The organism is Pseudomonas sp. ASL4 (assembly GCF_056680395.1).
Genome location: NZ_CM155280.1, coordinates 3485128 through 3596499, shown reverse-complemented (window position 1 = coordinate 3596499; position 111372 = coordinate 3485128). Strand labels below are relative to the sequence as shown.

The following is a 111372-nucleotide window of genomic DNA, read 5'->3' as shown; positions in this document are numbered from 1 at the left end:
TAGCTCAACTCTGTCCGATTCACGCATTGGGGGCGCCGAGCTCCTGGTTTCTAATTATTTGGCATTGCCCGCAAGGGCCTAAATCGAGAGTGCCATGAATACAACAATGCTCGCCAACAACCCAACCTTTATCGTGGCCGGAATTTTCCTTGCCTTCGTTTTAATAGAGCTTGCTTGCTCATCGTTTCGCCAGGCGTCAAGTAGCAAACGTGACGTGCTGATTGAGGTCTTCGGGTCTAGCATAATGGTAGCCATCACGTTTCCTTTGGTGATGTGGCTAAGTGGCATGATCTTAAATCAGCTTCTGCCAGATAAGAAAGACGCGTTGGCCGAGATCCCATGGATTGCCGGATTTGTGTTGTTTTTACTGCTGGATGACATGACCCAGTATTGGTGGCACCGCCTGACTCACCGCATCCCCGCGCTATATGCCCTGCATCGCGCTCACCACTCAGCTCCTTACATGAGTATTCGCATCGTCTATCGCAATAACAGTTTTTACTATCTGCTGATGCCGGGCATCTGGCTTTCCGGTGTTCTAATTTATCTTGGTCTCGCCCCGATTTATTACGTTTATTTGATCTTGAAAATGACCGTGATTTTTGCGGCGCACAGCAGTGTCGCCTGGGACGATAAACTTTACCGCATCCCTGCTTTACGCCCTCTTGTCTGGATATTGGAGCGCACCTTCTCTACGCCATCCACTCACTCTGCACATCACGGTTTGACTGCTGAGGATGGCGTCACGCATTACAAAGGTAATTTTGGCAACATGTTGTTTCTTTGGGATGTACTGTTCGGGACGGCAAAGATTACGCGCCGTCGTCCACCAGCTTATGGTATCGAGCACTTGTCGCCGATCAGTTGGAAAGAGGAATTATTCTGGCCAGTTGTTCGATCCCGTCGTGTGGCGCCGACGGTGAATGCTGAGCAGAAGGTCGCACGATGAGTAGCCATATCGTTCTGCTGTCTGGATCAAATAGATCACACAGCCAATCAGTGAAGGTCGCCAATTATCTGCGAAACCGATTAGAAAAATTAGAACTTTGCGAGTCAATCAACCTAATAGACTTAGCATCAAGTCGACTACCACTTTGGCCGGAAAAAGATACTGACAACGTCTGGAGCATACAGCAGTCAATCCTTAAAAAAGCAACAGCGCTGGTTGTTATCAGCCCAGAGTGGAACGGCATGGCTTGCCCAGCCTTAAAAAACTTCTTCCTTTATGCCGGTCTCGCCGAATTGGGACATAAGCCAGCGCTATTGGTAGGGGTTTCGGCCGGTTTAGGGGGCGCCTATCCTATCGCTGAGTTACGTGGATCCAGTTATAAAAATTGCCGGATTACCTACCTTCCGGAGCATCTGATTGTCAGGCAAGTTGAAAGTATGCTGAACAATGGAGAACCTAAAGACGAAAATGATATTCGCCTTCGGGCGCGTGCCGACTGGGCTTTGCATATGCTTTGTTATTACGATAAAGCGTTGCAAGCAGTGCGAAATGATATCGACATGTACCAACCGGACTTCTCCACCGGCATGTAATCCATAAAAACCTTTCACCAAAATACAATCCGCCGCCGATCAATCAAATGGGGCATAGCACTAAAACTATGCCCCCTAAGGAGGCGCTGAACAACTCACCAGCTCGCACTATTTGCCGAAGACCAGACAACTTAGTCCCTCTTTTCGAAAACAAAAATAGAGTACGTTAGGTGATAGCTTAAGGCGTAAACACTCACAGTGAATTCAAGCAAGTCGTCGACCGTCCGATCACATGGACTGATGGCTGGACCACGGTTACCTTCGAGAGTGTCCGTAAGCTCTCACCAGGGGAATTGGCTCGGCCACCATCTGAGCGCGCTCGTAATACCCGTTGGCCTCCTGAATACGGCTATTACTACTGGTCGACTCCAAACTCTCTAGGCCACTCACGGGCGAGCATCGCGAAGATCACGTCATCAACCCACTCCCCACGGAGTTGGTAGCTTTCCACATGATAAGCCTCTTGACGGAAATCTAGCGCTCGGAACAGTGCCACGCTTGCCCTGTTGCGAGGGTCCACAGAACAGACCAACCTACGATAACCCCACTGCCGGAAAGCAAGGTTGATACTGGCCACCACGGCCTCGCGTGCATACCCTTTGCGCTGATGAGCCGGGCTGAGTGATAGACCGAACTCGATTGAATCCGCCGTCGTTGCTGGAAACCGTACTCCGAAGTCGCCGATCAACTCACCGGTTTGCTTGCTGCGGATGGCAAGCTGGCACCACTCGCCGGCTTGGCCAAATTTTATGTTCGACTGCTCTGAAATAAAGTCGGCCGCCTCTTTGACACTGGAAGGTTGCCAGCCTTGGTACCTGGCCACCGTGGGATCCCCACGATATTCAAATAGAGCTTTTGCGTCGTTTTGAGCAAGCGCATCAAGTACTAACCGCTCCGTCTCGATCACTGGGTCTATGTTTTGCACCACTCTGCGCGCCTTTTTTGGGATCTAATCGTGTATTGGGTCGAGATAAGGGGACAGATTTAATTACCACCAAGCGTAAATAAACCTGTCTCGCTTTTCTCTAATCGTAAAACGGCTCAACCAACGCCCGACTGCCGACAAAAAAGCTATCGGCAACCAGTCGCAGCGGTTGGAGGTCCAGGTCACTGGTTTTGTCGGCAATCAGCTGTTGAAAATGTCGATACACCGCCGCGTACTCGCCCTCCTCCGAGACGGCTTGGCGCACCCCGTCAATACTCAGCAGTGCGCCGCCGTTGTCCAGTCGCAGGATGCCTTCGGTGCAGCGAATCTCGATGCTCCAGAGTTCATCATGACCGTGGTCGAAATCAAACTCCGCGCGGACATCGAGGTGGCGCGCGTCAGACATCTTGATGGAAGCGGCAATAGGCGACTGGCAGTTGCCGGGGACTCGCAGTTCGGCAGACTCAACGAACAGCGGCAGCGCCAATAGATGGGTTGCAATCGACAAGGCATTGATACCGGGATCGAAGACGCCCAGGCCGCCGGGTTGCCAGATCCATGTCTGGCCGGGGTGCCACTTGCGCACGTCTTCCTTCCAGTCGATCTGCACGCTTTGCAGGGTGCGGCTGGCCAGCCAGTCACGGGCCGCTTCGATGCCGGGCGCGTAGCGTGAATGCCAGGCGAACAAACCGCTGACGCCCTGCTCCCCGACCTGATTCACCAGTGCCATCGCTTCACCCAAGGTGGCGCACGGCGGTTTTTCTACCAGCACGTGTTTGCCAGCGGCCAGCGCTTGCTGCACCAGAGCGAATCGTCCTTGCGGCGGAGTGCAAAACGCAATCGCATCGACCTGCGGGCCGTTTTCCAGCAGCTCGCTCAAAGACTGAAAGTTCTCAACCCCGGCGCAGGGCTGCCCTTGGGTTGCGACAGACACCAACTGGAACGCAGGGTTGGCGTTGATAGCGGGGACGTGTTGATCCTGGGCAATCTTGCCGTAGCCCACCAGACCGAGACGGATCGGTTGCATCAATGACTCCTGATTTTTTGTCTTGTTTTGGTCAGCGAACTGGCGAGATTACGTTTGTATGGCGAGGAAGTCATTGATGAAGTGCTTAGGTTCCATCTGGTGTGCGAGGTTGAGCGTTGTGGTTCGTACTAAGGTCTGCTTTGGGGTCGAAAGCAGCCTGTCGCGAGAGGTAGAAATCGGTCAAAAGCAGTCAGTCAGGAACGACGGGGTCGACGCTGGGAGCATGAAGCCGTACTGGAAGAAATGCAGGACAGGTTGCGCAATGCGCCGGAGCTTCACTACCATCTTTCAGTAAGTCCCTTCCCGCACCCACCGCCTGACCTCAGCCTGTATGGCATAAGCCGGTGCCTCCACAGCATTGAAATCTTGTGTATAACGCTGGGCAAATCCTTCTACCCCCCATTCCCGATACTGCTGCACATGCTTTAATTCGTGAGCCCAGAGCGGGATGTTCTGCTCTGCGGTTTGAGCGTCCCGGAAGAGAATGATGTCGATCAGCGTCACGGCACCGACATCGGGGTTTTGCAGCATGGCAGTGGCGGCATTGAGTTGGCCGTTGTCGCTGACTTTGTAGCGCGCGGCATCGAGGACACTGGGGTCGTACCAGCGCAGCAGTTGCTCCCGGATATGCAGTGGAATGGGTTGGGTGCCGGCGCTGGCTGCTTCGGCGCGGGCTTGGGTCAACCACAGCGCCAGTGCGGGTGCCGCGATCTGATAGATGCCATCAGGCAGGGGGCCGAGCAGCGGCCCCAGGTCCGGCAGACAGACGCAGCCATCCAGGCACACTTGTTTCTCGCCAACCGGGCAGGCATTGGGCTGGGCTGGGACTTCAAGTGTCAGGCAAAGAACAAACAGCGCCACCAGGCGCGTGATGATGGGCGGCATTGGGCGCTCCAGGGGCGGATGCAGCGCGAACAGTGGGTCACCATTGATCGACGACCCGCATGGATTTAGCGTAGTCCCGAACCAAGCGCTCCCAATGTAATCGCAGGAAGCGTCAGACCGCTTTTCCTTCATTCTTGCGGCTCATACTGGATCGGTCATAACTGGATCCGGGTTGCAGGAATGATTCAAGTCGCCGATAAGCAATGACTTCAAGGGAATGATTTGATCCATGAGAGATGACCCCTACTCACTGTCCATGCGCTTTCAGACGCCCGACCCTGGCATTGCCCCGCGCGAACGGGTGCCGATGCTTGCCCAAGAGCAAGCCTGGGCGCGTGAGCACGCATCCGGGCACCGTTTCAGCTGGATCGCGGTGTTGCTGCCGCCGTTGTGCTTTGGGCCGCTTCTGCCGGGTATCGCGTTTTTACTGGGCCTGTTGCTCTATCGATCGTTATTCGCTCCTGGCCTGGATGTCGACCGGATTGTCGGAGACGCCTCTGGCTGGCTTGCGCTCGGGACGCTGCTTTTCACCGCGGCCTGGGTGTTACGCAACTTTTTGCGCGATACACACGACCCGACCAAACGCTATTGGCAGTCCATCCCGGACCAAGGGCTGGTCGAGCTTGAGCGCCATACCTTGGTGTCTGGCACCAGCTTGTGGTCCTGCGACTATGATCCGGACTGCAACACCCTCATGCGATGGACAAACGGCAAGCTTGAATGCGTGCAAGACAGTGGTGTGTCGCAATGGGTTCTGGCCAAAACCACGGCCGGCCACTGGCTGGTACTCAAGGATGAATATCCGGGCAACTTCAGCTACGGACGGGTTGGGAAAATGCCCTCGCCAGACAAGCAAATGCAACCCGGCCAGGAACTGACGATCCCCTTTGCCCCCGGTACCAACCTCGCTCTCGGCCGGCGTTTCAGCGGCGCGCCGATGCCCTTGGTCGACACGCCCTATTGGGTGTCTGCCGATGAGCTCAAACGCCTTGTCGAGGTCGCCCATCACTGGACCTTTTTCCCTCCGGACCGCTACGCCGTGGTCAACAATCAGGATGCCGAGTGGGTGCAACGGCTGGTGGACAGGGCTCAAGCCAGCGTCGGGCCCCAGTCGGCGCGACTCACCCCAACAGCGGTTTAGTCATATGATCGCACCCGGCGTCCCGGTTCTCGCACTCACCGCTCATGATCATTGATCGCAGCCCCACCGAACCTTTACCCGGCAACCACCGTCCGAGTTAGTGCATTAATGCCCACCGCTCGCCGCGAGGTCCGCGCTTGAAAGCCGCCATCATCAAAAAATACCGTCTGGTCATCAAGACCATGGGCTATGTGGGCTGGGCCCTGTTCTGGTTGCTGCTCTGGGATATAGCCGTCACCGTGGACTTCATGCTGTTTCTCAACAGCAAAATCAACCTGCCGCTGATGCCTTTGACGTTGCTGGGCTCGGCGTTGGTGGTGCTGATCAGTTTTCGCAACAGCAGTGCCTACAATCGCTGGTGGGAAGCGCGCACGTTGTGGGGGGCGATGGTCAATAACTCCCGTAGCTTTGCGCGGCAGGTCCTGACGTTGCTGGATGACCCGGACAATGAAGTCAACCCGATGAAATCAACCCTGCTGCGCCGCCACGTGGCATATGTGAACTGCCTGGCCGCGCACCTGCGGGGGCAGCCTAGTCCGGACGAGATACGTGCGTTTATTCCCGCCGAGGAGTTCGCCCGCAGCGGCACCACCAATAACTTTGCCAACGATATCCTCAACAGTTCCGCGGCGCTGCTGGCCCAGGAATACAAGGCCGGGCGCCTGGATAGTATTCGCCTGGCACGGCTGGAGTCGACCCTGGTTGATCTGTCCAACAGCCAGGGCGGAATGGAGCGGATTGCCAATACGCCGCTGCCCTACCCTTACGTCTATTTTCCACGGCTGTTTATTTCGCTGTTCTGCCTGATTGTGCCGGTGGGGCTAGTCGAGTCCCTAGGCTGGTTTACCCCACTGGCCTCGACGGTGGTGGGCTTCATGCTGCTGGCCATCGAACGCATCGGCACCGATCTGCAAAGCCCGTTCCGCGACAGCGAACACCAGATCCAGATGGAAACCCTCTGCGAAACCATCGAGAAAAACCTGCAGTCGATGCAGCGTGATTCGCTGGGTGGCGATCGACTCAGCTAATCCCGACACAACGCGGCGCAGACAAAAAAAACGGCAGCCAGTGAATTATTCGGTGTCTTCTTGTATCTGAACCAATGAGTGCGTGCCTGTAAAACGATGGCATCGAGATGGATCAGCGACAGGGAAATCCGCATGAAATCAAGCAAGAAAGCCGTTAATCCCATCGGGTTGAAAGACATCACCATTGTCGACGACGCCAAGATGCGCAAGGCGATCACAGCCGCCGCACTGGGCAATGCCATGGAATGGTTCGACTTCGGCGTCTATGGCTTTGTCGCCTATGTGCTCGGCAAGGTGTTCTTTCCCGACGCGTCCCCCAGCGTGCAGATGATTGCCGCGCTGGGCACCTTCTCGGTGCCGTTCTTGATCCGTCCTTTGGGCGGTCTGTTCTTCGGTTCATTAGGCGACAAATATGGTCGGCAGAAAGTCCTGGCGGCCACCATCGTGATCATGTCCCTCAGCACCTTCGCCATCGGGCTGATTCCGTCCTATGCCTCGATCGGCATCTGGGCCCCCATCCTGCTGTTGCTGGCCAAGATGGCCCAAGGCTTCTCGGTGGGCGGCGAATACACCGGCGCCTCGATCTTCGTCGCCGAGTATGCCCCGGACCGCAAGCGCGGCTTTCTCGGGAGCTGGCTGGACTTCGGCTCTATCGCCGGTTTTGTACTCGGTGCAGGCCTGGTGGTGCTGATTTCCGCGGTGATAGGCGAAGAGCAATTCCAGGCGTGGGGCTGGCGCCTGCCCTTCTTCCTCGCCTTGCCCCTGGGCATGATCGGTCTCTACTTGCGTAACGCACTCGAAGAGACCCCGGCCTTTCAGCAGCATGTAGAAAAGCTCGAGCAAGGTGATCGTGAAGGTTTGGCGCGCGGACCGAAAGTGTCCTTCAAGGAAGTCGCCACCAAGCACTGGCGCAGCCTGATGACCTGCATCGGCGTGGTGGCCGTCACCAACGTCACCTACTACATGCTGCTCACCTACATGCCGAGCTACCTCTCGCACAACCTGCACTACAGCGAAAACCATGGGGTGTTGATCATCATCGCGATCATGGTCGGCATGTTGTTCGTACAGCCCATGATCGGCTTTATCAGCGACAAAATTGGCCGCCGGCCGTTCATCCTCTTCGGCAGCATCGCGCTGTTCTGCCTCGCCATTCCGGCCTTTATGCTGATCAACAGCGGGAAGCTCGGGCTGATTTTTTCGGGGCTGCTGATCATTGCCGTCGTGCTCAACTTCTTCATCGGCGTAATGGCGTCGACCCTTCCGGCAATGTTCCCCACTCACATCCGCTACAGCGCTCTGGCCAGTGCCTTCAACGTCTCAGTGCTGATTGCAGGCCTGACCCCGACCGCAGTGGCCTGGCTGGTGGAAAGCACCAATGACCTGTACATGCCGGCGTACTACCTGATGGTGATCGCCGTGGTGGGCCTGGTGACCGGCATAACCATGAAAGAAACCGCCAACCAGCCCCTGCGTGGTGCCGCTCCGGCAGCTTCTGATATTGAGGAAGCGAAAGAGCTGCTGCAGGAGCATGAAGACAATATTGAACAGAAGATCGAAGACATCGACGCTGAAATCGCCGCGCTGGAAGCCAAGCGCAAGAACCTGGTGCAGCAGCACCCGCGCATCAACTGACGGGGAAACCCGTGGGCGTTTGGGGAAGTCGTCCTAACGCCCAACCAGGGTTGTCGCCAACAACGCCTCCAACCCCATCGGCTTGGCAAAATAATAACCCTGAGCCTGCCCTGCGCCCATTTCCCGCAGCAAGACCAGCGTCGCTTCATCCTCGACACCTTCTGCCACCACACTCAGGTCCAGCGATTCGGCCATGCGCACAATCGCCCGGACGATCGCGCGACTGCGAGGACTGGAGGTCAGTTCGAGGATGAACGACTTGTCGATCTTCAAGCCGCTGAAACGGTATTGATGCACATAGCTCAGGGATGAAAACCCGGCACCGAAGTCATCGAGCACCACCGACATGCCGTTGTCGGCCAATTGCTGCATGGTCCGTCGGGCCATCGCCGGCTCGGCGACCAGCGCGCCTTCAGTCAACTCCAGGCAAATCCGCGACGGCGCGACCCCGTGCCGCGCCAACAGTGCAAGCACATCACTGACGAAGTCCGGACGCGTCATGCTGTAGCTCGAACAATTGACGTGCACCGGCGGCCAATTGGCGTGTTGGGGTTGTGCGAGGATCACGGCAATGCTGTTCAGCATGTACAAATCCAGTCGACCGATCAGACGCAAACCCTCGACATCCGGCAAAAACTCGCCCGGCGCAATCACCCGGCCGCCCGGCTGATGCCAGCGGATCAGCGCTTCAAGGGCCAACAGTTCGCCGCTTTCAACGCTAACAATCGGCTGGAAATACGGCAGCAGCTCGTCGGTACGTTTGAGCGCATTGCGCAACGCGCCTTCACGCTCGACCTGATCCGAGACTTCACGGCGCACTTCCTGGTTGAACACCGCATAGCTGTCGCGTCCGGCACTCTTGACCCGGTACATCGCCGTATCGGCATCGCGCAACAAGTCGGCCGGCTCGTGATGGAACTGACTGTCGGCGCTGACAATACCGATGCTGCAGGACGAAAAAACTTCATGGCCATTGATGAAAAACGGCAGGTCGAACGCCACCAGGATTCGTTCGGCGATTTCGATCACCACCTCCAGCGGCGCCTCGGGAGCGAGCACCGAAAACTCATCGCCCCCCAGGCGCGCCAGCATGTCGGTGTCGCGCAGACAACCGCGCAAACGCTGGGCAGCCTGCATCAACAGCAGGTCGCCAAAATGGTGGCCGAGGCTGTCGTTGACCATCTTGAATCGGTCGAGGTCGATGAACATCACTGCCAGATGCCCGCCTTCGCTGCCGAACCGCGACCAGGCCAGATTGAGGCGCTGTTGCAGGTAGGTACGATTCGGCAGCCCAGTCAGCGCATCGTGGGAGTTTTCGTGTTGCAACTTGGCATTGGCGTGATCGAGCTCGCGGGTGCGGTTCTGCACCCGGGCTTCCAGCTTGAGGTTGGCGGCATGGATCGCTTCGGCGGCCGTGCGGCGCGACAACGCTGTATCTATGTGCCGCGACACGAACGTCAGCAGTTCCTGGTCACGCAGGGTATAGCGCACCTGCGAGGTATAACTTTGCACCGCAAGTACGCCACGCACCACTTCGCCATCGAACAATGGAATGCCCAGCCAGGAGTAGGAGCGGAAATACACTTCGGAAAGTTCGATTTCACCGTGCGCAGACAATCGCTCAGCCTCGCCGGCGTCAATCAGGCAAGGTCGACGCTGACGGATAACATACTCGGTCAAGCCACGGCACCCACGCCGTGCCACCGGACAGGTCGTCTGCCGCTCATCTATGTAATACGGAAAGGTCACTTCACTGATCGCATCGTCGAACAGCGCAATGTAGAAGTTCTGCGCGAACAGCAGATCACCGACGATGCCATGCAAGGTTTGAAACAACTCAGCCATGTCACCAGGCTGGCTCGACAGTTCAGCAATCTGGAACAGTGCGCTCTGTAGATGTTCGGCGCGCTCTCGGTCTGCCACTTCCTGCCTCAAGGCATCGTTGAGTGCCGAAAGCTCCAGGGTGCGACGCATCACCGTCTCTTCCAGATCCGCTCGATGCAGAATCCGGTCCAGCGCCATGGCCACGTGGCGGGCCACCACCAGAAACAGCGCGCGGTCTTCAGCGCTGTAGATACGAGAAACGTCGTAGACCTGCATGGCAAGCATGCCAAACACATCATCCGAGGCATTTTTCAACGGTGCGCCCATCCAGAACTCGGGACGATCACCGATGCAGTAGAAGCGGCCTTCGGCCTGAGCGGCGAGAATGCCGGCGGCGTCGATCAGCAACGGCTGGCCCGTGGTCAACACCTGGCCGGTCAACGACAGGTGCGAACGATCAAGGTATTCGTAGTTCTCTGACTCCAGGGCATCAACGTCGATGATGTCGACGTAATACGGGTAGTCAATTTTGCCGCTGTGCGGGTTATACAGCGCGAGATAGAAGTTTTCGGCATCGATCAGGCTCGCCAGCAGTTGGTGAACCCCCACCAGAAACACTGACCGGTCGCGGGTCGAACTGGCCAGGTAGGTAATTTCATACAGCACACGCTGAGTAATCTGCGCGCGGGCAAGGGTATCGGTCTGTACCTGAATGCCCAGGCGCTGGGCAAACGCAGCGAGCGCCGGCTCCGCGGCATCGTTGACGGGCGCGAGTAGCCAACCCAGCACCGTTTCGCCTCTACCGGTCGGCCAGCGGTGCAAGCGCCGGGTCAGGCAAAAGGCTTCAAACTCTTCATTCACAATGATTGACGGCCATCGCACCCGTGGGTCGCCCTGCCCGACTAAATGCATTTGTTCACCGGCGCGATAAACCACCCACGCGGTGGTATGGGAACCGTTGCGCGCTGAGTCCAGCAATTGCTCGATCGTATCTTCGTTGCCGGCGCAGGCCATGCCGACAGTATCCGGGTTCTCTTTTGGTTGAGAGGCAACAACGTCGCAATCGTTCGATTGTCGCGGGGAGTCGGTCAATGGACGAAAACTCATCAGCGCTCCCTGAGCCGGAAACTGGCGATACTCACTTATTGTTTGCTAGCAATGTGCCAGTGATCTTCCCGTTTAAAGCTTATAGAGGGTTTTTTCAATCGTTTTATTCGCTTTGGTGCCAACTAAGGGACGGACGACGAGTTATTCGCTACTTGTTGTCCAGGACAACCTTTTCGACGGTGAGATGTTTGATCGCCGTAAATGGCGCGAGATCCGCGGCGGCGTTTGTAGAAGTGACCAAACACCCCCTCGCGCTCGACGGGTTTCCAGTGTTGCCAGGTATCCCGGCAGATTGAATGGATGCGACTGGATCAAGATGACCGAAGCTATTCTCAAGCCAGCAGCTGGGTGATCCAGCGGGCCTGCCGGGCGATGTCTTGCACCTTTTCCTCGGGCACGGCCTGCCGCGCCCGGGCGAAGTTGGTCAGGGTCTTCTGCTTCTCGCGCAGGATGCGCTGCCACTTGGCCAGGAACACTGGGCTGCGTGCCTGCATTTGCAGCGGGCCGAAGTACAGTTCCTCGGCGGTGTACATCACCGCTGCGGCGCGCTCGGCGACGATGATTTCGTAGTCGAAGCGGTTTTCCCGCAGCAGTTCCTCGCAGAGGATGCGGTAGCCATTTTCCATCAGCCATTGGCGCAGTGGCTGCTCGCCGCCGTTGGGCTGCAGGATCAGCCGCTCCTGGCCGCTCAGGCGCGATTTACCGTTGTCGAGGATGTCGCGGATCGTTTCGCCGCCCATGCCGCAGATGCTGATCGCCGTGATCCCGTCGCCCGGCTCGATCGCCGCCAGGCCATTGCCCAAGCGCACGGTGATCTGCTGGTCCAGGCCGTTCTCGCGCACGGTGCGTTCGGCCGAGCGGAACGGCGTCAAGGCCACCTCGCCAGCCACCGCCGCCGCGATGGCGCCACGGCGCATCAACGCCACCGGCAGGTAGCCGTGATCCGAGCCGATATCGGCCAGGCGCGCACCTGCTGGCACATGTGCCGCCACGCGTTCCAGGCGCATGGACAATGTCTGTTCGTTCAACTGCAGTTCCTTTTCACCACGAGTGTCCGGCAGCTTGCTGCCGGATCAGGGCGCGACTCTATCGAGCAACGCCGTGCAGTTCAAATTCCTGCGACCAGGGCCACGGGCCGTCCCGAGCCTGGCGCTCGCGCAGGCTTGACGGTTGGGTAGTACCCGATAACGAGACGTGCAACTGGAAAACGGCCGTCATTAGAGAAGTAAACCCGACTACTTCAGACCTTCTCTAATTAACCGGGTGGCGTCTACTTGGGAAGTAGAGGCCACTCGCATAAGGTCTATGCCGTACGCTTAGTGCGCATTCAACAACGAAAATACACCCATCACTACCCACAGTACTGACAGATACTGCATGGGCACAAAAAACAACGTGTGCTTCTTGCGAAAGATGACTTCGCCACCCGTGTCTTTATCAATGTAGGTTTTTCCCGGCTGGTTATTCAGTCGGTGACCAACATAAGCGTTGACGGCCGCACCAACCAATAGACCGACACCCAGCCCGAGCCCATTGGGCAGCCCCACAAAAGGCAATATGCAGAGCACCGGGATAAGAATCGAAAGAATGCCCCAGCCTTGCCAGATCACAAAAAACATAACGCGTCCCTGCTTAATTTTTGAGGCGCGCAATCTAACAAAAAAAAACGCGGCGCGGTAACAATTTGAAATAAGTTGCCCGATGGAAAGCGCGTTCTACATGAGCCCTGGCGCGGGTCGATGCCTTGCTCATAGAAGCCGGCTCGACTCGGGAGCATTTGCTATCTTTGGCCGACATGGCGGACTTCGAAGCGATGAACGCCGTATAGGACGCTTGGGTACCAACGGAGTATGCCCCAGCGCGCGCCTGTGGCGAGGCGAAACTGGCTGATCCGCGGTTGTTGGTGGAAGTCATCGTCTGCGCGGCGAAGGGGTGAATGCTTACGGCGTTCACATACGTTTCAAATGTCGATTACAGCCGATAGCTGCCTTTAGTGACAGGCGGCAATCGGCCAGAAGCAGGCATTCAAGGAGCCCACAAAAACACTAACGATTTTGGCAGATGTGGCAAATCACACGATGAACATTGCAGATAACAGAACCGGTAAAAATACGGTGGAACAAATGGTGCATTTCCAATTTGACAGGAAGTCGGTTTTGAACGCACATCACCATTTCCCCCTCACAAACTGGTTACGTCCCAACGCCTTGGCGCGATACAGCGCCTGATCTGCCGCCTCGATCAATCCCTGCAAATGATCCAGTTCCGACCCCGTGGCTGTAGCACACCCGATGCTTACACTGACACGTCCGAACGGGCTGGATTTGTGCGTAATGTTCTCTTGTTCCAAGCGGTCGAGGATAAGTTGCGCCACTACCGTTGCACCGTCACTGTCGGTGTCAGGCATGATCACGCCCATCTCTTCTCCGCCATAACGTGCCACCAGATCCGACGGTCGCCGTACACACTCCTCGAATATTCTGCCAACCGTCTGTAGGCATGCGTCTCCAGCCACATGCCCGAGTGAGTCGTTAAACAGCTTGAAGTAGTCGATATCAATCATCAGCAATGCCAACGACGTGCCGTCACGTTGTGCGCGCCGTGCTTCCATGGCGAGGCTCTCATCGAAGCAGCGCCGATTTGCCAAACCGGTCAGGGCATCCTTCATCGCGAGCAACTCAAGCTGCCGATTCGATGAGAGCAATTGCTGCTGAGTCCCTCGTAACTGGCCCTCTACCTCGGTTCGCCGGCGAATATCCAGGATCAAAAACCAACCGATGAGACCGGTAAGCCCCAGCAGCCCCGTCACCACCACCGCCGACAGCAGTGCCTCCATTCGCCACGCAGCGAGGGCCTCGCGCTTGCCAAGTGCAACGGTCGTAATCAGCGGCAGTCGGTCACTCTTTCGGAAGGCGTAGAGGCGCTCCACACCGTCCAGGCTGGAGGTAAACGACGCAGTGCCGACTGATCGATCTACAAGATACTTTGCATAGATCGGCGACTTCAAAAAGTTGCGCCCCATGTCCTGCTCGCGGAAGGGATAGCGAACCAGCAAAGTACCATCGGTATAGGACAATCCGATGGCTCCTTCCTGTCCTACGTCGATCTTTCCAAACAGCCGTAGGAAGTTTTCGATCCCCAAGGTGACCGCCACCACCCCGGCAAACTCGCCGTGAGGATCATTGAAGCGCCGGCTGACGGTGATCACCCACTCCTGATTAGAGCGGCTTTGGATTGGCGGACCGATAAAGGTCTCACGGGATGGATCGTCGCGATGATGAATGAAATAGGCACGATCAATGCTGTTCGCCCCGGCGGGAATCGGCCGATTGGAAGACATCAACCAGCGGCCCTGATTATCGTAGATGGTGATGCCACTGAGCTGTGGCATCAGCGGCTCCTGTCGGTTGACCAGCATACTCAGGCGCTGGATCTGCGCAGGGCCAATACCTTCGGCTTCCAAGCGTTCGACGAGTCCGAGCAGAAGCAGCGAGCTTTGGCGGACAATACCTTCAGAGTAAGTAGCAAGCGCCTGGGTAAGGTTCAAGCCATGGACATTCACTTCCTCCAGTGCTCGATCTCGAGAGCTCAATACTTTCCAGACAGTCAGTGACGCCAGGGAACAACCGATAACCAACAGCAAAAGCACCACCAGGTGGGTATCACGCTTCACGTTACTACCTTATAGAAAGTCCGGTTTTCCGTTACAGCGACTATTAAGCCAAGGCAATAGCTGCAGCCGTTTGTCCTCGTCTTGAACAAGGATACAAGCAGTGGTGGATCGCTGCAGCAACAGATTATGTTGTAGAAAAAGTACATTTTGCTTCGCATTGCTATGTCCAAGCGATGCAATTCAAAGACTTCAAGAAAGAAGGTTCACACATGGCGAAGCAGCGATAAGAATGAGTACGCAGCCACAGATCCCGGGCCAGGACATTACCGTCACAAGTCACGATGTGGCAGCTTCGCCCGTCAGGGCTTACGGCGTTTGAGCAGCCGCATTCGGCCCAGAGTGTGTAAAAACGCTTTCGCGAACCCTCGCTATGATTTCTGAGGATTTCATCGCAAGGATCGCCTATGAAGCGCTTTATCCAAGATGAACATCGAGGCCAAGGTACCTTCCTTCCAGAGAGCCTCGACGATTACGCCAATGATCGGCCAAATATCCAGGGCTGTACTCGACCATCCGCACACGCGCTGAACCAAACTGGCAGGTACGCCAATAGGCTGTGCCTGTCTGACCGGCATTCGCCACCGACTCTATCGATTGACCAATCGGTGGTTCCGAATGGGATTTCAGTAAGATCCATGGTTGCCTCATCGAAATACAACAAATGCAGACCATCAATCTGGCGATGGTGCCGATAGACACAGACGGCCCGCATTTATGGGATACAGGCGCGGCACAACCCGAAGGCTAGTTGCCCCGCCCTCCACCAAACGACCACTCATCGCCGGCCGTAGTGGTGATCACCACCATGACATCCTCCGCGTTCAGTCCCGGCGCCCGCCCCAATTTATCGACCAGATCGCGATAAAAACGCTGTTTGGTCTCAACGCTTCGAGGACGGCCTGCGGTAATCGCGATTAGCACAAAGTCATGGCTACGCGGCCCGCCCAGATAGTGGGGATCAAATATCAGCTCTCCGAGTTCATGTTGGTGAATGGCTTGGAAGCGATCAGTCTTCGGCACTTCGAAGCTCTCGACCAAGGCGTCGTGCAAACCCTCAGACAATGCCTGTAAATACTCGGCCGACTTCCCGCGATGCAGTGAAATTCGTGCAAACGGCATCAACGATTACTCCTGATGTTTTGGAAGGCAAGCCTGTAGCTCACTGAGCAAATTCAGCGCCGATGCGGCTGTCGGCCAACCTGAATAAAACGCCAGATGGGTTATGACTTCGGCCAGTTCGTCGACACACAAGCCGTTATCCAGTGCACGTTTCAAATGAAATGGCAGTTGCTCCAGACGGTACATCGCCACCAGCGCGGCCACCGTCGCCAGACTGCGTTCACGGGGTTTCAATTGCGTACGCGTCCACATGTCGCCAAACAATACTTTGTCGGTCAGCTCGGCAAACTTCTGCGGGTAGTTGCTTTGGTGTTCTCGCCCCGTGACCATCGATACATTCATGATGTTTTCCCCTCTGATGTCCCAATTTGATGGAGGAAAACTATCAAGTCGCAACCATTCCGAATATCAGATTTAATTGCATCAATCATCCCGAATTAGTGGACTATTGAATGCGCCGCCCAACCTTCGATCTCGACGTATTGCGCACCTTCGTCACCGGCGTGGAGTTCAACAGCTTTGCCAAAGCGGCGGATCGTCTCGGTCGGTCGACATCTGCCGTAAGCGCTCAATTGAAGAAACTCGAGGAGCAGATCGGTACGCCGGTCCTGGCTAAATCCGGTCGCGGACTGGTCTTGACCCCAACAGGAGAAACACTGCTCAGCCATGCCCGCCGGTTGCTGGAGCTGAACGATGGCATTTTCCAGACCTTGCATGAAAGCCAGACCGCCGGGTCCATACGCCTCGGGCTTCAAGAGGACTTTGGGGAACATTTCCTGAGCGATATTCTGCGACGCTTCGTCCAGACTTACCCGAGGGTGAGTCTCGAAGTCAGGATCGCCCGTAATGCCGAACTGCTTGCTCTGGTCGAAAGCGCAGATTTGGACCTGGCCCTGACCTGGGACACCGGGCACATGTCGCCCTATGCCACGCGTCTGGGCGCAACACAGATGCACTGGATCGGAGCCCGCGATACGCCACTGTTGACTGCCCTTGATGACTCACCGCTGCCATTGATCATGTTCGACGCGCCTTGCATATTGCGCAGCGCCGCCACCCAGGCGCTGGATGCCGCGCAAATACCCTGGCGGATCGCCCTGACCAGTCCCAGCGTCGGTGGTATCTGGGCGGCCGTCGCCGCCGGATTGGGTCTGACGCTGCGAACCCGCATCGGGCTGCCGAGCCATCTCACCATTGTTTCTGGCTTACCCCCCTTGCCAAGCCTTGGCTATGTGCTTCACAGCGGTGGCGAACACCCAACACCAGCCACCCAACAATTGGCCGCATTGATCAAAACGAGCCTGCAAGAACAGGCGTTTCGTTTCACGATTACGAAGTAATCGAAGGCACCCAAGGGTTCAATTCGAGCAATACGGATGGAGAATAACGAAGCACTGAGGCTGTGGGCCAATGACGGCGATGGGTCAATTGGAGTCTTTCACGACAAGCGTCAATCGGCCACAAGCGGCCTGTGGGGTGCGCCTCGGAAATCTGGGGAAACTCACAATTTTTACTCGACGCTACTTATTGAATCACTCGGGTGGGTAGCGGTACCGATTTTCCGGCGCAGAATCATCATTTGCGCAGATACAGGCCGTGTTGGACTGCGGCTCGCGGATGGCCGTCGACCACCCGCGAGCCAGTGCCATCACGCCAGCAGTTTAAGCTCGTCTTTACCGTACTTGAGCGATTTCTCGTCTGGAATCATCAACCCAGTGTGCTCATCGCGCCCTTGCAGGACGAAGCGGGCGTTCGGGCTGCCCAGTTGGGTCGCGGCCTGCTGGCTGTCGGCGCCGATCTCGCCCTTCTTCATGCGGTTGACGATCACTCCCACCGCCGTATCGTTGAAGTCGCGCAGCATCCAGGCATCGCCATCGCTGTCGCCAGCCACCAACACCGGGCCATAGCCCTTCTGTTTAACCAGCACGTTTTTGATGCCGACGGTCTTGCCCGGACCGTAATTGAAGTGCCAGTCTGGCTGATAGCGACTGGTGTACTTGCCTTCTTCCATCGCCAGGCGCAGGCCGATCACGTTCTCAGGCGGCACGCCATATCCGTAATGGGGATTGCCCGCGAACACGCGTACCACATCGTCGATCGAGGCAGTGCTGATATAGACGTCGATGCCGTTGGCGCGCAGCGTGTGCATCAGGCCGCGGATTTCCTCATGGATGCGGATGCCATGAAAGTGCGTATCCGCCACCACCCCGGCCTTGCCCGGCAATGTGCGTGAACTCTCGTACTTGACCTTGCGCAGCGCGTCGCCGATGGCGTAGTTGTTGGAGGCCTGCGCCATCGCCTGCAATTCAGCCGTGGTCATGTTCTTGTAGAAGTACAGAATCCACTTGTAGCCGATATCCACCGGGTAACTGTCGCAGATCGCGTCGTACATGAAGTAGAGCTTGGCGAGAAAATCCTTGTATTGCTCGCTGGCCTGGATGTCCTCCAGGCTCTTGTCGCCGGCGAGGCCCTTGTAGTTGGCGTGCAACCAGCGGTAATCCGCTTCCACATCGCTGGCGATGTCTTCCATCTTGACCGGCTGGCCGTCCACCGTGGTGTAGTCCTTCATGAACGCGCCGTTCGGCACGTCCTGGCGCAACACGGCGGCGAACTCATCGGGCGTCAGCTTGTACTGCAAATGATTGATCTGGTAGACCAGCAACGCTTCTTCACAGTCGTTCATGATGCAAGTGTTGTCCCAGTCGAACACCGCGTACGGGCGCTGCTCTGGGCGGTATGACGCGCTCTTGACGCCGTGCTGGTCGATCACTGCCTGTAGGCGCTTCAGGTTGAGCGGCGACCAGCGCGCCGGGTCCAGCTCGCTGGGCGTGGCTGGGGGCGTGGCAGCTTGCGTTAGGCGGGATGACAACAACAGCGGACTGACGATGGAAACGGTGGCGAGGGTGTTCAGAAACTGGCGACGCTGCATGGCATAGCTCCTACTTCTAGACGAGAGGTTACAACCGAGGCGATGGCGAAAGCGTGTTTCGAAATACAGACGAGGGGAAGAACCCGTCCGGCCACGAGGCTATCTCCAAATACACAAAAAAACAATAATGCCTCAACATTACACAAATATGACGCGCAGACCTTGCCGACCCAATGATCATGGGGCCGCGCCAAACTTGACAGCGACCGACGCCCCTCCACAATGCGTGCTCGGACAGCGACTCAAACAGCAGGGACACCCGGTATGTGGCAAGAAGAGCGTTATCAGCGGATCCGCGCACTGCTATCGACCTTGCAGCGCGTCACCACCGACCGCATCGTCACGGAGCTGAATGTTTCACGCGAGACTGTGCGGCGCGACCTGGTCGCTCTGGAAGAACAGGGAGAGTTGAAGCGGATACACGGCGGCGCCATCTGCGTTGAGGACGAAGCGCCAATCGCCGAGCGGGCGCAAAGCAACGTCAAGTTCAAGCGCGACCTCGCGCGCGCCGCGGTCAGCCTGCTGTCGCATGGGCAGACGGTGTTCATCGACGCGGGCACTACCACCGTCATCCTTGCCGAAGAGTTGGCCAAGCTGGGAGGGCTGACCGTGATCACCAACTCGTTCAACGTGGCACTGCAACTGCGCAACCCCTCCGCGTCGGGCGGCCAGCACAACGAGGTGCTCGTACTGGGCGGTTCACTCGACGACCGTGCGCCGGCGACGGTCGGCAGCACCACGGTGGCGGAAATTGGCCGCTATCGGGCCGACTTCGCGCTGTTGTCGCCGGTCGGCATCGACGCCCAGCGCGGTGCCAGCAACTACGACCACCGCGAAGCCGAAGTGGCGCGCGCCATGGCCGACAATGCCGAACACGTGATCATCCTCGCCGATTACAGCAAGATTGGCGTGGAGAGCCGCGTCGCCTTCTGCCCGCCAGAACGCATCGACGTGCTCATCACCAACCACAAGGCCAGTACCGAAACGGCGTTCGCCGCACTGAACGCCAAGCTCAAACGTATTGTCCTGGTGTAGCGGTGGCTTGGTGGTTGCAACAGGAATTGACGCAGTGTGATGCGCAGGTGCAGCGCAACCGGGTAGATCTTGCACGATGCGACTATCGGCGCTGGCAAACTGACCGTAACTGTACCAGCTGCGAACGCCTGCAATGGGTCGGTTTCAGTCCTTCGCGACGGGCAGTAATCGGCCAGAAGCGGTCTCTCGCTACCCCACGCCTTTGATCGATGTCGTGCCGATTCTATCTCTCACCTTCCACAGTCCATCTCCCCGGTTCAATTGGTGAGGTGTATTAGTCTGACCGACCAAAAGAACCAAGCATCGAGAGAGTTTTTTGATGTCTACAGAAACGACCCTGAAGGACATTTTTGACCACCAGGAGCGCTTGAGGAATGCCGACCGCGAGCTTCGTGTCGCGCAACACGGTCGCCCGTTCGGGGTCCAGCGTGTTGTGGCTGGTTTCTCGTTATACTTACCGGCAGCACACCGCCGTAAAACCAGATCAGACACCCTCGGCAACGAGTCGGCTTCACCGCCACCCCGTCGCCTATGGGGACTTAAGAGGAGCATCGCCCCGTGAAGTCGATTATTTCTGCACTTCTTGCCAGCATCCTTCTTGTACCGGTCATTTCGTTTGCGGAACAGTCGAGCGAACCGACAACTCATCAACAGAGCCATTCGAAGCATTCGGCGGAAGCCAACAAGAAAATTGCTCTTCGCGTATTAACCGGAGCATTCGTCGATCGGGACCCAAGCGTTGTCGATAAGTACTTCGCACCGGATTATATCCAGCACAACCCTTCAATCCCGAACGGCCCGGCAGCGATAAAAGAGTTGATCTCGAAATTGCCGAAGGACTTTTCCTATCAGCCGGGCATGGCGGTAGCTGAAGGCGATTTCGTGATGGTTCACGGACGCCTCTTAGGCTGGGGACCAAAGCCAATGGTCGTCGTCGACATCTTTCGTTTGAAGGGCGGTAAGGTGACCGAACATTGGGACGTCTTGCAGGAAGAAGTCCCGGCGTCGGCCAGCGCCAGTGGCAACTCCATGTTTTCTTCGTCGGAAGCGAAGTGATCGGCGTGTCGATGAACACGAAGATCACTGGCTGATTCTGATCGGTAAAGGCGGTAAGCGCGCGAAGGTTACGTTGCCGCCGTTCTCGCGACTGGCCGAAATCGCCCCTGATAAAGTCGGGGATATCTGATGACACGTGCTTCAGGAGCAGCGTGGTGCTTCATCAAATAATCGTACTCATTACTACTCGGCCGAAGGGGCGATCTTCGACTAGATAACGTACAGCTTCAGCGGCTTCGGTTAGCGGAAACACTTTGGCGATCGTTGGCTGTAAGGCTCCCGCAGCGAGGAAGTCAATACATGCCTGCTGGGCGGCCTCCACTGTCTCGGCACTGAAGATCCCCGGTTTGAACGTAAAGCCGCGAATCTGAGCACCTTTCCAGATGATGTCGGTCACATCAACAGCCGCATCCCGCCCTCCTGCGTAGCCCGCGATTACCAGCATGCCGCCGAACGCGAGCGATCCGAGCGCCGCCTTGGTGAGCGAGCCGCTGATGCCATCGACCACAACATCGACTCCCTTGCCATTGGTCAGACGCATGACGCCATCCTGGAGCGCCTCACGAGACAGGTCGATCACATGTTCGTAACCTGCGACCCGGGCCTGCTCAGCCTTTAGCGTGGTACTTGCCGTAGAGATCGCCATGGACGCGCCAAGATGCCTGGCGATCTGCACGGTCTCCATGCCTACGGCGCCTCCTATGCCCGGGGCCAGAACCGTCTGGCCAGGCCTGAAGTGCGCAAACTCGGTCAAGGCCAGATAACCGGTCAGGTATCCGGCGCCGGCCAGGAACGCCGCTGCATGATTATCATCGACGTTGACCGGGACCCGCTTGAGCCCTGTGGCGGGCAGAGCGATCAACTGACGCCAGGTACCATCGACTGTCACGCCAAAACCTTTCCCGGATACGAATACCCGGTCTCCTGCTGCCAGGTCGGGACTTTTGCTTTCGAGCACGACACCTACACCGGTCTGACCGCCGATGCGAGGCAGATTCTCTGGTGTTGCGGCATAGAAATGCCCTGACCGGAGTGTATTGTCGAGCGGATTGATGCCAACCGAATGCATCTCCACGAGCACCTCGCCATCGATTGGTTGAGGGCGTGGCAGATCGACAATCCGGTTTTCCTGGTAATCACCATAGCCTTGGTATTGAACAGCTAGCATGGTCATGCTCCTGTATGAACATGATGGATACCGGGATCAGCGAGTGTGTTTCTTGACGAAGGTCGCTGTCGTCGAAATCAGCTCGTCGATCTGCTTCTCGTCTTTGCTCATGTTGAAGAAGTGATCCATGGGCCGGACAAGCAACTCATGTTTTCCAGGGTGATAGCTGATAAAGCTTTTCCCGAGGGTTGGCTGCGGAGAAACGATGTCGTCGTTAGTGCCAACGGCGACGAGCAGTGGTCCCTTGTACCGGGTGATCTCGGCGGCGGCATCGAGGGTCATCAAGCTGACAAAGAACGCGGATTTAAGCGAGACCTCGCCACCACCAGGCATTGCCAGTACGACAGGGGTGTCGCCACTGTGCAACGCTTCCTTGATCTTCTCGGCGCCCCAGAGCAGCGGGAAAGCAGCGCCCATATTAGTCGCGGGGTTCCAGAGTGCGACCGCGTCGAGTTTATGCGGGGTCCGTCCTGCTACAGCAGCACCAACTGCTCCGCCCATGCTCCATCCAACAAGCGCCATGCGGCTGGCATCGACGCGCTTGGATTTGGCCAGAAAGTCGAGCGCAGCCAGCCCATCCTCAACATCCGTATCGAGTGTTCCGTCGGTCTTGGCACCATCACTGTCGCCGTCAAAACGGTAATCAATACGGAGGCTGGCAATGCCTTGTTCGGCCCAAAGACGTGCGGCACGGGCAAAAATACCTTCATTTACAGCCGGAATGATGTGCTCATCCCTACTGCCCCCGAAACTGTGAAGTAACAGGATTACTGGGGGCTTCTTAATGCCGTCGGGCAGGTTCAGAGTGCCGACGACGTTCATTCCCTCAACGGAGAAGGTGACTTTTTCTTCAGCCGCAGACGCAAAATATGGGGCTGTAACCAGGCTTGCGAGAAGGACTATGCGGGTCAAGAAAGTAGGCATTGGAGTGATCCTCAGCTAGACGGGTAAAGGTTTAATTCTTGGGCTGGGGGGCATCGCCCAAAGATGCAGTCGGCGCTCCGAGCAGTCCGATGTTGAGGTAATCGGCGATGAAACGATGCGATCACCATTCGGTAGGCGTATATCGCTCGCCCGAGTTACGCTCGTCAGTAACGAGTACCTCATAGGACGATGTTGAAGGGGGGGGACATATCGTTCGCTCCTGTACCTTACGCTGCGGCGGGCTCGACGGCGCATCCTGGGAAATGATCAAGGATCGCCTCACTCAGAATCAGAGAAGCGGACGTCCATGAAACAACCGACTGATGCTCAACGCCGTACTCTGCGTGATGTGTTCTGGTGCAGCTTGGCGTGACATGCCCGAACGATTTTTGCCCTTGGTCAACGATCTATCAACGCCTCCGGGATTGGAGAAATCAGGGCGCGTTTGACCGGATTCTCAAACGCTTGACATCAAGCTCAACGAGCAAGGGCTGATCGATCTCAACGCCTGGATGATCGACTCCACAGCAGTACGTGCCACTCGTGCCTCTTCAGATGCAGAAAAAAGGGGGCCTGAAGAACTTTAGACCACGCGCTGGGTTCTCGCGCGCAGTCATACACATTTGCTTTCGGGCGCTCTACCTGGCCTGCTGTTGGCCGAGGCTGTGTAGAAACGTTTAACGGTCAAAACCACAACGAAAAGCGCATTCCTGCGCAAATTTCAGGTCTCTGACTATCCAAGCACTGGCGGACTTCACGTAGCAACGCAGATGTCTAAACAGTGCCTGCGTTTTTTACACAGTCTGGGCCGTTTGCTGCCAATCACCACCGGCAGCTTCGGATCGAAACGGTCTGTCGTGACAGGTAGCGATCGGCCAGAAGCCATCCTTCGGTTTACAGTCACTGCTGAGAATGAATGGCTTTGCCCGAACGGAAGACCCACCAGCTCGCCGCCACCAGCACCCATGCAGCAAGACCGCCATACAGCATCACCCAGCCAAACCCATTTGCCAAAGCCGCGTTGGCGACATCGGTCGCAATCGTAGTCCCTTGGCCCGGCAGAGCGAACACGGCAGTGTTGCCGGCAGAAATACTCTGCGCCAGCAACCTCAGTTGCCCGTCATCGAACGAACCCGATAGCTGGTTGCGCAGGGAAGACAGAATACCTTCCACCAGGATGAACCCCATAAGCGCGATATTGATTGCAAGACTGATCATGCGGGCGCTGATATCGATTCCCGATGCCATGCCGGCACGCTCACTGGGCACCGATCCGGTGGTTGTATTGGTGACTGGCGTGTTGGTCAGCCCCAGTCCAACCCCGGCGATCAGGCAGCCTGGAAGCATCGTCAACCAGCTGGCATGCGCGACACTGCTGCCCCATTTCATCAACAGGAACCCCAGACCTATGGTGAATAAGCCTGCGGGAATGACTACGTCTGGTCGATAGCGCAGCGCCAGCCGTTCGCCTAGCGGGGGGATAACCAGCGTCGGCAGTGTATAGGCCAGCAGAGCCAGACCGGTGCCGACACTGGCGTAGCCCAGGCCATTTTGAAAGTACAGAGGCAGGTAAATCATGAATGGCCAGAAGCTGAAATTCATGCCTGCCGACCCTAGCAACGCACCCGAGAATCGGCGAATGCGCAATACCGAGAAGTCGAACATGGGATCGACATGGCGGCGCTGCACGGCAGCAAAGACGATCACACTGACTATGGCTACAACCAGGCTTGCGATGGCCGAACCGCTGGAGAAACCCGTCCCCGCGCCCTGCGTGATGAACCAGGAAAGACCTAACACTGCCAGCGACAGCGAAATAATGCCCAACACATCCAGCCTGCGACGCTGCGGATCGACTGACTCGTCAACACCGACAATCACCAGCGCCAACGCGAGCACGGCAATTGGCGCATGCACCAGGAACACCCATTCCCAGCTCGACAACGCCACGATCGCAGCGCCGATAATCGGACCGAACCCCAAGCCGATGCCAAACACGATCCCCCAGGCACTGAAAGCTCTACCGCGCGCAGCTCCCGACTGGAATCGGTGAGACAACACTGCCACCTGACAGATCAGCATGGCGCCGCCGGACATCCCTTGAAGGAATCGGCTTGCGATCAATACGCCGGCGCTGTGCGCGAATCCACAGCCCAGTGAGGTAATGCCAAACAGCACCAGGCTAATGATAAACACCCGCTTGCGCCCATACCGATCCGCCAGTGTGCCGATGGCCATCAGCACCGTGGTGCAAGCGATGGTGTAAGCATTCATGATCCACTGCATTTCTTTGAAATCGCTGCGCAGAATCGATTCAAGCGTGGGCAGGATTACCGGCACACTCGAGATTTCCAGGCCAAACATCAATGAGGCCAAGCAAACGGCGGCTATTGTGAAAACATCTTTTTGCGACGAGGAGAACGGCATCGTGATCTTCCAGATCAAGTTGATGGGCGCTGGCAAGACCGCCCTGAACGCCGTCAGGGGAGCGACGCAATAGCTACGCCAGCGTCACCTGGCGCAAGTCCAAGTGACCGACCGCATTCTGGAAGTAATTAATAAATGACAGAAATGATTTAATTTCGTAAGTTTTATTAATATTCGTCATGAGTTGAGCTAATGGACTTCGACCCAGCGCTGTTGCGCGCTTTTGTCGCGATCAACGAGACCGGTAGCTTCACCCGTGCCGCCGAGCGACTGCACTTGAGCCAGTCAGCAATCAGTCATCAGGTCCGGCGCTTAGAGGAACAGGCCGGCACCACACTGCTGATACGTACCACCCGGCATTTGACGCTGACAGAAGATGGCGAAGATTTTCTACGCCATGCCGAACACGTCCTCAACGCTCAAGACGCCCTCTCCCGGCGCTTCGAAACGTCATCGGTATCCGGGGCCGTGCGCTTCGGTACACCGGAAAACTTTATCGGTGACGGCCTGCCGTCGCTACTGTCTCGGTTCGCCAGACAATTTCCCGCAGTACGCCTGGATGTAACCGTCGGCACCTACCTCGATCTACGCGCGCTGGTCGATGCCGATGGGCTCGATCTGGCCGTGGTCATGGCATTGCCTGGCAGTCAGGCCGGCGGTACCGTACTGCGCGAAACCCGGTTTGTCTGGGCCGCAGCGCAGAGTTTCGACTTTACCGGCGATGCGCCTTTGCCACTGGCATTTGCACCAGCGCCCTGCGTGCACCGTCAGGTGGCCGTAGAGGCATTGAAAAGTTCTACCGTGGATTGGCGAGTCGCCTTTACTTCGCCAAGCCAACAAGGCCTGCGGGCAGCGGTATTGGCGGGGCTTGCCGTTACCGCTCTACCGCTGGAAGATCTGGAACCCGGCATGGTTGTGATTGACGGTCAATATGGCCTGCCCCCACTGGTGGAGGCTGATTTCCGACTCGTCTGGAGTGTCACCGGAAAGACACCTGCGGCCAGCGCATTTGGGCAGTTGCTGGTGGAGATGCCTAAGTCGCCCCTAGCCCACACAACCTAACTGTCACGGGCAATCCTGGATAAGTGCCCTGCCGATTGAAAATGACTGCCTGGAGTCGATTTCGGTCAGTCGTGACAGGCAGAAGTCGGCAATAGCGGACATTTGATGCTTTCCTCCAAAGGACAGTCCAACATCAGAGTTATTCGTAGAATTTGCCAATACTGTTTATCAATTAGTGAAGCTTGATCGGCAAAATAACCAATGGAATACCTTCAAGATGCAGCCTGCGCTGCAACACCAGGGGCGTCTGGTTGTGCAACCACTCGGTAAACCACCAACCTTCCGGCAGAATGAGTTTGCTGCTGAAGCAAACACACTCGGGTAAACGCGAAACGACGTCTTTCAGCAGCCGTTCCAATTCTGCGACCGGGTCAATTCCATAGCCGATCTGACGAGTAGCACTGACGCCACTGTTGGCACAAAAGGCCTCCAGTTGATTCATTGACTCATCCAGCCGGGTTCTTTTTTGTGGCGTCGTATCAAGCGGGCCCAGCACATCGCCTTCAACTTTGACGATTCCGATGAAGAGGACATGTTTGAATCTGCCCGGGAAAAGTCTCTGCACCCATAAAAACGTATGGATCCCCGCCCCCCAATGCTCCGTGGCAAGAATCACCGCCGTCGGGCTATCCAGTGGCGGCGCCATCCCTCGGACGTTCACTATCGCTTGAGCAGGTAAGGTGAAGTCTGTATCCATCCGTATGCGCAACTTTTCCACCCGGCGGTAGTGGCGTCGAACAAAGGCGCAGCCAGCGACAATGATCATCGTCAAACATAACGTTACCCACCCACCTTCAAAGAACTTCTCGGTCAGCGTCACCAGCAGAATTCCAGTCGCCACCGTGAAACCTGTGGCCGCAATGAATATCCGGCTGACCCAGAGACTGTTGTGCTCATGTCGGTGCTGCCACCAGTAACGACAAAGCCCGGCCTTGGCCAGGGCAAGACTCAAAAACACGTTGATGCTGTACAGGACAACAAGCAGTGCGAGCGAGCCACGCGACAAGACCAGAACGGCCAACGCGCAGCCGCCTACGAAGACCACTCCATTCTGTCTGACCAAGCGGCTGGAGAGATTGCAGAAACGATGGGGCAGCCAGGAGTCGGCGGCCATATTTCCGAGCAGCGAGGGCGCAAAAATCAGGATGGAGTTGGCCGCGACGAAGAGGATTGCCCCTTCGAGTGCAAGGGTGAGCAAGAGCAGTGCGTTACCGACGTTTGGGTCGATCCCCAGTTGGTCGATGATCGCTTTGAACACGACCGCATTTAACGTCTGCCCATAGGTCGGTTGAACGCTCCACAAGGTGTACAAAAGGACCATGCCGCCAGCGGTGAACGCCAGTGAGATGCCGACATAGAGCAACGTCGCTCTGCCGGTTCGGACCCGAGGTTCGGCCAGCAGGTTAACGTTGTTGGCGATGGCCTCAGGCCCTGCATACGTACTTCCCCCCAAGGAGTAGGCACGTAAAAACAACGCCGCGACCATGGGCCAGCCGATGTCCTGAGAAAGGGCCACGGTGTCAGTCGTACTCTGCACCCACGTAGTGACCAGGCCGCCAGCCTTCGACACGATGCCATAGATAATCAGGGCTCCGTGCATCAACAGGAAACCCAGTGCGAGTGGCAACAGAAACCGTATCGAATCCCGAATTCCACGCATGTTCAAAACGATCAGCAGCAGGACCAGGCCGATCTCGATCAGCAGCTTATGGGCCTGGGCTTCGGGCGCAAGCAAACTGAACAACGCATCAGTACCGCTCACCACCGACACCGCAATGGTCAACACATAGTCGACGAGCAAGGCGGAACCGGCCACCACCCCCAGCCGGCGTCCCAGTAGCTTCGACACGATCTTGTAGTTCCCGCCGCCCGAGGGAAACAGTTCGACGACCTGGCTATAGGCCAACGACAGGATGAAAACCGTCACCATGGTCGCCAGTGCGAGAAACAGCCCCAACTCAGGGTGAGCACCCAGTGCGAGGTAGGCTTTTTCCGGGCCGTAACTGGCAGAAGACAAACCATTGGCCCCCAACCCGGCCCAGGCCAGCAGCGCGACCAGTAAAATATGACGGCGCGCATCAGGCGCCAGAGGGTCACGTGGAGGCCCGATGATCCAGCCAGGTACTCGTTCCAGTTTGAGCATAACCGCCACCTTGCGCTAATCGAGTGCACGTCCGGCACCCGGCGGATGAGTCCATTGTCAGTGATGCAGTGCTCACAACGAGAAGTTGACTGACCTTGCGACACCTGAACCTGAGTGTAGCTACCGTTCCAGTAGATCTATTGATCCACTGGTTACTCACAGAGGGAGTCAGGAGAAGAACAGCAGGACGGGCATAAAAAACAATGCCTGAGGCATTAACTGTTTACGCGTTCTTTACGTAAGTGCATATAAAAACAATGTCGTCGTTATTTGGGCAGGGTCGGCGCACCTATACTCAAGTTGTTAGAACCAAGTTTGAAAGTCCGCTACTCCGATAAAGTGACCCCAAAACGTTTACGGCACATCAATAAACCATATTGATATCGGCGACCGGTCTGATTGTTGACACATCCAGACCGCCCGCCCCTTTTTTACTTCAGTGTCGAGAGTTCCTTTGCACAGGCCCGATAGACCATATCGGGTCAACTTCGGTCAGTCGCGACAGGCAGAAGTCGGCCAAAAGCGGTCATTGCTGCCACACTACGTTTCAGTCCTCTCAATTCACTAGCGGGTTCGCTAGCAGTGTCCATTGCTCCATCAACGCATCGCGTACTCGTAGTCCTGCGGGAACGGGGTGCGCGAGGTCGGCTTGAATGAGGCAGGCGAAAATGAGCAAATGCTTATCCTTTATTGCCCATCCGACAACCCTGCCGTATCCATAGCTTCACACTACTTCGGACTTCAATTCGAAAATCGGCCGCGCCTGTTTTACCGTGAATATGCCAACCAACCGGACGTAAGGTGATTTGCTCGTGCAGGAGCTGCGCAGACCATCGAATGCGCTGTAAAGACCGGTCTTTTTTGAGGAAGAGTTGAACACTGCTTTTTAGTCAAAGATGAAAACGGTGACGTCACTTTGGCGCGACCATTGGCGATCTGGCTCACAACAATAAAACATCCATTGATGCCAGCGACAGCATTGCCACCCTAATGGCAATTTTGGCCTTGCACCCTATGCTCGTATAGGCCTCGCCGGCGCGGCGAGCAGCGCGTGACACCCCCCTAAGGAATGAACATGATGAAAGCGATCACCTGTTCACACTGGCTTCGATACATGACCCTAGCTTTGCTGATACCTGTTTATGCACAAGCCGCAGAACCGTTAACCTCCTGGAATGACGGCCCCTCGAAAGCTTCAATTACGACCTTCGTCCAAGCCGTGACCACGGATGGCAGCAAGGACTTCGTACCACCTGCAGAACGCATTGCCGTGTTCGACAATGACGGCACGCTGTGGAGCGAGCAACCAATGTATTTCCAGGTTCTTTTCTCCCTGGATGAAGTCAAGCGCCAAGCCCCACAACATCCTGAATGGAAGGAAACGCAGCCCTTCAAGGCCGTACTCGAAAACGATCACCAAGCACTTGCTGCAGCTGGCATGGACGGTTTGTTAAAAATCGTCGGTGCCACCAACACCGGTATGACCACCGAAGCCTTCACTGCCAATGCCAAGGCCTGGTTGGCCAAGGCAAGGCATCCAAAAGCTGATAAGCCGTATACCGAGATGGTCTTCCAGCCCATGCTGGAATTGCTCAACTACCTGCGTGCCAACGGCTTTAAGACCTATATCGTCTCGGGTGGCGAGGTAGCCTTCATGCGCGCCTTCGCCGAAGAGGTCTACGGCATCCCACCAGAACAGGTAATTGGTACGACATTCCTGACCCAGTTCCAGCCGGGCGATGGCAATCCCACTATCCTGCGATTACCCAAACTTGTACATAACGACGATGGTCCGGGTAAACCTGAGAGCGTCGAATCGATAATCGGTCGACGCCCACTATTGGCCTTCGGCAACTCCGATGGAGACCTCCAGATGTTGCAATGGACTGTCGCCGGCAATGGCAAGCGCTTCGCAGGGTTGGTACATCATACCGACGCGAAACGTGAGTGGGCTTATGACCGGGAATCCAAGATTGGCACGCTGAACAAAGCACTAAATGAAGCGACCACAAAGGGGTGGACAGTCGTTGATATGGCCAAGGACTGGAATCGCATCTACCCATTCGACTCCCATCAAGACAATTGATCAGGACAACGGTATCCATGAGTAACGCTCAATCGACATCGACCCACCAGGTAGCGGGTCGGTGCAGTAGCCTTTGTCGTGGCCAAGGATCTGCCTTGGCGACTTGGCCTCGCATGCGCTGCCGCTACTCGCCATTTTGGCAGTGCAGATGATCGCGATGGCGGGGAATTCGTCGCTAGTTTTCTGCCTCACCAACGTCAGCTTAGGGTCGATAGCTGCCTGTCACGAAGGACTGCAATCGACCGAGGCTGTGTAAAAACGTTTTAGGGTCGGTTCAACGGTCAAAACCAGAACGAAAATCGCGTTCCTACGCAAATTTTAGGTCTGCTGACTAACCAAGCACAGGCAGACTTTACGTAGCAACGCAGACTTCAAAGCGGCGCCTGCGTTTTTACACAGCCTCGGCCAGAAGCGGTCACTGGGATGCGCCTGGAAAACGAGTTGATTCATGGGCATCAGAAATGACTGTGTGTGCCGATACGATGGCTGATATCTTTCCCGCGCATCAAATCGCGTCCAATCGACGCTGATCCATCAAGGAAGATAAAAATAATGAAAATATTATTCATCGCTTCGCTAGGAATTTTATCGCTAATTCAAACATCACTATCCTTCGCGGATAATGTTAATGGGAAAAATCTCTATTTGCAGAGATGTACCATGTGCCACGGAATAGATCTCAAAGGAACAGGACCATTGGCTAATAAAAGCAATCCTCCTACACCTGACCTTACAACATCCGTTTTCAAAAAACGATTAAATGATTATCCGGGCGTTATTGTTTCATCAATAATACTTCGTCCAAATGGAGACTTGATTCCAAGAACTTTGCAAGAGAATGGTGTAAAGCTATCGCCGTACGCTTGGAGGATTAATGATCTGCGCGATTTAAATCAATACATGAGTGGTGTGATTTCAAAAAATCGATGATTTTGAGATGAGAGGTAGGCACAGAAATCTAAGAGCCATTTCAGGTTTGAGGGCTTGCGGGGCAATGCCGGTGAACCCGTCGACTTCTCGCGGGCACATCGCTAATGAACATTCTCGGATTAATACAAGTTCGGGCGGCTCTTCGCATCTAGCAGCAATCGACTGCGGTCGTGACAGGTAAATAACGGCCAATAGCAGACCAGTTTGACGAACAAGAAAGCGGACCCAGAAGGTCCGCTTCGCCCGCTATTCAGCGACAAGCTGAACTAATCACAATCCATACCCGTTAACACTGCGCTGTCACGCCACAGTTGCTGCGCAACATCCTCACGACGAGCGAGTTCGGATGGCTCGGGCCAAGTCAGTTCACCTCTCACCAGAGACGCATACAGACGCCCCCTCGGCGGCACAATCCGCCCCAACGCAAGGTCGGCCAAGACTTCTCCGGCCTGCATGCGCATGCCCTCGGCGAAGTAAGGACTCAATGCCATGGCGGGTGCCGGAAGCGCCCCCGCAGGCAAGTTGCGCCCTAGGCCGGTGCCGGGAATATATCCAGGGTTATAGGCGATAACCCGCAAACGCCGAGCCTTGACCACGGAGGATGCCGCGAAGGCACGGGCCGTCAATAGATTGCACAGCTTCGAGGTGGCGTAGGCGCGAAATCCGGACTCGAACGCCACGCTGGCATGCGCCCCTTTTTGAAGGTCCAGATGCGCCAGTTGTTGTGCATCGACAAATGAAAACGGGGCGACCGGGCTGAACATCGGGTCATGGGTATTGCTGGTGGTCATCACCACAATTGCATTACGCGCCAACGACGGCGCAAGAAGCCGTAAAAGCAGATAGTGGCCCAGGTGATTGACCGCAAAGGTGGTTTCGTAACCGTCCACCGTGCGGGCTGCGGCGGGAAAGCTGAGCCCTGCATTGAGCACCAGGGCATTGATTTTTCTCTTGCCCAGCGTGTCGAGCACTTGCCTGGCAAATTGCCTGATACTTCCCAGACTTGCCAGTTCCAGTGGCAAGCGGGTTTCCCGCCCGCCAAGGATGAGTTGGGTGTCGGGGGACGCGTTCAACTGCTTCGCGGTCGCTTCCCCCAGACCAAAAGTCCCGCCGGTCATGATGATCGTATTCATAGTCAAAACACCTCGACCAGTAGCACTTCGGTATCGTCGATGGCTTCGATAATGAGCCGGGTCTCCTGAGTCAAGGCAATACCGTCCCCCGCTTCGACCCTTTCTCCGTTGACTCTCACCGTGCCGAGCGTCGGCACCAGATAGCCCTGGCGAGTGATCAAACAATCATGGCTCAAGCACTGGCCAGCCTTGAGTGTCGCCCCGAGCACACGTGCATCGGCGCGGATGGGCAAAGCGTTGTCATCGCCAGGCATCCCGCTGGCCAGTACCGCCCATTGGCCGGTCCGATCAGACTTTGGAAAAGGACACGAGCCCCAACGGGGTTGTCCGCCACTTTCGCGCGGCCGCAACCAGATCTGGAACAGCCTCAATGGAACGCTCCCTGCGTTGCGTTCTTCATGCCAAATGCCGGTGCCGGCACTCATTACCTGCACGTCCCCGACCTCAGTGCGGCCTTGCCCGCCCGCACTGTCTCGATGGGTCACCGCGCCTTCCAATACGTAAGTAACGATCTCCATGCTTTCATGACCATGCATGGGAAAACCGCTGCCGGGCGCAATCTCGTCGTCGTTCCAGACCACAAGCGCCCCTAGCGGACGGTGAGCGGGATTGCCGTCGGCAGTGACGTTGAAATGATGCCTGGCCTTGAGCCAGCCATAGTCGCCACCACCGAGGTCGGCCTTGAATCGATGTTCTAACATTTAAGCTCCTGAAACAGAGGCGTGGCAGGGTTCCAGCCGTGTGCTGGATGCCTTGCTGCCCGGATTCAACAGATAGCGGTCACCGCAGCCGGAACAGGCTTTCAGGCCGAGTTCCACCGGGTGCCTGGGTTATTTGAAAACGGGCACAGCAGCAGACTCACTTGGGTTTTGCAGGTACTCACGGAGCCGAACGCCAATCTCGGCAATTTTTGCCTCTCCCGCACGCAAGGCTTGCGGGTTGGTGTGAACCGAGTAATTTCCCAGCACAAGTTCATAGGGATGAGGCATCGCTGAACCGATCACGAAGACCGTATCCTTGTGCATCGCCTTCAGCGTAACGGCACCGTCACCTGGCTCGAAGATGACCATTTCCCCCGCGTCGACCAGGTTGGGTGCGCAAAGAGCACCTCGACTGACACTCAACCACAATGACTCATGCCCACTGGGCGGAACATAGGTCCAGGACTCCCCGGCACGTAACGTGACCAGCAAGTAGTTCATTCCAGCAGGCGCGCGAACTGGACTTTTGACCCCTTGGTAGGTTCCAAGAATCACCCGCGCAGGCCCCACTTCAGGCATCACGCTCGACTCCAGGTATTGGCTGTCGACATTCGCGTTTTCCAACGCGGGCGGTAGTGCCACCCAAAGTTGAAAACCTTGAATCCGCTTCGATGTCCCTACCGACATCTCCTTCCCGTGCCAGACCCCGCCTCCCGCCCGCATCCATTCAACGCCACCATAGTCAATCGTCCCCGCGCCCGATTCAGCCTCCTCGAAGCGCAAATTACCTTCGGTAATAACGGTGACAGTGGCGATCCCCGAGTGCGGGTGCATTGGCATGCCGCGAGTGAATGAACTCTCACCTTCAAACAGATCAAGGAAAACGAAAGGTTTGACCAAATGGCCCAGATCTGAAGGACTCATCAGTCGAACAATAGGACCGTGCCCGCTACCTGTGGTGCGGTAGCTGATTGCGCGGTGAGTAACGGTTTCGCGTGTAGAACCAATGTGAGGTTGTGGCTGAGGGGTCATGATGATTACTCACAGGAGAGTTGGAGAAATGAACGCCACGACGCAGAGAAGAGAACATGCACACCCCAGACGAAATGGCGCTGCGCAGGAAAAGCGGAGGAAGAGTGAGTCATGGCAAATCGATCTCCTGCAAAGCCTGCTGTGCGGAGTGGGGAGCCTCGCGGCCGGATGCCTGAAACAATAGGGCCACGCCGATTGCTTTATTAGCCGATATAATTGGATTGCACTCGTCCACCAGCGCCAGGAATCACCCGCCATGATCGACCTCAATGACATCGCCATGTTTGTACAGGTGGTACGCAGCGGCAGCTTTGCAGAGGCGGCGCGACGACTGGGCATGCCTCCCAATACCGTGAGTCGCCGCATCCAGCAGCTCGAAGCGCGTCTCGGTACTCGGCTGCTGCAACGCTCCACCCGCAAGCTCACGCTCACCAGTGCTGGCCAAGGCTTTCATGAGCGTTGCGCCGGAGCGGTCGATGGCCTGGTCGAAGCTGGGCAAGAGTTGATGACGGGCAGCAGCGAGCCCAGTGGCCTGGTGCGCGTGGCGGCGCCGGCCGACTTCTTCGACTTCTTCCAGATGGAGTGGGTGACCGAGTTTCTGGCCGCGCATCCGCGTGTGCGGCTCGACTTCGTGCTCAGCGATGCGAAGGCCGACTTGATCGCAGAGCAGATCGATGTCGCTTTTCGCGGCGGGTCCTTGCGCGATTCCGGCTATGTCGGTCGTCAGATCCTTGACCCCGGCAGCATCGGGATGGTGGCAAGTCCCTCTTACATCGCGGCGCGCGGCTCACCCCGCACGCTGCAGGACCTGGAGAACCACGATTGTGTGATCTCCGCGCACCCCAGCGGCCACGCCACCTGGCGTTTGGTTGGCCCAAATGGTGAGGAAGAAGTTCAAGTTGTCGGGCGATTCAGCGGCAATACCGCGCAGGCACTGCGCAAGGCCACGGTGGCCGGACTCGGCATTGCGCTGCTCCCGCCTGTGATGGCCAAGCTTGAGGTACAGGCCGGCGTGCTCGTCCCGGTGCTGCCTCAATACCAGCCCAACGGCTACGGCATGAACGTGCTATATCCGAGCCGCCGGCAACTGCCGCTCGCGGTATCGGCGTTCATCCGGTTGGTGATCGAGAAGATGAATGCGGCAGACGCACCGCAGGTGTATCGATAGCGAGTCGCGGCAGGGCCCCTGCCCCATTGCATTTGGGGAAAAGAGCCATGGTTTCATTCGTGAAAGGCCCGGTGGACGAAGCATCCACCGGACAGATGTTTGTTTCGAATGTCACGTCGTCGCGTGGCAATCGATGCGTCAGGCGGAGGCCGGAATTTCGAAGTTTGCCCGAGCCCACGCGGCAAACTTCGTCGGCTGTCGGCCGGCGACTTTGTTGGCCAGCGCGATTGCGTCGCGCGAATCCGCACCGAGGTAGGTGTGGGCCTCAAAGTAGGCGAGCATCTCTGCGATTTCCTTGGCGCCCGGGAACCAGTCGGCAAACAGTTCTCGCGGGACGTGCTTGAACGAAAAATCATGTCCCAGTCGATTCAGATCGGTGATGACCTCGTTGAAGCTCAGGAAGTCGCCGACCAGCGGCAAATATTCGCCGTTCCCTGCGAGTTCAGGCTGCGCGAACGCACCGACCACGACGTGGCCAAGTTCGGTGATGTCACCCATGTGAATGACGCGCTGTTGCGGATCGAGCGGCATCGCCCAACCCAGGGTCCCATCCGCTTGTTTCTTCGGAGCCATCATGCCAAGCAGATTTTGATAGAAGAACGGAGCGATCACGTAGGTGTGGTGCGCGAATCCAGCCTCACTCACGATGCCGTCGATTTTTGCTTTGTCCGTAAAATGTGGGACATCAAGCTTGCCGCGGCTGATCGTCTCCACGTTCGGCAGCGTCGACCAGATGAAGTGTTGAACGCCAGCAGCTTTCGCCGCGTGAATAGCTGCGAGTGCCTGCTTGCGCTCGTCCGTTCCCGGCCCCCAGAAATTGGTTACCAGAAAAACCCCGTATGCCCCGGCAAACGCGGCCTCCAGTGTTTGCGGACGATCCAGGTCCGCCAGCACGACCTCGTCAGCCAACTGCGGATGCTCGGACGGATTGCGCGTCAACGCACGTACCTTGAATTGACCATTCGCCTGCAACGCACGCACAACGGCGCCGCCCTGATGACCGGTTGCGCCGACGACGGCGATGAGCTTTTTGGTGTTTGACATGGTAGTTCTCCAATAAATGGTTTCTTGGTGAAGAAATCGGTTCGGCGGCAAGTCTTCAGGCCGAAGGAGATTTCAGCGCCCTGGCAAGCACATCGCGAAGAGGTTTGGGCGGTCGGCCGCCAAGGCGCTCGACGTCGCCAGTCACAATGTCGAACGCACCCGCTGCGAAGCTCGCCTGGATGCTGACGACGATGTGGACGGCCCCTGCCGGCAGACCCGCCTGCGTCAGTCCGGCGCGAAGTTGCTCTTGCGTGATGGCAAGGAACGCGAGTGGCTGACCCGTGATTTCGGCAATGATGGCCGCGCGCTCCGCACCCGACAGGCGCTCGGGCCCGGTAACGTTGTAGATCGCGCCGGCATGGCCGTCGCCGATCAGGATTCCGGCTGCGGCGGCCGCCACGTCATCGCGCGCAACGAAAGCAGCCCGGTTCTCGGTCAGCCCGGTCAGCACGCCCTGGCGTATCGCTGCCTGCGCCAGTTGCACGAAAGCTTCGGCATAGAAGTTCATACGCAGGATGGTCCAGGCCGGTGCCGTGGCGATAAGATGCTGCTCGCCTCGCCAGTAGGCCGCGCCGCGCGCCGGCTCCTCCTCCTGCCGCGTGCCCACGGCCGACATGAGGACGATATGCTTGACGCCCGCCCTCACGGCCGCGTCGATGGCAGCAACGCTCTGCGCCCCACGCTTTCCGGGCTCCGGATCGACGGTCGTGATGATGAGCAGACGATCGAGACCCGCATAGGCCTCGGCAAGGCTTTCGGGCCGATTGTAGTCCCCGAAGCGTCCCTGAACCGGTCCGGAGACGGCTTCGGGCGTGCGCGTGATAGCCACTACCTCGTGCCCGCCGGGACGCAGCAGCAATTGCGAAACGACAGCTCTGCCCAAATGGCCGCTGGCGCCACTCACACCAATTTTCATGTCCACCTCGTCCTGGTCAAACTGGTCGACGGGCGCACGCAGGCCCGTCCTATGTCATTGCAAAGCCCGCTAGGCGGATTTGCGAGCCTCTCGGCCCGATGCCGGAACAATAGGTCTAGGCCAATTAGCTGACTAGTCGGAACAATTGGATTGCACTCGTCCACCAGGGCCAGGAATGAACACCCATCCCGGGTGTGTCAGCGTTAGCGCTGTATAAGGAGAACGCCATGAAATTCCATGCCAGGAATCCAAACCCAAGACTCATAAAACAGTGGGAGAGCCTTACCGCATAGAACGAGGTGAAGATGCGAATGAGTGCTGGCATTATCGAAATGGTTTGAAGTGCAGAGGCGTATTTGTTTCCTGAGTGATAATTCCAGTTCCTCTTCTTGCCCCAGTCGGGCTCGATGATCACACACTCAAGTTTGAAGGTGATTCCTGCCGATCCCGAGTAGTAGAAGTAGATATGCCAGAAAGACCATTCATGTGCGGCTGGATGGTGGCAGAAAACTCCGGTGTGACTTTGATTACGACAATGAAAATCCTCGGCCCGGGGGTGCGGAACGGATGCAAAATACATACTATCAGACAGTTGTCGGCCATGAACTGGCAATCAAGGTTGGCACCCAAAGCTGCCCGTCAACTCCAATGCGGAAGACCTGATTTTGCCTAGACAGCAGCCAATGAAACTTCTAGATCGAGTAGCCGACCCTCATGAAAGTATTGAATTCAGCCTTCGTGGCCGAGGTCTTTTACTCGGTATCGCTTTTCTTTCCATACCACTCTATTTTATTTTTTACCCGAGCAATTGGTTGATACTTTTCCACTGGTCATGGCTATCGGCATGCTGGGCTTTAGTGGTTTTGTTGTCCATTTTGCGCAATATCAAGTGGTCGCCTATTTATGCAGGACCAATCCTTATAGTTGATACCGAAGGAATATCTGGCCGTGGAGGAGTCTTTGATTCAGCCTGGAAGGTTTCTTGGGATCAAATAGAAAAATTTGAGTGGGGGCGGAACGGACTCTTTCTTTATAAGAAAAACATGAAAAATTGGGAAGTCCCAATTCGCCAGGGCGGCGTTGGTGGGCCACGACTTGTGCAGGCGTTAAATGCACGGCTTAGTGCTTATGCTTCAAACAAAGGCGACCCACAAGAAGAGGCGGCATAGGGTTGAAAGTGAGCATCCCTTTGCTGCTGAACGTCAGCGGTCCAGGCACGAAGGCGGCAATACCGGTTTGTTCACACGCGACGATTTCCGTGCCCTTGTACCCAACCACTGTCAGCGTCTCTACACCGATCTCAAGCGGCATCAATCAGACCACTTGATTGCGTCCATTGCGCTTGGCGCGGTACAGCGCATCATCTGCACGGACTACGAGACTTTCCACCGTATCGTCCGCGTTAGCGAGGGCAACACCGAACGACGCCGTGACTGTATCGAGCACTTCGTTCGTGCCACGCGCCTTGATCCGCAACGACTGAATCTTTTGGCGCAGCAGTTCGGCAAAGTCACGGACAGCGGAGAGATCGGCGCACTCGCGCAGGACCACGCAAAACTCTTCGCCACCATAACGCGCCGCCTGGGCCTGAGGTGGCAGTGCAGCTCGCAACACCTGACCGACATGTTCGAGCACGCGATCGCCCAGCGGATGCCCATATTGGTCATTGAATTGCTTGAAGTGGTCGATATCCAACATCACCAACGCGACGCCTTGCGCTTCGGTGTTCAGCGCATGCTCCAGCACTCGAGAGAAGGTGTTTCGGTTGAGCACTTGAGTCAGACCGTCCAGCGATGCGTCCAGTTGGGCACGCTCAAGTTTATCGCGCAGGCTTTTAATCTCGTTTTGGGCAGTGTGCAGTTGAGCAAGGAATCGCTCTTGCTGATCGTGCATCGCCTGAGTGCTTTGTTGAAGCTCGTTGAGTATTGCCGGCAATCTTTTATCGACTGGCTCAGCGAGCATTTCCAGGCAGTGCCCAAGACTGGCCTTAAAGTTGAGACTGCCATTTACGCTATACGAGACGTCTCGTTCCATGCCATCAACCAGATTAATCGCCTGTTGCTGGCCGGCACGGGCATCTTCCAGTTCATCGCGAATAATGTAGTCGCGAAAAAGCCTGGAAGCGGACTCCGAGGGGAAGTAATCGAAGTCTTTAACAACCCGGTCCAGGTGGCGATTGAGTTCTGGTTCCAGGCCTTTGCTATAGGTGTACCAAAGCGCGTAATGCACCGGATTCGGCGGGATGTTGTGACGCACCATCAGAGGCACGGCTTGCTTGAGCAATGCTGCCGCCTCGCGGTAGTCCTCTGGATACAACGCTAAGGCAGTCGCATGCAGCTCTGATTGGCTCATGACATCACTATTATTAGTTGTTATTGGCGAGTAAGAATGCGCGCCAGCATAGCCTTACGCTCGCCGCACCGCTATGCACTTAATCTCCACCAAAAGTCCCGGGTTAGCTAACTCACTCACCCCAATACAAGTCCAGGCGCACAGCCCTCTGGGGAACAGGCGATTTTTCACCTCACGAAACACCGCCATGTGCTTGGCCAAATCAACGTGATAGGTAGTCATGTCGACCACATCCTCGAACGTGCAGCCTCCAGCGGCGAGCACCTGGCGCAGGCTTTCCCAGGCACAGATGAACTGTTCTTCAGGATCCACGATGACTTGCAAGTCAGGTGTTCTTCCAACCTGACCGGCACAGTAAAGTGTGTCGCCAACCCTCACTGCAGGCGCATAACCCGCGCGTTCAACGATAAGTTTCATGGCTTCAGGAATGATGATTTCTCGGTCGGACATTGCTGGGTCTCCGGGGGTTATTTGACCAGCCGCTTTTCCTTGGAAGGCCGGTAGCCAAAGTACGAGCTATAGCATTTGCTGAAATGACTCGGCGACACAAAGCCGCAGGCAACCAGCACATCGACCTGGGATAACTCGGTGTGTTGAAGCAGCCGACGCGCCTCGGTTATCCGCAGTTCCAGGTAATAGCGTTGCGGCGTTGTGCCCAATTGCTCCTTGAACAATCGTTCGAGTTGCCGCCGGGAACGGCCTGCGTAAACAGCCAGTTGATCCAGTTCCAGAGGCTCTTCGAGGTTGGCGCCCATCAGATTGACCACTTCACGTAACGGTGCGCTCACACTGATATTTTCAGTCGGTTTGATGCGCCGGTAGCGCGACTCCTCGAACGCCAGGATGTCTTCAATGCCCTCGACGAGGGCTTTGTCGTGCAAGCCTTTGATCCAGTCCAGCGCCATGTGGAAGGCCCCGGAAGGGCTGGACGCCGTGAGCCGGTCTCGATCAATGATGTAGGGCTCGCTGCTGACCTGCGTGACCTTGCAGAACTCTGCGAGGGCGGGGCGGTGTTCGGGGTGAATGGCGCAACGGTATCCGTCAAGCAACCCTGCCCGGCCTAGAAACCACGCGCCATTCCACAATCCGGCCAGGCTGACGCCATGCTCTGACGCGTTTCTCAGCAGGCTGATCAACTCGTCGCTGGCCTTCAGTTCTGTCCGGTAGCCACCACAAATGACCAGCAGATCCAGATCACGAATCCCGGAACAATCGATCCGCGCATCTGGCCGTATGACCAGGCCCAGATCGCTGACCACCTCCCCATCGTTCAAGCTGAACGTTCGGGAAGAGAACAAGCCGGGACGTAGCAGATTCGCGGTGATAATCGTGTCCAGCGCTTGAGTAAACGCGGGCAGCGAGAAATGCTCCAGCAGCAGAAAGCCTGTGCGGGCCATTTGCACCGGCTCATCTGGCTGCTCATTCAAATAGCGGAGGTTTTTCCCCTTCATGCCACCGCTGAATTGGCGTCGTTCGATCAAGGTCTGGGCCACTCGGTTACGTTAACGAACATGGGCGTTGATAAAACGCCATGCTAACCGCCAGCCGCATAAAAAGCCCTTTCCTCTTACTTGCAGTAAAAAGGTGACAGATCCATTTTCCTGGAAAATGAAGCTGTCACCTTTTTTGCTGATCACTGAAAAATGTGGCGAGGGAGCTTGCTCCCGCTGGGCTGCAATTGAGCCCCAATAAAGCTGTCGCGGTTTTTCAGAAAGAACTCGATGGCCGATTTGGGGCTGCTGCGCAGCCCAACGGGGTCAAGCCCCCTCGCCACAGGGTGTTCCATCAGAAATGAGTGTCGTGAGGGAGCAAGCTTCCTCACGAACGTGCCTGGCGACTACCCAGGTTTGTGGTTATCCAGTACTCGATTGACCGCTAACTCACCCATCATGATCACCTGTTGTAGCAACCGCATTTTTTTGCGTTGCGGGCCTTCCATTAAACCGGCGATATCACCGGCCATGTCGCTGGCTGACTCTAACGAATCGCAAGCTTGGAGGAGCAACGTTTCGTCATCTACCGCTGGGTCGATGAGGAAGATGATGCCGGGCTTGCGGGGCGGTATCGGCTCTTTCAGCGCCCCGGGGTTGAGGTAGAAGTTGAGTGCGCGGTCGGTTGCCTCTTTGAGCTTTTTGGGGTCGAGGGAGGCATCGTGGGGTACTGGATCGGTGTCGGGGGGATTGGATGTGACTTTGAACATAGATCTGATTCCAGAGTTGGGGCCACTACCGCTCTCGACTAAAAGAGGGTGGCGGCTGTACGCAGGTTAGTCGACCGGTGGAATCAGCAAGCCCGGCGCGCCCAAGGGCGCCCTGCGCACAACCACCATCAAGTACAGACATAGAATGACCTGACTGAATGGCGCTTATGCACCTTACCGATAACCACCGGGCGACTAAACCCGACCACTGATGGGCAGTGGCAGGCAAACGATAGAGTCCGGGGGCAAAGCGCACAAGCCGGCGGATTCTGGCGTACGCGTAGGTAATGACGCAAGGTGTTGTAGCCTTTAGGACGTAACGCCGAGTGTCCTTAAACATGCGCCGCGAAGCATGTTTAAGCGGTGCACCCACTGACGCCATCGCGAGCAAGCTCGCTCCCACAAGGGCCGGTGTCGGCCGCAACACTTGCGAACGACACCGAGCCAATGTGGGAGCGAGCTTGTTCGCGATGACGGCGACACATCCAGCATCCGTCTAACGGACGTACCGCATCGCCAGCCGTTTACAAATCAGTAATTTCCTTATGCTGCGGCACCAGCATTTTCATCACGCTCCACGCCACCAGGTAGGCCAGTGCACAGATCGCAAACATGATCATGTAGCCGGTATGAATATCGTTAATCGATTTGTAGTAGTCGAACACCCAGCCGCCGATTTTGGTCATCACCACGCCGCCCAAGCCGCCTGCCATGCCGCCAATACCGACCACGGACGCCACGGTTTTTTGCGGGAACATGTCGGACACGGTGGTGAAAATATTGCACGACCACGCCTGATGCGCCGACGCGCCAACGCCAATCAGCAGCACCGGCACCCAGAAACTGATGTAACCCAATGGTTGCGCCAACAGCACCAGCAGCGGGAAGAGCGCGATCACCAACATGGCTTTCATGCGCCCGTCATACGGCTTGTCGCCGCGCGCCATGAAGTAGCTGGGGAACCAGCCACCACCGATGCTGCCCACCATGGTCATGCTGTACAACACGGCCAGCGGCATCACGATGGCTGAACCCTTCATGCCGTATTGCGCCGACAGATAGGTCGGCAGCCAGAACAGGAAGAACCACCACACGCCATCGGTCATGAATTTGCCGAAGGCAAAGGCCCAAGTCTGGCGGTAGGTCAGCAACTTGAACCACGATACTTTTTTCGCAACGTCGCCCGACACTGGGGTGACGTCCACCTGTACGGTCTCATCGCTGCGGATGTAGGCCAGTTCCTGCGCTGACAGGCGCTTTTGCTGCTCCGGTTTTTGGTACAACGCAACCCATACAGCCACCCAAACGAAGCCCAACATACCGATCACGATGAACGCTGCTTCCCAGCCCCATAGACCGGCAATCAGCGGCACGCAAATCGGCGCCAGGATCGCGCCCACGTTGGCTCCGGAGTTGAAGATGCCTGTGGCGAAGGAGCGCTCTTTCTTCGGGAAGTATTCGGCTGTGGCCTTGATCGCGATCGGGAAGTTACCCGCCTCGCCTATCGCCAGTACGGCGCGCGACAGCATGAAGCCGGCGATCGAAACCGGGATAACGGCAAGGCCGAATGCGCTGCACACAGCGGCGATCCCCTCACCCATCGGCACCGAAAACGCGTGCATCATCGCGCCGGTAGACCAGATGCCAATCGCTACTACATAGGCGGTCTTGGTGCCGATCTTATCCACCACACGGCCGGCGAATAGCATGGAAATCGCATACACAAACTGAAAGACCGAGGCGATGTTGGCGTAATCGGTATTACTCCAGCCAAATTGCGTCGACAGATCCGGCGCCAACAGACTGAGCACCTGGCGATCCAGGTAATTGACGGTGGTAGCAAAGAACAACAACGCGCAGATCGTCCAGCGATATTTGCCTACAGCCTGGCCTATGCGTTGCGGATTGATGGGCTCGTTCAGATTCATGGCATCACTTTATTATTGGATTAGGGTGATGATCTCTCGACATCAATGTGAGAGTGCAGGTGCACGTTCTCCATGCTTTTCGGCTGGAGTTGAACGTGTTGCAAGGGCTATCGGGCGTGTGGCGGGACGGTTGCCTGTAATGGACCTGAGTCTGTATAGAGGCAAGCAATCAGGATCGGACCATTAGGCGCGGCATGCAGGGGGATGAGTAAGCGAGTTGAATTCATGATGAGGGCCGACACTCTTTTTTATTTTTAGGGGTGAACAGGCGATCTATCGTCTGTCGTCGTACAACTACGCCTTTTATAGCTAGCTCCCTACCCGGCTGTCAATCTGAAAAATGGCCGTCTGTCTCGACAAAGAGCGTCCGTCAAGATTCCTGCTGCGTACAGAGGCCGCTAGCCGTGGCCCTGCCAGCTTGCTGATTTTATTGGGGGATGACGACAGGGAATTACAGACCAGCCACGTTGTACGACAACGCATGTCAAAGTCAGAAATTTTAGATATGAGGTGTCGATTCAATCAGAAAGGTATCGGTAGGCGAGCCCGACTGTTCACTTTGGGTCAACTTGGTCTGTAATGGGCATAAATCCATTGGACGTCACTCATCGGCGCTGCAGTCGACGTCGCCCGCCCCCATATGATCGAAGCCGGTCAGCACGACCGAAGTAAGCCCTTGGGACGAATCAGCAGGGTCTTTGCCCAGCGAACTATTGATCGTTTCAAACTGGACATTGGTGTCCATGATGTTTGCCGGCAGGGACCGCCGCTCTGTTTCGGATAACTTATAGCCTTCGGTAGCAGGTAATTTAAACGCCTTGCGCACCTCGACCTCGTTCAGTATTCCTTTGAGCATGATCGTGACCTGTTGCAATTCCCCATGCTCCCAGTTCAGTTGCACCTGCGTCGCGAGCGGGTGAATCCTGGCCGCCAGGCTTGCGGGAAAGTCTGGGCCTTCTTCGTAGGCATCGGGGTTGTTGCACGGATCGCCTTGATTTTCGTAGCCCTTCAAGGCGCAGTTGAAGCGCTTGTCCCGATGCCCGAGCGTCTTCTCCATGTAGCAACCAAACTCGCTTGAGGACATGCGCGGCCATGCCAATACGTTGATGTCGGGCGGCGCCAGGTCCGCTCCCAAGGCCTGATTTGCACAGGTGAGCAACACTAATAAGACCGCCATGTCGGTGTTGACTTTGAACATCTTTTTAGACCTGAGGAAAGGCGATTGCGGGCACTGAGAAGGTCCGCGGCGATCAAGGATCCACCTGCCCCATCATTTCAGCCACCGTTTCCGTGCGATTGGCATAGCGCTGCGCCAACACCGCACAGACCATCAATTGAATTTGGTGAAACAACATCAACGGCAGAATCAACACGCCCAACGTACTGCCAGCGAACAGCACCTGGGCCATCGGCACACCGGTTGCCAGGCTTTTCTTCGAGCCGCAGAAGAGGATGGTGATGCGGTCTTCCTGATTGAAGCCGAAGGCTTTACTCAGCACAGTGGACGCGATTAATACCAGCGCGAGTACGACACAGCAAGCGACCACCAGCCCGGCCAGTTCCCAGAGCGGGATTTGGTGCCAGATACCTTCGTTCACGGCCTCGCTGAAAGCACCGTAGACCACCAGCAGGATCGAGCCCTGATCAACGAATTTCAGCCAGGTCTTGTTGCGCGCCACCCAGTTGCCGACCCAGCGCCGAGCGATCTGCCCGGCAACGAACGGCAGCAACAGTTGCACGCTGATTTTCAGAATCGCATCGAGGGTCGAGCTGCCCTCGCCGTGTACGTTCAACAGCAACGTCACCAGCAACGGCGTGAGAAAGATCCCGAACAGGCTGGACGCCGCCGCACTGCAAATCGCCGCCGGCACGTTGCCTCGCGCCAGAGAGGTGAAGGCAATCGCCGACTGTACGGTGGCGGGCAGCGCGCAGAGGTAAAGCATGCCCATGTACAGATCGTTACCGACCAGCGGCGACAGCACAGGTTTGAGTGCCAGGCCCAGCAGCGGGAACAGAACAAAAGTCAGGCTGAACACCAGCAAATGCAGGCGCCAGTGGCCGGCGCCGGCGATGATCGATTCGCGCGACAGCTTGGCGCCATGCAGAAAAAACAGCAGGGCAATGGCGAAGTTGGTCAGCCAGCCAAAGCCGACCGCGACCTGGCCGCTGGCCGGCAGGAAGCTGGCGAGAATCACCACGCTGACCAGGGTCAGGGTGAAGTTGTCAGGTAAGAATCGAGGGCGGGTCATCAGTAGGGTCATCCGGGGCGCCAGGAACATTGCGACCACTCTAACGCGCCGGCCGATGACCGACTAACGCCAATAAGCCAGTAGATAGCGCCAAAAGGACATGAGCGCGCCTCAAAACGAAATCGCCTGACAAATCATGCCGGCCCGGTGATCGGCGCATGCTGCGCCATCAACTCCGCCACCCAATCGATGAATACTCGCAACTTGATGCTGATATGCCGGTTCGGCGGAAACGCCACGTAGATCGGCATTGGATCAAGACGCCAATCCTCGAACAGGCGCACCAGTTCGCCGCGCGCTTCGTGGGCCTTGGACATGTAGTCCGGCATCCAAAGCACGCCCATGCCAGCTAGGCCGGCCGCCAGGTAGGCGTTGCCATCATCGACCGCCAGCACGTAGCGACCTTTGATATGGACACTTTCGCCGCTGCGGCGCATTGCATAGGGCAAGGCTTTACCGGTGCGCGCCCACAGGAAGCCGACGATACGATGCCCGGAATCTTCCAGCTCCTGCGGGTGCGACGGCGTGCCGAGGCGTTCCAGGTAGCTCGGCGCCGCAAATACGCCAAGCTGAAGGTCCCCTACCCGCCGGGCCATCAGCGACTGATCCGTCAGCTCGCCGCCACGCACAACGCAATCCACGTTTTCGCCGATCATATCGACGATGCGATCGCTAACACCCATGTCGATCTGGATGTCGGGGTATCGCGCGTGAAACGCGGGCAACGCCGGCACCAGAATCATGCTCGCCAGTGGGCTGGGCACGTCCACACGCAAACGGCCTCTTGGCAGCGTCGAGGCGTTAGACAGGCTGGTCTCGGCATCGTCCATGTCGGCCAGCAGCCGGACCACGCGTTCGTAATAGACCGCGCCATCCGCCGTGACGTTGACCTTGCGTGTCGTGCGGTTGAGTAGCTTGACGCGCAACCGTGCTTCCAGCTGCTGCACCAGTTGCGTGACGCTGGTCTTGCTCATGTGCAGGGTGTCAGCGGCCTTGGTGAAACTGCCGGTTTCCACCACCCGGGCAAAGGCCTGCATCGCATCAAAACGGTCCATTGCTGCCCCGGATAACGATTGGATTGTTTGGGATTTGCAAACAGTGATAGCTAGAGTTGCTCGTTTATCGGCCATGCACAGGCTCTTAAAGTCGCTTCATCGTTAATGTCGGGTCGGTTCTGACCCGTTGATGGAGACACTGTATGACACCGCGTGACGTGGTTTTTCCGCCTGGACGCCAGGCACTTTATGAGCGCAATCGCTACTCGCCGGCGATTAAGTCCAATGGCTTTTTGTTCGTCTCCGGACAAGTCGGTAGCACCGAAGATGGCTCGCCCGAACCCGACCTGGAGGCTCAGGTCCGGCTCGCCTTCAACAACCTGAACGCGATTCTGGAAGCGGCCGGTTGCACCTTCGATGACGTGATTGACGTTACTGTCTTCATTGTCGACCCCGCAGAGAAGTTCGAAACTATCTGGAAGATCGTGCCTGAGTTCTGGGGCAATGCGCCGCACCCGACACTAACGGGCGTCGGCGTCACGTGGCTGTATGGCTTTGATTTTGAGATCAAGGTGATTGCCAGGCTTCCAGACACCAACGGCAGCTGATCCGACCTGCGAAAGCCATCGCCTGCCGCGTCTTCATGACGACACAACCGGCAGGCGAACCGTTACACCGATTCCGGCTTGGTGTTAAATAGAGCGCTAAGTGTGCAGGCCCAGACCCTGCCAAGAAATCAGTGCAACGAGAGCCAAGATGAGCACCCATTTTCAGAGCAGCATTCCCCGCGTCCTCCGTCAGCCGCCGGCGGTAACAGCATGATCGAGGTCACCGAAGTTTCCATTGCGCAATTGCGTGCCTCGCTCGAATCCGGCCAGACCACGGCGGTTGAACTGGTGCAGGCCTATCTTGCCCGGATCGATGCCTACGACGGCCCCGACACACCCACCGCCCTCAACGCGCTGGTGGTGCGTAATCCCGAGGCGCTGAACGAAGCGCAGGCGTCCGATGCTCGTCGGGCCAAAGGCGAAACGCTCGGTCCGCTCGATGGCATTCCCTACACGGCCAAGGACAGTTATCTGGTGAAGGGGCTCACCGCCGCTTCCGGCAGCCCCGCCTTCGCCAACCTGATTGCGTATCGCGATGCGTTTACCATCGAACGCCTGCGCGCGGCCGGGGCGATTTGCCTGGGCAAGACCAACATGCCGCCGATGGCGAATGGCGGGATGCAACGCGGGGTCTATGGCCGTGCCGAGAGCCCGTACAACGCGCACTACCTGACCGCGCCTTTCGCTTCCGGCTCATCGAACGGCGCCGGTACCGCTACCGCGGCGAGTTTCGCGGCATTCGGTTTGGCGGAAGAGACTTGGTCGAGCGGACGCGGCCCGGCCTCGAACAATGGCTTGTGTGCCTACACGCCTTCGCGCGGCGTAATCTCGGTGCGCGGCAACTGGCCGTTGACGCCGACCATGGACGTTGTCGTACCGTTTGCCAGAACCATGGCTGACCTGCTCGAAGTGCTCGACGTAGTGGTCGCGGAGGATCCCGACACACGGGGCGATTTGTGGCGGATGCAACCGTGGGTGCCGATTCCGAGCGTCGCCTCGGTGCGCCCGGCCTCCTACGCTGAGCTTGCCGTAACGTCCGATGCGCTCGCTGGAAAACGCCTCGGCGTTCCCCGCATGTACATCAACGCGGACCCCGAAGCGGGCACGTCTGAAGCGCCGGGCATCGGTGGCCCGACGGGACAACGGATCAACACCCGCGCTTCGGTGATCGAGCTCTGGAAGCAGGCTCGCCAGGCTCTCGAAGCTGCGGGCGCCGAAGTGATTGAAGTCGACTTCCCGCTGGTCTCCAATTGCGAAGGCGATCGTCCTGGCGCGCCGACAGTGTTCAATCGCGGCATCGTTTCCAAGGAATTCCTGCACCATGAACTGTGGGACCTGACGGCCTGGGCGTTTGATGATTTCCTGCAGGCCAACGGCGATCCGAAACTCAATCGTCTGGTCGACGTGGACGGACCGCTGATCTTCCCGCACGACCCAGGCACCCTCCCCAACCGTGAAGGCGACCTCGCCGCCGGCATGGACGAATACGTGCGGATGGCCGAGCGCGGCATCACCCCGTGGAACCAGATCAGCAGCGTGCCGGACGGACTCCGCGGGCTTGAACAGACCCGTCGACTCGACCTTGAACACTGGATGGATAGGCTCGGCCTCGACGCGGTGCTCTTCCCGACCGTCGCCGACGTCGGCCCGGCGGATTGCGATGTCAATCCGACGTCTGCGGACATCGCCTGGAGCAACGGCATCTGGGTCGCCAACGGCAACCTCGCGATCCGCCACCTCGGTGTACCTACGGTGACTGTGCCGATGGGTGTCATGGCGAACATCGGCATGCCGGTCGGGCTGACCTTTGCGGGTCGTGCGTATGACGATTCGACGTTGCTGCGGTTGGCTTCAGCGTATGAGTCGACGGGGACGAAGCGCCTGGTCCCTCCTCGCACACCGCCATTGTCGACTGGCAAGTAATAGAACGGGCGGGATTGGGGCGTTATACGCCCCACTCCCACCCTTCACGCCACCTAATCCTCAAAGCGCCCCGGGTTCACTTCGATTTCGTCGGCGGTGCGTGCAAAAACGGTTCTACGAATGAACAACGATAGCCAGTCCCTCTTGCGCCTCAGGAACTTTGAAGTAGCTGGTGATCAGATCAAACTCGGCATCCGTCGCTGCGAAATCGTGATCGCCTGTCGCGTTCCGTACACGTAATCTGGCTCGGCAAGTATCGTCATCCACATCCAGATAATGCAGGCAATGCTGCGCCTGAGCACGCTCTGCCAAGGTACGCAGCCACTCGCGATTCGCGACCGTGTTTGCCGGGAAATCAAGGACCACACAAACACCTGCCGTCAGCATGTCGACGACCAACGGCCCCAATACTTCACGTACACGCAGTGCGTATCGAACGTAATCGGTCACCGAATGAATCTCTTGCGGATAGAGTTGCGAAAGCCATCGGTCCTCGCTGAGAAGAATCGCCGCGTGCTGGTCGGCAAGCGCTTTGGCCAGCGTCGATTTACCCGAAGCGATCTTGCCGCACATCAGATGCAGAGTGGTTGCTGTCATGGGAGCTCTTCCTTGTAGCGGGTGAATAATGATGCCTAAGGCTGGTTGCCGGGGCAATGGACGCGACAGACGAGTCCGCTTTCTGGCCAGAAGCAGCCATTCGAAGGTGCCTACCAATCCAGGGGAGATTCACAGTGTCGATCCGCTGTTTGCACGTTAATCACTGACTTCGCCCCCCGCACGCTCTTGGTTTTTCAAACACCAACTGGTAGCGTGCGGCACCTCGTTGTATTGCCCGATCCCTTTCGTCATCGTTGCCTGTCCAAGGCAGACGTACGCGGGTACCCGCTGCCCCACTCAAGGGCGCTGCGCAGGACGCATCGGGCGATGCACAGTCATTCGCAAATGGAGTTCACAATGACGCAAAACAGCACCGTGCTGTCCGGTATCCAGCTGGATCAATTCATGGACCGTCTTGAGGTCGAGCATCAGGAACACGGTGCCGACTACCTGCTGGGCCAGCTGCGCGCCCAACCGCTCAAGGCGGCCTCGCTGGAGTCGATCGACCGTCTGCACGTGCTGTGGGTCAACGCCGGTGACGCTGACGCGGCCAAAGCGGTACTGGCAGACGACGGCCAGGCACTGATCGAGGCTACGCCTGACGACGCGCGCAACGAACTCAAGGTCAACCTGCTGATCCACCAATTGCGGCTGGGCAACTACTTCAAAGACGAGCAGGGCCTGCTGCAGGCGCTCGACACCCTGCAGCACTTGACCAGCGAGCCGCTGCCGTTCGACATCGAGCAGTACCGGCGCTACCGCATTTTCGACGATCTGCAGCACACCACCCTCGACGTCGCCCTCAAGGCCATCGAGGTGCGTCACACCCTGGCCCTGATCAACCCCGGCCGTCACGCCCTGCGGGCCTGGGACGATGCCGATCAACACCGGCGCCAGGCCCGGGTGCTGGCCGCCCATGAACGTGACGAAGAGGCTCGCGAAGCCGCGCTGGCGGCAATTGCCGCGTTGCGCACCGCCGGCGAAGATCAGGATGTCGACGGTAACGACTGGCTGTGGCTGGGCGATGCGCTGATCGAAATCGTGCCGTTGCGCCTAGCGATGTTCGAGCAACCTGTGGTGCAGTTGATCGCCGAATTGTCGCTGCCCCAGCGCCGGGAATGGGAAGTGCGCCTGGCGCGTCTGGCCGCCCGTTCACTGCAGGCCCAGGGCGACCTGGTCGGCGCATTGAAAATCTGTGAAGTGGCGACCCTGAGCCTGGAATCCAGCGGCGGTGACAACTTCGTTGATTTCCATTTGCCCTGGCTGCTTGATAACGGTCAGATCGACGAGGCCGGGCAACGTGCGTTCATGGAAATCTATGAAATGCGCGGCGAAATGTGGCCGGGCACGGCCTACTGGGTACACGATCGCCTGCTCGATGCCGAGGACCAGTCCGCATGGTGGCCGTTGTGCGTGATGCGTGCCTGTGACGATCAAGCGGTGCTGGAGCGGTTCATTTCCGGCCTGCCGTGGCGTGACGAGTCGACGCCGTCCCAGGGCCCGCTGCTCGATGCACTGCATGCCGCGCGCCATGACCTTGAGCAAATCGACAACGTCTTCGCCCAGGCCCTTGCAGAAGCCCGGCGCCGCGCGCCGAACCATCCGTGGATCACCCGCCTGATGGCAGTGCGTGAACGCCAGGCCGGGCGCATCGACGCCAACACCGAATTTACGATGCTGCGCGAGGCCGTCCCGGCCGGCGATATGCAGGACAACCGCAGCGCCTACAGCCTGTTCGGCGCCCATGCCAGTGTGTTCGGCATTATCGATGCCCTGCGCCAACCCTTGCCGCCAATGGCCAGTGGCATGTACTACTACCAGTTCGCGAACGCCATCGAGGACCTGGTCGAAACGCACGTCGAGAAGCTCTCGAGCGAGGAGGCAGATCAGGCCTGGTCCCTGCTGCGCGAAGTACAAAAGGTTGCCTACGAACACGGCCAGGCCCGTATGGAGCAATGCTTCGCCAGCGGCCGCGGGCACCGCTTCGATGCCTGCGCGCACCTGTACTCGATGCTGTGCAACAACCTGGCGATCAACTACCGCTGCTACAACGACGAACGCATGTATGACCAGGCCCTTGAGCTGCATACCCGCGGCATCGCCGCCAGCTCGTTCGCAGAACATTATCAGGGCATCCTCCACAACCGCATTCTGCTGAAGGATAACCCGGGCATCACCGAAGCCGCCGAACAGCTCTGGCACTACGCAGCCGACTGTGGCTACAGCCGCCACGACCCGGAAGAATACCTGCAGGACGTCACCCGCGCCCTGTACCGCCTGGACCGCGAACGCGAGATTCTGATCTGGCTGGAGCGTATTCTCAAATGGCAGGAAGAGCGCGGAATCAGCGACAAGGAGCTGGAGTACTCGCCACTGTTCGCACGGACGAAAGTTGCCATGTACCTGTCGTACAGCCTGCCGGAGGCGGCCACCAGCCTGTGGCTGCGTTACGCGCCGCACATCAATGAACGCGACGAACCCTCCCTGCTGGGCTGCGCCGGCGATGTGCTCAAGGGCCTCGGGCGCAAGGAAGAGGCCCTGGCCTATTACCAGCGCGCCATCCTGCGCAGTGATCCGAACAACGACGTTGACCAGGGCAACAATGAAATCTTCCGCCAGAGCATCGCCGAGCTGCAGGCTTCGGAAAAACCGGCCGGCAAGGCCTGGTGGCAAATATGGAAGTGACACCGGAGCTGCAACCGTCCGGTTACGCCCCTCGCAATGCGCTCAATGCCAGTGAACTCAAACGCGGCATTGCCGAGCGCAGCAAGGCCCGTGGTGATGCGCCAGAGGTGGGCAAATGGTTGCTCAACCATTTCTACCGTCATCTGGTCGGTAACTTCCAGCCTGCGCGGCGGATCCTGACCCTGGAGCAAGCTGCCGAGGCACTGGGAACCGAGCCGTCGTCATGGGTGGCCAGGCATTTAAGCGACGCCGGTAAAGATTCGCAGCAGGCGCTTGCGCCGCTGGTCTGGGTCGATCCGCAGCAGGCGCCACTGCTGGCCCAGGAGGCCTTGCTGGTGGAGTTCCTGACCTCGCGTCAGGGCACGGCGCTGGCCGGCAAGCTCGACCGTATCAACTGCCCGCAGGCGTTGGCGCTGTGGCAAAAGGAACACGCGCAGATGGCTGCGCGGGTCGAGCAGGGCTGGCGCGTGAGCCAGCCCGAGGCCTTGCTCACGCGGGTGACCACAGCTGAGCACGTATTGCTGGAGCTGCGCCCCGAGAGTTCTTTGCTGCGCGCGGAAATGGCCTTTGAAAGCTACGTGATGCGCCACTGCCTGGGCCAGTTCGCCGATCGACGCGCCTTGACCGGCGGCTACGGCGAGCGCTATGCCGAAGCGGTGGAGCAGCGGCGCATGCGCGTGTTCAGCTTTCGCGACGGCCAGGGCCAGCCACACATCACCATCAGCCTGATCGTCCAGGCCGACGGCACCTTGACCGTCGAGCAGGTCAAGGGCAAGCAGAACCGGCCGCCGGTCGAGCGCTATTACCAGGACCTGCTGCAGTGCCTGAATGCCCTGGGCACCGACCAGCAGACGCCCGCCGACTGCATCGCCATCGGCATCGCGCGCACCGAAGTCGGCTGGCTGCGTATCGAAGAGGTCAGCGACCCGACCGCCCAGACTCGCCTGGTGGCCCGTTATCCGCAACTGTACGAGCGCCTCGATGCGCCTTCGGCCATGGTCGAATGGCTGGTGGCCGGGCGTCAGCCGCAGCAGTTCTTGCAGGTTGCCCCGCAGGCGGTGTCGGTCAAGTACGCCACCCGGCATATCTTCAGCAAGCGCCTTGAGCGTCAGCCCAATGATCCGCTGTACCTCACCGAAGGCGTGCCGTGGCCTGACATGACCTCGCCCCAGGTCGAGGAAATCCAGGCCTGGCAGGCCCGGGCAAGGTAAGGAGAACAACATGTTTTTGTTTATCGCCGTTGTTGTTTCAACCTGGTTGTTGTGGCGAGCATTCCGGCCACGCGCCGCGCCGTTGTTCAGCCAGCGTAAGCACTGGTCGCTGTTGCTGGCCAGGCCCATGGCCGATACGATGGAAATCGAGGGCTTCTACTCGCCGGCGTGCGATCACTTCACCGAGCAAGCGCAGAAGATCCTGCGGGCAGCGTTGCTGCACCAGGCCGGGATACGCAGCAATTGCAATGACGAGGCGGTGCGGGCGCACTTCAGTGCGACCCTCGAACAGCAATGGTACAGCCTCGACCTGCAGGCGCTGACGGCCGGCGATGAGCCGCGTGCGGCCATGGCCTTTGCCTGCGCGCGGGTGGCGTTTCTGGTCCGTTGTGCGCTGCTGATGCGTTGGCTCGAGCCCGATCTCGCCTGGCGTGTGCTGCTGCTCAATGCGCAGCGGGCGCAGGACTGTTTCGACAGTTGGGAAGATTTCGGCAAAGCCTACAAGCTGGGGCGCGAGCAGTGGGTTGCGGCGTTTCGCGTCGACTCTCTGGGCGAAGCGTTCCACGAGCAGCATCTGCGCCAGTTGCTGGCGCCCGGCAGCGGTGCCTGGGCCGATATACCCTGGCGTACGCCAGCGGCGTTGAACCCGGCTCTGGCGGGGTAGCGGCGCAGCTGTTGGTTCAAGCATCCGAGAAGGGGCATTGCGATGATCGGCTTCACCTTCCGCCAGTTGGAGTATTTCATCGCCGCCGAGCAGGGCAGTGTCAGTGTTGCGCCGCGCACCAAGCACATTTCCCAGCCGTCGGTATCGCTGGCGTTATCACAATTGGAGGCGAGCCCGGGTGAAAAGCTCTTTCATCGCCAGGTCATCCGAGGCCTGGAATTGACCCAGCGGGGCGCAAAATGCTCGAACAGGCGCGCGACATGCTCAACCTGGCCACGGCCATTAGTGGCAAGGGCGAGCAGCAACAGGTGGTGCGCGGGTCACTGAGCCTGATCTGCTTCCAGGACCTGGGATCGTATTACGCGCGCGACTGCTGAGTGGTTTTCGTCGGCGCCATCCGGAAGTCACCCTCGCCCTGTTCGAGGCCAATCTTGCCGAGGGCAAATCGGCGCCTGGCCGATGGCAAGGTGGGGCTGGCGCTATCAAACTAGCAAGCCTTCAATGTCCTCTCTCGGGTGATCTGCTCATACATCTTGACCCTTCGGTGATTGCGCGAATATCCGCCCATCGCTGAAACGGTGCCACTTTGAATATGATCCAGATAACTAAACATCTTTCGCGGCGATATAAAACCCACCTGATAGCCCCGCGCAACCATTCTATCTTGCAACTCATAACCTGGATTACGATCATCCATTTGAAAGTGAAACCCGCATTTCTTGATAAGCGCCGCGTTCCATAGCGTACAAAAGCTCTTCAGGTGCGTTTCTCTATACGGTTTCGGTGCTCTTGACTTGAAGCCCAGCGCTAACAGACTCCGTCGAGTGTAGTGCTTGAAAAACCGTGAAATCATCCGCCAAGTTGAACGAGCGATGCCTCGATCCAATTGTTCCAGGCATCCCACAGCAGCAACTTTGTGCGGGCCAGTGCACTGACCGATCATCATGGCGAACACCGCCGGGTCGTAAATAAACGTATCGGTGTGCAACAGAAACAGATAGTCGGTTTCAACATGTTCCAAAGCGAGATCCAGTGCCCGGCCATGGGCAATATTTCCCGCCTCAGGGTATGCGCTTTTCCGTTCGATCAGTTGAATCCAGTCCAGTGTTCGCAGGTAATCGCTGCTCGCATCGTTGGAGTTGTTATCAACCACAATCACAGGAACCCCCGTCCCTCGCAACGCCTCCTGCAAAAACGCGAGACAGGTTTTAGTCAGTTCAAGTGTTTTATAGTTAACCAACGCAATGCTGTAGTTTGCTGTCGTGGGAGATGGGCGGTTCATAGCCTGTTAAACCTCGATTATTTAACCGACACACTGTTGGTGGGGTTGAACTCATTCTGTAGCGCTCGACCGTTCACCCTGTTCCCCGCAAAATTAATTTTTATTCAGGTTGGTTATTGAGTAGGTTTTCTGGCTACCTCAAGAGGGACGATTGCTCACAATCGAACCGTCTACGCTCATCGGATCGGCACCTTTTCCTGCCCCTCCGGAGACACCGTCATGATCCGCGCCTTGTCGACCGCTTTTATGCTGTTCGCCCTAAGTCTGCCGGCACAGGCCGAGGTGACGCCCTTCCCCGCCGCCTTCAAAACTCAGGACATCTCCGTAGAAGGCGTCACGATGCATGTGCGCGTCGGTGGCAAGGGCCCAGCCGTGGTGCTGTTGCATGGCTTCGGTGACACCGGTGACATGTGGGCGCCACTGGCCGCCGACCTCGCCAAGGACCACACCGTCGTGGTGCCGGACTTGCGCGGCATGGGCTTGTCGTCGATCCCGGACAGCGGCTACGACAAGAAGACCCAGGCCGGCGATATCTGTGGGGTGTTGGCCGCATTGGGTATTGAGCATTCGGTGGTGATCGGCCACGACATTGGCACCATGGTCGCCTTCGCCTACGCCGCGCGTTACCCGCAGCGAACCGATCGTCTGGTGGTGATGGACGCGCCGGTGCCGGGCATCCCTCCCTGGAACGAGATTGTCCGCTCACCGATGCTTTGGCATTTCGACTTTGGCGGGCCGGATGCCGAACGTCTGGTCGCCGGTCGTGAGCGTATTTACCTGGATCGTTTCTGGAATGAGTTCGCGGGTGATCCCGGCAAAGTGGATGAAGCCACCCGCCAGCATTACGCCAAGCTCTACGCCCGGCCCGGCGCCATGCGTGCGGCGTTCGCGCAGTTCCGCAGCATTCGTCAGGATGCCGTGGACAATGAGGCGTCGATGAAGACGCGACTGACGATGCCGGTATTGGCCGTCGGCGGTGAAAAGTCCTTCGGCAACAACGAAGCTATCGTGATGCGCAATGCCGCAGACACGGTCACGGAAGTCGTGGTGCCGGGGGCCGGCCATTGGCTGATGGAAGAAGCGCCTGCCCAGACCATTCGGGCGATACGCGACTTCATCGCGCCGTGAGGGTGGCGTTCATTTAGCCCGCTTCGTGGTGTTAAGCGTCACGGCGGCACGAATGAGCGCCTTCAACGCACTTTCATTAATCTTTTCGCCCTCATGAATATCGATGGCACGCCGGGTATTGCCTTCCAGGCTGGAGTTGAACAGGCCTGAAGGGTCCTCCAGCGCAGCGCCCTTGGCGAAGGTCATTTTCACCGCTGCCTTGTAGGTTTCACCGGTGCACAGGATGCCCGCGTGGGACCACACCGGGACGCCCCGCCACTTCACTTCTTCGACCACTTCGGGGTCGGCCTTGTGAATGATCGCGCGGATCTGCGCCAGCGTGTCACCCCGCCAATCACCCAGTTCCCTGATTCGCTCGTCGATCAGCGAAGAAGCAGCCTCACCCGCCGCCGCTTCGCTTGCGCCGCTCGTGTCCTTCTTCATGCTTGCCACCTCTTGGTGATGATTGCCGACCCTTGAGTAAAGCTGACAGACGACGTTCCTCCAGGCAATTAACGACCGTTGGGTCGAAAGAAATCCAGTTACCTGGCGCATGATCGATACTCAAAAGGGTTTGCTGTTTGCAAGTCGTGCGCTCCCCCTTTCACCGAGGAACTGAAAGATGCCGCTGACGCTTTACTACCATCCGCTCTCGTCGTTCTGCCACAAAGTGCTGATTGCACTTTACGAAAACGGCAGCGAGTTCGAGAAAAGGATCATCAATCTGGGGAACGAGGTCGACAGAGCCGAGCTTCAAGCCCTGTGGCCGATCGGCAAATTCCCGGTCATCCGCGATCACGCCCGCCAGCGCAGTGTGCCGGAGAGCACGATCATCATCGAGTACCTGGACCGGTTTTATCCGGGGCAACATCCACTGGTTCCAGCCGATTGGGAGAGCGCGCTGGAGGTGCGTTTGTGGGATCGGTTTTTCGACCATTATGTGCAGGCGCCGATGCAGCGGATCGTGGCGGATCGCCTGTTCGCCACTCATGGCGATTTGACCAAAGAACGCGCCCTGCTGGCGACGGCGTACCGCATGATCGAGCACCAGATGGCGTCCAGAATCTGGGTGGCCAGCGCGGAGTTCAGCATGGCCGACTGCGCGGCGGTCCCGGCGTTGTTTTATGCCAGCACGCTCGTGGAGTTTCCCGACGACGCCAGCCACTTGCGCGCCTATTTTGAAAGGCTGATGAATCGGCCCTCAGTGCAGCGGGCCATCGACGAAGCCAAGCCGTATTTTTTACACTATCCGTTTGCAGAGGCGATCCCGGCGCGGTTTCGCTAGCGTTCAGATCACTGCGGCTGAAAGGTCTGAAGGTAAGCCAACAGGTTTTCGATCTTTTCCGGATCGCTAATGCCCCAGAAAATCATCCGGGTTCCGGACACCACACCTTTGGGGTTTTCGATGTACGCGGCGAGTTTTTCTCGGGTCCAGACCACGCCAGAGTTTTTCATCGCATCGGAGTATTGGTAATCCGTCGTACTGCCGGCCGTGCGTCCGATGATGCCATTGAGCTGCGGCCCAAAACCGCCCCGTGCGGATTCGCCGACCTGGTGGCAGCCGCCGCAGGTTTTGCTGAACAGTTTGCCGCCCGCTTCGGCATCGCCGGCCGCGACTGCCTGGGTGCTGAGCAGTCCAGAGGTGAGCAATAAGGCGAACGTCAGTACTGCGGCTTGCTTCATGTAACGGCTCCGGTGTGGCTGACAGAAACGGGGTGCTATTTCAGCATGGCAGGCGTTTGTACCGAAGCCCTATATTGCCGGGCTGGCAATAGCACCGTTCCGTCCTGCAACGCTTCGCCTAGAAAACAATCGGTCTAAAAAGGCCCGGCCAGGGATTTAAACCCTTTGCTATGCTCAATGTTGTAGGTGAAGACGCAGACTGATGCGCAAGAGGATAGCGAGGACGCGTGGGGCGCGCTCCGAAGGGTACACGGTTAGAAAGATCTCCGCGCTGAGATCCAGCCCTTATGCCGTGTGAGGCAGGAAAGCACAAAACTTTTCTGTGAGAGGCCTGATAAATCTCGTAAGCCGGAGACCAGCACCGGCCACCTACTCAACTTTCAAAGCCCGCCTTGCGCGGGCTTTTTCATGACCCGGGCAGGCACTTTCTGCGACCTGCCCCGCCTCTTTCAATTAGTCGTGCAGCAACCCGGAACTGTACTCATTGAAGTTGTTGCCAATGGCGCTGCCGCCAAAATTCAGCTTGTTAGCGTTGCGGCCATCAAATTGCTGGCAGCCATCCGAGAAGCAAGTGCTAGTGCTCATACCGGAACCGGAACACGCACTCAGTAGCAAAGCACCGGCGATCAACACGACTTTGAAGAGATTCGATTTCATTTTTCCGTTCCCTTTGGCTGCAAGCATGGCCATACACAACCTGAAGCCATCATCCTAAGCCGCCGGCATACCTGAAACATAATGAAACTTCGAAAGCCGACAGCATTGGTTCAGCTAGCGGGTTGAACGGCTCTGAAACCGCCTCATTTGCGCGCCAACTTATACTTCACGCAGTCTTCATAGAAGCTCTTGCGGATCGCCTCAGGCTTGAAATGCGACTTGCTGTCATACGTTTGCTCGGTGATGCCCATGGCCAGCATTCGCATCCACGACTTGGTAAACGAATAAGCCTGGATTTTCTGTCGCGCGGCATACAGAGAAACACCCGACAACTTGAGTTCCTGAGCCCTCGCCGCCGTCCCCGCACCCCAGCTACACATATACCGATCATTGGCCATCAGCTCTTTGGCCTCGACCGGGATTGCAACGCTCGCCAGGGCAAACGAGATCAATACATTGCGCAATTGAATTCCACCTAACCACCTGAAAGTGCAGCGATTCTGGCGACTAATTTCGAGGTCCGGGGCCAGCAAAATGCCTTACCCGGGATTGAGCGCTTGTAATCAATGCGACTTCACGACAAATCCAGACGCTCGCCTACACTTCTCCCCCAAGTGTTGAGTTTCAAACGATGGTCGACAACCGAGCCATTGGCCTGGACGATAAGTACCTCCCGCCCCGCAGGACTAACGCTAAACCGCTTTTAAAGGTTTCCTGCACGAACTCGTAGGCGTTGCTAGTGTTAATAGCTGAAGTGCCCGCCAGTCAGTCGTAGCCGGGATTTACTTTCGGAACCCACCGAGGAGTAAGGCCATGGATGGATCTACAGGCAGTAGACGCCGGACTTATCTGTTCAAGGAAACCCACTTGCAGCCGCTGCAACGCGCCCTGCTCCTGACGGCAATTTTGTTGTTCGTCAATCTGGCCGGCTGGGTCTACATGCTGGAAGTGGCGCGATTCGAACACCCCATCCTGCTGTTTATCATCGTATTGGCCGCGTTCACGACGGTGTTGTCTGGCGCCCCGCTCATCATGTTTCTGAGCCTTGGCTGGTTTACCCGCTACAGCGAATTCCAAAACAGTTTGAAAGGCGCCGCCCTGGTGGCCTACCTGCAACGCTTCTGGTCGACCAGCCTGATCCATTCGCTTGAAGATGAAAAGCTGATCAGTCCGGGTAATCCAGCGGATGACTGGAGGTCCTGCTCGGAAAGAAACCCGCTGCTGTGCGAGCGCTTGTTTGCGCGGATCTACCATGAACAGTACGGCCTGGTGCCGTTTGTCGTGCCGTTCATTGTTCTGCTCTCAGTGACTTACGCAGCGGCCGCGTTGGTCGCCTCTAATTACTTGGTCCAGAACTGCGATAACACCTTTCAATTGGCGTGCACCTATAAAATCGACAGCCGTTTGCTGGTGAGTTCGCTGGCGGGGGCCTTCATGTTTGTCGTGAGCGATTCGGTCCTCAGCATCCGCCGAAAATCGCTGAACATCTCCGATGTGTATTGGTACTCCCTGCGCCTGTTTCTCGCCATCCCCCTGGCATTGGTCATCGCCAATGTCGATATAGCGGACAGCGGGACACACATTGCCATGGCCTTCGCCCTGGGCACCCTGCCCATCGATCCACTGATGAAAGTCGTGCGCAGGCTGGGGTTTCCTCAACTCACCCAGCAGGACAAGGACGACGGGAGTTCAGACAAATTGCTGGTGCTGGAAGGCGTGACACTGCCGGTGGTGGCGACCCTGGAATCAGAGGGGATCAACTCGATCGAGCAAGTGGCCACGGCAGATCCGGTCCTGCTTTCAATTCGCACCGGGTTCCCTTTCAGGTTCACCTTGCGCCTGGGTTCCCAGGCCATCGTGCGGCGACATCTGGGCGAAAACGCGGCCCGGCTGCTGGTGGTGGGGCTTGCCGATGTCGTTCCGGTTTACCTGTTGGTGCAGGCACTCGATAACCCGGCGGCGCCGCCGGGGCCGTTTCCGCGGATCGAAGCACCGCAAGTGATCATCCAGAACGCCGCCGCCCGGCTCTTCCCCGGTGAAGATCAGGACCAGAGCCAAGCCGTGACCAAAATGAAATTCCGTCAGATTGCCGCCGAAGAATACACGGTGATGCTGGCACGGATAACGCCCCCGGATACCGGGCTGTAATGCTGTAGCTCACGATCATGACGATACACGTCATGGGTAAACGGACTTTTAAATAAGGAATGGACCGTTAGCGGAGAAGGCCATGAAACAAATTGAACATGTCGTCGTTGTGATGCTGGAGAACCGTTCGCTGGATTCGATGCTGGGCTGGCTCTATCCACAAGGCAGCCCGCCGTCGCACGTGTTGCCTGCAACAAGTTCGCCTCAATTTAACGGGTTGAACAGCGACCTGTTCAACCCGTTATCGACGTCTAAGCCGGCACGCCATATTCCGGTGACGACCCAGGCCAGTAGCTTTCAGATCCCTGACCCCGACCCGCAGGAAACGTTTGCCAACGTCACCTTCCAACTGTTCAGGGACGGCCTGGTCGACCCGACGAATACACCACCCTTGGGTTTTGTCGACAACTACGCGACCACACAAACGACTAACCCCGGCCAGATCATGCAATGTCACAGCCCGGCGCAGTTACCCGTGCTGGCCGGGTTGGCTCGCGCCTATGCGGTGAGTGATGCGTGGTTCGCCTCGGTGCCGAGCCAGACCTGGCCGAACCGCGCCTTTGCTCACACCGGAACCTCGAATGGCAATGTCAACAACGGCACACTTCCAGACCCACACGACTGGGATGTCCCCACCATCTTCAACGTCCTGCAATCGGTCGGCTGCAGTTGGGCCGTCTACAGCGATACCATCCTGACCCCGTCGCTGACCCGAACGATGTTCCCGAAATTATGGGACCCCATGCTGAGTCCCAAATTCAGGGGCTTTTCGGCATTTCTGGATGCGTGTGAAACCAACTCGTTACCGCGCTATTCGTTTATCGAACCCAGCTTTCTGGTCGACCCTAACGATCAACACCCGCCGCATGATGTGCAGGCGGGCGAAGCCTTTTTGTATTCGATCTGGAACGCTGTCAGTCAGTCGCCGGGCTGGAACGAGACGTTGCTGATCATCACCTACGACGAGCACGGCGGTTGCTACGACCATGTCACACCGCCCTTTAATGCCGTACCACCGGACCTGGTCCGCACCACGGACGGTAGCGGGTTTGACTTCAAGCGCTTTGGCGTACGTGTGCCAGCAGTGGTGATCTCGCCCTATATTCAGGCTGGCACCGTGTTCAGATCAGACACGCCCAACGCACCTTATGACCACACCAGTATTCTGGCCACTTTGCGGGACTGGATCGGCATTGCGCCGCAAAGCATGCTCAACAGCAATCGGATCAAGGCAGCGCCGACCCTCGGTCAGTTGCTCACCCTGAGTACCCCGCGCGCTGACTTGCCCTCTATCCAGGCACCCACAGCCACAACCCAAGTCCAGCCAGCGCTCGCGGCCACGCTCAATGATCTTCAAAAAAGCCTGGTGTCCGGGGCCGCCAAACGTTTCGGACTCGACCTGTCGGGGACGCTGAGCACGGTTGGCACCCGGCAGCAGGCCGTTGATTTCTTCACCAGGCGAATTGTTCACGCGCACTCCTGACGCCTCAGCCAACGGCCCCTCCTGTCGAGGTGCGGGCCGTCAGGTATTAGTTTTCAGCTTGTTCCACAGACGTGTCGTCAACCGTGCGATAGCGGGCGGCAAGTCCTCGACGATGAACAGCTTGTCGAGCACCGTTTTCGGCGGGTAAATCGCCGGGTCCTGCTTCACATCCGGGGTGACCAGCGCATCCGCCGCGATATTGGGGTTGGCGTAGTGGATGCTGTTGCTGATGTTGGCGATGACCTTGGGCTCAAGCAGGTAGTTCATGTAGGTGTAGCCATTCTTCTCGTGCGGCGCAGCCTTGGGCATGACCACCATGTCCATCCACAGGGTCGAGCCTTCGTCCGGGATCGAATAGGCGATGTTGATACCGTTCTTGGCTTCCTTGGCACTGGCGGCGGCTTGCACGACGTCGCCGTTGAAGCCGATCACTGCGCAGATGTTGCCGTTCGCCAGGTCGCTGACGTACTTGGAGGTGTGGAAATACTGAATGTAAGGCCGGATTTTCAGCAACGCCTGCTCGGCTTTGGCGTAATCCGCCGGCTCGTGACTGTGGTGCGGCAGCCCCAGGTAGTTGAGGGTGATCGGCAGGATCTGCGTCGGGTTATCGATAATCGCCACGCCACACTGGCTTAGCTTCTTGATGTTGTTCTCATCAAAAAACAGGCTCCAGGAATGGGTAACGTCGGTGTTGCCGAAGATCGCTTTGATCTTCTCGACGTTGTAGCCGATACCCGCAGTGCCCCACATGTAGGGATAACCGTACTGGTTGCCCGGGTCGTTGACCTCGAGCTTTTTCATCAGCGCCGGGTCGAGGTTTTTCCAGTTGGACAACTGGCTTTTATCGAGCTTCTGGATCGCCCCGGCCTTGATCAAGCGGGACAGGAAATGGTTCGACGGACTGACCACGTCATAACCGGTATTGCCGGTCATCAACTTCGATTCCAGGACTTCGTTGCTGTCGTGGATGTCGTAAGTCGCCTTGATCCCCGTTTCCTTGGTGAACGTGGGCAACGTGTCGTCGGCGATGTAGCCGCTCCAGTTGGAAATATTGACTTGTTCATCGGCGTACGTGACGGCCGAAAACGTTGTGAGCAGTACCGCCAGGGAAACAGGATGGACGCGCATGTTCGATCACCTTTTGAAGAACTTTTATTGTGTGTGATAGCCGGCTTTCTAGATTTCTGTTCTGGCCCTGACCGCCTCCACGCGCATGCGAAGCATGGCACCGATATCGAGAAAGGGTTTGGGCGGCAGCCAGCCGGGCTGGGCCCTTTGCATGACCGACGTCAACATCGGCGAACGGGTACCCGACGCCAGTTCAGCGAGCAGCCTTCCCCAAAGCGTGCCGCGCGCCACGCCTGAACCATTGCAGCCGGCCACGGCAAATACGCCCTCTTCAACCTGGGCGAAATACGCTTGCCCGGAACGCGAGGCGCTCAGATGACCGGTCCAGGTGTAATCAATGTCTTGCTCGGCCAACCACGGGAACCGGCGCTGCAAACCCAGCACATGGTGTTTTCTGCGCACCTGCAGATCACTGTTGGATAAGTCCCGCGAGCGGTATTCGGCGGTATTGCGGATCATCACGCGCCGATCCGGCGTCAGCCGCACTGTGGCGCCCAGCGGCCGGGTGGACAACACGCCCCAGGGCTCGACATTGCCCATTGCTTGAAATTCTTGCTCAGTCAGCGGCCGTGTGAGGCTGGCGCTGAGTTCCATCGGGAACGTCCCGCTGTTCTCGATGCCCGAACGCGGAATGAAGGCGTTCAGGCAAACCAGCACCTGGTTGGCCTCAATAACGCCCTCGACGGCCCGAGCTCGAACCCGCGCGGTACCCAGCCGCTCAAGGCCGGTGATATCGGTGTTTTCGTAGAGGGTCACATTCGGCGGCAGCGCATCGAGCAAGCCTTTCACGTACTTGGCCGGTTGCAGCAACGCGTTACCGTTGCCGCACCAGATCGCCGCCTGGTAATGGCCGGTGCCGAGTTTTTGCTTGAGTTGTTCACCTTCCAGAAACTGTGCAGAAGCACCGACAGCGTTAAGCGTTTGCAGCTTGGCCTCGACATGGGTCAGCTTGGCCGAATCATTCACGGCGAAGAAATAGCCGGCATCCCGAAAATCGCACTCGATGCCGTGACGGGCAATACGCTGGCGGACTTCCTCGCTGGCGGCGCGTGAAATCGCGGTATCGACTTCATAACCGGCGAACCCTTGATTGCCCAAAAGCTCATCGGTAGTCGGATGCTCGTGGGCCACGACGAAGCCGGAATTGCGCGCCGATGCGCCCTGCGCCGCGCGCTGCCGGTCGACAATCACGATGCGCGCCTTGGGGTGCATTTCGGCCAGTGAATGAGCGGCGCACAACCCGGTAATCCCGGCTCCGATGATCAGCCAATCGGCTTTTTGCACACCGCTCAGGCGATCACGAACGGGAGAACTCCCCGCCTGCGCAATCCAGCCACATACATTTTCCATGCGTCACCTCATTTGACCGTCGATCGGCGTGCGGCCTCTCTCCTCATATGCGGTAGGCGCATGAGTTGTTTGAGATGGCTGTAGCCAGAGCTAGAATCTATAAGGTCCGCAGTGTTACAACCAACGTTATAAAATCATCGGGGCATTCTGAAAACGCATGGATAAAATCCGCCACGTCCCTTCCCTGCAAGGCCTTCAGGCATTGGTGGAGGTCGCTGACTCCGGCAGCTTCACTCAAGCGGCGCAAAAGCTCTGCCTGACCCAAAGTGCCGTGAGCCGAAAAATCCAGCAGTTGGAGGCTCACTTCGGCGTACCGCTTTTTGTAAGGAGCAGCCGCAGCCTTCAACTGACTCTGGAAGGCGAGCAGGTGCTGGCGAGTGCGCGCAATATCCTGGGGCAACTGATAACCCTCGAAGATCGACTGTCCCCGCAAAAGCGGCCCTTTCGCATACGCATGCACGTGTCGCTGGCGGTTCGCTGGCTACTGCCAAAACTGAGCGACTTCTACCTGCGTCACCCGGACGTTTCCCTGTCGATCGAAACCGTGGCCACGGAAATCGTCGAACCGGCCAGCGACAGCGACGCCTACATCCTCTACCTGCCCGAGCCGTCGAACGACCCGGCCAGTCTGACCCTGTTCGAGGAAGCGCTGGTGCCGGTGTGTGCGCCGGGGCTGAGCGACTCGGCGCATCCACTGAATTCGATGGACGACCTTGTGCGCTTCGCGCTGCTGCATCGCTCGGCGGACAAGCAAGCGTGGATCGACTGGCTGGCGGCCAATGGTGGAAAGCCGCTGGAGGATTACCGGCACATTCCCTTCAACCTTGATGAATTGGCGCTGGATGCGGCGGCGCGAGGTTTGGGGGTGGCAATGACGGATCTGACCCTGGCGCAGGAGTCGCTGGATCGTGGCGTGCTGGTGGTTCCGTTTGGTCAGCCGTTGAAGACTCGGGGGCTCTACTCCTTGTGCCCGCAGCCTTCGGCGGCATCGCATCCGGCGTGTGGTGTGATCATGGAGTGGTTTGCGTTGCAGGCTGGGCGGGTTACGGGTTGATCGGGTGAAATCACCGTACTAAAGAGGAGCACTCATGCTGGTCATTACGATGGATTGCGATAGCGTGCATGCCATTGCGAAGCTCGCAACCAAGCCACCGATCGGCCTCCTGGTCGAGGTTGCGGAACATCGAAACGAATATTCTCGAGACAACCCCAAGGGCAGGCCCAACACCGTCTAATCTGAGTAGAGTACGACCACAAACGCACCTCTAACCTCTTTATCCAGGGGAATGGGATGAACGGAAAAACCGAACGTCAATGCACCTCTTGGGTCTTATTCGCCCTGCTCGCCATCAACCTGGCACTGACAGCGGGATGTTCGAGCAAATCTGCCACGGCTCGCTATTCGGCCTCAAACACAGGCTCAAGCTGCTATGCAAAAGCGCTACCCACTTCCGGCGAGGGCGGACTGGCTTGGGGTGACACATTGAACATGGCTCGCCAAAAATCCCTGGATAATTGCGCGCGCTATGCCGGCCGATCCGGTGGCACGCCGAGTACCTGCCAAGTGGTGTTGGCGAAGTGCAAAAATTGATAGAGCGGGTCAAAAAGCCAACTCACAATCCCCGGCCCCTGCAATGTCTACAGGAGAGTCCGCAGGTATCAGAGAGTGGTGATTTACGGGAGAAACACGTTTGGATCGAACCGCTCGGTCGTGTCCATCCGAATACTGCGCAGGCTCACCGTTTCCAGGTGTGACGCGTATAAGGGCTCTGAAAAATAGCTAATCAGAATGGAGCGACGGCGTGCGCCGATTGAGTTCCGACTACCCGCATGCACTAAATCGACATCAAACACCAAGATGTCGCCAGCGGAGCCTGAAAGCGGCACAGACCGAGACTCGTCATTGAAATCGAATGGCGGCTCTCCCTGCTCAGGGCGATGGCTGCCGGGGACGATACGTGTCGCGCCGTTCTCGGGGCGAAAATCGTCGAAATAAGCGATGGCGTTCACCATGTCGCCTGACCGCTGGGCCGACAAGTCGCGGTGCAACCGCTGATGACCGCCACCTGCAAGCGGCTCGCGACCCTCCACCTGCGAGAGGAAGAACCGCTCTCCGATCAGCTCACCCACCACCGCCAGCACCTCCGGCAGACGACACACAGCCTGGACCTTCGAATCAGCGTCCAACTGCGAATGGCGCCAATCCGTGCCACGCGGCACCGGCCATTCGCCCGACGGTTTCACGCCCGCATCGAACACGGCACGAAGGTCACCCAGCCACTCAGCCGGGATCGCTCGACGGAGCAGCGCATAACCATTTCGATGAAGTTGCTCGCGGTCAGTCATAGATCCCTCGACTCCCTTACCACCAACGCGTCCTTGTAATGGAGCGGCCTGGGCCTGTTGCGACCGGCAGCAAGCGCCCCTGAGCATACACTCGTCAACATCAGCTCAAAGTCGAAAGCTGCGCGTCCCACTATTGCAGCGGAACATACACATCCGTTTGCCATTGGTCCTGCGGTGTCTCGGGATAGACGCTCAGGTAATGGAAAAACAACGGCTGGTCACGAAGCTCCTCGCCACTGGCAGGAAGCCAATCACGGTAAATCGGATAGATCGTTTCGCCGATGTGATCCGGTGACCCCACGTGTCGCACCACGACGCAGCGACCGCCAGCAATGACGAGCTCGCGCACGCCGAACTCATTCGGTTTCACCGCCTCGTGAATCTCGCCGCAGATTGCGAAGCGGAATGCTTGCGCAGGTGTGGTATCGGGGTTGCCATAGGGAATGCCAAAGCTGCGACTCGATGCCACCGGCGACTGCCCGCTCTGCTTACGCCACTCGATGAACGTGCGCACGCTCTCATTGACGAGCCCGGTGGGGCCGCAGTGCTCAAGCGCTGCGACCCTGAGTTCAGGGAATTCCACGATTCGTACTTGCATGATGATAGTCCTGGAAAAGTGAGGGATGGCAAACACCGCATGCCAGACCTGCCAGTTTGGTTCCTTCCGAAACGCGCTCGGCGCCATACCGAACGCCCGCCTGAACGCCCTGGAAAATGACTCGGGACTTTCGAAGCCGGCACCGAGTGCCGCCTCCAGTACCGAGTGATCCGCAAGGGACGCCAGGCGATGTGCCGCGCGTCGTAGCCGCATCAGTTGCACATAACGTGAAACCGGCACGCCGACGAACGCGGTGAATTGTCGATGGAAGTGAAACGCCGAAAAATTCGCCACATGGCTCAACGTCTTCACCGACAGGTCACCTTCGAGATTGTCATCAATGTAGGCGAGCACGGCGTTGAAGCGTTTGGTGTAAGCGAAGTGGGTCGGCATGTCAGACACTGGGGCAAGGCTCCTGGAAGTACGGTCGGCAATAGAGTCGACTATAGCGGCGTGAACGTGCCTAGCCGCGCTTGCTCAAGGCGCGTTTTGGATTGGCACATCCCATAAATGAGTGACCGCCCCTTTTCACCCGCGCGACGCCTCCCATTGAGCTCGCGTCAGTCCGTAACACTTCGCCGAGGCAGGCGCAGTGGAAATTTTCAACTCGGCGTCATACAAGTGCACTGCACCCAACTTCATCGTGGCTTTTTGCGAACGAGTGTTCGAAGGCGCGATGTGGAAATATACGATTTCGTGGGCCTTGAATGCATGCTCCACCATCAGTCGCTTCAGCTCGCGATTAGAATTGCCCCCCCATTTCGCACGCACCAAAAAGGTAAAACCGATGGCGATACTGTCGGGCAGATCCGGCGGCGCGTAGTAGCTTGACGTGCCGACAATCTCTCCCGACTCAATATCGATGACTGCGAGCGCCTTCTTCGTAGCCAGTAGAGAGGCGAAGTACACCTCGAACACCTCGCACTTGTAGCGATCCTTGGCAGGATGGCCGGCCCAAATATCCGGATCAGCCGCCGCCTGATACATGCCTACAAAATCACTGTCGGCCAGAGGTTTAAGTCTCAGGGTGCTCCCGCACAAATTGGGTTGGCAGTCGAAGTCGTGTGCGAGCATGGGTTTGTTTCCGATTGGCCAATGGTTTGGAGCCAGTCTAGAGCGGCAGTTTGATAAGGAAAGATCCAATGCGGCGACTATTGATGGAGCCATCGCGCTCATGAGAGATCCTGCGCCGAAACGAGAAAAGCCCTGCAAGCGTAAACCTGCAGGGCTTCTCGGTCAGGCTGACCATTTCATTAAACCCGCATTTGCGGGCTTTTTTGCACCATCAGTGCTTACCAAAGCGGTACGACATAACTCACGTAGAGCCGGTTTTCATCCTGCTTGGTCTGGCCCGTCAGGCTCGGGTTGGCCTGGGCGTTTTTCCAGGTCACGCCCAGTCCCTTCAACTTGCCATCAGGCACCTGATAGCTCAGCGCCAAGTCGCGCTCCCATTCGCTGTCGCCGCCTTTAGCTACCTTGATCTTATCGCCGTGCGCGTAGGCGGCCATAAAGCCAAGGCCTTTGATGCCCAACAGACCGAAGTCGTATTTGTATTGAGCCATCCAGGTTTCTTCGCCAGCATGCTGGAATTTGTTCAGTTGCAGGTTGGTCAACGCCGGTGTATCAGCGCCGGAGCCAGGACCTTGTCGGGCATCGCCACTGTTCAGCCCGGAGTCCAAGTAAGGGAAGTCACTGTCACCAGTGTTTTTCTGGGCCCCCAAGCCAATGGTGTGGCCCGCCAGGCTGTAGCTTTCCATCAGGCTGATAGTGGACTGGTTGATACGCCCCTTGGTCGAGCCGTCACCGTAAGAACCCGCGGTGGCAAAGTCGCTGTCGCCATCCGCGTTGCCGCCTACGCCCAGGCTTCGGTAGGCGCGAAAATCACTGAGGAGGCTGCCGACTGGCAGCGCGGTGGTGTGTTTGGCGCCGATGAAGGCTTGTTGGTAGTAGTCCTGAAGATTGGAGTACCACAGGCTTAAGGTGGTGTCCGCCAGGCCTGTGTAGTCAGCACCGCCATAGAGGAAGCGGTCGCTGAGTTTCGCACCGCCGCCAGTGGTCATGTCACTGTCGTTGCTTTCATTGCGGATTTTCGTCCGGACGATGTCGCCACCCGTGAAGGTGAAGTCAGACAGGTCTTTCGACACCAGTTGCACGCCGGTGTTGGTCTGGTGGTACAGACGCCCATCGGTGTTGGCCAGCATCGGGTTATTTTGGTTGAGCATACCCACGCGCAACTCATCCTGGAGGAAGCGCATCTTGAAGGTCGGGCTCAAGACACTAAAGTCGTTGGCGGATTTTCCGTCATCCAGCGGGAACATGCTGCCGGGATAACGACTCTGGTGATCCTTGTCATTCAGGTCACCACCAGAGTCGAGCTTGAGGCCGTAAAACGCCTCAAGATCGAGGCCGAAACCCACAGCACCGTCGGTATAACCGGAGCGGAAATTGAACTGGAAACCCTGGCCCCAGTCGCGGTAACTCTTGGCCTTGGCGGTGCTACCCACCACATCACGGCCTTGTTGATTGAGGTAGCGATTGAGCAGGGTCAAGTCGGCATGGCTGTCGTCGATGAAGTCCGCGTGGGCAGGCAACATCACGCCCCCCAGCAAAGCGCCAACGAGGGGTGCGGCTAGTTTCTTGATCATCATGGATCTCGTTCACAGGGTAATTCACCCTGCCGACGGACTTGTTCATCCAAGGCAATCCGTTACCCATGCATCGGCAGTTTTGCAGCGCTGATGCCAAGCATTTGAGCCGCCGCAATATCTTGAAACGCATTAGAGGCCTCGCATATGACAGTTCGGTTACGCGATCTTGAGATTTACGTTGCATCGAGCAGTTGAACCCACAACCGATAGCCGACGCTCGAAAAACATCCCGGTAACCGCCCTACCGATCGGCGCAGGGCGGGTACGAAATGAATGACTGCCAGGCCCTACTCCGCCAACTGCAACGGTAACCGGCTACGGCGCGACAACCCTGCCTGCAACGCAAACGCAGCGATTACGGTCGAGGGCGCAGAAAAGCTGCTCAAACCACCACCAGAAAACATCAACGCAAGCCCCAATGCCGTAGCGCCAAACCACGCCGCCAAACCTGCCGGATTAAACGCGGTCACCCGCTCGAGCGCCGCCACGTCACTGCGCCCATAGAGAATCTGCGCCAACGCCACGCCCACCCAGGCCACCACGAAAATCCCCTGATAGGCCAACGCTTTGAGGATGTAGGCAAACACGTCGGCGAGCATCAAGCCGTAGACGATCACACCGACCGCCAACGCCCACATCAAGTACGAACCACGAATGCCAAAGCGCGCAAAGAAGGCCTGCATGTTCAGCGTCGCCAGGTAGTAATTGGCGGTGTTGATCCGGGTTTGCGTGGCCCAGACAAACAGCAATCCCCACAAGCCCATCAACTGCAGAATCGCCATGACTACCGAGACTTCATTCAGTGCGCCTTCGTGGGGAATGCTGCTGACCAGGTAGATGCCGGCCGCGCCATTGAGCAGAAAGGTCACGGCATAGAACGGCATGCCGAAGTTCCAGCGACCGTGATACTCGGCGTCCTCAGGCTTGCCGAAACGGGCGTAATCGAAGGTGAACAGCATCAACACCCAGACGCCCATGTACGCGACGAAGCAGTCCCACCAGCCGAAAGCGCTGGGCATTGCCGGGCCGAAATCCAGCCATTGCGGCTGGTAGCCATAACGGCTGATCGACAGCCCCACAGCCACCAGCAAGCCACCCAGATACACCGGCAGCAACACGCCGTTGAGCTTGTCCAGCCAGTGCTGCACGCTGCCCAGGATCATTGGCACGCTGTACAGCACCACGATGAGTGCGGCCAGCGGATAGACCAGTTCCGGGTACAGGTGATGGAGCGCGACGGCAATCACCGAGCCTTCGAACACCGCGTAATAGATCGCCGTGGAGAAGAAGATCAAGGTCGCCAGACACGCCCCGGTGCTGCCGAACAGCAGCCGTGAAAACAGCGCCACCGACAAGCCGCTGCGGATGGCGAAGCGACTAAGCACACTGTTGACCAGACCGTAACTGATCACCGACAGGACCATCCCGATCAGCGCATTGCGCGCACCGAACGACAACGCCAGGGAAGCACCGACCACGATGTAGAACATCGCACTGCACACCGCCCACCAGGCCATGGTCAGGGACAATCGGCCCATGCGCGCTTCGGCGGGAACAGGTTGATTGGCCGGGTCTTGCCCGGTTTGACTCGATTGCGATAAAGCAGCCATATGCGTGAACTCCAGAACCAGTCAAAGGTTGAAGCGCGGGCAGCCGCCACCGCACCGAAGTGCGGCGTTGGCGTACCGTTTGGCATTACCCGCGCGTTGCGGCGGGCAGAATCAGGAAGGGAACAGCTTGCTCAGGCAGCTGAGTTTTTTCTTATAGGAACGTCGCGCTTCCAGCGCCTCTTCGAGGGTGACCGCCACAAAGCGGGCCTTCTGGTTGGGTTGCATCTGGCCGATCAAGTCGAGATCGGCGCTGATCACCGTACCGATCATCGCGTAGCCGCCACCGGACACGGCATCGCGGTGCAACACAATCGGTTCGAGCCCGGCGGGAACCTGGATCGAGCCGATCGGGTAGCAACTGTCGACGATGTTCGACGGATCGGAACCGGCGCCGAACGGTTGTTCGCGCGGCTGAAAGCTCAGCACGCTGCCGCCCTTGAAGCGATAGCCGATGCGGTCGGCTTCCGAGCCGACTGTCCACGGCTCGGCAAAAAAACTCTTCGCCGCAGACTCGGTCAAGCGGTGGTAGTACAGACCCGGCACCACTCGCAGGGTGATTTCGCCGCCCAGCGACTGCCGCAACGCCATGGGCAAACTGGCCCCGGCGCGGCTCTTGCCACTGGCGATGCCGACGGGCAATTCGTCGCCCGCGATCAGGCGACGCCCCTGAAAACCGCCCAGTGCGCCGAGCGCATAGGTCGACCGACTGCCGAGTACGATTGGCACATCAATGCCACCGGCCACCGCCAAATACGCACGGGCACCGGCCTTCGGAAAGTCAAAGCGCAGCACTTGCCCGGCCTTCACGGTGAACGCGGTGTCGTGGTGCATTTCCACGCCATCGACCCGTGGCGTCATGTGCGCGCCGCTGACCGCTACCAATGCATCCTGCTGAAACTCCAACTCAGGCCCGAGCAGCGTGCATTCCAGCGCTGCCAAACCTGCCGGGTTGCCGACCAGTTGATTGGCTGCGCTCAAGGCGTATTGATCGAGTGCACCGGAGGGCGGAATGCCCAAGTGGTAATAACCTTCGCGGCCCAAGTCCTGTACCGAGGTGGCGAGACCGGGTTTGATGACCTTGATCATGCCAACACCTCCTGCAGCGACTTGGGGTAGCCGACGGGGTCGGCCAGAAACGCGTCCAGCGAGAACTCCACCGGCCGAATCCGCAGATCGAAGCGCCCCGCTTCCACTTCGGCCACCGCGTGGTCGTAGGCCTCACGGTCCATCGGTTTGAACTGCACGATGTCACCCGGACGGAAAAACACCATGTGTTCCTTCAGGTACGCGAGGTTTTGCTGCGGGTCGTAGATCGGTGCCGGCGTGACGCCAAACATCTGATAACCACCGGCACCGCGCACCGAGTAGATACAGCCGAAGCACCCGCCGTGGCCCAGGGTCAGTTTCGGCGTGTCGGTGCGTGGCCGCAGGTACTTGGGCACCTGCAACTGACGCTCGCGCTCGACCATCTGGAACATGAACGGCAGCCCCGCGACGAAGCCGACCATAGAGACAAACCACGGTGCACCACTGTGGGCAGCGATAAACGCGTCGACGTCCGCCAGGCCATTGATCCGCGCGGCATATTCAAGATCCGTGGCGCTCGGGTCTTGATGACGGTCGCGAAAACGCATTAGGGTTTCGTGGGTCCAGGGGTCGTTGTAGAGCACCGGAATCTCTATGATCCGCGTCTGCAACGTGCGCTCGGCGACCGCCTCGGCCTCAGCAATTTTTACCGCTTCAAGCAAGGTGTGAGGGGCGATGCGATCCGGGTCAAAACGAATCTGGAATGACGCATTGGCCAGGCACACATCCAGCACACCATCCAGCGCCAGCCGCTCGACCGCACGGGTGACGGCCATGCCTTTGAAGAACGCTTCCAGGGACATGCTGTCGCTGACTTCGGCAAACAAATGCTCATCGGCGCCAAAGCTGTAGCGGATTGGAGTGCTCATGCTTCACCTCCGCTGCGGCGCTCGGCCAGCCAGGTTTCCAGGGTGCCGGTGTGGAAGTCGGCGCTGTGCAGCCACGGTTGCTCCAGCAGTTCGCCGTGCAGCGCCAAGGTGCTGGCCATGCCGGTGAGCGTGGTTTGCGCCACCGCAACCCGCGCGCGGGCCAGGGCTTCGGCGCGGTCAGCTCCGTGAACGATCAGCTTGGCCAGCAACGAGTCATAGTACGGCGGCACGCGATAACCTTGATACAGATGCGTGTCGACGCGAATGCCCTCGCCTTGCGGCCAGATCAGTTCCTTGACCAGACCTGGGCTGGGGAAAAAATCCCGCGTCGGGTCTTCGGCGTTCAAACGCATTTGCAACGCGGCGCCGTTGAGCTGGATATCACTTTGCTTGAAGCCCAGCGGTTCACCGCCAGCAATGCGCAGCATCGCCTGGACCAGGTCGATCCCGGTGATCAGCTCACTGACCGGGTGTTCAACCTGAATCCGTGTGTTCATTTCGATAAAGAAGAACTCGCCGGTCGCATCGTCATACAGATACTCCAAGGTCCCGGCGCCCTTATAGCCGAGGGATTCGGTCAGGCGCACGGCGCTGGCGCAGAGGGTTTCGCGTTGCTGCTGACTGAGGACTGGCGACGGCGCTTCTTCGAATATTTTCTGCCGGCGACGTTGCAGCGAACACTCGCGTTCGAACAAATGCACCGCGTGCTGACCGTCACCCAAAACCTGCACTTCAATGTGCCGGGCCTTGCTGATAAACCGTTCCAGGTACACCGCGCCATTGCCGAAGGCAGCCTGGGCTTCGCGCTGGGAACGAGGAAACTCTTCACTCAGTTGTTGGGCGTTTTCCGCCAGGCGAATACCGCGCCCGCCGCCACCGGCCGAGGCTTTGATCAATAGTGGAAAACCGACGGATTCGGCAGCCTTGAGCGTCGATTCAACGTCGAACAGTTCACCGGGGGAACCGGGCACTACTGGCACGCCAGCCTCTTGCGCAGTGCGCCGAGCCTCGGCTTTATCGCCCATGCGCCGGATTGTCTCCGGGCTCGGGCCAACGAAAATAGCGCCCGCAGCGAGGACCGCTTCGGCGAAGTCGGCGTTCTCCGAGAGAAAGCCATAACCGGGGTGCACCGCGTTGGCGCCCGTGGCTTTCAACGCACCCAGCAATGCCTCGACGTTGAGGTAACTTTTGTCGGCGCGGGCCGGGCCGAGGACGTGGATTTCATCGGCCATGCGCGCGGCTTGTGAATCGACGTCCGCCTCACTGCACGCGGCAACGGTGGGAATCCCCAGCGCTTTGGCCGCGCGGATAATCCGCACGGCGATCTCGCCTCGATTGGCAATCAGCAATTTATGAATGGCTTGCGTCATGATCGCGCCCTCACTCGTCGTCGAGTGTTGCGACGACTTGACCCGGTTCCACCGGATCACCGTCTTCTACCAGGAATGCGCTGAGGCGACCGGCCGTCCCGGCGGTCAGTTCGGAAAACTGCTTCATGACCTCGATCAGGCCAATCACCGTGTCAGCGTTGACCTGCGCGCCCACCTCGACGAAGTTCGCCGATTCGGGGGTGGCTTTGCGGTAGAAGGTCCCGGGCAATGGGGTGATTACAGTGTGTTCGGCCATGTCTGTTCCTCTTGGAATAGTTGTAGAAAGGCAGGCAAAAATGAATCGGTGTGCAAACCCTGGCGTCTGTGTGCCAGGTGTTTTCGTGTGGCATCAGCGCGGTGCGCGCACCTCGATCCCGGCGCTATCGAGCGCATGACGCGTGGCCTCGACCAACGCCAACGCGCCCGGTGTGTCGCTGTGCAAACAGATGGAATCGAATTCAATCGCCAGGTCCTGACCCTCGACCGTGCGCACCACGCCTTCCTGACAAGCGCGCAGCACTCGCGCGGCGACTTGGGCCGGGTCGTAAGCACGCACGTTGCGGGTGAAGACGATGGAGCCGCTGAGGTCGTACTCGCGGTCGGCGTAAAACTCGCGGATCACCGGTTGGCCGAGTTCTTTGGCGACCCGCCAGATCACAGAGTCGGGCATGCAATACAGCAGCAATTCCGGTTCCAGACGCTGGAGGTTTTCCACCAGCAAACGGGCGGCCTCCTCGTCTCGGGCCAGGTGCATGTAGAGCGCGCCGTGGGGTTTGATGTGTTGCAGCGCCACGCCTTGAACCCGGGCGAGTTCACGCAGGGCGCCCAACTGATAGAGCATGTCGTCGACCAGCTCCTGGGCCGGGGCATTGATGTGTCGACGGCCAAAACCGACCAGGTCGCGAAACCCCGGATGTGCGCCAATGGCCACGCCCAGGCGCTTGGCCTGTTCGATGGTACGGCGCATGGTGCCGGGGTCGCCGGCATGAAAACCGGTGGCGATATTGGCTGAACTGATGAAGCCCATCAGCTCATTGTCGACGCCATCGCCGATGGTCCATGGGCCGAAGCCTTCGCCCATGTCCGAGTTGAAATCTACTGCTTGCATGACGCTTGCTCCTGACGCTTGTGACTTCATGCAAGCCAAGTTAGATTCCTCCCAACCCCTTGGGAAGATCTATTATCAGATAGGCCATCTTCTGAAAAACAGATAGCTTCTGAAGAACAGATAGCTCGTTGTCCGGAGTGTTCATGTCACTGACCCTGCGCCAGGTCCGCTATTTCGTCGCCACCGCCGAGATCGGGCAAATCTCTCAAGCAGCGATTCATCTGAATATTTCCCAGTCGGCGGTGACCACGGCGATCAAGGAACTGGAAGCCATGCTCGGTGCGCTGCTGTTCCAGCGCTCGGCCCAGGGCATGAGCCTGACCGATGCCGGGCGGCACTTTCTGAATCGGGCGTACGTGATTTTGCGCAGCGTCGATGACGCGTTGAACAGTCCGTTGCCCGACATACGCGCCAGTGGCCTGTTACGTTTGGCCGCGAGTTACACCGTGATCGGCTATTTTCTGCCGCATCACCTGCAACGGCTGGAACACTGGCACCCGGACGTGGCCATCGAAGTCCATGAACAAGAGCGGACCGCCATCGAGCAAGGCCTGCTGGAAGGTCGATTCGACATGGCGGTGGTGCTCACCGCGAACCTCACCCACCCGGACATCGTCTCGGAAATTCTCTTCAACTCCGAACGCCGGTTATGGCTGCCCAGCCATCATCCGCTGTGCGAACGTTCGGCGGTCAGCCTCGCCGACGTGGCGAAGGAACCCTACATCCTGCTGACCGTCGACGAAGCCGAACAAAGCGCCATGCGTTACTGGGAACATGCACACCAGCAACCGAACGTGCGGGTGCGCACCAGTTCAGTCGAAGCGGTGCGCAGCATGGTCGCCAATGGCAGCGGCGTAGCGATCCTCTCGGACCTGGTGCACCGCCCCTGGTCGCTGGAAGGCAAACGCATTGAAACCATGACGATCACCGACAAGGTGACGCCGATGAGTGTCGGGCTGGCATGGCATCGCGAACGGGAATTCAGCCCGGCGATGCAGGCGTTTCGTAACTACTTCCACGATGCGTTTCTGGCACCGCAGCAGTTGTCAGCGCGGCGTTGAGGCCCGTTGTATCGAGGACGATCTTGCCGCGAGCATGCCCGCCCCTGCTTTTTTCGAGTGCCGCTTTTACGTCGCTCAAGGGATACGCTTCGACTTCAACCGTGATGCGTCCCTTGTCGAACAACTCAGCGATAAGTGAAAGCTGCTTCCCGTCCGATCGGGTGGTGAAGTTCATGGGGGTCACACCGTAGTCGTTGGCGAGCGACATGTTCGGGGCGCTCACCGACGAGATCAACACACCATTTCGCCTCAGCACCGCAAACGAGCGGTTTTGTGTTTCGCCCCCCACCAGGTCCAGCACCACATCAACGCCGGACACCCACTCCTCGAAGGCCAGGGCGGTGTAATCGATGGTTTGATCCGCGCCGATTTTTTTCAGATAAGCATGATTGCCCGCAGACGCGGTGGCGATGACTTCAGCCCCAAGGTACTTGGCGATCTGCACCGCCATGCTACCCACGCCACCCGCCGCCGCATGGATCAACACTTTCTGGCGCCGTTGCACACACGCGTGCTCGGTCAGCGCCTGCCACGCCGTCAGGGCCGCTGCCGGAACAGCTCCGGCCTGAAGTGCGCTCAGTGACCGGGGTTTTCTGGCCAGTGTTGAAACAGGAGCGAGCGCTTTGCTCGCGTACCCGCCAACAATGTTGATGAAACCAAACACTTCATCGCCGACCTCGAACTCGGTCACTCCCGGCCCCTTCGCGATGACTGTACCGGCCACTTCCACACCCGGGGTGAAAGGTAATGGCAGCGCAATAAACGCTTTTTTCTCCCCGGACAGTATTTTCCAATCGATTGGGTTGACCCCGGCGCCGGCGACTTCGATCAGTACCTCGCCTGCACCCGCAATGGGATCGGCGATGTCTTCCAGGCGCAAAACCTCAGGGTTGCCGTATTCGTATACGCGTATGGCTTTCAGAGTGGCCTCGACTATTCAAAAGACGTGTGATGAGGATGGCATGACGCAGCGAATCAGCGGCGGCGAGCGTCGAGGCTGAAGCGGCCAGCGCCGAAGGCAACGACCTGCAACAGGCCACCGGCCATCGCGATATTTTTGAAGAAGTGAATGAACTGGTTTTGATCCGCCAATGCGTGATGGAAAGCCAGGGCGGTGGCCACACTGAACAGCGCCAGTACCGAGGCCACGGCGCGGGCGCGATAACCCACCACCAGCGCTACGCCACCGCCGATCTCAATAATGACCGCCAGTGCCAGGGCTAATGGTGGGAAAGGCAGCCCTACGGAGCCGATGTAACCGATCATCATGGCTGGGGCCGCCAGTTTCGAAAAACCCGACAGGATAAAAATGGCGCTGAGCAATACGCGGCCAATCAATGATGCCGACGCTTGGGTTGCGTCGGAGCGGCTCTGTTCAGAGGTGGCTGATTGAGCGATGTTTGCAGACTGAGACATGGGATATTTCCTTCGAGGGTGCGCGATTCGGAACGAACCGCTGCAGTGAAGAAATCTTGCGCCACGCCAGCTAGCCTGAATAGCTGACTAATTTAGATCATTAGATTCGACAAAATAGGCAAGGCCCCTGCGAGAACCTTGCAATTTCGGACTAATATCGACCGATACGTTCGAGGAAAAACAGACATGATTTCTGAACCCGGCACACCGACGCTGGACCAATTGCGCGTGTTCCTGACGGTCGTAGAAGTCGGCAGTTTTGCGGCGGCGGCAAGAAAACTGCACCGGGCCACCTCGGTGATCAGCTATTCAATCGCCAACCTGGAGATGCAACTCGGCGTGTCGCTTTTCGATCGTCATACGACACGCAAGCCGCAACTGACTGAGGCCGGACTCACGGTGTTGGCCGAAGCCAGAACCATCGCCAACGGTATTCATGGATTACGGGCCAAAGTAAAAGGCCTGCTGCAAGGACTCGAAGCTGAAGTTCACTTGGTGCTTGATGTCATGCTCCCCGCCGAGCGCGTAGTCGATGCACTCAAATCATTTCGAGAAGAATTTCCGACCGTTGCACTCCACCTGCATATGGAGGCGCTCGGCGCCGTCACCCAACTGGTGATTAACGGCGGCGCGGTGGTCGGCGTCAGCGGCCCGATGAATGAAGGGATTGATGGCATTGAAAGAATCGGGGTTGGCAGTGTCGAGTTGATTCCGGTTGCAGCCCCACATCACCCGCTGGTTTCAATGAAACTGAACGTTCCAGGTGCCGGACGTGAGTTCATCCAACTCGTGCTGTCCGATCGTTCGCCGCTGACAAAAGACAAGGATTTCGCAGTCCTCAGTACGCGTACCTGGCGCCTGGCAGACCTGGGGGCAAAACACATGTTGCTGCGTGAAGGCATTGGCTGGGGGAACATGCCCATCACCATGGTCCGGGAAGATTTGGATGCCGGTCGCCTCGTTCGCCTGAACCTGTCGGAATACAGCAGCGGGATCTATGCCTTCGACGTCATCTATCGCACGGATCAACCTCCTGGTCCCGCCGCGAAGTGGCTGGTTGATCGGTTCGTTCAACAATGCACCGAGCCTTAAACAGCAGCGACGCAGGCCCGCGACACCTCCCAGGCTTCGCCGAAAACCCCGTTTCCGGATCCGGCGCGCAGGGTAATACCGCGCGCACCCTCTGTCGCCCTCACCCGATAACGAACGCTCCTCGCCACACCCAAACGGGCTGATACTCTTCACGCTACCAGCGCACGTAACGGGCAGGCTGGCTGATCTGAGGTGCGGGGTCGCCCGACCTGCGTTACGAATGCCAGCTCGCAGTGGCGCAAGGCGATTTCGTCATGCTGCATGGCCGGTTCTCTGGTCTCGGCCAGCCCGCAAACTGGGTCGTGGTCGACATCCTTCGCCTCGAGGACGGCGTGATGGTGGAGCATTGGGACGTTATCCAGGATGAGGCGACCCGCGAAAGTTCAGCCGGTGGCCATCCCATGTTCGGCGATAATTTCCCGGACTGACGACCTCGAAGCTGCACACAAAAAAAAGCCCCGCGACCCAATGAGTCGCGGGGCAAAAAAATTGGTTGGTTGCGGCCAACCAAAGGAGCATCGTTAAAGCATTGAAGGGGTTACAGGCATTCCTGCGCGGCACGCTCGAAACTCGAAGGCATGAAGCTCGATGTCAGCAAGTGGCGTTCATACAAGAACACCTTGCCGCCGTTGGGGGCCTTGTAGGCTTCAAGTACGTTGTCCGCCGCGACTTTGCTCGGCACCACGATCCGATAGCCGCGCTGGGTTTGCGAGACGGTCGGGGCCAGTGCGCTACCCCGTAGCTTCGGCACTACGCAATCAGCGTACTGGGCAGGCGTTTTTTTGGTCTGCAAGATCTGCGTCGGATCGTTCGGCGCGGAGGCGCAACCGGCCAGCAGCAAAGGCACAACAGCCAGTTGGGTCAATCTCTTCATCGCGCATATTCCTTGAGCAGCGTCTTCAATGGCGGCGATTTTCGATGATTGCCCGGCGAAGCAGAACTTGCGTTTCTTGATTGTCACTATTACTTGAACCGATAGTTGCACCACGCGCAGACTGCATGACAGCCCGACTCCAACTAAAAGGATTTCTCCGTGCGAACGTTTGACCTGATCCGCGATGCCGTCCTGCCAGAATTCCGTGACCGGGTGGCTGAATACCTGATCGAGTACGAAACCGTGCTGGCTGAAAAAGCGCCCGATTCGGAGCAAGTGCGCACCACGGCCCATCAGTTGCGTGGCTATTTGCGCGGTTTGAACACCACACGGGTGTTGGGGATGGCGGATTGGGAGGAGCTGGATCGGCGCGTGGTAGGGACCTGGCTGGCGCAGCACGAAGGGCTGTAAGCCGGGCCGACAGTGCAAAAAAGCAAAAAAGGGGACTGATTTATTTTCCGTTTAGAAAATAAACCAATCCCCTTTTCAGGAATATGGCAGGGGCGGCTGGATTTGAACCAACGCATGGCAGGATCAAAACCTGCTGCCTTACCGCTTGGCGACGCCCCTGTAGGTGTTGCGATGAGTGCCTGGCACTCTGTTGCTGATTCTGCAGCGTGTACAACACGCCCTGTTAGGGGCTCTGCAAGAATGCGCGGAAATTTACCAACTTTTGCGCCATCTGGAAAGCCCCTTTACAAAACAATTTTGTTTTAAAACAGCCAGTTAACTTTGATCGAGCGCTGCACGCCCCTGATCAAGCCATCGGCTGATGACTGCTCACGCAGTGAATACCGCCCCCGCTAGCGGAAATCGCATCAATATTGAGCTGCACCACCTCGCGGTCCGGGTAGAGCTCGGACAACAGGCTAAATACCCTCGCATCCGCCGCACGATCACCAAACTCGGGCGCTATGACCGCACCATTGATCACGAAGTAGTTGATGTAGCCCGCCGCAAAGTCCGGGTTGTTCTTGCTGAATTTGCTCGGTCGCGGGTTGAGCGGTGGCGACACGGTGTGCACCTGTAGCTTGCGGCAATCGGCATCCGTGGCGTTTTTAAGGATTTCCAGATGCGCACGGGTGACCTTGGCCCCTTTCGCCGCCGCCTCACGCACCAACTGCTCGGCCTGATCAAGGTTGTGTTGTAAATCCCAGGTGCAGGGCATCTGGGTGGTGGCAATCGTCAACAAGGTCATGGCTTAACCCTCCACCGGCCAGGCCGGCTGCTGTTGGGTGATGCAGTGCACCCCGCCGCCGCCATGGGCCAGGTGATTGATCCGTACCGGCACCACCTCGCGGCCCGGGAAGGCCTGAGCCAGCACTTCGGCCGCCGCGTTGTCGGCATCAATGCCATAGGCCGGCATGATGATCGCGTCGTTGGCGATGTGAAAATTGGTGTACGAAGCGCAGAACACTTCAGCCTCGGTGTCCACGGCGTCGGTGGCTTCATACAGCTCGATCAGTTCGAGTTTTCGGCCTAGGGCATCGGTGGCCAGCTCCAGTGCACGACGGTTCTCACGGGCGACTTCGGCATACACCGAATGCTTGTCGTGGGTGGCGTCCACCAGCAACACGCCAGGGCGGGCGAAGGCACAGACGCCATCGACGTGGCCGTCGGTCATATCACCGGTCACGTAATCCGGATCGCCCGGCAGCCAGATGGTTTTCTTCACGCCCAACAGACGGGTGAAGATCTCTTCCATTTCCGCTTTGCTGGTGTCCGGGTTGCGATTGGCGTTGAGCAAGACCGATTCAGTGGTGATCAGCGTGCCCTCGCCATCGACATGAATGGCCCCGCCTTCGTTACTCAACGGTGTGCCAAAGCACGACACGCCCAAGTGATTGAGTGCACGGCGGGCCAAACCTTCGTCGAGGTCGTGCGCCGACTTGCCGCCCCACGCATTGAAGCGCCAGCTCACCCCGGCCAGACCTTGCTGCGGATGGCAGACGAAGCTTGGGCCGGAATCGCGGCACCAACTGTCGTTCACCGCCAAAACGATGAACTCAATGTTGGCGCCGCACAGTGTTTTGGCACTGGCAACCGCCGACGGGTCGACGACCATTTTCACCGGTTCGAAACGCGCAATGGCGTTGGCCACCCGAGCGAAATCCTCTTGCACCAACGGCAAGGTAACGCCCCAACCCGATTCCCAAAGCGCCTGGTTGTGCGGCCACACCATCCAGGTCGCGGCGTGCTTGACCCACTCGGCCGGCATCACCCAACCACTGTTTTGAATTTGATTCTGCTGCATGACACGCCCCATGGTAAAAAGCCCTTTGAGTTAAGCCATTGTGTTCAATGAAAACGACCTTGATCGGCTTGCCATGCATGCTACGGTGGGTAAAACAGGCGAACAAACGATGGATTTAGCAGAAAAGTGATTAGAGGAACTTATCAGCATGCTCAAGCACTGGCCCCCGCTCAGCACCCTTCGCGGCTTTGAAGCCGCCGCCCGACTGGGCAGTTTTCACAAGGCGGCCACCGAGCTGAACCTTACCCAATCGGCGATCAGCCAGCAGATCCGCAGCCTTGAGGCGTACCTTGAGCAACCGTTGTTTTTCCGCAGCGGACGCAGCGTCAGCCTGACCGATGCCGGTCACGATTTGCTCAGCACCACCCAGGCGTTGTTGCAGCAACTGGCCGTTGGTATTCGCCGTCTCGGGCAGTACCAGAAACCCAATCAACTGGTGCTCAACACCACGCCAGCGTTCGCCCGTCATTGGCTGCTACCGCGTCTGGGGGATTTTCGCCGTCAGCACCCGGAGGTTGATCTGTGGATTTACAGCACCGATGAAGTCCCGGACATGACCACCCAGACCATCGACCTCGCGGTCCGCGATGACATCAGCTCCCAAGCCGAGTGCAGCTTCAAGGTGCTGCACGCCGACCGCCTCTACCCGGTGTGTCACCCGAGCGTGTTGGCGCTGCCACGGGAACAGCGCGCAACCCTGCACGGCGAGCGGGAAATGGACTGGAGTCATTGGGCGGTGGAGGCTGGCATCGATGTTGGCCAGCACGATCAGGGGCTGAACTTCTCCGATCCCGGCCTGCTGCTGGATGCCGCGTGCGCCGGGCTCGGTATCGCCCTGGTCAGCGAACTGCTGAGTCGTCAGTCACGGGCCAACGGGGTGTTGCAATCCTTGGTGGAGCAATCCATCCGCGGCCCGAACTGGGCCGTGCTGACTCATCGTGACAGTGAAAACAATGCACGAAGTTTCAGCGAGTGGTTATTACGTAATCTGGAAGCAGCAATCTGAGGTTGAGAGGATTGATATGGCAGAAGAAAGACTGGAAGACATTCTGACCGAGCATCTGGCCGTGATTTTCTGCGGGATTAATCCGGGAATGCTTGCCGCCGCCCAAGGGCATCACTTTGCAGGCCGCGGCAATCGCTTCTGGCGCACGCTGCATCTCGCCGGGTTTACGCCGTCGCAGGTGCTCCCGGAAAATGATCGGACGATCTTGCAGTACCAATGCGGATTAACCGCCGTGGTGGACCGCCCCACGGCGCGGGCGGATCAGCTGTCTGCGGATGAATTCACCGCTGCCGCTGCGGAGTTTGAACACAAGATCACCCGTTATGCCCCGCGCTTCGTGGCGTTTCTCGGTAAAGCGGCGTACTGCGCGTTATCCGGCCAACGAGACATTGCCTGGGGTTTGCAGCCAAAAACCTTCGGCAATGCTTCGGTGTGGATTCTGCCCAATCCGAGTGGGCGAAATCTGGCATTCACCCTTGATCAACTGGTTGGCGCCTACCGCCAGCTCTATTTAGCCGCGCTAAACGAGGCAAGAGTCCGGTAGCATTACCGACAAGGATCAATCCCCTCCAAGGAGCTTCAATGCTGTTCACCCAACGCTCGACCCACACCCCGTTTCTGCTGTGCCTGGCGATCTTCTTCACGTTCTGGCTGGTTCAGTTGAACGCATTCAACATCATCGTCTGGAGCTACAACTTCTGCCACTTCCTGTACGGCTTCTGCGCGGCGTTGCTGTTGGGCTACGTGACCATCCCGTCCAAACTGTTCAAACGCTCAATCAAAGAGAATTTTCACGCACTGAAAACCGGCATCCCATGGAGTCCTTGGGGGAGCTTGATCATTGTGCTGTTCATCTCGGCGTTCAACGAGATGTACGTAGACCCACGGCAAAACGGCATCCCGTTCACCTCGGCCTACCAGAATTTTGTCGCGGATATGTTGGGCCTGGGTCTGTGCCTGTTGCTCAGTCATTTCACCTTCCGCGACCGTCAGGGCAGCACGCGGACTGACTATGCAGCCGTTGAGGATTTGAGCGCGGCCGGCGATCAGTGCTGATTCATCAACCCATGCAGCACACCAAACCGTAACCCCGGCTCGGACGGCGTCATGTGTGAGATGCCAAACACCTTGAACGCCGCCAGCATGACCACCAGGCCGCCGGGCAAAATGCTCAACCGATGAGTTTGCAGCCCGGCCAGTTTGAGCTGTTTGACGTGCCCCACTTCGAGCAGTCGCAACGATAGCCGCAACAGTCCGCCGTAGGTGATGCCGCTTTGGCCATCGTCGTTCAAGCCGTTGGCCTTGAGCACTTTGGCCAGCATCCGCGCGGTGCCAGACGAGCCGATGGTCTGCTGCCAGCCCAGCGCTCGATAACGCCGAGCGACTTTCTCAAACTGCAGCGAGGCCACGCGCTCGGCCTCAAGCAGCGCCTGAGCGGTGATGCAACCGCCATGGAAGTAACGCGAACCGAAGGTGCCGCTGCCGATGGCAATGCTCTCGGTGATCAGCGGCTGAGTACCACGGCCCAGAATCAATTCAGTCGAGCCGCCGCCAATATCCACCACCAACCGTTGACTCTCCGAACCCGGCAGCGTGTGCGCTACACCGGCGTAAACCAGATGGGCTTCTTCGTGCCCGGAGATGACGTCAATCCGAAACCCCAGGTGGCGCTCGGCGCTGGCTAGGAACAGTTGCGCATTGTCGGCTTCGCGCACCGCACTGGTGGCCACCGCCCGCACTCGGCACGACTCGAAGCCACGCAGCTTTTTGCCAAATCGCGCCAGTGCCTGCCAGCCCCGATCCAGCGCCAATTCGTCCAGCGCCCCACCCTGAAACCCCTCGGCCAAACGCACCGGCTCACGCAGGGTTTTGACTTCCTGGATCACCCGTTGCTGGTTCCGCATGACCGACTGGCCAATCATCATGCGAAACGCATTGGACCCAAGGTCAATGGCTGCAAACAGAGAGGCGTCGCCTTTCATGGTGGGGATTCCTGGCAGATTCATCAGCCCGCCTTCAAGACGGTTTGCGAAGAGCTTGCCACGGCTTAGGTGACACGAAGATGACACCGCCCTCCCGCGCACAAACCTTTGATCGTCACCAGTTCGTCATACCTGCGGGAATACCATCGTCAGCGCCACTTCCACCGGAGCCTCCCGCCATGCTTGCCAACAACGACACCCTGATGCACCGGATCCATCGCGAGCTGATCGATCACAACGACGAAGAACTGGAGCTGGAACTGCTGGAGGACGGACACGACCTCGATGCGCTGTTCGACGGTCACGTCAACGACGGCAGTGAGAAGGAAGATAGACGGCGCTATTTCAGCGAACTGTTCCGCCTGCAAGGCGAGCTGGTGAAGCTGCAAAGCTGGGTGGTCAAGACCGGCGCCAAAGTGGTGATTCTGTTCGAAGGACGCGATGCCGCCGGCAAGGGTGGCGTGATCAAACGCATCACCCAGCGGCTCAACCCCCGGGTCTGCCGCGTCGCCGCCCTGCCGGCGCCCAATGACCGCGAACAAACCCAATGGTACTTCCAGCGTTACGTTTCGCACCTGCCGGCGGCGGGTGAAATCGTCCTGTTCGACCGCAGTTGGTACAACCGCGCCGGGGTCGAGCAAGTCATGGGGTTTTGCAACGCCGACCAATATGAAGAGTTCTTCCGTACGGTGCCGGAGTTCGAACGGATGCTCGCCCGCTCGGGTATTCAGTTGATCAAATACTGGTTCTCGATTTCCGACCAGGAACAGCATCTGCGCTTTCTCAGCCGCATTCATGACCCGCTCAAGCAATGGAAACTCAGCCCGATGGACCTGGAGTCCCGCCGGCGCTGGGAGGCCTACACCAAGGCCAAGGAAATCATGCTCGAACGCACCCACATCGCCGAAGCGCCGTGGTGGGTGGTGCAAGCCGATGACAAGAAGAAAGCGCGCCTCAACTGCATCAACCACCTGCTCGGGCAAATGCCCTATGAAGAAGTGGAACACGCGGTGATCGAGCTGCCGCAGCGCGTGCGTCAGGAAGATTATTCCCGAAGCCCGACGCCGCCGGAACTCATCGTGCCGCCGATCTACTAAACGTCATCATTCTGTAACGTTGCCAGGCCAATACTCAGGCCATACACAACGCGTGCTGTTTTTTATTGCTGCCTTAACCGGCGGCTTTTTTTTTGCCTGATACTTTTGTGCTGGAAGGCACTTCAGCTCTGCCCATCAAACCGCTTCAACGAAAACGCCGACAAATCCAGCTCACTGCGACCGCGAACACACCATTGCGCCAGCGCTTCGCCCAACGCGGCTGAATGCTTGAAGCCATGACCGGAACAAGCGGACACCACCAGCGTGTTTTTCAGATGTGGATGCTCGTCGATGATGAAGTCGCCGTCCGGCGTGACGGTGTAGGTGCATACCGAAGACGTGGCTACGCGCGAGGTCACGCCGGCAATCTTGCCGCGCACCTGGGTGTCGAACATCTCGCGCTCTTCGGCGGCGCTGATGGTTCGGTCCAAAGCGTCTGGGGACGTGGCTACGCTGTATTGCTCGCTGGCGACTTTCAGGCTGCCTTCGCCAGGCAACGGTGGAAAGCCGTAATGCATGTCGGCATCGCCCGGGCCGTGGTGAAGGATGAAGGTCGGCGATACCTCGGCAAACTGCGCCTGTGGTTCCAGTTCGAACCAAAACAGCTTCTGCCGACACACCCGCAGCAAGCGGTCGAAAGGCTCGCCCAGCAGATCCTGTGACCACATGCCGGCGCTGATTACCACTTTGTCGGCGAGTATCGTGCGCTGGTCAGTGGTGACCGTGACGCCTTGCTCGTCCGAGGTGATGTGCGTGACGGTTTCGCCCTTGTACAAGGTTGCGCCGTGTTGTTCGGCGAGCTGCAGCTGAACGGCGATGCAGCGTTCTGGACGGACGTAACCGCCCGCTGGTTCGAAGTAGCCGATGGCAGTGTCCAGCACCGGTGAAAACTGCGCGAAGCGCTGGCGAATCTGCGTGGCCGACAGCACTTCATGCTCGATGCCGTTGGCTTGCGCGAGATTAACCGTGCGGTGCGTGAAGTCGTTTTGATCCTGCGGGTCATAGTCGGGATTGGAGGTCATGACCAACACACCGCACTGCTCGAACAGCGACTCACCGGACAGCGCTTCGAGTTCACGCCAGATTCTGTGGGAGTTGCGAACGATCGGCAGGTATTGCGCACCTTCACCGACCGAGAGCCGGGTGATGCGCGTATCCCCATGGCTTGAGCCCTGCGTATGCGGCGGATGGTAGCGGTCGACGCCTATCACCTTGACCCCGGCTTTCGCCAGTTGATACACCGTGGCCGCGCCCATCGCGCCCAGACCGAGCACCGCTACTTCACACCGTTCCATCGACTTGCCTTCCGAAAATCGCCCTTTGAGCCGTCAACCCTATGACATTCAGCGGTTGAAAAGCCATCAGACGATGCCGCATTCATTCGCAGCAACTCCCACAGATGAAGGGCCAAAGAAGAAGCTGCGTGGCTTGAAGCATCAAGGCGCGGGGTATTCTTCGACCTGGTCAGGCCAAGACGTCAACACCTCGAACCCGTCATCGGTGACCGCGACCATGTGTTCCCACTGCGCCGAAAGTGAAAGATCCTTGGTAACTACCGTCCAGGCATCGGCCAGGGTTTTCACATGGCGTTTACCAGCGTTGAGCATCGGTTCGATGGTGAAAATCATCCCGGCTTTCAGGGTCAGGCCCTGGCCCGGAAAACCGTAATGCAGGACTTGCGGTTCATCGTGGTAGATCTTGCCGATGCCATGCCCGCAATACTCGCGCACCACGCTGTAGCCGTCGCGTTCGGCAACGCTCTGAATCGCGTGGCCAATGTCGCCCAGGGTTGCGCCGGGGCGCACCAGTCGAATACCGGCGCACATCGCTTCATAGGTCGTCTGCACCAAACGACGCGCCTCGGGGCTTGGTTCGCCGACGAAATACATGCGGCTGGTGTCGCCGAACCAACCGTCCTTGACCACGGCAATATCGATATTGATGATGTCGCCGTCGTTCAGGACCCTGGACGAAGGAATGCCATGGCAAACCACCTCGTTGACCGAGGCACAGACGGTTTTCGGGAAGCCGTGGTAGCCGACATTGCCGGGAATGGCTTTCTGCACGTTGACGATGTAGTCGTTGCAGAGCCGGTCGAGTTCATCGGTAGTGACCCCGGCCTTGACGTGGGGCGTGATCATCGCCAGCACTTCAGCTGCCAACTTGCCCGCCACGCCAGACTGGGCGATTTGTTCCCGGTTGTTGATCACGACGCTAGCCTTCATTGCCCGACTCATTGCTCAGCTCCTGCTGCGGCGTGAACCTGGGTGCCTTGCGAACCTTCGGCGAGTGCGCACACCTGTTGCAAATCAAGGCCGCCCGCCTGTTCCGCACGAATCAGCAAGCGGCAGATATCGCTGTGATCCAGATCAGGGTGCAATTCGGCCAGCATCCCGATGCGCATCCAGTGCTCGGCCTGGGCATTGATCGAGCGGCTCAGCGCATTGCTCGCAACGCGTAAGTTCTCGTGCATGTCTTCTGAAATTTTTACGATACCCACCACAACACCCGATATGAAATGCATATGAAACGTATACTACTTTAAAATTCCGACAGCTGCCAAGTGCGGGATTTTTCGTGTCCGCAGATGCTAGATTGATGCGCCCCCAGCATTGCGATTCATTAAACCCTGAGGATATCGGCTTATGACCTTACCGCCTGACGGCTTGCCCATTTACCGGCTACTGACGGGGCGCGATGACGCTGCCTTCTGCCATCGCGTCAGCGAAGCTCTGAAAATGGGCTACGTGTTACATGGCTCCCCCGCCGCCACGTTCAATGGGGAACACGTGATCGTCGCGCAAGCCATTACCTGGCCTGCCAGCGTTGCCTTGTCCCAGTAAGTCGCGAAGAGGTTTTGCCCTATGTTCACCCCGTTACGCCTGACGCAACGTTTGCTAGGTTGTGCCGTACTTGTCTTGTTCGTTGGCAGCACTCAGGCCGCCACGCCCGCCAAGGCACCTGAAGCATTGAAACCGTTGCTGGTGACCCTGAATGAACGCCTGAACATTGGCGACCTGGTGGCGCTGACCAAGTGGGACAGTGGCAAACCGATCCAGGACAGTGTCCGGGAAGCGCAAGTCATCGCCAATGCCAAGGCCTTGGCTGCGGAGCGCAAACTCGACCCGCAAGCCGTCGGCCAATTGCTCGCCGCGCAAATGGAAGCCAACAAACTGGTGCAATACGGATTGCTTGCAAAATGGCGCGCCGCCAGTAAGGCGCCCGACACGCCACGCCCGGACCTCGCCAAGCAAATCCGCCCGCGCCTCGATGAGTTGCAGAACCGTCTGTTGCAGCAATACGCCGACTTCCTGCCCTATAGCAAAGACCCGCACTGCGCGAACTGGCTGGCCAAGTCCCGCGCCAATCTGACCAAGGATCGCCTGCATGAACTGGCACTGATCCGCGCCACCGGGGAGCTGTGCACGGCCGAACAGCCGCATGTCTGATAGCTGAAGAAAGACCCGCTCCCTAGCGACGATTATTCGAATGTGCACCGGGCCTGTGGGAGCGGGCTTGCTCGCGAATGCGGTGGTTCAGTCAATATCTATGCTGGCTGACACTCCGTCTTCGCGAGCAGGCTCACTCCCACATTGAATTTTCGTTATCCGAATGTCCCAGGCCTGCACAAAAACCTGTGGCGAGCGAGCTTGCTCCGGGCGGCGATCCGACGCTGGGTGGCGAAGCCGCCCCCTGCAATCCTCCAGACACACCGCGTTGCCCGAATTGACGACTGCTGCGCAGCCGAACGGGAGCAAGCTCCCTCGCCACAAATGCCCGCTCGACCAAATATTTTCTGCGGACAATAAAAAACGGCCCGAAGGCCGTTTCCTGCTGATCGTTCCCACGCTCTGCGTGGTCATGCAGCACGGGACGCTGCGTTCCCGTTATGCAGCAGAACCCTGCGAGTCCAGATTATCCAGCGCCCGATTCACCGCCAGCTCACTGAGCATGATGATCTGCTGTAGTGCCAGCATCGTGTTGCGTTGCGGGCCTTCCAGCAGTGCGGCGAAGTCACTGGCCATCACACTCGCCGAGGCCAGGGATTCGCAGGCGTTGACCAGCAGGGTTTCAGTGTCGGTATTGGGGGCAATCATGAAAATCGTACTGGGTTTTCGCGGGGTGTTTTTGACGACGGTCGGCCCGAGGTAGTAGCTGAGTGCGCGGTCAGCGGCTTCCTTGAGCTTTTTTTCCTCGAGGGCGGCGCTGGTGGTAGCTGATTCGGTTTCTGGCGGGTTGGGTGTGGCTTTGAACATGGTGAAGCTCCTTGATCACTGGAGCCGCCAAACATCGCTGCTAAACGAAAAAGGGTGGCGACTGTACGCGGGTTAGCAGACCAGGGATCAAGGAACCCGGCGCACCGAAGTGCCCCACGCCCAGCCGCCATAATGCAGATCGACCGACGAAGTAGACGCCAATTGATCGAGAGGCTGTGCTGATGTGCCTTGATATTTGCCGAGCTGCTAAACCCGATCGCTGATTTGTCAGCGACCCGGAAACGATAAAACCCAGGCCAAAAGCGCACAAGCCGGCCGATTCTGGCGTACGTGTAGGCAAAGGCGCAAGGTTGCGTAGCTTTCCGGAAGTAACCCAGCCACAGATTAAACAAGCCTCTTAAACACCACCAAACCGGGCAGGAGCTGCCGAAGGCTGCGCAGCCGAACGGGAGCAAGTTCCCTCGCCACAGGTAACCCATCGTCCTGTCGCCTGGCCACGCTCCCCACATAGCGGTCTGGATATTTTTGCGCTCCGGCCCGCAGTAAGGAGGCAACCGGCCGTTATTGCATCTCGGCCGTTTTACTGTGGAACAGGCCCGTCAGATAGTCGACAACGCGATCCACACGGCCGACACCCTGGGTCGCCGGATTACGCAACAGCCAGATGTCGGAGCGATGCGAAGGCCGATCCGCCAGTACCTGACGCAACCCGGATTGGTGCCCGACATAGGCTGGCAGCGCAGCGATACCCAGGTGGGCTTCAACCACCTTGAGCTGGGCATTGAGGTTGGATACCCGCATCCAGAGCTTCTGTTCGCCACTCACTTGATCCAGCCATTGCGCCAGCGGCATGTAGGCCACCTCCTCGGTCCAGCCGATCAGGTTCCGTCGGCACACCATGGACCGCCGCATAACCTTCGGAACAGAACAACCCCTGCATCAGCGTCCCGACCCGGCGTACGGTGAAGTGGCCGTTTTCCGGCCGGCGCAATCGCACAATCCGTCCCCATGACGGTGCGCGCTGACAAACGCCAGAAACTGAAAAGCCCGGCTAAACCGGGCTTTTGCGCTTTTCAGGGCTGCTCGCCAGCCGGCGAAGCATAGCGCTTACTGAACGTTTTTCAACTTGACCACATCACCGGAAACCTTGGTGGTGTAACCGGTCAGGACCCAGGCCCAGAACCAGTTTTCCTGCACTTGGGTGTTGATCATCGCGTCGCCGCCCTTAGCCTGGATCGCCGCGTCTTGAGCGCGAACAAAACGGCTGTTCTGCTTGATCGGGATGACGCCGAACAGCAGCAGGCCGGTAGCGCTTGCTTCACTGTGGCCCAGAACGGTGTACTGGCTGCTGTCGTAGTGCTGGGTTTTCATCGGGGCGCCGGTGCAACCCGCCAGAACCAGACCGAACAGGGCGACGGCAACCACTTTGCTGAGGTAATTCACGGTGTAACTCCATTAGAAAACGCCCGGGATCCAGCTCTCGGGCGGCGCACACTCTAGCGGAGATAGTGGCCAATTGGTATCGCTTGTTGGCAACGTTCAAATTTCTTCACGTACTACGCCCCGCTCTTCCAGCAACCGCACAAACATGGTCAGGCTTTGCGACACCGTGCCCCGGCGCCACACCAGCCAGGTGCGCAAATAACGGAAGGATTCCGACAGCGGCCAGATGCTCACCGTGGTACAGCCGGGCATGCTTTCGAGCATGCTGCGGGGCATCAGCGCCAGACCGGCACCGGCACTGACGCAGGCGAGCATGCCGTGATAGGACTCCATTTCGAAAATCTTGCCAGGCACCGAGGCGTCCTTGCTGAACCAGCTCTCGAAGTGGTGCCGGTACGAGCAGTTGGAGCGGAAGGCATAGATGTTCTCGCCGTTGACGTCCTGCGCACGGTGGATCGGGGCATGGTTGAGCGGCGCGATGACCACCATTTCTTCCTCGAACGCCGGCACGCCTTCCAGTGCCGGGTGCAGCACCGGACCGTCGACGAACGCGGCGGCCAATCGACCAGAGAGCACGCCGTCGATCATGGTGCCGGAAGGACCGGTGGACAGGGCCAGCTCGACCTTGGCGTGCTTCTGGTTGTAGGCGGCCAACAGCTCGGGAATCCGCACCGCCGCCGTGCTCTCCAGCGAACCTAGTGGGAAAGACCCTTGCGGCTCTTCACCCGCCACGGTGGCCCGGGCCTCCTGAACCAGGTCGAGAATACGCCGGGCGTAATCGAGAAAACTCCAACCGGCCGGCGACAGGCGCAAGCGGCTTTTCTCGCGGATAAACAGGTCCACCCCCAGATCCAGCTCCAGTTGCTTGATACGCGTTGTCAGGTTCGAGGGTACCCGGTGGATGTGCTGAGCGGCCGCACTGATGCTGCCGTGTTCGGCAACCGCTTTGAAAATCTCGAGCTGGACCAGATCCAAGTCATTCTCCAAACGTGAACGATACACTCAGTATTATTCAGTTTCCAGAAAACAACCACCCCCGTAATCTGAGCGCATACCCACCCAGCAGGACGGTGCCATGACCCAGGTTTCCAGTCTCACCCATGCCATTTCGATCAACCCCGCCAATGGCGAGCAGATCGGCCACTACCCTTTCGAATCCGCCGAGGCACTGGACGCCGCCCTCGCCCGTGCCGCCGCCGGTTTCTCGGTATGGCGCCGGACACCAGTAGAACAGCGCGCACAATCGCTGATCGCCCTGGCCCAGGCACTGCGCGACGATGCGCCAAAACTGGCGCGTATGATCACTCTGGAAATGGGTAAGCCCACCACCCAGGCCCGCGGTGAAATCGAAAAGTGTGCGCAACTGTGCGAGTGGTACGCCGAACACGGCCCCGCCATGTTGACCGCCGAGTCGACGCTGGTTGAAGGTGGCAAGGCGCGCATTGAATACCGCCCGCTGGGCCCGATTCTCGCCGTGATGCCGTGGAACTTCCCGATCTGGCAGGTACTGCGTGGCGCCGTTCCAGCGCTGATCGCCGGCAACACCTACGTCCTCAAGCACGCGCCCAACGTCATGGGCAGCGCCTATCTGCTGCGCGATGCGATCCAGCGCGCCGGGTTTGCCGAAGGCGTGTTTGAAGTTATCAACGTCACGCCGGACGGCGTTTCAAAAGCAATTACCGACCCACGCATCGCCGCCGTGACCCTCACCGGCAGCGTGCGCGCCGGTATCGCTATCGGTGCTCAGGCCGGTGCGGCGCTGAAGAAGTGCGTGCTGGAACTCGGTGGCTCCGATCCTTTCATTGTGCTCAACGACGCCGACCTGGACGACGCCGTCAAAGCAGCCGTGATTGGCCGTTACCAGAACACCGGGCAAGTCTGTGCAGCAGCCAAGCGCCTGATTGTCGAGCAAGGCGTTGTCGAGGAATTCACCCGCAAGTTTGTCGAGGCGACTCGCAAGCTGGTAGTCGGTGATCCGCTGGCCACCGAGACCTACATTGGCCCGATGGCGCGTTTTGATCTGCGTGATGAACTGGACCAACAGGTACGCGACACCCTGGAAGAAGGCGCGACGTTGTTACTTGGCGGTAAGAAGGCTGAAGGCCCCGGCAACTTCTATGAGCCGACCGTGTTCAGCAACGTCACCGACCAGATGACTTCGTTCAAACAGGAATTGTTTGGCCCGGTCGCCTCGATCATTACCGCCCGCGATGCCGCCCATGCGTTGGCGCTGGCCAATGACAGTGAGTTCGGGCTGGCTTCAACGATCTACACCCGCGATCTTGAACTGGCCAAGCAAATGGCCGATGAGCTTGAAACCGGTGGAGTGTTCATCAACGGCTACTGCGCTAGCGATCCGCGCGTCACCTTCGGCGGCGTGAAGAAGAGCGGATTTGGTCGTGAGCTGTCGCACTTTGGCGTACGCGAATTCTGCAACGCGCAGACCGTGTGGCTGGATCGCCGCTGAGTAACACCGTATGAAAAAGCCCGGGAGCGTTTGGCTCCCAGGCTTTTGCGTGTTCACGGTGAACCATTGACCGGCCTGGGCCGAACAAACCATTGCCCGATAATCCGTCCACCCCAGTGCTCCCCTTCTTGCTCCTGCTCCAGTGTGAAACCCACGTCTTCATACAGTTTGCGCGCCGCATCCAGGCCTTTGAACGTCCACAGTCGCGTTGCCCGAAAGCCCCATTCGTCACAGAACTTGATGGCTTGCGCCAGCAAGCGTTTGCCGGCACCTTTGCCCCGCGCGCTGTCATCCAGAATGAAACAACGCAGCACTGCGTCCCCACCCTCGCCTTCGCCGTCGATGGCAATCGAACCGACGATCCGCTCGCCGTCGAGCGCCACCCACACCTCGTTGCGCGGGTTGTGCAAACGCCCCATCAGTTCGGCCATGTCGCCGGCCACCAGGCTTTCGAATGGCTGGCCGAAGTTGGCGTGTCTGGCGTAGTAGAGAGCGTGCATTTCCACCATGCGGCCGATGATGCCGGGGCGGTAGCCCCGGGCAATTTCCAACGGTGCCAGGGGCGTTGGCTCTGTACCGAGTCGCTCAGTGTGCAGCGCTCCGGCATAGTGGCCGAGACCTTCGCTCACTGTCTGCTGTTGCGCCTCGGTCAAGTGAGCCATGGCCGCGCCGACCCGCCGGGTGGCGAACGCATCCACCGCGCGCAACGTCTGTCGGCCCTGTGCCGTGAGTTGCAGTTTTTTCGAGCGCGCATCCTGCTCATTCGGCACTTCTTCGATCTCGCCCGCCTCGATGAGTTTGCGCACCATACGGCTGACGCTGGATTTTTCCAGACCCAGCAGCGCCACCAATTCCACGGCCGTCAGCGAATCGCGGTTGCCCAGCTCCACGATGGTGTGTACGGAGGACGGCGGATACTCCGTCGCCGCCAGCGTGGCCTGCATGAAACCCAACTCCCGCACCATGAGGCGCGACGCCGAACGGACGTGGTTAATCAGGTTGGAATCGGTCACGGCACACACCTCGCGAGAAACGATGAGTTAGTTGTATCGCACAACAAAATGATCGTCAATCGAGGCGCGACCGCCCGTAACCCGGCCCGAGGCCGCTGCAATGCTTCGCTATTCTTAACGACACACCCGCTGGAACTGCGCAATGTGGGGCTGGCGGTAATCGGGAGCAAGGGTCTTGGTAGGGAGCAGCCACTTCAACCGAGCATCAAACAATGAAAATGCTACTGACGGTCGAATTCCCGCACGAACCTTTCAACACGCTGGTCCGGGCCGGCAAAGTCGGCGAAATCATAGGGCGGGTACTGGATAGCATCAAACCCGAGACGGCTTACTTCACTGAGCAGGACGGCATGCGCGGTGGGATTTTCCTGATCGACATGCAGGACGCTTCCGAAATTCCGCGTTTTGCCGAACCGTTTTTTCTCAACTTCCAGGCCAGTTGCAAATTCCGTATCGCCATGAGCCCGCAGGATCTGCAGAAAGCCGGACTGGAGGCCCTTGGCAAAACCTGGGGCTGAGGCCTGATCAGGACGCCGTGGCCCCAGCCCTGCGGCCACGACTTGCCAAAGCGATGGCGAGCGCTACGACGATCAGAACAGCGGCCACCGCAAACGTAATGCGCATACCGGAGGCGACGGCTTCAGGAGCCGTCGTGGTCAAGTCAGTCGCCGCTGAAGCGAGGGCAAACACCGCGCCGATCACAGATGCGCCGGTGATCAGCCCGAGATTGCGTGACAGGCTGAGCAGGCCGGACATCACCCCACGCTGCTCCGAAGGCACGTCCAGCATCACGATCGTGTTGTTGGCTGCCTGGAACAACTGATATCCGGGGGTCAAGATGACGATGGCCGCGACGTACCCCGCCAGGCCGAACAGCGCCGGGAGCACGGAAAGTGCCACGCAACCCGCCGCCATCGCGATCAGCCCGACGATGACCATGATCGGCGCACCAAAACGGTCAACCACACGTCCCGCCGGAAAACCGCTCAGTGCCGAGATGACCGGGCCAATCGACATCACACCGCCGACAATGGCCAGGTTGAGCCCCAGGCCACGAAGAAGGTAGAACGGCCCTACCACCAGTGTCGCCATCATCACCGTCGAAACGAACAGGTTCATGGTGAGGCTGCCGCTCAGCGAACCATCGCGGAACATCGCCAAACGAATCAGCGGTGATCGCACCCTCGCCTCGACGAAAACGAAGAGCCCACCACCGAAGACAGCCGCCAGTAGCAGCGCCACGTTGAGCGCACCGAAACTGCCGCGGCCCAGGGTCATGGCGAGTGCATAGGCCGCGAGTGTCAGCGCCAGCAGCAGCGTGCCCAGAGGATCGAAACCGTAACCTGCGGTCTTCGGCTCCCGCCGATCGGCAGGCAGGTAAAGGTACGCGAGCACGAACGTCAGAATCCCCAGCGGTACGTTGATGAGGAAAATCGACTGCCAACCGAATCCGGCGATCAGCACACCACCCAGCGACGGACCGAGCGCCGTGCCAATGGCCGACATCGTCCCGAGCAACCCCATGGCGCTACCGGTCCTGTCCTTCGGCACCGTCTCACCGATAAACGCCATGGTCAGCGCCATCATGATCGCCGCGCCCAGGCCCTGTACCGCCCGCGCGGCAATCAGCAGCGAGAGCTTCGGCGCCAGGCCGCACAAGGCTGAAGCCAGCGTAAACACAACAATGCCGACCAGCAGCAATCGACGTCGGCCGATGAGGTCACCGAGCCGTCCTACGCTGACAATCAACGTGGTAATGGCGAGTAGATAGGCGAGGACGATCCACTGCACGGCTTGAAAGGACGCGCTGAACGCCTGGGCCAAGGCCGGCAAGCCGACATTGGCGATGCTGGTGCCCAGGGATGAGAGCAACATCGACAACGACAGGCTCGCGAGCACCCGCCGAACCGACGGTGTCCACTGCTCGCTGGCGGCGATGGTCTGATTTGGATTGATCATGAGGATGAGTTCCTTGACTGGTAACGCCCGAAACGGAGCTGTAAAAAGCCTACGGCGTTGCCTGACAAGGCGGAAGGCGCACCATTTGCACATTACTTATGCGTTTGACGCCATACCCCGATCACGCTTGTGCTACCGTCGAAATATGTCGATGCCCGATCTCAACTTGCTTATTACCCTGGATGTTCTGCTCACAGAAGGCAGTGTCACGCGCGCTGCCCAGCGCCTGCGACTGAGCCCGTCGGCGATGAGCCGGGCCTTGGCGCGCTTGCGTGAAACGACGGGCGATCCGCTGCTGGTCAGGGCCGGTCGCGGCCTCGTACCCACCCCCCGCGCACTCGAACTGCGCGAGCGGGTCAGCCAGTTGGTCCAGGACGCGGAAGCGGTTTTGCGCCCGGTTGAGCAGCTCAATCCGAAACTATTGGTGCGCACCTTTACCATCCGCACCAGCGACGGTTTTGTCGAGACGTTCGGCCCGGACCTGCTTGCTCGTGTCAGCGAAGAAGCGCCGGGCGTGCGGCTGCTGTTTGTGCAAAAGCCCAACAAAGACAGCACGCCACTGCGAGACGGGAGTGCCGACATGGAAACCGGCGTGGTCGGCAAGTCGATGGCGCCTGAGGTGCGAGCGCAGGCGCTGTTCAGGGACCGATTTATCGGTGTCGTGCGCCTGGAGCATCCACTGAGCCAAGGCGAAATCACCCCCGCCCGTTATGCCGCCGGCCGCCACATTGGCGTGTCGCGACGGGGCCCGGAGAAAGGGCCGACAGCCATTGATGACGCCTTGAATGCCCAGGGGCTGGAACGAGAGATCGTCACCATCGTCGGCGGCTTTTCGACCGCTCTGGCGCTCGTTCGGGCCTGCGACCTGATCGCCAGCGTGCCCGAGCGGCATACTGCCAGCCTGCGCGCCGGCCTGCACAGTTTTCCCCTTCCGGTTGTCATCCCCCCGATCACGGTGTCATTGCTCTGGCACCCTCGACTGGAAGCCGACCCGGCACATCGCTGGTTGCGCGGGTGTATCCGGGATGTGTGCGCCCAGCCATTCTTGTAGCGCCATGCGTAAGTCCCGTGTCTAGAGGACTTGCCCAATACCCGTCAGTCAAGAAGTACAACCTGTGGGAGCGGGCTTGCTCGCGAAGGCGGTGTGTCAGCCAATGTTAATGGCGACTGACACTCCCTCTTCGCGAGCAAGCTCGCTCCCACAGGGATTGCGGTGTTCGTAGTTTCTGCTGTGGTCTTTATAAGATCTTTATTCCCCCGCCCCTAATCCTGATAACAACTTACCAAGCGTCCCTCTAGGCTTTGCTCATCAGCGGGAGGAAACGCCATGGACTTCATCTTTCTAATACTCGACGCAGTGTTTTTCATCAGCCTGATCGGCCTGGCACTTGGCTGTGCGGCGCTCAACAGGAGACGGTCATGACGGGCTTTTATCTGTTCGGCGGGATCATCGCGGCCGGGTTGCTGGTGTACCTGGTCGCCGCGCTGTTTTTTCCGGAGGACTTCCTATGACCACTCAAGCCTGGGTCCTGCTCGGGGCCTTTTTGCTGGCGCTGGGTTTGTTGGCCTGGCCGCTCGGGCGGTGGCTGACCACAGTAATGGAAGGTCGGTTTGCCTTCGGTGCGCGCATTGAGTCGCCGCTGTATCGCCTGGCCGGCGTAAAACCGGAAACCCAGATGGGCTGGCTGCAATACGCCCTCGCCCTGATCCTGTTCAACGCCTTGGGCTTGCTGGTGGTCTACGCGCTGCAACGCTTGCAAGGTGTGCTGCCATTCAACCCGCAAGGCTTCGGCGCCGTAACGCCGGACTCCTCGTTCAATACCGCCGCCAGTTTCGTCACAAATACAGACTGGCAAGGCTATAGCGGCGAGTCGACGATGAGCTACCTGACACAAATGCTCGCGTTGACGGTGCAGAACTTCCTGTCGGCCGCCACCGGCATCGTGGTGGCCGTGGCCCTGATTCGCGGCTTCGCCCGCCACAGCGCCACCAGCATCGGCAATGCCTGGACCGACCTCACCCGCATCACATTGTGGGTGTTGCTGCCGCTGTCGTTGATCTTCGCGCTGTTCCTGGTCAGCCAGGGCGCGATCCAGAACCTTGACCCCTACAAGGACGTCACGACGATGGAGGTCATGCAGTACCAGAACCCGGTGCTCAATGACGCCGGCCAACCAAAACTCGATGCCCAGGGCAGCCCGGTCACCGTGGCCGCCAGCACCGACAAGCAAACCATTGCCATGGGCCCGGTCGCCTCGCAAGAAGCGATCAAGATGCTCGGCACCAATGGCGGCGGTTTCTTCAATGCCAACTCGGCGCACCCTTACGAGAACCCGACCGCGCTGACCAACTTCTTTCAACTGATCGCGATCTTCCTGATTCCGACCGCGCTGTGCTTCGTCTTCGGCCACGTCGTCGGTGACATCCGCCAGGGTTGGGCGCTGCTGGCGACGATGACGATCATCTTCGTGATCGCTGTAGTCGCCGTCACCCACTACGAACAACTCGGCAATCCACAGTTTTCCGCGCTGGGCATCGACACGGCGGCGGGCAACATGGAAGGCAAGGAACTGCGCTTCGGCATCAGCGCCTCCAGCCTGTTCGCGGCAGTGACCACGGCGGCCTCCTGCGGCGCAGTCAATGCGATGCACGACTCGTTCACCCCACTGGGCGGCGCGGTGCCGCTGGTGCTGATGCAACTGGGTGAAGTGGTGTTCGGCGGCACAGGTTCGGGCCTTTACGGGATGCTGATATTCGCGATCCTGGCGGTGTTTATCGCCGGGTTGATGATCGGCCGTACTCCCGAATACCTCGGCAAAAAAATCGAAGCCTACGAGATGAAAATGGTCGCCATCGCGATTCTTGTGACGCCGCTGCTGGTGCTGTTCGGGACCGCCATCGCGGTCATGGCCGAGGCCGGCAGGCTGGGGATCGCCAACCCCGGCGCCCATGGCTTTTCGGAAATCCTCTATGCCTTCACCTCGGCGGCCAACAACAACGGCAGTGCCTTCGCTGGATTGTCGGCCAACACCCCGTTCTACAACACGATGCTGGCGATCGTCGCCTGGTTCGGCCGCTTCGGCGTGATCGTCCCGGTCCTCGCCGTCGCCGGCAGCCTGGCGGCGAAGAAACGCCTGGCGGTCACCGGCGGCACGATGCCGACCCACGGAATGCTGTTCGTGGTGTTGTTGATCGGTACGGTGCTTCTGGTCGGTTTGCTGAACTACGTGCCGGCGCTCGCGCTGGGGCCCGTCGTCGAACACCTAATCCTGATCAAGTGAGACCACGACCATGACACGCCAAGCGTTCTCCTTGTTCGACCCAAAACTGATAACCCCGGCCATCGTCGATTCCGTACGCAAACTCAGCCCGCGGATCCAGTGGCGCAACCCGGTGATGTTCGTCGTCTACATCGGCGCAATCATTACCAGCGCCCTGTGGGTCCAGGCCTTGCGCGGCCAGGGTGAAGCCAGCGCCGGGTTCATCCTCGCGATTGCCTTGTGGCTGTGGTTCACCGTGCTGTTCGCCAACTTCGCCGAGGCCCTGGCCGAGGGTCGCAGTAAAGCTCAAGCCGCCTCGCTGCGGGACCTGAAAAAGGAAACCTGGGCGAAGAAACTGCGCGAACCGCACTACGGCGCCGAGTGGCAATTAGCGCAATCGAGCGGCCTGTGCAAAGGCGATGTGGTGGTGGTCGAGGCCGGCGACCTGGGCGACTCGATCATCCCCGCCGACGGTGAAGTGATCGAAGGCGCCGCCTCGGTGGACGAGTCCGCGATTACCGGCGAATCGGCCCCGGTGATCCGCGAATGTGGCGGCGATTTTTCAGCCGTGACCGGCGGTACTCGCGTGCTTTCAGACTGGATCGTGGTGCGAGTGACCACCAACCCCGGCGAAACCTTCGTCGACCGCATGATCGCCATGGTCGAAAACGCCAAACGGCAAAAAACCCCGAATGAAATCGCCCTCTCCATCCTGCTGGTCGCACTGACCATCGTATTCCTCGGCGTGACCGTGACGTTGCTGCCCTTCTCGCTGTTCGGAGTCGCGGTGGCCCAGGCCGGGACGCCGGTTTCGATCACCGTGTTGATCTCGCTGCTGGTCTGCCTGATTCCCACCACCATTGCCGGTCTGCTGTCGGCGGTCGGTGTGGCGGGCATGAGCAGGATGATGGAAGCCAACGTCATCGCCACTTCTGGCCGGGCTGTTGAGGCGGCCGGTGATGTCGACGTTCTGTTGCTCGACAAGACCGGGACCATCACCCTCGGCAACCGCCACGCCTCGGCATTTTTACCGGCACCGGGAGTCAAGGAAGCGGAACTGGTGGACGTGGCACAACTCGCCTCCCTGGCCGATGAAACCCCTGAAGGCCGCAGCATCGTGGTGCTGGCCAAACAACGCTTCAACCTGCGCGAACGCGACATCGCGGCGCTCGACGCGCACTTTGTGCACTTTTCCGCGCTGACCCGCATGAGCGGCGTCGACATGGGCACTCGCCAACTGCGCAAAGGCGCGGGCGAAGCGATCCTGCGGCACGTCCAAAGCCTGGGCGGCCACTTCCCGGAGGCGGTGCAAACCCTCGTCGACGAAGTCGCGCGCCGGGGCAGCACGCCGCTGGTGGTCGCCGACGGCGCCAAAGTGTTGGGCGTGATCGAACTCAAGGACATCGTCAAAGGCGGGATCAAGGAACGTTTCGTCGAGCTGCGGCGCATGGGGATCAAAACCGTCATGGTCACCGGCGACAACCGGATCACCGCTGCGGCCATCGCCGCCGAGGCCGGTGTCGATGACTTTCTGGCGGAAGCCACGCCGGAACAAAAACTCGAGCTGATCCGCCGCTACCAGGCCGAAGGCCGGTTGGTGGCAATGACCGGCGACGGCACCAACGATGCACCGGCGCTGGCTCAAGCGGATGTCGCGGTGGCGATGAACTCGGGAACCCAGGCGGCCAAGGAAGCCGGGAACATGGTCGACCTCGACAGCAACCCGACGAAGCTGATCGAGGTGGTGGAAACCGGCAAACAAATGCTGATGACTCGCGGCTCGCTGACCACGTTCTCGATTGCCAACGACATCGCCAAGTATTTCGCGATCGTGCCGGCGGCGTTCGTCACCACCTATCCGCAGCTCGCGGCACTGAACATCATGGGCCTGACCAGCCCGAATTCCGCGGTGCTGTCGGCGGTGATTTTCAATGCGCTGATCATCATTTTCCTGATTCCCCTGGCGCTCAAAGGCGTGAAATACCGCCCGGTCGGTGCCGCCCTGCTGCTGCGGCGCAATCTGTTGATCTATGGGTTGGGTGGGGTAATCGTTCCATTCATTGGCATCAAAATCATCGACATGGCCCTGGCCGCTGTCGGTCTGGTTTGAGGGAGCACTGTCATGGCCACTCTGTTGCGTCCGGCGTTGACCCTGTTGATTGTATTTTCACTGCTGACCGGCCTCGCCTATCCGTTGGTCACTACCGGGATCGCCCGACTGGTCTTTCCCCATCAGGCTGCCGGCAGCCTGATCGAACGGGACGGCAAAACCGTCGGTTCGCTGCTGATCGGCCAGGGCTTCAGCGATCCGAAGTACTTCTGGAGCCGCCCTTCCGCCACCAGCCCCATGCCCTACAACCCTTTGGCCTCGGGCGGCTCGAACCTCGGCCCATCGAACCCGGCGCTGGCGGACGCGATCAAGGGCCGGATCGCCGCCTTGCACGCGGCGGATCCGGGCAACACCGCTACGGTGCCCGCCGACCTGGTCTACAGTTCCGCCAGTGGTCTTGATCCGCATATCAGCGTGGCGGCCGCGTTGTACCAGGCTGGCCGGGTGTCGCGGGTGCGCAACTTGCCGGTCGAAAAAGTTCGTCAACTGATCGGCGAGTATGCTGAAGGCACGCTGCTCGGGTTCATCGGCGAGCCCCGAGTCAATGTGCTGGCGCTGAACCTGGCACTCGACACCACCCACTGAGCGCTAACTCACACACGGTGAGCTTGATGGCCGAACAACGTCCCGACCCGGACCAATTACTGGCGCAGATTCGCGAAGAGGAAGCGCAAGCCAAACGCGGGCGGCTGAAGATTTTCTTCGGCGCCAGTGCCGGGGTCGGCAAGACCTACGCCATGCTTGCCGCCGCTCATACCGCGAAACTGCAGAACATCAACGTGCTGATCGGCGTGATCGAAACCCACGGTCGCAGCGAAACCCAGGCGTTGACCGAAGGCCTCGAATTACTGCCGCTCAAGCATGTCGTCGACAAGCAGCGCACCGTGACCGAATTCGACCTGGACGCCGCACTCACCCGCGCGCCGAGCCTGATCCTGATTGACGAACTGGCGCACTCCAATGCCGTCGGCTCCCGGCACCCGAAACGCTGGCAAGACGTGGAAGAATTGCTCAGCGCAGGGATCGATGTCTGGTCGACAATGAACGTCCAGCACCTGGAAAGCCTGAACGATATTGTCGGTGGCATCACCGGCATTCGTGTCTGGGAGACCGTGCCCGACCATGTGTTCGACAACGCCGATGAAGTGGTCATCGTCGACTTGCCGCCCGATGACCTGTTGCAGCGTTTGAAGGAAGGCAAGGTCTATCTGGCGCAACAGGCCGAGCGCGCGGTGCAGAATTTCTTTCGCAAAGGCAACCTGATTGCCCTGCGCGAACTGGCGCTGCGGCGCACCGCGGACCGGGTCGACAGCGACATGTTGCAGTACCGCCAAAGCAGCGCGGTGAAACCGGTCTGGGGCACCCGCGATTCTCTACTCGCCTGCATCGGCCCTCATGAACAGGCCGAAAAAACCGTGCGTTCCACCGCTCGCCTGGCCGCCCAGCTCAATGTGCCGTGGCACGCCGTGTATGTGGAAACTCCGGCCTTGCAGCGCCTGCCCGAAGCCAAGCGACGCAGGGTGTTGGCGACGCTAAAACTGGCTCAGGACATGGGCGCGCAGATCTCCACCCTGGCGGGTCAGGACATTGCTGAAGCGCTGGTCAAGTACGCGCGCCAGCACAATCTGTCCAAGGTTGTGCTCGGACGTGACGAGCAACCACGACGGCGGTTCTGGCGTCAGGTGCTGGCCGATCGGATTGGCGCGCTGGGCGCGGATCTGGATGTGATTCAAGTCTCACTGCCGTCGGGCAGCCCACGCACCGAAAACAAATCCGAAACCCGCGAAAGCCCGATCCTCTGGCCCGCCTATCTGTGGAGCGTCGTGTTGTGTGCGGCGACGACCCTGATTGCCCTGCCGCTGCTAGGCGTACTGGAACAAGCCAACATCGTCATGCTCTTTCTGCTGGCGGTGGTCGCCGTCGCGGTGCGCTTCGGCCGTGGCCCTGCGGTGCTCGCGGCGTTTGTGTCGGTCGGGGCCTTCGACTTTTTCTTTGTCTCGCCACGGTTTTCCTTCGCCTTTGCCGATGTCCAGTACCTGGTGACCTTCAGCGTCATGTTGGTGGTCGCGCTGGTGATCGGGCAAATGACCGCCGGCCTGACGTACCAGGCGCGGGTGGCGCAACGGCGCGAAGACCGCATGCGCGCGCTGTACGACATGTCGCGCTTGTTGTCCGCCGCGCTGATCACCGAACAGGTGGCCGAGATCAGCGCCCAGTTCCTGAGTGCCGAGTTTGGCGCCCGATCTGCCTTGCTGGTGGCCGATGACAACAACAAACTGCTGGCGCCGATGGTCACCGGCGATGCTCCGCAAGTCGACCTGGCCATCGCCCAGTGGTCGTTCGATAAAACCGAACCGGCCGGCTACGGCACCGACACCCTGCCCTCCAGCACCACGCTGTACTTGCCCTTGTCCGCCCCGATGCGGGTACGCGGAATACTCGCCGTGCAGCCTCGCGACACCACTCGATTGGTGGTGCCGGAACAGCGGCGCCTGCTCGATACTTGCGCGTCGTTGCTGGCCATCTCCCTCGAACGAATTCACTACATCAACGTGGCCCAGGACACGACGGTGCAAATGGAATCCGAGCGGTTGCGCAACTCACTGCTCTCAGCCATTTCCCATGATTTGCGGACCCCGCTGTCGGTAATGGTCGGGCTCGCCGAAGCGCTCCAATTGACCAAGCCACCCTTGACCGGCGAAGCCGCCGAGATCGCCACGGCGGTGGGTGAATCGGCGCTGCGCATGAACACGCTGGTCAACAACCTGCTGGACATGGCGCGGCTAGAGTCCGGCAAAGTGGTGTTGAATCGTCAGTGGCAACCCATCGAAGACGTGGTGGGCAGCGCCCTGCGAGCGGTGCAGCCGATACTCGGCGGGCGTTCGGTGCACGTGGTGCTGGAGGATGACTTACCGCCGGTGCGCATCGATGCGGTGCTGATCGAACGCATCCTGATCAACCTGATCGAAAACGCCGTCAAATACACCCCGCCCGCCACCACCCTCGACCTCGGCGCCAGAGCCACGCCGGACCATTTCGAGGTGTGGGTCGCCGATGAAGGCCCGGGGCTGCCCCACGGTCACGAAGAGGCGATCTTCAACAAATTCATGCGCGGCAAAAAGGAAAGCTCGATACCCGGCGTCGGCCTCGGCCTGGCCATCTGCCGGGCCATTGCCCAGGCGCATGACGGGACCATCACCGGCGTCACCCGGCCCGAGGGCGGTGCCTGCTTCACGTTACGTCTGCCCCGTGAAACGCCTCCCGTCATCGAACCCTTTGCCCAGCAAACTGACGAGGAACAGCCATGACCGAATCAGTGCCGCACGTCCTGATCATCGAGGACGAAAAGGAAATCCGCCGCTTCGTGCGCATGGCCCTGCAAGCCGAAGGCCTGGAAGTTCATGAAGCCGACACCTTTCACCGAGGCCTCATCGACGCAGGTACGCGCCGCCCCGACCTGATCATCCTCGACCTCGGCCTGCCCGACGGCGACGGCATCGACCTGATCCGCGATGTGCGCAGCTGGTCGCCGGTGCCGATCATCGTGCTGTCTGCCCGAGGTAGTGAATCAGACAAAATCCTCGCCCTCGACACCGGCGCTGACGACTATCTGGTGAAGCCGTTTGGTACCGGCGAACTGCTCGCCCGAGTCCGCGCGCTGCTGCGGCGGCAGGCGAAAGATGCCGACAACAATTCCGTGCTGAGCTTCGGCGAGGTGCGCATCGATATCGAACGGCGCGTGGTGGAACGCTCTGGTGCACCGCTGCATCTGACGCCGCTGGAGTATCGGTTGCTGGTGCACCTTTGCTCACATCCGAATCGGGTGCTGACGCATTTGCAACTGTTGAAAGCGGTGTGGGGGCCATCGCATACCACCGATACGCCATATCTGCGGGTGTTTATGGGTGGGTTGAGGAAGAAGGTTGAGATGGACCCTTCGCAGCCGCGGCATTTGGTGACGGAGACGGGGGTTGGGTATCGGTTTATTCCGTGAGGTGGGGATTTTGGGGGGCGAGTCCATCATTGTCTTTCTGGGATTTAATCTTTGAGCTGATATCATCCAGGCTTTTACACGCTGAGCAGAAAGACATGAATCGTCAAAAAAAACTACAGCAGTTATTTAAGGCTAAAGCCAAAAAGGCGAGTGCCAAATTGGCACCGCAAAGCAAGACTAAATACGTTAGTAAAGCTGACCGATTGAAACTGGCGGCTGAATCCAGTGATGACTCAGTCGTTTCCGCTGAGAGCTGATCTGTAGAGCTTAAGCACCAGCGGAATCTACAAATCTGGTTGGGCCAGGCATTCCGATGGCACCTACCACGAGGACGCGGCCTGACAATTCATTCAAGCCGAAGCCGCTTCCTGCCGCGCCCAACCTCGGTGGGGCACCCGCCCTTGCTTAACGCATGACGAATCCGCCATCGACGGAAATCGACTGGCCGGTGACAAAGCTTGAGGTATTGCTGCTCAGCCACAGGACGGCATCGGCAATTTCTTCAGGTCGGCCATGGCGGCCCATCGGCACACTCTTGACCATCGCCTCAAGCGCTTCGCCCTGACCTGCGGCGACCATCTGATCGGCCATCGGCGTCCAGATCAGCCCTGGGCACACGGCATTGACCCGAATGTTGCGCGCCGCATATTCAAGCGCTGCGCTTTTGGTCAGGCCAATGACGCCGTGCTTGGCGGCGTGATAGTTGGCTCGCTCGGCGCCGCCCACCAACCCACCGAGAGACGAGCAGTTGACGATGGTTCCGCTGCCCTGCCGGCGCATGTGCAGTAACTCGAACTTCATGCAGCTCCACACGCCACGAAGATTGACCGACATGACTTTGTCGTAATCGTCGACGGTAGCGTCAGCCATTTCCGCCAGGATGTTTTGAATGCCGGCATTGTTGAATGCTGCGTCCAGACGCCCGAAGGTGGCGACGGTCTCCTTGACCATGGCCTCGACCTGATCGACGTCGGCGACATCACAACGGATGCCAATGGCCTTAAAACCGGCGCGAACCAATTCCTCGGCAGCAGCCCGCGCCGCCTCCCCGTTCACGTCCGCCAAAGCGACCGACGCACCGGCCTGGGCAAAGGCCTTGGCTGTCGCCAATCCGATACCGGAGGCGGCACCGGTGACGAGTGCGACCTGATTTTCAAATGAAAAACTCATCAATACATTCCTCAACATCACGTTTGAATAGATCTGATGCAGTGCACGCTAACCAACACCGGCGGCGATGAATACCGGGGGGAAACGAGATGCGTCGATGAGCAGCGCTCATCAATCAGTCAAGCGCAGTGTCTTGAGGGGTGTGCAGGAGGATCTTGATGCGAGGTGAGATTGATGAGCCATGCTCATCGCTTCATGCGGTCTCGGGGCCGTCTGTTCGTGGACTAAGTAGGCTGTTGAATCGTCCTTTCAAGCAGGAGAAAAGGTCTGGTCGACCTCTACTCCCCCAGCGGCTTCATTTCGCGGATCAGATCAATCAGCAAGCGCAGCCCCATCGGCAGTTGCCGATGGCTTGAATAGTACATATGAAAACCCGGTGCGAGACTGGACCAGTCATCCAGTACACGCTGGACCTCGCCGCGCTCGACCAGTGGCGTGATGACCGGTTCGGGCGCATACATCAACCCCGCGCCGTGGCGTAGCAGCGACAGACCGACACGGGTTTCGTCGATAGTGATTGCGCCGGGCACAGCGATTGCCAGGTGCTCGGTGCCTTTGTCGAACTCCCAGTCGTACATGCGATCATTGCCCAACCGTATGCGCAAGCACCGATGCCGGATCAAGTCCTGAGGGTGCAGCGGCACACCAAAGCGACCCAGGTAATCCGGCGAGCCCGCGACGACCCAACGAATGTCCGGCGACAGACGCTGGGCGATCATGTCTTCCGGTACCGTGCCACCGTAGCGGATACCCGCATCATGACCGCCGCCAATGACATCGATCATGCGGTTGGTAACCGTCAGGTCGATCTCAATCTCCGGATAGCGCTCGTTGAAAATCGGCAGCACCGGGCCCAGCAGCAGATCCGCCGCATCACTCAGAATGTTCAGGCGAATGCGCCCCGCCGGCGCGTCGCGAAACCGATTGAGCACTTCCATCGCCTGGCCGATGTCATCGATGGGTTTGCTGATCAGCGCATGCAACTCCTCGCCTGCGGCGGTCAGCGTTACGCTGCGTGTGGTGCGATTCAACAGGCGGACCCCAAGCCGACTTTCCAGGCCTTTGATCGCATGGCTCAACGCAGAAGCACTGATGCCCATCTCCAGGCCAGCACGATTGAAACTCTGATGACGGGCGATGGCCAGGAAGTAGATGAAGTCCGCCAGATTGGCGCGGCTGAGTTGCATGTCAATCTCCGGCAATGGATAGCTGTATTTTTTTAGTGCGCCAATAAGCAATCGACGACTGCCGTGACCAATTCAGCCAAAAGAATTGGCCGGCAGGCGTCCGCTAGACAATCGGCTGCATGGTCCGACACTTGGGAAATGCACTACACCCCCAATACTGTTGACCGATTTTCGGGCCACTCTTGAATGCACGAACCACCAACGCACTCCCACAACGTGGACATT

General features: G+C 58.5%; 109 protein-coding genes, 1 tRNA gene and 6 pseudogenes (2 of these 116 cut by a window edge). 49 read left to right on the top strand and 67 right to left on the bottom strand.

Annotated elements, in window-relative coordinates; genetic code table 11:
• Nucleotides 1–27: the 5' end (the start) of an AraC family transcriptional regulator ligand-binding domain-containing protein gene (locus AC1MEW_RS16230; RefSeq protein WP_201256429.1), read on the bottom strand. The gene continues 936 nt to the left of window position 1, outside the view; 27 of the gene's 963 nt are visible here — the first part of the coding sequence; its start codon is at nucleotides 25–27; its stop codon lies off the left edge, out of view.
• 67 nt (nucleotides 28–94) lie between these two features.
• Between AC1MEW_RS16230 and AC1MEW_RS16225 the strand changes: the two genes are divergently transcribed.
• Together AC1MEW_RS16225 and AC1MEW_RS16220 are read left to right on the top strand one after the other, a co-directional pair.
• Nucleotides 95–949, top strand: coding sequence for a sterol desaturase family protein (locus AC1MEW_RS16225; RefSeq protein ID WP_201256428.1), 855 nt, complete (start codon nucleotides 95–97; stop codon nucleotides 947–949).
• Nucleotides 946–1542 (top strand): NADPH-dependent FMN reductase, encoded by a 597-nt coding sequence (locus tag AC1MEW_RS16220; protein WP_201256427.1) that lies wholly within the window; start codon nucleotides 946–948, stop codon nucleotides 1540–1542. The genes AC1MEW_RS16225 and AC1MEW_RS16220 overlap by 4 nt, the downstream gene beginning before the upstream one ends.
• Before the next feature lie 355 nt (nucleotides 1543–1897).
• Here the strand turns inward: AC1MEW_RS16220 and AC1MEW_RS16215 are convergent, their stop codons facing one another.
• The 3 genes from AC1MEW_RS16215 to AC1MEW_RS16205 form a co-directional block, all read right to left on the bottom strand.
• Nucleotides 1898–2467 carry a GNAT family N-acetyltransferase gene (locus tag AC1MEW_RS16215; protein WP_201256426.1) on the bottom strand — a complete coding sequence of 190 codons (570 nt, stop codon included), beginning with the start codon at nucleotides 2465–2467 and terminating at the stop codon, nucleotides 1898–1900.
• A 100-nt stretch (nucleotides 2468–2567) separates the two neighbouring features.
• A complete protein-coding gene (locus tag AC1MEW_RS16210; protein WP_201256425.1) occupies nucleotides 2568–3494 on the bottom strand; it encodes a Gfo/Idh/MocA family protein in 927 nt (308 codons plus the stop codon).
• A 288-nt stretch (nucleotides 3495–3782) separates the two neighbouring features.
• Nucleotides 3783–4379 carry an eCIS core domain-containing protein gene (locus AC1MEW_RS16205; RefSeq protein ID WP_323570392.1) on the bottom strand — a complete coding sequence of 199 codons (597 nt, stop codon included), beginning with the start codon at nucleotides 4377–4379 and terminating at the stop codon, nucleotides 3783–3785.
• Between the two features lie 229 nt (nucleotides 4380–4608).
• On the opposite strand from AC1MEW_RS16205, the gene AC1MEW_RS16200 reads away from it, so the two are divergent.
• The 3 genes from AC1MEW_RS16200 to proP all read left to right on the top strand — a co-directional run bounded on the left by AC1MEW_RS16200 (nucleotide 4609) and on the right by proP (nucleotide 8183).
• The gene (locus AC1MEW_RS16200) at nucleotides 4609–5520 is read left to right on the top strand and encodes a hypothetical protein (protein ID WP_322268913.1); all 912 of its coding nucleotides are present in this window, start codon (nucleotides 4609–4611) and stop codon (nucleotides 5518–5520) included.
• Between the two features lie 137 nt (nucleotides 5521–5657).
• Nucleotides 5658–6548: a bestrophin family protein gene (locus AC1MEW_RS16195; RefSeq protein ID WP_480427003.1), complete on the top strand. Its 891-nt coding sequence runs from the start codon at nucleotides 5658–5660 to the stop codon at nucleotides 6546–6548.
• A 132-nt stretch (nucleotides 6549–6680) separates the two neighbouring features.
• On the top strand, nucleotides 6681–8183 hold the full coding sequence (proP, locus tag AC1MEW_RS16190; RefSeq protein ID WP_201256421.1) for a glycine betaine/L-proline transporter ProP: 1503 nt from the start codon (nucleotides 6681–6683) through the stop codon (nucleotides 8181–8183).
• A 33-nt stretch (nucleotides 8184–8216) separates the two neighbouring features.
• On the opposite strand, the gene AC1MEW_RS16185 is transcribed toward proP, so the two are convergent.
• The 3 genes from AC1MEW_RS16185 to AC1MEW_RS16175 all read right to left on the bottom strand — a co-directional run bounded on the left by AC1MEW_RS16185 (nucleotide 8217) and on the right by AC1MEW_RS16175 (nucleotide 12733).
• Nucleotides 8217–11114 (bottom strand): sensor domain-containing phosphodiesterase, encoded by a 2898-nt coding sequence (locus tag AC1MEW_RS16185; RefSeq protein ID WP_480427000.1) that lies wholly within the window; start codon nucleotides 11112–11114, stop codon nucleotides 8217–8219.
• Nucleotides 11115–11446: 332 nt separating this feature from the next.
• On the bottom strand, nucleotides 11447–12142 hold the full coding sequence (locus AC1MEW_RS16180) for a tRNA (adenine(22)-N(1))-methyltransferase (RefSeq protein ID WP_242486434.1): 696 nt from the start codon (nucleotides 12140–12142) through the stop codon (nucleotides 11447–11449).
• 288 nt (nucleotides 12143–12430) lie between these two features.
• Nucleotides 12431–12733, bottom strand: a complete 303-nt coding sequence (locus AC1MEW_RS16175) for a hypothetical protein (RefSeq protein ID WP_201257629.1) — start codon at nucleotides 12731–12733, stop codon at nucleotides 12431–12433.
• A gap of 104 nt (nucleotides 12734–12837) precedes the next feature.
• Between AC1MEW_RS16175 and AC1MEW_RS16170 the strand changes: the two are divergent.
• Nucleotides 12838–13050 (top strand): annotated as a pseudogene (locus AC1MEW_RS16170) (Rid family hydrolase); the annotation flags it as partial.
• Between the two features lie 231 nt (nucleotides 13051–13281).
• On the opposite strand, the gene AC1MEW_RS16165 reads toward AC1MEW_RS16170, so the two are convergent.
• The 4 genes and pseudogenes from AC1MEW_RS16165 to AC1MEW_RS16150 form a co-directional block, all read right to left on the bottom strand.
• Nucleotides 13282–14787, bottom strand: coding sequence for a sensor domain-containing diguanylate cyclase (locus AC1MEW_RS16165; protein WP_201257628.1), 1506 nt, complete (start codon nucleotides 14785–14787; stop codon nucleotides 13282–13284).
• 474 nt (nucleotides 14788–15261) lie between these two features.
• Nucleotides 15262–15424, bottom strand: a pseudogene (locus AC1MEW_RS16160) (DHCW motif cupin fold protein); the annotation flags it as partial.
• 107 nt (nucleotides 15425–15531) lie between these two features.
• The gene (locus tag AC1MEW_RS16155; RefSeq protein WP_322268915.1) at nucleotides 15532–15906 is read right to left on the bottom strand and encodes a tautomerase family protein; all 375 of its coding nucleotides are present in this window, start codon (nucleotides 15904–15906) and stop codon (nucleotides 15532–15534) included.
• Nucleotides 15907–15912: 6 nt separating this feature from the next.
• Nucleotides 15913–16248, bottom strand: a complete 336-nt coding sequence (locus AC1MEW_RS16150; RefSeq protein ID WP_322268916.1) for a carboxymuconolactone decarboxylase family protein — start codon at nucleotides 16246–16248, stop codon at nucleotides 15913–15915.
• 110 nt (nucleotides 16249–16358) lie between these two features.
• On the opposite strand from AC1MEW_RS16150, the gene AC1MEW_RS16145 reads away from it, so the two are divergent.
• The gene (locus AC1MEW_RS16145; RefSeq protein WP_480426996.1) at nucleotides 16359–17246 is read left to right on the top strand and encodes a LysR substrate-binding domain-containing protein; all 888 of its coding nucleotides are present in this window, start codon (nucleotides 16359–16361) and stop codon (nucleotides 17244–17246) included.
• A 308-nt stretch (nucleotides 17247–17554) separates the two neighbouring features.
• On the opposite strand, the gene AC1MEW_RS16140 is transcribed toward AC1MEW_RS16145, so the two are convergent.
• Nucleotides 17555–18835 (bottom strand): haloacid dehalogenase-like hydrolase, encoded by a 1281-nt coding sequence (locus AC1MEW_RS16140; protein ID WP_201257624.1) that lies wholly within the window; start codon nucleotides 18833–18835, stop codon nucleotides 17555–17557.
• 264 nt (nucleotides 18836–19099) lie between these two features.
• On the opposite strand from AC1MEW_RS16140, the gene AC1MEW_RS16135 reads away from it, so the two are divergent.
• Both AC1MEW_RS16135 and AC1MEW_RS16130 read left to right on the top strand, forming a co-directional pair.
• Nucleotides 19100–19870, top strand: coding sequence for a DeoR/GlpR family DNA-binding transcription regulator (locus AC1MEW_RS16135; protein WP_480426994.1), 771 nt, complete (start codon nucleotides 19100–19102; stop codon nucleotides 19868–19870).
• A 558-nt stretch (nucleotides 19871–20428) separates the two neighbouring features.
• Nucleotides 20429–20926, top strand: a complete 498-nt coding sequence (locus tag AC1MEW_RS16130; protein WP_480426992.1) for a nuclear transport factor 2 family protein — start codon at nucleotides 20429–20431, stop codon at nucleotides 20924–20926.
• Between the two features lie 163 nt (nucleotides 20927–21089).
• On the opposite strand, the gene AC1MEW_RS16125 is transcribed toward AC1MEW_RS16130, so the two are convergent.
• Nucleotides 21090–22094 carry a quinone oxidoreductase family protein gene (locus tag AC1MEW_RS16125; protein ID WP_201257622.1) on the bottom strand — a complete coding sequence of 335 codons (1005 nt, stop codon included), beginning with the start codon at nucleotides 22092–22094 and terminating at the stop codon, nucleotides 21090–21092.
• Between the two features lie 36 nt (nucleotides 22095–22130).
• Entirely contained in the window at nucleotides 22131–23018 is an 888-nt protein-coding gene (locus tag AC1MEW_RS16120) for an alpha/beta hydrolase family protein (protein ID WP_201257621.1), read from the bottom strand.
• 263 nt (nucleotides 23019–23281) lie between these two features.
• Here AC1MEW_RS16120 and AC1MEW_RS16115 point away from each other — a divergent pair.
• Nucleotides 23282–23619: pseudogene (locus AC1MEW_RS16115) on the top strand (transposase); the annotation flags it as partial.
• 299 nt (nucleotides 23620–23918) lie between these two features.
• Here the strand turns inward: AC1MEW_RS16115 and AC1MEW_RS16110 are convergent.
• Nucleotides 23919–25445 carry an MFS transporter gene (locus AC1MEW_RS16110; RefSeq protein ID WP_480426988.1) on the bottom strand — a complete coding sequence of 509 codons (1527 nt, stop codon included), beginning with the start codon at nucleotides 25443–25445 and terminating at the stop codon, nucleotides 23919–23921.
• 192 nt (nucleotides 25446–25637) lie between these two features.
• On the opposite strand from AC1MEW_RS16110, the gene AC1MEW_RS16105 reads away from it, so the two are divergent.
• Nucleotides 25638–26507, top strand: a complete 870-nt coding sequence (locus AC1MEW_RS16105) for a LysR family transcriptional regulator (RefSeq protein WP_480426986.1) — start codon at nucleotides 25638–25640, stop codon at nucleotides 26505–26507.
• Nucleotides 26508–26679: 172 nt separating this feature from the next.
• Here the strand turns inward: AC1MEW_RS16105 and AC1MEW_RS16100 are convergent, their stop codons facing one another.
• Entirely contained in the window at nucleotides 26680–28650 is a 1971-nt protein-coding gene (locus tag AC1MEW_RS16100) for an APC family permease (RefSeq protein WP_480426983.1), read from the bottom strand.
• A 1078-nt stretch (nucleotides 28651–29728) separates the two neighbouring features.
• On the opposite strand from AC1MEW_RS16100, the gene AC1MEW_RS16095 reads away from it, so the two are divergent.
• Together AC1MEW_RS16095 and AC1MEW_RS16090 are read left to right on the top strand one after the other, a co-directional pair.
• Complete coding sequence (locus tag AC1MEW_RS16095) at nucleotides 29729–30736, top strand: HAD family hydrolase (protein ID WP_480427257.1); 1008 nt, start codon at nucleotides 29729–29731, stop codon at nucleotides 30734–30736.
• Between the two features lie 552 nt (nucleotides 30737–31288).
• The gene (locus AC1MEW_RS16090; protein WP_201257617.1) at nucleotides 31289–31666 is read left to right on the top strand and encodes a c-type cytochrome; all 378 of its coding nucleotides are present in this window, start codon (nucleotides 31289–31291) and stop codon (nucleotides 31664–31666) included.
• 266 nt (nucleotides 31667–31932) lie between these two features.
• Here AC1MEW_RS16090 and AC1MEW_RS16085 read toward each other — a convergent pair whose 3' ends face one another.
• From AC1MEW_RS16085 to AC1MEW_RS16075, 3 genes are all read right to left on the bottom strand, one after another.
• On the bottom strand, nucleotides 31933–32799 hold the full coding sequence (locus AC1MEW_RS16085) for an SDR family NAD(P)-dependent oxidoreductase (RefSeq protein ID WP_201257616.1): 867 nt from the start codon (nucleotides 32797–32799) through the stop codon (nucleotides 31933–31935).
• A gap of 2 nt (nucleotides 32800–32801) precedes the next feature.
• The gene (locus AC1MEW_RS16080; RefSeq protein ID WP_480426979.1) at nucleotides 32802–33500 is read right to left on the bottom strand and encodes a pirin family protein; all 699 of its coding nucleotides are present in this window, start codon (nucleotides 33498–33500) and stop codon (nucleotides 32802–32804) included.
• Nucleotides 33501–33629: 129 nt separating this feature from the next.
• Nucleotides 33630–34532, bottom strand: coding sequence for a pirin family protein (locus AC1MEW_RS16075; protein WP_201257614.1), 903 nt, complete (start codon nucleotides 34530–34532; stop codon nucleotides 33630–33632).
• A gap of 256 nt (nucleotides 34533–34788) precedes the next feature.
• Between AC1MEW_RS16075 and AC1MEW_RS16070 the strand changes: the two genes are divergently transcribed.
• Nucleotides 34789–35700, top strand: a complete 912-nt coding sequence (locus tag AC1MEW_RS16070) for a LysR family transcriptional regulator (protein ID WP_201257613.1) — start codon at nucleotides 34789–34791, stop codon at nucleotides 35698–35700.
• 138 nt (nucleotides 35701–35838) lie between these two features.
• Here AC1MEW_RS16070 and AC1MEW_RS16065 read toward each other — a convergent pair whose 3' ends face one another.
• Nucleotides 35839–36744: an NmrA/HSCARG family protein gene (locus AC1MEW_RS16065; protein ID WP_201257612.1), complete on the bottom strand. Its 906-nt coding sequence runs from the start codon at nucleotides 36742–36744 to the stop codon at nucleotides 35839–35841.
• 55 nt (nucleotides 36745–36799) lie between these two features.
• Entirely contained in the window at nucleotides 36800–37660 is an 861-nt protein-coding gene (locus tag AC1MEW_RS16060) for an SDR family oxidoreductase (RefSeq protein WP_480426976.1), read from the bottom strand.
• A 683-nt stretch (nucleotides 37661–38343) separates the two neighbouring features.
• Between AC1MEW_RS16060 and AC1MEW_RS16055 the strand changes: the two genes are divergently transcribed.
• On the top strand, nucleotides 38344–38829 hold the full coding sequence (locus tag AC1MEW_RS16055; RefSeq protein WP_201257610.1) for a hypothetical protein: 486 nt from the start codon (nucleotides 38344–38346) through the stop codon (nucleotides 38827–38829).
• Between the two features lie 145 nt (nucleotides 38830–38974).
• Here the strand turns inward: AC1MEW_RS16055 and AC1MEW_RS16050 are convergent, their stop codons facing one another.
• From AC1MEW_RS16050 to AC1MEW_RS16015, 8 genes are all read right to left on the bottom strand, one after another.
• Nucleotides 38975–40012 carry a GGDEF domain-containing protein gene (locus tag AC1MEW_RS16050; RefSeq protein ID WP_480426973.1) on the bottom strand — a complete coding sequence of 346 codons (1038 nt, stop codon included), beginning with the start codon at nucleotides 40010–40012 and terminating at the stop codon, nucleotides 38975–38977.
• Nucleotides 40013–40066: 54 nt separating this feature from the next.
• Nucleotides 40067–40462, bottom strand: coding sequence for a RidA family protein (locus AC1MEW_RS16045; RefSeq protein WP_201257608.1), 396 nt, complete (start codon nucleotides 40460–40462; stop codon nucleotides 40067–40069).
• 17 nt (nucleotides 40463–40479) lie between these two features.
• A complete protein-coding gene (locus AC1MEW_RS16040) occupies nucleotides 40480–41493 on the bottom strand; it encodes a GlxA family transcriptional regulator (protein WP_201204179.1) in 1014 nt (337 codons plus the stop codon).
• Nucleotides 41494–41849: 356 nt separating this feature from the next.
• Nucleotides 41850–42212 carry a DUF6124 family protein gene (locus tag AC1MEW_RS16035; RefSeq protein WP_480426971.1) on the bottom strand — a complete coding sequence of 121 codons (363 nt, stop codon included), beginning with the start codon at nucleotides 42210–42212 and terminating at the stop codon, nucleotides 41850–41852.
• 524 nt (nucleotides 42213–42736) lie between these two features.
• Nucleotides 42737–44140 (bottom strand): MFS transporter, encoded by a 1404-nt coding sequence (locus AC1MEW_RS16030; protein ID WP_322268922.1) that lies wholly within the window; start codon nucleotides 44138–44140, stop codon nucleotides 42737–42739.
• Between the two features lie 601 nt (nucleotides 44141–44741).
• The gene (locus AC1MEW_RS16025) at nucleotides 44742–45338 is read right to left on the bottom strand and encodes a hypothetical protein (protein ID WP_322268927.1); all 597 of its coding nucleotides are present in this window, start codon (nucleotides 45336–45338) and stop codon (nucleotides 44742–44744) included.
• Nucleotides 45339–45390: 52 nt separating this feature from the next.
• On the bottom strand, nucleotides 45391–46389 hold the full coding sequence (locus AC1MEW_RS16020; RefSeq protein WP_201257631.1) for a bile acid:sodium symporter family protein: 999 nt from the start codon (nucleotides 46387–46389) through the stop codon (nucleotides 45391–45393).
• Nucleotides 46390–46523: 134 nt separating this feature from the next.
• The gene (locus AC1MEW_RS16015; protein ID WP_322268928.1) at nucleotides 46524–47444 is read right to left on the bottom strand and encodes a LysR family transcriptional regulator; all 921 of its coding nucleotides are present in this window, start codon (nucleotides 47442–47444) and stop codon (nucleotides 46524–46526) included.
• A 143-nt stretch (nucleotides 47445–47587) separates the two neighbouring features.
• Here AC1MEW_RS16015 and AC1MEW_RS16010 point away from each other — a divergent pair, with 143 nt between their 5' ends.
• Together AC1MEW_RS16010 and AC1MEW_RS16005 are read left to right on the top strand one after the other, a co-directional pair.
• Nucleotides 47588–47992, top strand: coding sequence for a RidA family protein (locus AC1MEW_RS16010; protein WP_322268929.1), 405 nt, complete (start codon nucleotides 47588–47590; stop codon nucleotides 47990–47992).
• Nucleotides 47993–48202: 210 nt separating this feature from the next.
• Complete coding sequence (locus AC1MEW_RS16005; protein ID WP_480426968.1) at nucleotides 48203–49915, top strand: amidase; 1713 nt, start codon at nucleotides 48203–48205, stop codon at nucleotides 49913–49915.
• A gap of 114 nt (nucleotides 49916–50029) precedes the next feature.
• Here AC1MEW_RS16005 and AC1MEW_RS16000 read toward each other — a convergent pair whose 3' ends face one another.
• The gene (locus AC1MEW_RS16000) at nucleotides 50030–50512 is read right to left on the bottom strand and encodes a P-loop nucleotide/nucleoside kinase family protein (protein ID WP_201257593.1); all 483 of its coding nucleotides are present in this window, start codon (nucleotides 50510–50512) and stop codon (nucleotides 50030–50032) included.
• Nucleotides 50513–50869: 357 nt separating this feature from the next.
• On the opposite strand from AC1MEW_RS16000, the gene AC1MEW_RS15995 reads away from it, so the two are divergent.
• From AC1MEW_RS15995 to AC1MEW_RS15975, 5 genes and pseudogenes are all read left to right on the top strand, one after another.
• A complete protein-coding gene (locus AC1MEW_RS15995; RefSeq protein ID WP_480426966.1) occupies nucleotides 50870–53197 on the top strand; it encodes a hypothetical protein in 2328 nt (775 codons plus the stop codon).
• Entirely contained in the window at nucleotides 53188–54408 is a 1221-nt protein-coding gene (locus AC1MEW_RS15990) for a hypothetical protein (RefSeq protein WP_322268931.1), read from the top strand. The genes AC1MEW_RS15995 and AC1MEW_RS15990 overlap by 10 nt, the downstream gene beginning before the upstream one ends.
• 10 nt (nucleotides 54409–54418) lie before the next feature.
• The gene (locus AC1MEW_RS15985; RefSeq protein WP_480426963.1) at nucleotides 54419–55072 is read left to right on the top strand and encodes a DUF1266 domain-containing protein; all 654 of its coding nucleotides are present in this window, start codon (nucleotides 54419–54421) and stop codon (nucleotides 55070–55072) included.
• A 42-nt stretch (nucleotides 55073–55114) separates the two neighbouring features.
• A pseudogene (locus AC1MEW_RS15980) lies at nucleotides 55115–55246 on the top strand (helix-turn-helix domain-containing protein); the annotation flags it as partial.
• A 65-nt stretch (nucleotides 55247–55311) separates the two neighbouring features.
• On the top strand, nucleotides 55312–55449 hold the full coding sequence (locus AC1MEW_RS15975; protein WP_480427405.1) for a hypothetical protein: 138 nt from the start codon (nucleotides 55312–55314) through the stop codon (nucleotides 55447–55449).
• 110 nt (nucleotides 55450–55559) lie between these two features.
• On the opposite strand, the gene AC1MEW_RS15970 is transcribed toward AC1MEW_RS15975, so the two are convergent.
• Nucleotides 55560–56354 carry a glycosyltransferase gene (locus AC1MEW_RS15970; RefSeq protein ID WP_201257589.1) on the bottom strand — a complete coding sequence of 265 codons (795 nt, stop codon included), beginning with the start codon at nucleotides 56352–56354 and terminating at the stop codon, nucleotides 55560–55562.
• 219 nt (nucleotides 56355–56573) lie between these two features.
• Here AC1MEW_RS15970 and AC1MEW_RS15965 point away from each other — a divergent pair, with 219 nt between their 5' ends.
• On the top strand, nucleotides 56574–57482 hold the full coding sequence (locus AC1MEW_RS15965) for an alpha/beta fold hydrolase (RefSeq protein ID WP_480426961.1): 909 nt from the start codon (nucleotides 56574–56576) through the stop codon (nucleotides 57480–57482).
• Between the two features lie 9 nt (nucleotides 57483–57491).
• On the opposite strand, the gene AC1MEW_RS15960 is transcribed toward AC1MEW_RS15965, so the two are convergent.
• Nucleotides 57492–57905 carry a DUF1801 domain-containing protein gene (locus tag AC1MEW_RS15960; RefSeq protein ID WP_201257630.1) on the bottom strand — a complete coding sequence of 138 codons (414 nt, stop codon included), beginning with the start codon at nucleotides 57903–57905 and terminating at the stop codon, nucleotides 57492–57494.
• 178 nt (nucleotides 57906–58083) lie between these two features.
• On the opposite strand from AC1MEW_RS15960, the gene AC1MEW_RS15955 reads away from it, so the two are divergent.
• Entirely contained in the window at nucleotides 58084–58746 is a 663-nt protein-coding gene (locus AC1MEW_RS15955) for a glutathione S-transferase family protein (protein WP_480426959.1), read from the top strand.
• Between the two features lie 8 nt (nucleotides 58747–58754).
• Here the strand turns inward: AC1MEW_RS15955 and AC1MEW_RS15950 are convergent, their stop codons facing one another.
• From AC1MEW_RS15950 to AC1MEW_RS15940, 3 genes are all read right to left on the bottom strand, one after another.
• The gene (locus AC1MEW_RS15950; RefSeq protein WP_201257586.1) at nucleotides 58755–59144 is read right to left on the bottom strand and encodes a c-type cytochrome; all 390 of its coding nucleotides are present in this window, start codon (nucleotides 59142–59144) and stop codon (nucleotides 58755–58757) included.
• A gap of 453 nt (nucleotides 59145–59597) precedes the next feature.
• A complete protein-coding gene (locus tag AC1MEW_RS15945) occupies nucleotides 59598–59801 on the bottom strand; it encodes a hypothetical protein (RefSeq protein WP_201197225.1) in 204 nt (67 codons plus the stop codon).
• A 143-nt stretch (nucleotides 59802–59944) separates the two neighbouring features.
• Nucleotides 59945–60265 carry a hypothetical protein gene (locus AC1MEW_RS15940; RefSeq protein ID WP_201257585.1) on the bottom strand — a complete coding sequence of 107 codons (321 nt, stop codon included), beginning with the start codon at nucleotides 60263–60265 and terminating at the stop codon, nucleotides 59945–59947.
• 349 nt (nucleotides 60266–60614) lie between these two features.
• Between AC1MEW_RS15940 and AC1MEW_RS15935 the strand changes: the two genes are divergently transcribed.
• Nucleotides 60615–61949 (top strand): hypothetical protein, encoded by a 1335-nt coding sequence (locus AC1MEW_RS15935; RefSeq protein ID WP_480426956.1) that lies wholly within the window; start codon nucleotides 60615–60617, stop codon nucleotides 61947–61949.
• Between the two features lie 82 nt (nucleotides 61950–62031).
• A complete protein-coding gene (locus AC1MEW_RS15930) occupies nucleotides 62032–63432 on the top strand; it encodes an alkaline phosphatase family protein (protein WP_323570170.1) in 1401 nt (466 codons plus the stop codon).
• Nucleotides 63433–63471: 39 nt separating this feature from the next.
• Here AC1MEW_RS15930 and AC1MEW_RS15925 read toward each other — a convergent pair whose 3' ends face one another.
• Nucleotides 63472–64560 carry a polyamine ABC transporter substrate-binding protein gene (locus AC1MEW_RS15925; RefSeq protein ID WP_201257582.1) on the bottom strand — a complete coding sequence of 363 codons (1089 nt, stop codon included), beginning with the start codon at nucleotides 64558–64560 and terminating at the stop codon, nucleotides 63472–63474.
• A 48-nt stretch (nucleotides 64561–64608) separates the two neighbouring features.
• On the bottom strand, nucleotides 64609–65910 hold the full coding sequence (locus AC1MEW_RS15920) for an NAD(P)/FAD-dependent oxidoreductase (protein ID WP_480426953.1): 1302 nt from the start codon (nucleotides 65908–65910) through the stop codon (nucleotides 64609–64611).
• Nucleotides 65911–66067: 157 nt separating this feature from the next.
• Between AC1MEW_RS15920 and AC1MEW_RS15915 the strand changes: the two genes are divergently transcribed.
• The 3 genes from AC1MEW_RS15915 to AC1MEW_RS15905 are packed head-to-tail and all read left to right on the top strand — an operon-like array spanning nucleotide 66068 to nucleotide 67501.
• The gene (locus tag AC1MEW_RS15915) at nucleotides 66068–66964 is read left to right on the top strand and encodes a LysR substrate-binding domain-containing protein (RefSeq protein WP_480426951.1); all 897 of its coding nucleotides are present in this window, start codon (nucleotides 66068–66070) and stop codon (nucleotides 66962–66964) included.
• A 34-nt stretch (nucleotides 66965–66998) separates the two neighbouring features.
• Nucleotides 66999–67145: a hypothetical protein gene (locus tag AC1MEW_RS15910; protein ID WP_322268938.1), complete on the top strand. Its 147-nt coding sequence runs from the start codon at nucleotides 66999–67001 to the stop codon at nucleotides 67143–67145.
• Between the two features lie 56 nt (nucleotides 67146–67201).
• Nucleotides 67202–67501, top strand: coding sequence for a hypothetical protein (locus tag AC1MEW_RS15905; RefSeq protein ID WP_480426947.1), 300 nt, complete (start codon nucleotides 67202–67204; stop codon nucleotides 67499–67501).
• Nucleotides 67502–67584: 83 nt separating this feature from the next.
• Here AC1MEW_RS15905 and AC1MEW_RS15900 read toward each other — a convergent pair whose 3' ends face one another.
• The 10 genes from AC1MEW_RS15900 to AC1MEW_RS15855 all read right to left on the bottom strand — a co-directional run bounded on the left by AC1MEW_RS15900 (nucleotide 67585) and on the right by AC1MEW_RS15855 (nucleotide 77545).
• Nucleotides 67585–68256 carry a phytanoyl-CoA dioxygenase family protein gene (locus tag AC1MEW_RS15900; protein ID WP_480426944.1) on the bottom strand — a complete coding sequence of 224 codons (672 nt, stop codon included), beginning with the start codon at nucleotides 68254–68256 and terminating at the stop codon, nucleotides 67585–67587.
• A gap of 130 nt (nucleotides 68257–68386) precedes the next feature.
• Nucleotides 68387–69256: an AraC family transcriptional regulator gene (locus AC1MEW_RS15895; RefSeq protein WP_480426942.1), complete on the bottom strand. Its 870-nt coding sequence runs from the start codon at nucleotides 69254–69256 to the stop codon at nucleotides 68387–68389.
• 126 nt (nucleotides 69257–69382) lie between these two features.
• A complete protein-coding gene (locus AC1MEW_RS15890; RefSeq protein ID WP_480426940.1) occupies nucleotides 69383–69928 on the bottom strand; it encodes a GNAT family N-acetyltransferase in 546 nt (181 codons plus the stop codon).
• Between the two features lie 218 nt (nucleotides 69929–70146).
• The gene (locus AC1MEW_RS15885; protein ID WP_322268944.1) at nucleotides 70147–71499 is read right to left on the bottom strand and encodes an OprD family outer membrane porin; all 1353 of its coding nucleotides are present in this window, start codon (nucleotides 71497–71499) and stop codon (nucleotides 70147–70149) included.
• 290 nt (nucleotides 71500–71789) lie between these two features.
• On the bottom strand, nucleotides 71790–73112 hold the full coding sequence (locus AC1MEW_RS15880) for a purine-cytosine permease family protein (RefSeq protein WP_480426937.1): 1323 nt from the start codon (nucleotides 73110–73112) through the stop codon (nucleotides 71790–71792).
• 111 nt (nucleotides 73113–73223) lie between these two features.
• On the bottom strand, nucleotides 73224–74198 hold the full coding sequence (locus AC1MEW_RS15875; protein ID WP_201254978.1) for a 5-oxoprolinase subunit C family protein: 975 nt from the start codon (nucleotides 74196–74198) through the stop codon (nucleotides 73224–73226).
• The gene (locus tag AC1MEW_RS15870) at nucleotides 74195–75067 is read right to left on the bottom strand and encodes a 5-oxoprolinase subunit B family protein (RefSeq protein WP_480426933.1); all 873 of its coding nucleotides are present in this window, start codon (nucleotides 75065–75067) and stop codon (nucleotides 74195–74197) included. The genes AC1MEW_RS15875 and AC1MEW_RS15870 overlap by 4 nt, the downstream gene beginning before the upstream one ends.
• Nucleotides 75064–76437 carry an acetyl-CoA carboxylase biotin carboxylase subunit gene (locus AC1MEW_RS15865; protein WP_480426930.1) on the bottom strand — a complete coding sequence of 458 codons (1374 nt, stop codon included), beginning with the start codon at nucleotides 76435–76437 and terminating at the stop codon, nucleotides 75064–75066. Before AC1MEW_RS15865 ends, AC1MEW_RS15870 begins: the two co-directional genes overlap by 4 nt.
• Before the next feature lie 10 nt (nucleotides 76438–76447).
• Nucleotides 76448–76693, bottom strand: coding sequence for an acetyl-CoA carboxylase (locus AC1MEW_RS15860; protein WP_201254981.1), 246 nt, complete (start codon nucleotides 76691–76693; stop codon nucleotides 76448–76450).
• Nucleotides 76694–76786: 93 nt separating this feature from the next.
• A complete protein-coding gene (locus AC1MEW_RS15855) occupies nucleotides 76787–77545 on the bottom strand; it encodes a 5-oxoprolinase subunit PxpA (protein WP_322268946.1) in 759 nt (252 codons plus the stop codon).
• 143 nt (nucleotides 77546–77688) lie between these two features.
• On the opposite strand from AC1MEW_RS15855, the gene AC1MEW_RS15850 reads away from it, so the two are divergent.
• Nucleotides 77689–78606 carry a LysR family transcriptional regulator gene (locus AC1MEW_RS15850; RefSeq protein ID WP_201254983.1) on the top strand — a complete coding sequence of 306 codons (918 nt, stop codon included), beginning with the start codon at nucleotides 77689–77691 and terminating at the stop codon, nucleotides 78604–78606.
• Here the strand turns inward: AC1MEW_RS15850 and AC1MEW_RS15845 are convergent.
• Both AC1MEW_RS15845 and AC1MEW_RS15840 read right to left on the bottom strand, forming a co-directional pair.
• A complete protein-coding gene (locus AC1MEW_RS15845) occupies nucleotides 78527–79528 on the bottom strand; it encodes an NADP-dependent oxidoreductase (protein WP_480427254.1) in 1002 nt (333 codons plus the stop codon). The genes AC1MEW_RS15850 and AC1MEW_RS15845 overlap by 80 nt on opposite strands.
• 53 nt (nucleotides 79529–79581) lie before the next feature.
• Entirely contained in the window at nucleotides 79582–80022 is a 441-nt protein-coding gene (locus AC1MEW_RS15840) for a DoxX family protein (RefSeq protein ID WP_480426926.1), read from the bottom strand.
• A gap of 186 nt (nucleotides 80023–80208) precedes the next feature.
• Here AC1MEW_RS15840 and AC1MEW_RS15835 point away from each other — a divergent pair, with 186 nt between their 5' ends.
• Nucleotides 80209–81114: a LysR family transcriptional regulator gene (locus AC1MEW_RS15835; RefSeq protein ID WP_201254985.1), complete on the top strand. Its 906-nt coding sequence runs from the start codon at nucleotides 80209–80211 to the stop codon at nucleotides 81112–81114.
• 254 nt (nucleotides 81115–81368) lie between these two features.
• Nucleotides 81369–81542 (top strand): hypothetical protein, encoded by a 174-nt coding sequence (locus tag AC1MEW_RS15830; protein WP_242486223.1) that lies wholly within the window; start codon nucleotides 81369–81371, stop codon nucleotides 81540–81542.
• A gap of 110 nt (nucleotides 81543–81652) precedes the next feature.
• On the opposite strand, the gene AC1MEW_RS15825 is transcribed toward AC1MEW_RS15830, so the two are convergent.
• Nucleotides 81653–81988 carry a hypothetical protein gene (locus AC1MEW_RS15825; protein ID WP_480426923.1) on the bottom strand — a complete coding sequence of 112 codons (336 nt, stop codon included), beginning with the start codon at nucleotides 81986–81988 and terminating at the stop codon, nucleotides 81653–81655.
• Between the two features lie 159 nt (nucleotides 81989–82147).
• Between AC1MEW_RS15825 and AC1MEW_RS15820 the strand changes: the two genes are divergently transcribed.
• Nucleotides 82148–82399, top strand: a complete 252-nt coding sequence (locus AC1MEW_RS15820; RefSeq protein WP_201254987.1) for a hypothetical protein — start codon at nucleotides 82148–82150, stop codon at nucleotides 82397–82399.
• An 84-nt stretch (nucleotides 82400–82483) separates the two neighbouring features.
• Here AC1MEW_RS15820 and AC1MEW_RS15815 read toward each other — a convergent pair.
• The 4 genes and pseudogenes from AC1MEW_RS15815 to AC1MEW_RS15800 form a co-directional block, all read right to left on the bottom strand.
• A tRNA-Gln gene (locus AC1MEW_RS15815) sits at nucleotides 82484–82558 on the bottom strand.
• A 187-nt stretch (nucleotides 82559–82745) separates the two neighbouring features.
• Nucleotides 82746–83078, bottom strand: a pseudogene (locus tag AC1MEW_RS15810) (agmatine deiminase family protein); the annotation flags it as partial.
• Nucleotides 83073–83186 (bottom strand): annotated as a pseudogene (locus AC1MEW_RS15805) (N-carbamoylputrescine amidase); the annotation flags it as partial. The pseudogenes AC1MEW_RS15805 and AC1MEW_RS15810, both read right to left, overlap by 6 nt.
• Before the next feature lie 3 nt (nucleotides 83187–83189).
• Nucleotides 83190–84242, bottom strand: coding sequence for an agmatine deiminase family protein (locus AC1MEW_RS15800; protein WP_480426918.1), 1053 nt, complete (start codon nucleotides 84240–84242; stop codon nucleotides 83190–83192).
• Nucleotides 84243–84390: 148 nt separating this feature from the next.
• On the opposite strand from AC1MEW_RS15800, the gene AC1MEW_RS15795 reads away from it, so the two are divergent.
• The 3 genes from AC1MEW_RS15795 to AC1MEW_RS15785 are packed head-to-tail and all read left to right on the top strand — an operon-like array spanning nucleotide 84391 to nucleotide 86304.
• Nucleotides 84391–85248, top strand: a complete 858-nt coding sequence (locus tag AC1MEW_RS15795; RefSeq protein ID WP_480426915.1) for a LysR substrate-binding domain-containing protein — start codon at nucleotides 84391–84393, stop codon at nucleotides 85246–85248.
• Between the two features lie 16 nt (nucleotides 85249–85264).
• A complete protein-coding gene (gene mug / locus AC1MEW_RS15790; RefSeq protein ID WP_480427251.1) occupies nucleotides 85265–85792 on the top strand; it encodes a G/U mismatch-specific DNA glycosylase in 528 nt (175 codons plus the stop codon).
• 38 nt (nucleotides 85793–85830) lie between these two features.
• Nucleotides 85831–86304: a hypothetical protein gene (locus AC1MEW_RS15785; RefSeq protein ID WP_480426912.1), complete on the top strand. Its 474-nt coding sequence runs from the start codon at nucleotides 85831–85833 to the stop codon at nucleotides 86302–86304.
• Here the strand turns inward: AC1MEW_RS15785 and AC1MEW_RS15780 are convergent.
• Entirely contained in the window at nucleotides 86295–87230 is a 936-nt protein-coding gene (locus AC1MEW_RS15780) for a Ppx/GppA family phosphatase (RefSeq protein ID WP_201255018.1), read from the bottom strand. The two genes, AC1MEW_RS15785 and AC1MEW_RS15780, sit on opposite strands and share 10 nt — an antisense overlap.
• 203 nt (nucleotides 87231–87433) lie before the next feature.
• On the opposite strand from AC1MEW_RS15780, the gene ppk2 reads away from it, so the two are divergent.
• Complete coding sequence (gene ppk2, locus AC1MEW_RS15775) at nucleotides 87434–88327, top strand: polyphosphate kinase 2 (protein WP_416195346.1); 894 nt, start codon at nucleotides 87434–87436, stop codon at nucleotides 88325–88327.
• Between the two features lie 122 nt (nucleotides 88328–88449).
• On the opposite strand, the gene solA is transcribed toward ppk2, so the two are convergent.
• The 3 genes from solA to AC1MEW_RS15760 all read right to left on the bottom strand — a co-directional run bounded on the left by solA (nucleotide 88450) and on the right by AC1MEW_RS15760 (nucleotide 90827).
• Nucleotides 88450–89622, bottom strand: a complete 1173-nt coding sequence (gene solA, locus AC1MEW_RS15770) for an N-methyl-L-tryptophan oxidase (RefSeq protein WP_201254992.1) — start codon at nucleotides 89620–89622, stop codon at nucleotides 88450–88452.
• Nucleotides 89623–89763: 141 nt separating this feature from the next.
• Nucleotides 89764–90552 (bottom strand): type I methionyl aminopeptidase, encoded by a 789-nt coding sequence (map, locus tag AC1MEW_RS15765; RefSeq protein ID WP_480427248.1) that lies wholly within the window; start codon nucleotides 90550–90552, stop codon nucleotides 89764–89766.
• 8 nt (nucleotides 90553–90560) lie between these two features.
• Entirely contained in the window at nucleotides 90561–90827 is a 267-nt protein-coding gene (locus tag AC1MEW_RS15760) for a ParD-like family protein (RefSeq protein ID WP_201254994.1), read from the bottom strand.
• A gap of 145 nt (nucleotides 90828–90972) precedes the next feature.
• Between AC1MEW_RS15760 and AC1MEW_RS15755 the strand changes: the two genes are divergently transcribed.
• Nucleotides 90973–91170, top strand: a complete 198-nt coding sequence (locus AC1MEW_RS15755; RefSeq protein ID WP_201254995.1) for a DUF1737 domain-containing protein — start codon at nucleotides 90973–90975, stop codon at nucleotides 91168–91170.
• Nucleotides 91171–91191: 21 nt separating this feature from the next.
• The gene (locus tag AC1MEW_RS15750) at nucleotides 91192–91776 is read left to right on the top strand and encodes a chorismate mutase (protein WP_480426907.1); all 585 of its coding nucleotides are present in this window, start codon (nucleotides 91192–91194) and stop codon (nucleotides 91774–91776) included.
• Nucleotides 91777–92214: 438 nt separating this feature from the next.
• On the opposite strand, the gene AC1MEW_RS15745 is transcribed toward AC1MEW_RS15750, so the two are convergent.
• The 4 genes from AC1MEW_RS15745 to ptrR all read right to left on the bottom strand — a co-directional run bounded on the left by AC1MEW_RS15745 (nucleotide 92215) and on the right by ptrR (nucleotide 94962).
• The gene (locus AC1MEW_RS15745) at nucleotides 92215–92583 is read right to left on the bottom strand and encodes a DUF6124 family protein (RefSeq protein ID WP_480426904.1); all 369 of its coding nucleotides are present in this window, start codon (nucleotides 92581–92583) and stop codon (nucleotides 92215–92217) included.
• A 522-nt stretch (nucleotides 92584–93105) separates the two neighbouring features.
• Nucleotides 93106–93444, bottom strand: coding sequence for a LysR substrate-binding domain-containing protein (locus AC1MEW_RS15740; RefSeq protein WP_480426901.1), 339 nt, complete (start codon nucleotides 93442–93444; stop codon nucleotides 93106–93108).
• 207 nt (nucleotides 93445–93651) lie between these two features.
• On the bottom strand, nucleotides 93652–93987 hold the full coding sequence (locus tag AC1MEW_RS15735) for a hypothetical protein (RefSeq protein ID WP_201204521.1): 336 nt from the start codon (nucleotides 93985–93987) through the stop codon (nucleotides 93652–93654).
• A gap of 96 nt (nucleotides 93988–94083) precedes the next feature.
• Entirely contained in the window at nucleotides 94084–94962 is an 879-nt protein-coding gene (ptrR, locus tag AC1MEW_RS15730) for a putrescine utilization regulator PtrR (protein WP_322268957.1), read from the bottom strand.
• A 100-nt stretch (nucleotides 94963–95062) separates the two neighbouring features.
• On the opposite strand from ptrR, the gene AC1MEW_RS15725 reads away from it, so the two are divergent.
• Complete coding sequence (locus AC1MEW_RS15725) at nucleotides 95063–96454, top strand: aldehyde dehydrogenase family protein (protein WP_201254999.1); 1392 nt, start codon at nucleotides 95063–95065, stop codon at nucleotides 96452–96454.
• A 53-nt stretch (nucleotides 96455–96507) separates the two neighbouring features.
• Here AC1MEW_RS15725 and AC1MEW_RS15720 read toward each other — a convergent pair whose 3' ends face one another.
• Entirely contained in the window at nucleotides 96508–97419 is a 912-nt protein-coding gene (locus AC1MEW_RS15720; protein WP_480427246.1) for a bifunctional helix-turn-helix transcriptional regulator/GNAT family N-acetyltransferase, read from the bottom strand.
• 260 nt (nucleotides 97420–97679) lie between these two features.
• Between AC1MEW_RS15720 and AC1MEW_RS15715 the strand changes: the two genes are divergently transcribed.
• Complete coding sequence (locus AC1MEW_RS15715) at nucleotides 97680–97985, top strand: panthothenate synthetase (protein WP_201255000.1); 306 nt, start codon at nucleotides 97680–97682, stop codon at nucleotides 97983–97985.
• A 7-nt stretch (nucleotides 97986–97992) separates the two neighbouring features.
• Here AC1MEW_RS15715 and AC1MEW_RS15710 read toward each other — a convergent pair whose 3' ends face one another.
• On the bottom strand, nucleotides 97993–99426 hold the full coding sequence (locus tag AC1MEW_RS15710; protein ID WP_201255001.1) for an MFS transporter: 1434 nt from the start codon (nucleotides 99424–99426) through the stop codon (nucleotides 97993–97995).
• 145 nt (nucleotides 99427–99571) lie between these two features.
• On the opposite strand from AC1MEW_RS15710, the gene AC1MEW_RS15705 reads away from it, so the two are divergent.
• The 8 genes from AC1MEW_RS15705 to AC1MEW_RS15670 all read left to right on the top strand — a co-directional run bounded on the left by AC1MEW_RS15705 (nucleotide 99572) and on the right by AC1MEW_RS15670 (nucleotide 109047).
• Complete coding sequence (locus AC1MEW_RS15705; protein ID WP_480426895.1) at nucleotides 99572–100477, top strand: LysR family transcriptional regulator; 906 nt, start codon at nucleotides 99572–99574, stop codon at nucleotides 100475–100477.
• Nucleotides 100478–100845: 368 nt separating this feature from the next.
• A complete protein-coding gene (gene kdpF, locus AC1MEW_RS15700) occupies nucleotides 100846–100938 on the top strand; it encodes a K(+)-transporting ATPase subunit F (RefSeq protein WP_123402870.1) in 93 nt (30 codons plus the stop codon).
• Entirely contained in the window at nucleotides 100935–102707 is a 1773-nt protein-coding gene (kdpA, locus tag AC1MEW_RS15695; protein ID WP_201255003.1) for a potassium-transporting ATPase subunit KdpA, read from the top strand. The genes kdpF and kdpA overlap by 4 nt, the downstream gene beginning before the upstream one ends.
• 10 nt (nucleotides 102708–102717) lie before the next feature.
• A complete protein-coding gene (gene kdpB, locus AC1MEW_RS15690; RefSeq protein WP_323570165.1) occupies nucleotides 102718–104796 on the top strand; it encodes a potassium-transporting ATPase subunit KdpB in 2079 nt (692 codons plus the stop codon).
• A gap of 12 nt (nucleotides 104797–104808) precedes the next feature.
• Nucleotides 104809–105381 (top strand): potassium-transporting ATPase subunit KdpC, encoded by a 573-nt coding sequence (gene kdpC / locus AC1MEW_RS15685; RefSeq protein ID WP_201255005.1) that lies wholly within the window; start codon nucleotides 104809–104811, stop codon nucleotides 105379–105381.
• Between the two features lie 26 nt (nucleotides 105382–105407).
• A complete protein-coding gene (gene kdpD, locus AC1MEW_RS15680; RefSeq protein ID WP_201255006.1) occupies nucleotides 105408–108104 on the top strand; it encodes a two-component system sensor histidine kinase KdpD in 2697 nt (898 codons plus the stop codon).
• Nucleotides 108101–108790, top strand: coding sequence for a response regulator (locus tag AC1MEW_RS15675; RefSeq protein WP_201255007.1), 690 nt, complete (start codon nucleotides 108101–108103; stop codon nucleotides 108788–108790). Before kdpD ends, AC1MEW_RS15675 begins: the two co-directional genes overlap by 4 nt.
• 95 nt (nucleotides 108791–108885) lie before the next feature.
• Nucleotides 108886–109047 carry a DUF2986 domain-containing protein gene (locus AC1MEW_RS15670; protein ID WP_201255020.1) on the top strand — a complete coding sequence of 54 codons (162 nt, stop codon included), beginning with the start codon at nucleotides 108886–108888 and terminating at the stop codon, nucleotides 109045–109047.
• Nucleotides 109048–109195: 148 nt separating this feature from the next.
• On the opposite strand, the gene AC1MEW_RS15665 is transcribed toward AC1MEW_RS15670, so the two are convergent.
• The 3 genes from AC1MEW_RS15665 to AC1MEW_RS15655 all read right to left on the bottom strand — a co-directional run.
• Nucleotides 109196–109960, bottom strand: coding sequence for an SDR family NAD(P)-dependent oxidoreductase (locus tag AC1MEW_RS15665; protein ID WP_201197191.1), 765 nt, complete (start codon nucleotides 109958–109960; stop codon nucleotides 109196–109198).
• Between the two features lie 278 nt (nucleotides 109961–110238).
• On the bottom strand, nucleotides 110239–111147 hold the full coding sequence (locus AC1MEW_RS15660) for a LysR family transcriptional regulator (RefSeq protein ID WP_480426888.1): 909 nt from the start codon (nucleotides 111145–111147) through the stop codon (nucleotides 110239–110241).
• 103 nt (nucleotides 111148–111250) lie between these two features.
• On the bottom strand, nucleotides 111251–111372 hold the 3' portion of the coding sequence (locus AC1MEW_RS15655) for a nuclease-related domain-containing protein (protein ID WP_207204082.1). It continues 625 nt past the right edge of the window; 122 of the gene's 747 nt are visible here — the last part of the coding sequence; the start codon falls outside the window, past its right edge; its stop codon occupies nucleotides 111251–111253.

Bases quoted from the DNA above. Each gene is read 5' to 3' on its own strand.
- AC1MEW_RS15830 (WP_242486223.1), top strand. From the start codon at position 81,369: ATGCTGCATGGCCGGTTCTCTGGTCTCGGCCAGCCCGCAAACTGGGTC.
- AC1MEW_RS15865 (WP_480426930.1), bottom strand. From the start codon at position 76,437: ATGACGCAAGCCATTCATAAATTGCTGATTGCCAATCGAGGCGAGATC.
- AC1MEW_RS15705 (WP_480426895.1), top strand. From the start codon at position 99,572: ATGTCGATGCCCGATCTCAACTTGCTTATTACCCTGGATGTTCTGCTC.
- AC1MEW_RS16035 (WP_480426971.1), bottom strand. From the start codon at position 42,212: ATGTTCAAAGTCACATCCAATCCCCCCGACACCGATCCAGTACCCCAC.
- AC1MEW_RS15905 (WP_480426947.1), top strand. From the start codon at position 67,202: ATGAACGGAAAAACCGAACGTCAATGCACCTCTTGGGTCTTATTCGCC.
- AC1MEW_RS15675 (WP_201255007.1), top strand. From the start codon at position 108,101: ATGACCGAATCAGTGCCGCACGTCCTGATCATCGAGGACGAAAAGGAA.
- AC1MEW_RS16205 (WP_323570392.1), bottom strand. From the start codon at position 4,379: ATGCCGCCCATCATCACGCGCCTGGTGGCGCTGTTTGTTCTTTGCCTG.
- AC1MEW_RS16075 (WP_201257614.1), bottom strand. From the start codon at position 34,532: ATGACCCCTCAGCCACAACCTCACATTGGTTCTACACGCGAAACCGTT.
- AC1MEW_RS16030 (WP_322268922.1), bottom strand. From the start codon at position 44,140: ATGAATCTGAACGAGCCCATCAATCCGCAACGCATAGGCCAGGCTGTA.
- AC1MEW_RS16000 (WP_201257593.1), bottom strand. From the start codon at position 50,512: ATGACAGCAACCACTCTGCATCTGATGTGCGGCAAGATCGCTTCGGGT.
- AC1MEW_RS16135 (WP_480426994.1), top strand. From the start codon at position 19,100: ATGTGGCAAGAAGAGCGTTATCAGCGGATCCGCGCACTGCTATCGACC.
- AC1MEW_RS16065 (WP_201257612.1), bottom strand. From the start codon at position 36,744: ATGTCAAACACCAAAAAGCTCATCGCCGTCGTCGGCGCAACCGGTCAT.
- AC1MEW_RS16100 (WP_480426983.1), bottom strand. From the start codon at position 28,650: ATGCTCAAACTGGAACGAGTACCTGGCTGGATCATCGGGCCTCCACGT.
- AC1MEW_RS16120 (WP_201257621.1), bottom strand. From the start codon at position 23,018: ATGCCTACTTTCTTGACCCGCATAGTCCTTCTCGCAAGCCTGGTTACA.
- AC1MEW_RS15910 (WP_322268938.1), top strand. From the start codon at position 66,999: ATGCTGGTCATTACGATGGATTGCGATAGCGTGCATGCCATTGCGAAG.
- AC1MEW_RS16015 (WP_322268928.1), bottom strand. From the start codon at position 47,444: ATGGACCGTTTTGATGCGATGCAGGCCTTTGCCCGGGTGGTGGAAACC.
- AC1MEW_RS16225 (WP_201256428.1), top strand. From the start codon at position 95: ATGAATACAACAATGCTCGCCAACAACCCAACCTTTATCGTGGCCGGA.
- AC1MEW_RS16150 (WP_322268916.1), bottom strand. From the start codon at position 16,248: ATGAATGTATCGATGGTCACGGGGCGAGAACACCAAAGCAACTACCCG.
- AC1MEW_RS15665 (WP_201197191.1), bottom strand. From the start codon at position 109,960: ATGAGTTTTTCATTTGAAAATCAGGTCGCACTCGTCACCGGTGCCGCC.
- AC1MEW_RS15745 (WP_480426904.1), bottom strand. From the start codon at position 92,583: ATGTTCAAAGCCACACCCAACCCGCCAGAAACCGAATCAGCTACCACC.
- AC1MEW_RS15800 (WP_480426918.1), bottom strand. From the start codon at position 84,242: ATGCAGCAGAATCAAATTCAAAACAGTGGTTGGGTGATGCCGGCCGAG.
- AC1MEW_RS15855 (WP_322268946.1), bottom strand. From the start codon at position 77,545: ATGCAAGCAGTAGATTTCAACTCGGACATGGGCGAAGGCTTCGGCCCA.
- AC1MEW_RS15970 (WP_201257589.1), bottom strand. From the start codon at position 56,354: ATGAACCGCCCATCTCCCACGACAGCAAACTACAGCATTGCGTTGGTT.
- AC1MEW_RS16220 (WP_201256427.1), top strand. From the start codon at position 946: ATGAGTAGCCATATCGTTCTGCTGTCTGGATCAAATAGATCACACAGC.
- AC1MEW_RS15840 (WP_480426926.1), bottom strand. From the start codon at position 80,022: ATGTCTCAGTCTGCAAACATCGCTCAATCAGCCACCTCTGAACAGAGC.
- AC1MEW_RS16005 (WP_480426968.1), top strand. From the start codon at position 48,203: ATGATCGAGGTCACCGAAGTTTCCATTGCGCAATTGCGTGCCTCGCTC.
- AC1MEW_RS16090 (WP_201257617.1), top strand. From the start codon at position 31,289: ATGAAAATATTATTCATCGCTTCGCTAGGAATTTTATCGCTAATTCAA.
- AC1MEW_RS16045 (WP_201257608.1), bottom strand. From the start codon at position 40,462: ATGTCCGACCGAGAAATCATCATTCCTGAAGCCATGAAACTTATCGTT.
- AC1MEW_RS15880 (WP_480426937.1), bottom strand. From the start codon at position 73,112: ATGGCTGCTTTATCGCAATCGAGTCAAACCGGGCAAGACCCGGCCAAT.
- mug (WP_480427251.1), top strand. From the start codon at position 85,265: ATGGCAGAAGAAAGACTGGAAGACATTCTGACCGAGCATCTGGCCGTG.
- AC1MEW_RS15750 (WP_480426907.1), top strand. From the start codon at position 91,192: ATGTTCACCCCGTTACGCCTGACGCAACGTTTGCTAGGTTGTGCCGTA.
- AC1MEW_RS15885 (WP_322268944.1), bottom strand. From the start codon at position 71,499: ATGATCAAGAAACTAGCCGCACCCCTCGTTGGCGCTTTGCTGGGGGGC.
- AC1MEW_RS16140 (WP_201257624.1), bottom strand. From the start codon at position 18,835: ATGCAGCGTCGCCAGTTTCTGAACACCCTCGCCACCGTTTCCATCGTC.
- AC1MEW_RS16060 (WP_480426976.1), bottom strand. From the start codon at position 37,660: ATGAAAATTGGTGTGAGTGGCGCCAGCGGCCATTTGGGCAGAGCTGTC.
- kdpB (WP_323570165.1), top strand. From the start codon at position 102,718: ATGACACGCCAAGCGTTCTCCTTGTTCGACCCAAAACTGATAACCCCG.
- AC1MEW_RS16210 (WP_201256425.1), bottom strand. From the start codon at position 3,494: ATGCAACCGATCCGTCTCGGTCTGGTGGGCTACGGCAAGATTGCCCAG.
- kdpC (WP_201255005.1), top strand. From the start codon at position 104,809: ATGGCCACTCTGTTGCGTCCGGCGTTGACCCTGTTGATTGTATTTTCA.
- AC1MEW_RS15710 (WP_201255001.1), bottom strand. From the start codon at position 99,426: ATGATCAATCCAAATCAGACCATCGCCGCCAGCGAGCAGTGGACACCG.
- AC1MEW_RS16105 (WP_480426986.1), top strand. From the start codon at position 25,638: ATGGACTTCGACCCAGCGCTGTTGCGCGCTTTTGTCGCGATCAACGAG.
- AC1MEW_RS16010 (WP_322268929.1), top strand. From the start codon at position 47,588: ATGACACCGCGTGACGTGGTTTTTCCGCCTGGACGCCAGGCACTTTAT.
- AC1MEW_RS15725 (WP_201254999.1), top strand. From the start codon at position 95,063: ATGACCCAGGTTTCCAGTCTCACCCATGCCATTTCGATCAACCCCGCC.
- AC1MEW_RS15755 (WP_201254995.1), top strand. From the start codon at position 90,973: ATGACCTTACCGCCTGACGGCTTGCCCATTTACCGGCTACTGACGGGG.
- AC1MEW_RS15860 (WP_201254981.1), bottom strand. From the start codon at position 76,693: ATGGCCGAACACACTGTAATCACCCCATTGCCCGGGACCTTCTACCGC.
- AC1MEW_RS15850 (WP_201254983.1), top strand. From the start codon at position 77,689: ATGTCACTGACCCTGCGCCAGGTCCGCTATTTCGTCGCCACCGCCGAG.
- AC1MEW_RS15945 (WP_201197225.1), bottom strand. From the start codon at position 59,801: ATGAAATCGAATCTCTTCAAAGTCGTGTTGATCGCCGGTGCTTTGCTA.
- AC1MEW_RS16185 (WP_480427000.1), bottom strand. From the start codon at position 11,114: ATGAGTTTTCGTCCATTGACCGACTCCCCGCGACAATCGAACGATTGC.
- AC1MEW_RS16110 (WP_480426988.1), bottom strand. From the start codon at position 25,445: ATGCCGTTCTCCTCGTCGCAAAAAGATGTTTTCACAATAGCCGCCGTT.
- AC1MEW_RS15825 (WP_480426923.1), bottom strand. From the start codon at position 81,988: ATGAAGAGATTGACCCAACTGGCTGTTGTGCCTTTGCTGCTGGCCGGT.
- AC1MEW_RS16070 (WP_201257613.1), top strand. From the start codon at position 34,789: ATGATCGACCTCAATGACATCGCCATGTTTGTACAGGTGGTACGCAGC.
- AC1MEW_RS16175 (WP_201257629.1), bottom strand. From the start codon at position 12,733: ATGTTTTTTGTGATCTGGCAAGGCTGGGGCATTCTTTCGATTCTTATC.
- AC1MEW_RS15990 (WP_322268931.1), top strand. From the start codon at position 53,188: ATGGAAGTGACACCGGAGCTGCAACCGTCCGGTTACGCCCCTCGCAAT.
- solA (WP_201254992.1), bottom strand. From the start codon at position 89,622: ATGGAACGGTGTGAAGTAGCGGTGCTCGGTCTGGGCGCGATGGGCGCG.
- AC1MEW_RS15720 (WP_480427246.1), bottom strand. From the start codon at position 97,419: ATGGTGCGGGAGTTGGGTTTCATGCAGGCCACGCTGGCGGCGACGGAG.
- AC1MEW_RS16155 (WP_322268915.1), bottom strand. From the start codon at position 15,906: ATGCCGTTTGCACGAATTTCACTGCATCGCGGGAAGTCGGCCGAGTAT.
- ppk2 (WP_416195346.1), top strand. From the start codon at position 87,434: ATGCACCGGATCCATCGCGAGCTGATCGATCACAACGACGAAGAACTG.
- AC1MEW_RS16020 (WP_201257631.1), bottom strand. From the start codon at position 46,389: ATGACCCGCCCTCGATTCTTACCTGACAACTTCACCCTGACCCTGGTC.
- map (WP_480427248.1), bottom strand. From the start codon at position 90,552: ATGAAGGCTAGCGTCGTGATCAACAACCGGGAACAAATCGCCCAGTCT.
- AC1MEW_RS16085 (WP_201257616.1), bottom strand. From the start codon at position 32,799: ATGAATACGATCATCATGACCGGCGGGACTTTTGGTCTGGGGGAAGCG.
- AC1MEW_RS15920 (WP_480426953.1), bottom strand. From the start codon at position 65,910: ATGGAAAATGTATGTGGCTGGATTGCGCAGGCGGGGAGTTCTCCCGTT.
- kdpF (WP_123402870.1), top strand. From the start codon at position 100,846: ATGACGGGCTTTTATCTGTTCGGCGGGATCATCGCGGCCGGGTTGCTG.
- AC1MEW_RS15975 (WP_480427405.1), top strand. From the start codon at position 55,312: ATGCTCGAACAGGCGCGCGACATGCTCAACCTGGCCACGGCCATTAGT.
- kdpA (WP_201255003.1), top strand. From the start codon at position 100,935: ATGACCACTCAAGCCTGGGTCCTGCTCGGGGCCTTTTTGCTGGCGCTG.
- AC1MEW_RS16095 (WP_480427257.1), top strand. From the start codon at position 29,729: ATGAAAGCGATCACCTGTTCACACTGGCTTCGATACATGACCCTAGCT.
- AC1MEW_RS15955 (WP_480426959.1), top strand. From the start codon at position 58,084: ATGCCGCTGACGCTTTACTACCATCCGCTCTCGTCGTTCTGCCACAAA.
- kdpD (WP_201255006.1), top strand. From the start codon at position 105,408: ATGGCCGAACAACGTCCCGACCCGGACCAATTACTGGCGCAGATTCGC.
- AC1MEW_RS15740 (WP_480426901.1), bottom strand. From the start codon at position 93,444: ATGGTGTGCCGACGGAACCTGATCGGCTGGACCGAGGAGGTGGCCTAC.
- AC1MEW_RS16080 (WP_480426979.1), bottom strand. From the start codon at position 33,500: ATGTTAGAACATCGATTCAAGGCCGACCTCGGTGGTGGCGACTATGGC.
- AC1MEW_RS16125 (WP_201257622.1), bottom strand. From the start codon at position 22,094: ATGCTAGCTGTTCAATACCAAGGCTATGGTGATTACCAGGAAAACCGG.
- AC1MEW_RS16200 (WP_322268913.1), top strand. From the start codon at position 4,609: ATGAGAGATGACCCCTACTCACTGTCCATGCGCTTTCAGACGCCCGAC.
- AC1MEW_RS15965 (WP_480426961.1), top strand. From the start codon at position 56,574: ATGATCCGCGCCTTGTCGACCGCTTTTATGCTGTTCGCCCTAAGTCTG.
- proP (WP_201256421.1), top strand. From the start codon at position 6,681: ATGAAATCAAGCAAGAAAGCCGTTAATCCCATCGGGTTGAAAGACATC.
- AC1MEW_RS15925 (WP_201257582.1), bottom strand. From the start codon at position 64,560: ATGCGCGTCCATCCTGTTTCCCTGGCGGTACTGCTCACAACGTTTTCG.
- AC1MEW_RS15985 (WP_480426963.1), top strand. From the start codon at position 54,419: ATGTTTTTGTTTATCGCCGTTGTTGTTTCAACCTGGTTGTTGTGGCGA.
- AC1MEW_RS16025 (WP_322268927.1), bottom strand. From the start codon at position 45,338: ATGTTCAAAGTCAACACCGACATGGCGGTCTTATTAGTGTTGCTCACC.
- AC1MEW_RS16050 (WP_480426973.1), bottom strand. From the start codon at position 40,012: ATGAGCCAATCAGAGCTGCATGCGACTGCCTTAGCGTTGTATCCAGAG.
- AC1MEW_RS15900 (WP_480426944.1), bottom strand. From the start codon at position 68,256: ATGACTGACCGCGAGCAACTTCATCGAAATGGTTATGCGCTGCTCCGT.
- AC1MEW_RS15935 (WP_480426956.1), top strand. From the start codon at position 60,615: ATGGATGGATCTACAGGCAGTAGACGCCGGACTTATCTGTTCAAGGAA.
- AC1MEW_RS15795 (WP_480426915.1), top strand. From the start codon at position 84,391: ATGCTCAAGCACTGGCCCCCGCTCAGCACCCTTCGCGGCTTTGAAGCC.
- AC1MEW_RS15950 (WP_201257586.1), bottom strand. From the start codon at position 59,144: ATGAAGCAAGCCGCAGTACTGACGTTCGCCTTATTGCTCACCTCTGGA.
- AC1MEW_RS15875 (WP_201254978.1), bottom strand. From the start codon at position 74,198: ATGATCAAGGTCATCAAACCCGGTCTCGCCACCTCGGTACAGGACTTG.
- AC1MEW_RS16055 (WP_201257610.1), top strand. From the start codon at position 38,344: ATGAAACTTCTAGATCGAGTAGCCGACCCTCATGAAAGTATTGAATTC.
- AC1MEW_RS15785 (WP_480426912.1), top strand. From the start codon at position 85,831: ATGCTGTTCACCCAACGCTCGACCCACACCCCGTTTCTGCTGTGCCTG.
- AC1MEW_RS15960 (WP_201257630.1), bottom strand. From the start codon at position 57,905: ATGAAGAAGGACACGAGCGGCGCAAGCGAAGCGGCGGCGGGTGAGGCT.
- AC1MEW_RS15915 (WP_480426951.1), top strand. From the start codon at position 66,068: ATGGATAAAATCCGCCACGTCCCTTCCCTGCAAGGCCTTCAGGCATTG.
- AC1MEW_RS15835 (WP_201254985.1), top strand. From the start codon at position 80,209: ATGATTTCTGAACCCGGCACACCGACGCTGGACCAATTGCGCGTGTTC.
- AC1MEW_RS15660 (WP_480426888.1), bottom strand. From the start codon at position 111,147: ATGCAACTCAGCCGCGCCAATCTGGCGGACTTCATCTACTTCCTGGCC.
- AC1MEW_RS15780 (WP_201255018.1), bottom strand. From the start codon at position 87,230: ATGAAAGGCGACGCCTCTCTGTTTGCAGCCATTGACCTTGGGTCCAAT.
- AC1MEW_RS15995 (WP_480426966.1), top strand. From the start codon at position 50,870: ATGACGCAAAACAGCACCGTGCTGTCCGGTATCCAGCTGGATCAATTC.
- AC1MEW_RS15870 (WP_480426933.1), bottom strand. From the start codon at position 75,067: ATGAGCACTCCAATCCGCTACAGCTTTGGCGCCGATGAGCATTTGTTT.
- AC1MEW_RS15930 (WP_323570170.1), top strand. From the start codon at position 62,032: ATGAAACAAATTGAACATGTCGTCGTTGTGATGCTGGAGAACCGTTCG.
- AC1MEW_RS15715 (WP_201255000.1), top strand. From the start codon at position 97,680: ATGAAAATGCTACTGACGGTCGAATTCCCGCACGAACCTTTCAACACG.
- AC1MEW_RS15890 (WP_480426940.1), bottom strand. From the start codon at position 69,928: ATGCTCGCACACGACTTCGACTGCCAACCCAATTTGTGCGGGAGCACC.
- AC1MEW_RS16145 (WP_480426996.1), top strand. From the start codon at position 16,359: ATGCGCCGCCCAACCTTCGATCTCGACGTATTGCGCACCTTCGTCACC.
- AC1MEW_RS15670 (WP_201255020.1), top strand. From the start codon at position 108,886: ATGAATCGTCAAAAAAAACTACAGCAGTTATTTAAGGCTAAAGCCAAA.